Origin of the sequence: Asanoa ferruginea (genome assembly GCF_003387075.1) — a bacterium.
GTDB lineage: Bacteria > Actinomycetota > Actinomycetes > Mycobacteriales > Micromonosporaceae > Asanoa > Asanoa ferruginea.
This window is the reverse complement of sequence record NZ_QUMQ01000001.1, coordinates 4596976-4710412: the sequence shown is the minus strand read 5'-3', so window position 1 is coordinate 4710412 and position 113437 is coordinate 4596976. Positions and strand designations below refer to the sequence as shown.

Sequence of the window (113437 nt, the reverse complement as noted above, 5' to 3'; positions counted from 1 at the left end):
GCACCGCAGCGGCATCAACAGCGGCCGGCGCGGCGGGCACAGCATCCGCAGCCGCTGCCGGCGCCGTGGCTGGCACCGCGTCTGGGTCGGTCATGCGGTGGGGGCGGGCGACCAGAAGCAGTGCCAGGGTCGCGGCGACCATGCCGCCGGCGACCACCGTCGCCATCGCCAGCGCGCCGTTGCCGAACACGCCGACCAGGGGTGCGGCCAGGGCGCCCGTGCCGAACTGAACCGCACCCAGGAGCGCCGCCGCCGTGCCGGCCGCCTCGCCGTGCCGCGACATCGCCACCGCCGCCGAGTTGGGCATTGCCAGGCCGCCCGCGAACAGCACCAGCCACAGCGCCGCCAGCAGGGTGGCCAGGCCGCCGAAGCCGGTGGCGGCGAAGACGATCAGCAGCGCACCCGCGCTGGTGCCGAGGATCAGCGCGCCGACCAGCACCCGTTGCGGGGTGAACCGGCGCAGCAGCCGCACGTTGAACTGCGTCGCGGCGATCAGGCCGACCGCGCCGGCGCCGAACGCGAAGCCGAACTGGCGCTCGTTCAGCCCGTATTGGTCCTGGAACACGAACGACGACCCGGCCACGTAGGAGAACAGCGCCGCCATCGCGAAGCCGGCGACCAGCACCATCCCGACGAACACCCGGTCGCGCAGCAGTTCCCCGTACGTCCGCATGGTGTCAGCTACGCCGCCCCGGCGGCGGCGTTCCGGCGGCAGGGTTTCCCGGAGCAGGAACAGCGCGGTCAGCGTGAGCAGCACGCCGAACCCGGCCAGCACCACGAAGACGCCGCGCCAGCTCGTCGCCTCCAGCACCGCGCTGCCCAGCGTCGGCGCGAGGATCGGTGCCAGGCCCATCACCAGCATCAGCCGGGAGAACAGCCGGGCGAACGCGGTGCCGCTGAACAGGTCGCGGACCACCGCCATCGCGACCACCGAGGTCGCCGCCACGCCCAGGCCCTGCACCACCCGCAGCGCGCCGAGCAGGCCGATCGTCGGCGCGACGACGCAGAGCACCGAGGCCAGCACGTGCAACCCGAGGCCGAGCAGCAGCGGGCGGCGGCGGCCGAACGCGTCGGCGAGCGGACCGATCACGAGCTGTCCGAGCGCCAGGCCGGCCAGCGTCCCGGTCAGCGTGAGCTGCACCGCCGTCGACGTGGTGCCGAGGTCGTCGGTGATGGCCGGCAGGGCCGGCAGGTACATGTCGATGGTCAACGGCCCGATGGCGATCAGCGAGCCGAGGACGACGACGAGGCGGATGCGTTGCCGCAGGGACAGCTCGGGTGGATCGATCACACTGGCTGCAAATCCGCTGGACGGTGCGCCATTCCCGGCATCGATGGTGTTTCAGCTCACAGGTCTCTTTCAGCTGACATCCAAAAGAAAACCATCGATGTCTTGTACGCGCCGCGCGGCGCCGACACCATACGGCCGGCACATGCCCGTTCACCCACAAGGGAGCGACATGCGGATTCCCCGAACCATCCCGATCCTGCTGACGGCCGCGGTGACCGTCGCACTGACCGCGACCGCCGTGGCCAGCCCGGCGGCCGCCGCCGTACCCGGGCCCAACATCTCGCTGGCCAACGTCAAGGCGACCCTGACCCAGTTGCAGAGCATCGCCACGGCGAACGGCGGCAACCGGGCGCACGGCCAGCCCGGCTATCTCGCGTCGGTCAACTACGTGCGCGGCCGGCTCGACACGGCCGGCTTCACCACCGCGGTGCAGTCGTTCAGCTACGGCGGCGCGACCGGCTACAACTTGATCGCCGACTGGCCGGGCGGCGACACCACCAACACGGTGATGATCGGCTCGCACCTCGACAGCGTCGCGGCCGGCCCCGGGATCAACGACAACGGCTCGGGTTCCGCCTCGATCCTCGAGGTCGCGCTGGAGGTGGCCCGGCAGGGCGTGACCCCGACCCGGCACCTGCGGTTCGCCTGGTGGGGCGCCGAGGAGCGGGGCTTGATCGGCTCCGACTTCTACGTCGACAGCCTGAGCGCGACGGCGCGGGCCAACATCGAGGCCTACTACAACTTCGACATGGTCGGTTCGCCGAACCCCGGCTACTTCCTCTACGACGGCGACAACTCCGACGGCACCGGCGCCGGCCCCGGCCCCGCCGGCTCGGCGCAACTGGAGGCCGTGCTGGCCACCTACTTCGCGAGCATCGGCGTGCCGACCGAGGGCACCGACTTCGACGGCCGCAGCGACTACGGCCCGTTCATCGCGGCCGGCATCCCGGCCGGCGGCACGTTCACCGGCGCCGAGCAGCGCAAGACGGCCGCCCAGGCGGCCAAGTGGGGCGGCACGTCCGGCGCCGCCTACGACGCCTGCTACCACCGCGCCTGCGACACCACCGCCAACATCAACGACACCGCGCTGGACCGCAACGCCGACGCGATCGCGTACGCCGTCTGGAACGTCGCGGTCAGCCCGGCCGCTCCCCCGGCGGCCGTCTACAGCGACACGTTCGAAACCGCGACCGGCTGGACCGCCAACCCGGCCGGCACCGACACGGCAACGCTCGGCCAGTGGGTCCGGGGCGACCCGGCCGCGACCACGTCGAGCGGTGCGAAGCAACTCGGCACCACCGTCAGCGGCAGCAACGACCTTGTCACCGGCGCGTCGGCCGGCACGGCGGCGGGCGACTTCGACGTCGACGGCGGCACCACGACGATCCAGTCGCCGGCGATCACGCTGCCCGCGACCGGCCCGCTGACGCTGTCGTTCTCCTGGTATCTGGCACACGGCAGCAACTCGAGCAGCGCCGACTCGTTCTCCGCGGCCGTCGTGCACAGCGGCGGCACCACGACCCTGTTCACCCAGGCGGGCGCGGCCAGCAACCGCAACGGCGCCTGGGCCAGCCGGACCGCGAGCCTGACCCCGTACGCCGGGCAATCGATCCGGATCGTGTTCCGCGCGGTCGACGCGAGCACCGCGAGCCTGGTCGAGGCCGGCGTCGACGACGTCCGGATCACGCAGGGCTGAGGCCGAACGCAACCGGCGGGCCCCGTCTTTCGGATGGGGCCCGTCTGGCGTGCATAGGGCGGCGGTGAGCGGGGTATGCGCTCGCGCATGAGCGATTCAACGGAGAAGCCGCCGGGCTGGGAGCCGCGCACCGGGTCGGAGCAGCCGTGGGACCCGGAGGACCTGGCCGAGGCCGAAGGTAAGGATCCGACTCCCGCCAACATCGCCCGGGCCAAGGCCGAACTCGACGAAGACGGCCCGGCCGCGATCGACCGGACCGTCCCCTGACGCCTGTTACGGGGTGAGGCCGTTGCGGCGGATCACCTCGCGGAACCACAGCGCGCTGTCCTTGGGCAACCGGGCCTGCGTCGCGTAGTCGACATAGACCAGGCCGAACCGCTTGTCATACCCGTACGCCCACTCGAAGTTGTCGAGCAGTGACCACGCGATGTAGCCGCGCATGTCGGCGCCCCGGCGGATGGCGTCGTGCACCGCCCGCACGTGGCCGTCGAGGTAGCCGATCCGCGCCGGGTCGGAAACCCGGCCGTCGACCACCGTGTCGACATACGAAGCACCGTTCTCGGTGACGATCAGCGGCGTGCCCGGGTAGTCGACGGACAGCCGGACCAGCAGGTCGCCCAGCCCGGTCGGGTCGACCGGCCAGTCCATCGCCGTGACCGGCGTGTTCTGATCCGGGTAGACGATGCCTTCGCTGCCCGGGTAGTTGGGGTTGGCCGCCGCGCCGACCTGCGCCGCGACCACCGACGGCTGGTAGTAGTTGACGCCCAGCAGGTCGATCGGCGCCGCGATGGTGGCCAGGTCGCCGTCGTTGATCACCCCACTGGCACCGAACCGGTCGAACAGGGCCCGCATGTCGTCGGGATAGCCGCCCTTGAACACCGGGTCGAGGAAGATCCGGTTCTGGAGGCCGTCGATCAGCGTCGCTGCCGCCACGTCGTGCGGGTCGGCCGGGTCCTGCGGGGTCACCCGGGTCAGGTTGAGGGTCAGCGACACCTCCCGCGCCCCACCGGCCCGCAGCGCCGCGACCCCGGCGCCGTGTGCCAGCAGCAGGTGGTGTGCGGCCTCGAACGCGGCCCGCGGGTCGCGCCGCCCCGGCGCGTGTGCCCCGCTGGCATAGCCGAGGAACGCCGAGCACCACGGCTCGTTGAGCGTGCCCCAGGTCGGCACCCGGTCGCCGAGCCGGGCCACCGTGGCGGCGGCCAACTCGGCGAACGCGTAGGCGGTGTCCCGGTTGGTCCAGCCGCCCCGGTCTTCCAGCACCTGCGGCAGGTCCCAGTGGTAGAGCGTGGCCATCGGCTCGATGCCCCGCTCGAGCAGCGCGTCGACGAGCCGGTCGTAGAAGTCGAGCCCGCGCGGGTTGACCGGGCCGCCGCCGTCTGGCTTGATCCGCGGCCAGGCGACCGAGAACCGGTAGGTGCGCAGGCCCAGGTCGTCCATCAGGCCGACGTCGTCGGCGAACCGGTGGTAGTGGTCGCAGGCCACGTCGCCGGTGTGCCCGCCGAAGACCATTCCGGGTGTACGCGCGAACGTGTCCCAAATGGACGGTGACCGCCCGTCGGCCTGTGCGGCGCCCTCGATCTGGTAGGACGCGGTGGACGCGCCCCACCGGAACCCCTCCGGGAACCGCAGCAGATGGGCGTCGGTGGCTTCCTCGACGATGGTCATCCCTTGACGGCTCCTTGCATGATTCCTCCGATGATCTGTTTGCCGAGCACCACGAAGACGACGAGCAACGGCAGGATCGCGATCAGCGCGCCGGTCAGGGCCAGCGAATAGTCGGTGATCCGGCCGGCCGACAGCGTGGAGAGCACGACCTGCACGGTCGGATCCTCAGGTGTCAGCACGACCAGCGGCCAGAAGAAGTCGTTCCACGCGGTCAGGAAGGTCAGCATGCCGAGCACCGCGGCCGCCGGCCGCGCGGCCGGGAGCACCACGTGCCAGAAGAGCCGGATGGTCGAGCAGCCGTCGACCCGGCCGGCCTCCAGCAACTCGGTCGGCACCGCCTCGGACAGATACTGCGTCATGAAGAAGACGCCGAACCCGTTGACCATCGCCGGGACGATGACCGCGTAGATGGTGCCGGTCCACTGGATCTTCGCCATCAGCATGTAGAGCGGGATGATGCCGAGGGTGGTCGGCACCATCATCGTCGCGATGATGCTGAGCAGCAGGATGTTGCGGCCCCGGAAGCGCAGCTTCGCGAAGGCGAAGCCGGCCAGCGTGGAGAAGAGCACCACGCTCAGCGTGATGGAACCGGCGACCAGGAACGAGTTGATCAGGGCCTTCTCGAACGGGACCATCGTGAACGCCCGCTTGAGGTTGAACCAGAGGTTGCCGCCGAGCAGCACCGGCGGCGGCATCTTGCCGAGGGCGCTGTTGTCCTGGGAGGCGACGACCACCGACCAGTAGAGCGGGAAGAACGAGAAGAACGCGATCGCCGTCAGCACCAGGTAGGTGAACTTGCCGGGCCGGCGGCGGAACGCGCGGCGGATCCGGCGGCGGGCCGTCGGCGTCGGGCTCACATGCCGGGGCGGCGGGGCGAGGGTAGTGGCCATCAGCTCCTCCTAAGCCGGCTGGTAATCCCGAAGTTGATCGCCGCGACGATCACGATGATCAGGAACATCACCCACGAGCTCGCGGACGCGTAGCCGAAGTCGAAGCGGCCGAACGCGACCTCGTAGAGGTAGAGCGCGAGGGTCTGGAACTGCCGGTCGGAACCGCCGGTCAGGCCGTTGCCACCGAACAGCAACGGCTCGGCGAGCACCTGCATGCCGCCGATCGTCGAGATGATGACGGTGAAGATGATGGTCGGCCGGATCGCCGGCACGGTGATCTTCCGGAGCTGCTGGAAGCTGGTCGCGCCGTCGAGCGAGGCCGAGTCGTAGAGCTCCTTGGGCACCGCCTGCATCGCCGCCAGGTAGATCAGCGCGTTGTAGCCGGTCCACCGCCAGATGATCATCGTGGACACCGCGACGTGCGAGCTCCAGGTGTTGGCGGTCCAGTCGACCTTGTCGACGCCGAAGAGGCCGATCACCCAGTTGATGAGGCCGTAGTCACGGCCGAAGAGCTGGCTGAAGATGATGGCCACGGCGGCGACGCTGGTGATGTTGGGGATCAGCGCGCTCATCCGCCAGAACGTCTGCCCGCGCAGCCGCTGGTTGAGGATGTGCGCGAGCACGAGCGCCAGCAACAACTGCGGCACGGTGGAGAGGACCCAGATCGACACGGTGTTCCACAACGCGTTCCAGAACGCCGGGTCGTCGAAGAGCTTGGTGTAGTTGCCGAAGCCGATCCACGTGTGCTCCTCGGACAGCAGGCTCCAGTCGTGCAGGGAGACCCAGGCCGTGAAGATCAGTGGAAAGACGCCGAACCCCAGGAACAGCAGGAAGAACGGCGCGATGTACAGGTAGGGCGAGCCCTTGACGTCGAGGCGGTGCAGCAGGCCGCGGCGTGGCACCACCCGCTCCTCCGTCGCCAACTGGGTCATCCCCGTCACCTCCGGTTGCTTGGCGCGCCGTGGTCCCGGGCGCCGAAAGCGCACCGGGACCAGGCGGGCGGGGATCTCTTAGAGAAGTGCCTTGACGTCGGTCAGAACCTGTTGCCAGGACTGGTCGGGCGTCTGCTTGCCCTGCTCGATCCGGGTGAGGCCGTTGATGATCTGGGTGTTGATGTCGCCGGCCTTCGGGCCGAGGTACTGCGGCTTCATCGTCGTCACCGACTTGGAGAAGATCTCGCCGACCGGTGCGTTGTTGAAGTACGGGTTCTTGAAGTCCTTGATCGCCGGGTCGCCGTAGAGGGTCATCGTCGACGGGAAGTTGCCGTACTTCTGGAAGACCTTGACCTCCTGCTCCGGAGCGGTCAGCCACTTCGCCAGCTCGTACGCCTGCTTGGTGTGCTTGCCCTGCTTGGGAACGGTCAGCCAGGAGCCGCCCCAGTTGCCCCCGCCGCCGGGAACATCAGCGATGTCCCACTTGCCGGTGGCGTCCTTGGCCTGGGTCTGGATGTAGGCCATCATCCACGAGGGACAGGCCAGCGTGGCGAACGTGCCCTTGGCGAAGCCGGCGTTCCAGGCCGGCGTCCACGCCTCGGCGCGGGCCGACAGCCCCGAGGTCACGGCCTGCGCGGAGAGGTCGAACGCCTTCTTCACGTCGGGGTTGCTGTCGACCACGACGTTGTCGCCGTCGTAGAGACCGACGGGGGCCTGGCCGAGGATCGACCGGTACATGACCGTCGGGCCGTCGAAGAAGTGCGCGCCCGGCACCTTGGCCGCCTCGAACTTCTTGCCGGTCTCGATGTATTGCTCCCAGGTCGGCCAGAGCTTGGAGACCTCGGCGCGGTCGGTGGGCAGCCCGGCCTTCTTGAACAGGTCGCTCCGGTAGCACATGGCCATGCCGCCCGCGTCGGTGCCGAGGCCGATGACCTTGCCGTCCTTCGACGTGCCGACCTTCCACTTCCACTCGGGCCACTGCGCCTTGATGTCGTTGGCCCCGAACTCGGAGAGGTCGACGAACTTCGAGGGCTGCGCCGTGAACTGGCCGATCCAGCCCTCTTCCAGCGCCTCGATGTCGGCGGCGCCGGTGTTGGTCGCGAGGTGGGCGGCGAGGTTCTTGTGGTGGTCCTCGGTCTTGGTGATCCGCTCGGTGATCTTCACATTGGGGTGCAGCTGCATGTACTCGGCGTAGAGCTCTTTGTATCCGAACTCGCCGAACGTGGCGACCGTAAGGGCGACCGGACCGTCGTCGGCAGCTTGGCTGTCGCCGTCGTCGCTCCCGCATGCCGCCGTCGCGAGCAGTGCGGCGGCAACAATCGGGACGACCGCGGTGAACCTGCGGCGCATGGACTCCTCCAGGCGATCGGTTATCTGGGCAGGATTCGGAGAGCGCTCTCCAGAGCAGGTGTGGCGGCCGGCGGGTGGTGCTTTACGGATCTTGGTCTGGGAGGTGCTGCGGTGGTGGGGGTGCCTTGCGCCGGATGAGAGAGAGCGCTCTCACTTGGTTCCCGACCATCGAGGAACGTGAGCGCCATGTCAATAACCCGTTGCGGTTTCGTTACATGCCGCAAGACCTGGCTCGGAGAGCGCTTCCCACACTTTCTCCCCACCGCGACGCCACGTCAAGCGATCGAGACTCACGAATCAGGCCAGTCGGCGGGCCGGTTTGCCGCGTTGAGCCATCGACAGCCATCAGCCATTGACAGGGCTGAAGCGACCCGTCAGAGTGGCGCGGAAGAGAGCGCTCTCTTTACGTCCCGTCCCACGTAAAGGAGACCCACATGAGTCGGGTCATGCCCGGCCGACGATGGCGCCTGGCCGCGCTCGGCGCCGCTGTGCTCGCACTTTTCGCCAGCTTCCTGGTGGTCACCGCGGTGACCGCCGCGGCGGCGGATCCGCTGATCTCGCAAGGACACCCCGCCACCGCCTCGTCAACCGAGAATGCCGGCACGCCGGCCTCCGCCGCCTTCGACGGCAACGCCGCGACCCGCTGGTCCAGCGCCTTCAGCGTGCCGCAGTGGGTGCAGGTCGACCTCGGTGACACGGCCACGGTCAGCCGCGTCGTGCTCAACTGGGAGGCCGCGTACGCGACCGCCTTCACCGTCCAGACCTCGGCCAACGGCACGACCTGGACGACCATCTCGACCACCACCAACGGCACCGGCGGGATCCAGGACCTGACGGTCAGCGGCAGTGGTCGCTACGTGCGGGTCAACGCAACCGCCAAGGCCACGGGGTACGGCGTCTCGCTCTGGGAGTTCCAGGTCTACGGTGCCATCGCCGGCTCCGGAGGCTGTGGCACCGCCAACGCCGCGTTGGGCCGTCCCGCCACCGCGTCGTCGATCCAGAGCGCCACGTTCCCGGCCGGCTCCGCCGTCGACGGCAACACCGGCACCCGCTGGTCGAGCGCCGCCGCCGACCCGCAATGGCTCCAGGTCGACCTGGGCAGCACCCAGACGATCTGCGGCGTCACGCTCCAGTGGGAAGCCGCCTACGGGCGGGCGTTCCAGGTGCAGACCTCGACCGACGCGACCACCTGGGTGTCGATCTACTCGACCACGACGGGTACCGGCGGCACCCAGGTGCTGACCGTCAACGGATCGGGTCGCTACGTGCGGGTGTACGGCACCGCGCGGGGCACCGCTTTCGGCTACTCGCTCTGGGAGTTCCAGGTTCGTACCGGTAGCGGACCGACGATTCCGCCGCCCACGACACCACCGCCCACGACACCGCCGCCGACCGATCCCCCGCCCACTGGCACCGTGCGGCTGCTGTCCTACAACAAGCCGGCGGTCGCGAGCACCAGCCAGAACGACGGCGCCTGCTTCGAGTGCACCCCGGCCCGCGCCTTCGACAACGACCCGGCCAGCCGTTGGGCGACCAGCGCCACCACCGGCTGGGTCGACCCCGGCTGGATCTACGTCGACCTCGGCGCCACTGCCGGCATCACCCAGGTGGTGCTCCAGTGGGACCCGGCGTTCGCCCGGGCCTACCAGATCCAGGTGTCACCGGACGCCGCCACCTGGACGACCATCTACTCCACCACGACCGGCGCCGGCTTCAAGGAAACGCTCAACGTCACCGGCACCGGCCGCTACGTGCGCATGTTCGGCACCGCGCGGTCCAGCACCTACGGCTACTCGCTCTGGGAGTTCAAGGTGTATGGCACCGGCGGCAACCCGACCACGCCGCCCGCGATGCCGGCGGACCCGGTGTTCCCCGCCAACCGTCTGGTGTGGAGTGACGAGTTCAACGGAGCGGCGGGCAGCAAGCCCGACCCGACGAAGTGGACGATCGACACCGGCACGGGGCAGAACAACGAGCTCCAGTACTACACCAACAACAACAACGCCAACATGGACGGCGCCGGGTCGCTGGTCATCGAGGCGCGCCGCGAGGCCGCCGGCGGCCGGCAATACACCTCGCACCGGATGAACACCGGCAACAAGTTCTCCGTTCAATACGGTCGGATCGAGGCCCGGATCAAGGTGCCGAAGGGCAACGGCTTCTGGCCGGCGTTCTGGATGATGGGCGCCGACTTCCTGACCGGTCGCCCGTGGCCCTACAACGGTGAGATCGACATCATGGAGGTCCTCGGCCGCAACACGACGGAGGGCTACTCGACCCTGCACGCACCCGCCTACAACGGCGGTGCCGGCTACGGACAGAAATACACCGCACCCGGCGGCGTCGACCTGGCCAACGACTACCACGTCTGGGCCGTCGAGTGGGACAGCCAACGGATGACCTTCAAGCTCGACGGCACCACGGTCTTCGTGGCCAACAAGGCGACCGTCGAGGCGACCCGCGGTCCCTGGGTCTACGACCACCCGTTCTACGTGATCCTCAACCTCGCGGTCGGCGGCGACTTCCCCGGTCCCGTCGACGCCACGACCCCGTTCCCGTCCCGGATGCTCGTCGACTACGTCCGGGTCTACCAGAACTAAGGCCCACCACGGCGGGGTGGCCGGTGAGCGCCCGACCGGCCACCCCGTCGCCGCACCCTTCGCACCGCGAAAGGAGTCCCCATGCACAGGCCCGGTACCTTCGCCGTCCCGCGAGGACCGATGCGCCTCCTCACCTACGCCGCCGCGCTTGTTCTCCTGCTCGGCGCCTTCCTGGTGACCGTCACCCGCACCGCGGCCGCCGCCGACCCACTGATCTCACAGGGTCGAGCGGCGAGTGCCTCCTCCACGGAAAACGGCGGGTCCCCCGCCAGCAATGCTGTCGACGGCAACAACGGCACCCGCTGGTCGAGCGCGTTCAGCGACCCGCAGTGGTTGCAGGTCGACCTCGGCGCCAGTGCCACCGTCAGCCGGGTGGTGCTGCGGTGGGAGGCCGCCTACGCCACCGCGTACACCCTCGCTGTCTCCGCCAACGGAAGTTCCTGGACGACCATCTACTCCACCACCACGGCGACCGGCGGCAACCAGGACCTCACGGTCTCCGGGACCGGCCGTTACGTGCGGATCAACACCACCCGGCGGGCAACCGGCTACGGCGTCTCGCTCTGGGAGTTCCAGGTCTACGGCGTCGGTGGGGCAGCGCCGCCCACGACGCCACCACCGACCGGCCCGATCGTGCGGGTCTCCGAGTTCCTCGCGGACTGCCCGTTCTCGCACCGCCTGCCGGACGACCCGATCGTCTTCCCGAGCCTGCCGGGCGCCTCGCACATGCACAGCTTCTTCGGTGCCCGCAGCACCAACGCCTACACCAACATCTCCGAACTGCTGGCCGGCACCAGCAACTGCAACCCGGCCATCGACCTGTCCTCCTACTGGGTGCCCACCCTCTACTACGACGACCAGCCGGTCGAACCGACCACCGGGGTGTTCTACTACCTCGGTGAGGGTGTGCGCGCCGACGTGACGGCCCGGATCCAGCCGCTCCCGCTGGGGCTGCGGATCGTGGCCGGCAACGCGAAGGCGACGGCGCCCGACGCGACCACCATCTCCCGGTGGTCCTGCCTGCACCACAACGAGGCCGGCGCGGGCAAGGACTTCATCACCTGCCCGGCCGGCAGCATGCTGGAGTCCTATCTGGACTTCCCGCAGTGCTGGAACGGCCGCGACCTCGACTCGGCTGACCACAAGAGCCACATGGCCTACCCCGTCAACGGCGACTGCCCGGCCACCCACCCGGTGCCGGTGCCGAAGCTGCGGCAGGTGTTGCGCTACCCGGTCAACGGCGACCCCGCCCGGATCCGGCTCTCCTCCGGTCGCGGTTTCACCATGCACGGCGACTTCTTCAACGCCTGGCCCGTGGCGGAGATGGAGCGCCGCGTGCGGGACTGCATCCGGCCCATCATCAAGTGCGGCGTCAACGGCACCCCGTGACCCGAACCTCATCCGAGTTGGAGCTTTGCGTGCGCGACCAGATCCGACCGGTCACGTGACCAGAACTCATCACCCCCGCCGGCCCGGCTCCGGGCCGGCGGGGTCCGGCAATGGCGGCCGGATAACCGGAAGTTCCAGTGGAACTTCCGGTGCTATAACTGGTCGCGTGACGACCCGTGCAGCGGAACCACCGCGACCGCCCACCCTGGACGAGGTCGCTGTCGCCGCCGGGGTTTCCCGGGCGACCGTTTCCCGCGTCATCAACGACGTGCCGACCGTCGATCCGCGGATGCGCGCGGCGGTCGAACGCGCCATCGAAGAGGTCGGCTACGTGCCCAACCTCGCGGCCCGGTCGCTGGTCACCCGGCGGACCGACTCGGTCGCCCTGGTGATCAGCGAGCCGCCGGACCACCGCGAATACGCCGCGACCTTCCTCAACCGGGTCTTCACCGATCCCTACTTCGGCCGGCTGACCGCCGGCGCGCAGGAGGTGCTCCGGCCCGAGGGCATCCACCTGGTGATCATCCCGGCCGACCCGCCGGCGCACGAACAGGTGCTGCGCTACCTGCGCCAGGGGCACGTCGACGGCGTCCTGTTGATCTCCAGCCACGCCGCCGACCCGTTCCCCGGCCAGCTCGCCGACATGGGCGTGGCCACCGTGCTCTCCGCCCGGCCCGGCCGGCCGGTGCCGCTCAGCTATGTCGACGTCGACCAGCCGGCCGGCGTCCGGCTCGCGGCCGACCACCTGGTGGCCCGCGGCCGGCGGCGGCTCGGCACGATCGCCGGCCCGCAGGACATGCCGGCCGGGCAGGACCGGCTCTCCGCGTTCCGCGACGCGCTGGCCCGGCACGGGCTGCCCAGCCCGCCGGTGGCCGAGGGCGACTTCACCCGGGCCAGCGGCGAGGCGGCCGCACGCGCACTGCTCGACGGGCACCCCGACCTCGACGGCCTGTTCGTCGCCAACGACCTGATGGCCGAGGGCGCCGTCCGGGTGTTGCAGGAGGCCGGCCGGCGGGTGCCGACCGACATCTCGGTGGTCGGTTTCGACGACAGCAGCGCCGCGCTCGAGGCACATCCCCAGCTCACGACCATTCACCAGCCGGTCGAGGAGATGGCCGGCGAGATGGCCCGGCTGCTGCTGGCCGGGCTGCGCGAGCCGGGTCGCTCGCCGCGCACTGTCATCTTCAGTCCCACGCTGGTAGTCCGCGACTCCTCCTGACAGACCCGTGCCAGCGCCGTGTGCGAGCGCTGCCAGTGGCCCCCGGCATCTTGGTCACGTGAAAGACGACCAAGGGGGAACGCGATGAGCGTGGCTTTCCAGGCCGAGGGCCTGGTCAAGCGCTTCGGTAAGACCACCGCCCTGGACGGCATCGACCTGTCCGCCGAGCAGGGCACGGTGCTGGGGGTGCTCGGGCCGAACGGTGCCGGCAAGACGACCGCCGTGCGGATTCTCGCGACGCTGCTCCGGCCCGACGCGGGCCGGGCCACCGTCGGCGGCCACGACGTGGTCAAGGCCGCCGCCGCGGTGCGCCGGCTGATCGGGCTGACCGGGCAGTACGCGTCGGTCGACGAGGACCTGACCGGCACCCAGAACCTGGTGCTGATCGGCGAGTTGCTCGACCTGCGCCGGCGCGACGCCAAGCTGCGGGCGGCCGAACTGCTCGAGTGGTTCGACCTGACCGGCGCGGCCAACCGGCCGGCGAAGACCTACTCCGGCGGCATGCGGCGGCGGCTCGACCTGGCCGCGAGCCTGGTCGGCCGGCCCGCGGTGATCTACCTGGACGAGCCGACCACCGGCCTCGACCCGGCCAAGCGGGAAGACATGTGGGGCGTGGTCCGGTCACTGGTCAACGACGGCTCCACGGTGCTGCTCACCACGCAGTATCTCGACGAGGCCGACGCGCTCGCCGACGACATCTCGGTGATCGACCACGGCAAGGTGATCGCACACGGAACACCGGCGCAGCTCAAGCAGATCGCCGGCGGCCAGACGATCCTGGTCCGGCCGATCGACCCGGCCCGGTTGGGCGAGGTCGCGACCATCCTGTCGGCGATCTCCGACCGCGAGCCGGAGTCGCCGGGCCGCGGCGTGCTGACCGTGCCGGTCGACGACGACCAGGCGTTCGCGTCGGTGGTCCGGCGGATCGACGAGGCCGGGATCGGCGTGATGGAACTGTCGCTGCGGCTGCCCAGCCTCGACGAGGTGTTCTTCACGCTGACCGGCAGGAAGGCCACGGCCGATGACGACGAGAAGGTAGGTGCGGCGGCATGACCACGACGATCGAGCGCGACCACGGGGCGGGCCCGACCACGAACGGTCCGACCGGCGCCACCTTGACGGGTCAGCCGGCCACGCGTCCCTTCCGGCTGGCCCGGCACAGCTTCGCGCTGGCCCGGCGGAGCCTGATCAAGACAATCCGTACGCCGGAACAGCTCCTCGACGTCACCCTCCAGCCGGTGATGTTCGTGGTGATCTTCGTGTATCTGCTGGGCGGTGCGATCCAGGGCTCGCAGGTCGGCTACCTGACCTTCCTGCTCCCGGCGATCATGGTGCAGTCGGTGATGTTCGCATCGGTGGCGACCGGCTTCTCGCTCAACACCGACGTGAAGAAGGGCGTCTTCGACCGGTTCCGCAGCCTGCCGATCGCCCGGTCCGCGCCACTGATCGGCTCGGTGGTCGGCGACATGGTCCGCTTCGTGGTCTCGATCGTGGTGCTGCTCGGCTTCGGCTACGCGATCGGCTACCGGATCGGCACCGATCCGCTGCACGCGCTGGCGGCCTGCCTGCTGGTGATCTTCTTCGCCTCGTCGATCACCTGGATCTTCGTGATCCTCGGCGTGGTCATGCGGGAGCCGGGCGCGGTGCAGGGCACGGCGTTCCTGCTGCTCTTCCCCCTCACCTTCGGCACCAACATGATGGTGCCGACCGACACGCTGCCCGGCTGGCTACAGGCCTGGGTGCACGTCAATCCGGTCGCGTCGGTGATGGACGCGGCGCGGGCGCTGCTCAACGGCGGCCCGGTCGGCGACTCGGTCACCAAGTCGCTGCTCTGGTCAGTGGGGATCATCGTGGTGTTCGCACCGCTGGCGGTTAGGTTTTATCGCCGCCGGGTGTGAGGTCGGGGTCGTGAGCCGGGTCGATGAGCGCGAGCGCGTCGGCCCGGCTCAGTGCGCGGCCCCGGCCGTAGGCGGCGTCATAGGCGGCGTCGCCCAACCGGGCACGGAGCTTCGCGCTCAACGACACCGCGTCGCCATTGGACAGGTCGGAGCTGCCGCGCAGCGAGTCGGAGGCGCCGAGCGCCTCGGCCGCCCGCTCGGGCTGGTCGAGCGCCGCCAGCAGCGAAACGGTGGCGACCGCGATCAGCGCGATGACCGGCATGTCTTTGCCGAGCATCGCACCTTTGATGCCCTCGGTGACCAGCGCCTTGGCGTCGTCGATGCGGCCCTCGGCAATGGCGACGTGCGCCTCGAAGCCGTTCAGCATGCCGCGGAACTGGGGTGCGATCAGCGGCGAGAGCTTCTGCATCTCGTCGGCCTCGCGGTAGCGGGCGCGGGCGCTGGCCAGCTTGCCCTCACGCCGGTCGTATTCGCCGAGCATCATCACCACGAACGCCGCCGTGCGGTTGGCCATGCCGTCCCTCGTCGACTCGGCCAGGAACCGCTCGAGATCGGCCCGCGCCCAGGCGACGTCGCCGGCCTGGGCCCGCAGGTTGGCCGTCCAGACCCGCTGGTAGCCGATGTCTTCGCGGGCGTTGAGCTCGGCGGCCAGCCGCGAGGCCTCTTCCAGCGCGGCGGTGGCCCCGGCCAGGTCGCCTCGCTTGGCCAGCGCGTCGGAGAGCGAGCCCAGCGTCATGCCGAGGCTCCACCGCTCGCCCAGCTCGCGCTGGATCTCGGCCGCCTCGCTCAGATCGGCGAGCATGCCGTCGGCGTCGCCGTCGTTTTCCTTGATGCTGCCGCTCAGCGAGAGCAGCATGCCGCGGGTGAACGGGTCGGCGTCTTTCAGCCCCTCGGCGATCGCCGCCAGCCCGTGCTCCGTGTCGTCGGTGAACAGCGTCATGATCGGCTCGATCACCGGCAGGAACGGATGCGACTTCGGCGGCGCCACCCGCACCAGCGCCTTCAGGTCGTCGACCGCGGCGTCGCCCGGCCAGGTCCCGGTGAAGACCGAGTTGAGCAGGAACAGCGCGGTCACCACGGCACGGTGCGCGGCCGGCGCCGGGCCGCGGGCGGCGAGCGCCCGGCCGAGCAGCGCGACCGCCTGCTCGTGGTCGCCGCGGATGGTGAACGGCATGGTCAGCGCCGCCGCCAGCCGGACCGCGGTGGACGCGTCGTCGGTCTCGGCCGCGTAGTGCAGCGCGCCGATCATGTTGGCCCGGTCGGCGTCGAACGCGTCGAGCCACCGCAACTGGTCGCGGGTGCGCAACTGCGGCTCCATCAGCTCGGCCCGCGCCAGGAAATAGGCCGCGTGCGCCGACCGCAACCGGGGCGCGTCGCCGCGGGCGACCAACTGCTCCAGCCCGTATTCGCGGATCGTCTCGAGCATCCGGTAGCGCCCGTCGCCGACCAGTTGCAGCAACGACTTGTCGACCAGCGCGGCGAGCAGGTCGGCGACCGCGTCGACGGTCGCGTCGGGTGCGGCAACTCCGGCAGCGCTCTCCGCGGTGATCGTCGACGGGAACACCGCCAGCCGCTCGGCGAGCCGGCGCTCCTCGCTGGTGAGCAGCTCCCAGCTCCAGGCGACCACGGCGCGCAAGGTGCGGTGTCGCTCCAGCGCGGTGCGGCTGCCGCCGGTCAACAGCCGGAAACGGTCGTCGAGCCGGGCCGCGACCTGGGCCGTCGAGAGGCTGCGCAGCCGGGCCGCGGCCAGCTCGATGGCCAGCGGCAGCCCGTCGAGCCGGCGGCAGATCTCCACCACGTCGGCGACGTTGTCGGCGGTCACCGCGAACCCCGGCCGGACGGCCTCGGCCCGGTCGCGGAAGAGCTGGATCGACGGGTAGCCCCGGACGGCATCGAGGTCGGCCGTCGAGGACTCGGGCAGCCCCAACGGCGGGAGTGGGCACAGCGCCTCGCCGGTGATGCCGAGCGGCTCGCGCGAGGTGGCCAGGATGCGCAGCCGCGGGCAGCGGGCCAGCAGCTCGTCGGCGAGCCGGGCGGCGGCGTCGACGACGTGCTCGCAGTTGTCGAGCACGACCAGCGCGTCGATCGGGGCGAGCGCCTCGACCAGCCGGGTCAGCGCGTCGCGGTTGGCCTGCCGCCGCCCCGGATCGCTGAAGGCGGCGGCCCGACCGTCGATCGCGACCAGGGCGGCCTGCACCACGTCGGCCGGATCGGTGACCGGCGCCAGCTCGACCATCCAGGCGGCGTCGAGGCCGTGCTCGGCCCGCACGGCGGCGGCGACGGTGGCCAGCCGGGTCTTGCCAGCGCCGCCCGGCCCGACAAGCGTCACCAGCCGGCCGTCGGCGAGGAGCCGGTCGACCCGCTCCAGCTCGGCACCGCGCCCGACGAAGCTGGTGAGCGCCGCCCGCAGGTTGCCCCGCGAGTGGAGTGCGCGGGCGGCCGGCGGCTCGTCGGCGCCGCGCAGCACGGCTAGGTGGGCCTCGCGCAGCTCGGGCGACGGATCGGCACCCAGCTCGTCAGCGAGCCGCTGGCGGAAGTCGGCGTAGGCGGCGAGCGCCTCGGCGGGCCGCCCGGCCGCGGCAAGGGCCCGCAGCCGCAGGGCCCAGACCCGCTCGCGGAGCGGATGGGCGGCGGCCAGCTCGTCGAGCTCGGCGACCAGATGTGCCGGCCCGGCAAGCCGCAACTCGGCGTCGATGCGGTCTTCGAGCGCCGCCAGCCGCAGCTCGTCGAGGCGGGCCACCGGTGCCAGGGCGAACGGGGCATCGGCGACATCGGCGAGGGCCGGCCCACGCCACAGCGCGAGCCCGTCACGGAGCAGCCGGACCGCCTTGTCGGGATCGCCGCCGCGCAGGGCATCGCGCCCGTCGCGGGCCAGGGCGGTGAAGCGTTGCGCGTCGACCGCGTCGCCCGGCAGGTCGAGCCGGTAGCCGCCCGGCGACAACAACACCGGAATCCCCGGCACCGTGCGGCGCAGCCGCGACACCAATGACTGAAGCGCGTTGGGCAGGTCGGCCGGCTGGGCGTCACCCCAGAGCGCGTCGGCCAGCGTCTCGGTGCCCACGGCCCGGCCTGCGTCGAGGGCGAGCCGGGTCAGCAGCGCACGCAGCCGGGCGCCGCCCACCTCGACGGGCCGCCCGTCGACGAGGACCTCCAGCGGCCCGAGAATGCCTACCTGCACGCTTCTACTCTCCCCCATGCGTGCGACAAGGTTGTTACCCGCGCAGTTTGGTCGCTTCCTGGGCGAGCCGCTCGATCCGCTCCCAGTCGTGCGCGCGGACCGCGTCTGCCGGGGTCAGCCAGGAACCGCCGACGCAGCCGACGTTGGGCAGGGCCAGCCAGTCGGCGGCGGTGCCGGCGGAGATCCCGCCGGTCGGGCAGAACGCCAGCCCCGGCAACGGACCCGCCACCGACGACAGATAGGCACGCCCGCCGCTCGCCTCGGCCGGGAAGAACTTGAGCGTGTCGAGCCCGCGCTCGAGCAGCGCCAGCATCTCGCTCACTGTGCCGGCGCCGGGCAGGAACGGCAGCCCCGACGCGAGTGCCGCGTCGACCAGCGTGGCAGTGGCTCCCGGGCTGACCAGGAACGTGGCACCGGCCTCGCGGGCGGCGTCGACCTGCTCCGGCGTGACGACCGTGCCGGCGCCGACCCGCATCGCCGGCACCGCCTTGGCCACCGCCGCCAGGGCGGCGAGGGCGTCCGGGGTGCGCAGGGTGATCTCCATGATGCCGACTCCGCCACGCAAGAGCGCTTCCGCCAGGGGTACGGCGTCCGCCGCGTCGTCCACCACCACGACCGGCACGACCGGGCTGACCGCGAGCAGGTCCCGGGCGATCGACGTCATAGCTGCTCCTCGGGCGTTGAAGGGTGCAAGGTTCCCTCGCATACTGTCACTCGCCATGGACATCATCGCGATCGGTGAACCGCTGCTGGAGTTCAGCACCGTCGGTCAGGAGACGCTCGACAACCCCGGCCAGTTCTCCACCGGCTTCGGCGGCGACACCTCCAACTTCCTCGTGGCGGCGGCGCGCTCGGGCGCCCGCACCGGCTACCTGACCCGGATCGGCGCCGACCCGTTCGGCGAGGCGTTCCTGCGCCTGTGGCAGGCGGAAGGCATCGACACCCGGCACGTGGTCCGGGCCGAGGGCGAGCGCACCGGCGTCTATTTCATTTCCCGCCACCCCGCGAGCAGCGTCTTCACCTACTACCGCGCCGACTCGGCGGCCAGCCGCCTGGCACCCGCGGATGTCCCGGAAGCTTCGGTCGCCGCCGCCCGCGCCCTGCATGTGTCCGGAATCACCCAGGCGATCAGCCTTTCGGCCTGCGACGCCGCTTTCCACGCGATGACGATCGCCCGAGCGGCCGGCACGCTGGTCAGCTACGACCCCAACTACCGGCCCCAACTGTGGCCGCTGGACCGGGCCCGCGCGGTGGTCACCCGCAGCATCGAACTCGCCGACGTGGCTTTCCCCAACATCGAGGAAGGCCGCCTACTGACCGGCGCACAGGACCCCCGCGCCGTGGTCGACTGGTTCGCCGCCCGAGGCCCCCGCACGGTCGTCCTCAAAATGGGCGCCGACGGCGCGCTGCTCTGGCACGAGGGCACCCTGACCGAGATCAAGCCCCACCCGGTGGTCCCGATCGACAGCACCGGCGCCGGCGACGCCTTCGACGGCGCCTTCATGGCCCACCTGGTCTCCGGCGCCACCCCGGCGGAGGCGGCCCACTACGCCGCCGTGGCCGGCGCGTTGACCACCCAGGGCCACGGCGCGGTAGGCCCGGTCCCGACCCGAGCGACCATCCTCGCCGCCGGCTGATGTCGTACCCGCCGGGCACCATCCCGGCATGGACGGTTACGGATACACCCTGGCCGCGGCGATCGCCCCGATGCTCCGTGCCGAGCGCGAAAAGGCGGCCCTGACCCAGACCCAACTCGCCCGCCGCGCCGCCACCACCCAGCAACACGTCTCCCTTCTGGAGGCCGGCCGCCTGGCACCGACCACCGCGGTGCTGGACCGGCTCTTCGACGCCCTCGACCTCCAGCTGAGCGTCACCGTCGAGCCCCGCGACGCCGACCTCGACGCTGGGATCGACAGTGCGGCCGTCGACGACCTGGCCTGCGACCTGCGCATCGCACACCGGATGACGAAGCGGTTCGAGACCGAAGTCCCGTTCGTGATCGACGGCCAACTAGCGGCGGCGGCGCTGGGCGTGCCCATCAAGGTCCGCCGCACCGACCTGGCGTTCGCCGAGTCCGACGGAGAGCAGGTCGCCCACTGGCTGCGCGAGTTACCCAACGTCCGTCGCTGGTGCGACACCTGGCACGACTTCGCGCCTATCGACCGCGACCCGCGCAAGCCAGGCCCGCCGCACTACTGGACCCCGTGGGGCGAGCTTTACGTTCGCCTCCTGCCGACCTTGCCGCCCCCGATCCACGTCGTGGTGGAGGACGAGCGATACCCGATCCGCCCGCTGGCCGACGTCGAGGCCGACTATCCCCAGATCGCCCGCATCATCCGCCGCGCCCGCGAACGGGCCGCTTCCCGCGCGCCCTGATTCGCCGGGCGTGTCGCGGCCGAGGGAGGGTGTCTTCTCGCGGCGTACACGTTCTTTTACGTGCGTACATGAAAGAACATGTACGCCGCGAGAACACCTCCTCCCTCCCGCTCGACACGCCCGGGGCCGCGACACGCCAGCCCACTGTGGAGGTCGAAAGCGGTCCGGGTGCGCCGACGGGTCTGTCACGGTGAGGGGTGAGGTTGGGAGGTCGTTATGCGGATTCCCACGCATCGGTTGCCGCCGCCTACGCCGTGGGGCAATGCCTCCGGTCGGGCTGCCCGGCCGGCCGGTGGGCGGCTGGTGCATCGGACCGATGTCGGCGCCGAGGTGCGGTGGGGGGCCGGGTTCGGGACGGTCGCGTCCGTGGCTCGGCTCGCCGGTGAGCAGGAACTGCTGCGGCATCTCGCGCTGACCGTCACGCTCGACGGGCCCGAAGTCGTGCTCGTGATCCTGGTCAAGGAGCCGGGTGACACCGCGGGCCGGGACCGGTTGGCGGGGCTGCTGGGCGAGTTGCAGGAGCGGCCGAAATAGGAACTTACCTCGCGATTCGGAAAGTCGTGCCACCATGAGGGAGCGCAATACGTCCGAGTATCGGGGGGACACGATGACGCGGGATACGTCGAGCAGGCAGCTCTGGGCGGCGAGCGGTTCGATCTTCGCCGCGGTCGTGCTGATCATGATGGGTCTCTGGCAGCTCGTGATGGGGATCGTCGCGGTGGTCCGGGGATCGTTCTTCGTGGTGACGCAGAACTACCTCTACTCGTTCAGCACCACCGGCTGGGGCATCCTGCACATTGTCCTGGGCGCGCTGGCCGCGCTCGCCGGTCTCGCGCTGTTCACCGGCGCGACCTGGGCCCGGGCGGTCGGCATCTTCTTCGCGGTGCTGTCCGCGACGGCCAACTTCTTCTTCATTCCCTACTACCCGTTCTGGTCGCTGCTGGAGATCGCGATGGCGGTCTTCGTGATCTGGGCGCTGGCCGTCTGGCGGCCGGAGCGCAGCGAAATGCGATCGGCGCCCGACGACACCGGCGAGCTGCGCGGCACGGCGCACATGCGCTGACCGCAACTGACCACTGTGGAGGCCCCGGCGCGAGCCGGGGCCTTCTCGGCGATTCCGGCGATACAGCCGCTTTCAGCTGGCTACCGTCGAGCTGTGACCAGCAACCCGGACAGCGCCGAGGCCGCCGCCGCGATTTCCGGTGCGGGCGGGCTGGTGGCCGCCGGCGGGCGCAACGCTCTGGCCACGAGCGGTTGGGTGAACCAGGGTGCGCCGCACTCGCCGTTCCCGCCCATCGAGGACTACGCCTTCCTGTCCAACTGCCACACGGGCGCGCTGGTCGCTCCGGACGGCTCGGTCGACTGGCTGTGTGTGCCCCGGTTCGACTCGCCGAGCATCTTCGGCGCCGTGCTCGACCGCGAGGCGGGCATGTTCCGGCTGGGGCCTTACGGGATCAACCACTCGACGGCCCGCGACTACGAGCCGGGCACCAACGTGCTGCTGACCACCTGGCGGACGCAGACCGGCTGGGTGCTGGTGCGCGACGCCCTCAGCATCGGGCCCGCCACCGGGCCCGACATCGTCACCCCGCACAGCCGGCCGCCCTACGACGACGACGCGGATCACCTGTTCGTGCGTACCGTCGAATGTCTTGATGGGCACGTCGATGTCGAGTTGATCTGTGAGCCGGCTTTCGACTACGGACGCACGCCGGCCACCTGGTCCTTCGTGGACGATGACCGGCACATGGCCGACGGTTCGGGTGCGGGCATGACGGTGCGGCTGCGCTCCGACATGGCGATGGGCATCGAGGGCAACCGGATCCGCGGGCGGCGGCGGCTCAAGACCGGCGAGCGGGTCTACTGCGTGCTCTCCTGGGCCGATCAACTGGCCACTCCGGGCACCTACGCCGACGCGCAGGCGTGCATCGACAACACGACGTCCTACTGGCGCAACTGGTTGGCCGGCGCCCGGATCCCCGACCACCGCTGGCGTGACGCGCTACAGCGCTCAGCGATCACCGTCAAAGGGCTGACCTACATGCCGACCGGCGCGACGGTCGCGGCGCTGACCACCTCGCTGCCGGAGACGCCGCACGGCGAGCGCAACTGGGACTACCGCTACACCTGGATGCGGGACAGCTCGTTCACCATGCAGGCGCTGCACTATCTCAACCTGGACTGGGAAGCCGACGAGTTCATGCAGTTCGTCGCCGACATCGAACCCAACCACGACGGCACCTTGCAGATCATGTATGGCATCGACGGGCGTCGCGACCTGACCGAGAAGACCCGCGACGACCTTTCCGGGTATCGCGGCGCGCGGCCGGTGCGGGTCGGCAACAGCGCGTTCGACCAGCGGCAGAACGACGTGTTCGGCGCCGTGCTCGACTCGGTGCTGCTGCACACCCGGCGCAGCCAGCGGATGCCCCGCCGGCTCTGGCCGATCGTGACCAGCCAGGCCGACTCCGCCGCCAAGGTGTGGCGCAACCCCGACCAGGGGATCTGGGAGGCGCGTGGCGACCCGCAGCACTATGTGTCGTCGAAGCTGATGTGCTGGATCGCGATGGACCGCGCGTCGCGACTCGCCGAGATCCGCGGGCACCCTGACGCGAAGAAGCGCTGGGCCGACACGGCCAAAGAGATCCACGAAGACATCCTGGCGCACGGGGTACGCGACGACGGCGTGCTGCGCCAGCACTACGACACCGACTCCCTCGACGCGTCGACGCTGCTGGCGGTCCTCTACAACTTCCTGCCGCCGAGCGACGAGCGGATGCGCAACACGGTCGAGGCGATAGCGAAGCACCTCACCGAAGACGGGTTCGTGCTGCGCTACCGGACCAACGAGACCGACGACGGCCTGTCCGGCAAGGAGGGTTCGTTCCTGATCTGCTCGTTCTGGCTGGTGTCGGCGCTGACCGCGACCGGTGAGGTGGCACGCGGCATCGAGCTGATGGAGCGCCTGCTGAAGGTCGGCTCGTCGATGAACCTCTACGCCGAGGAGTTCGACACCAAGACCGGGCGACACCTGGGCAACTTCCCACAGGCGTTTTCGCACCTGGCGCTGATCCAGGCGGCGTCCCGGATCATCCTCGCCGAACGGTTGGCCGAGGTCTCCTGAACTGCGATCATGGCGGGATGGCCGAGCTGGTTCTGCTGGACACCGATATCGGCAACGACATCGACGACGCGGTCTGCCTGGCCTACCTGCTCGCCCAACCCGAGTGCGAGCTGCTCGGCATCACGACCGTGACCGCCGCGCCGGTCGACCGGGCCTCGCTGGCCAGCGTGCTGTGCCGGGTCGCCGGCCGGACCGTGCCGATCTTCCCGGGCGCCGGGGTGCCGCTGGTCGGCCCGCCCGTGCAGAAGCCGCCGCCGCAGGCCGCCGCGCTCGCGCGCTGGCCGCACGACGAGATCTTCCCGGTCGGCGAGGCGGTCGAGTTCATGCGGCAGACGATCCGCGCCCACCCGGGCGAGGTCACGCTGCTGACGATCGGCCCGCTCACCAACGTGGCGCTGCTCTTCGCCGTCGACCCGGTGCTCCCCTCACTGCTGCGCGGCCTGGTCATGATGGGTGGCTCGTTCCTCGAACCGGGCGGGCCGGAGTGGAACATCCACAACGACCCCTACGCCGCCGCCCGGGTGTATGCGGCCTCCGCCCGCGTGCACCGGTCCGTGGGGCTGGACGTGACCCGGCGGGTGACCATGGGTTCGGCCGAGTTCCTGGACCGCTGCGACCATCCGTTGCTCCGGCCGGTGGCCGACATGGCGGCATCGTGGTTCGCCGAGCGGCCGCAGGTGACCTTCCACGACCCGCTGGCGGCGGCCACCATCTTCGCCCCCGAGCTGTGCGGGTGGGCCCGCGGCGAGGTCACCGTCGACCCGACCGACGGCGGCACCGGCTGGCGGCCGGCCGCCGACGGGCCACACGAGATCGCCGAGACAGTTAACCCGGACGCGTTCATCACGCACTACTTCACGACAGTTTCCGGCGCGGTGTAACGGGTAAAATCAAGGACGCCGGCGTCTTCCCCCCTCGGCCGGACATGCACAGTGGATGCATCGAAGGGGAAGAGTGTGTGGCAGAGTCTCTGGACCAGGCGATTCGACGCTACCGTCGGCGAGGGCGGTGGGCTGCGCAACGCCAGCCGGCCCCGTTCGTCGGCCGACACGATGTGGGCGGTGCGGCTCGACTGGCCGGCCGGTGACCACGAGTTCGGTTGCCCGCGCGTCGATGAGACCGCCGCCCGGCGCGAGCTCGACCGGGTGCGGTCATTCTGGCAGCGCGGGCCGATGCGCCCCCGGCTGCGGCTGGCGCGGATCAGCGCGCACGACTTCGACCTGCACGCGAAGGCCCGCCGGGGGTGCAAAGCGCCGGATTGTCCCTAACGCGCGGCCCAGAGCAGGCCGCGTTCGGTGAGGGTGCGCACCTCGGGCTGGTCGAGGTCGTCGAGCTTGTGGCCGACCGTCGACACGAAGATGCGGCCCTGGCCCCACTGCCGGGTCCAGACCGCCGGCACCACGAGGTCGGCCCGCCAGGCCGTGTCGTCGGTCGCCCGGAAGCGGGTGGTCGCGAGCACGTCGCTGAGCCCGTCGGTGAGCACCCAGTATTGCTCGGTGTGCAGGGCCCACTTGGCCGGCAGGCCGGCGACGATCGGGTGGTCGGCCCGGTCGGCGACGACCTCGACCTCATAGTCGACGAAGTTGTCGGGGTGCTCGGCGAACTGGCCGCCGGTCATCTGGAGATAGCGGGTCGAGGCCCGGAACGCGTCGACGATGCCGCCGTGCCAGCCGGCGAAACCGGTGCCCGACCGCACCGCGTCGACCAACCCGCCGATCTGCGCGTCGGTCGCGGTGCCCATCGTCCAGCACTGCACGATCAGGTCGAGGCCGGCCATCGCGGTCGGGTCGGCGTACACGTCGAGGGTGTCGCTGATGTCGACGTGGAAGCCCTGTTCGCGGAGGAACGGCACGAACCGGTCGGTCGCCTCGACCGGCACGTGCCCGTCCCACCCGCCGCGGACGACCAGCGCCCGGCGATTGTCTGTCATTCCGGAATGCTCCACAGTAGAGGTCGGTGCGGTGCGCCGCCGAGCTGGTTGGCGATCGCCGCGTAGGCCGGCTTCGGCGCCAGGTCGTCATCGTAGGCGAGCGGCCGGCGGGCGGCACCGTCGTCCCGTGGGTAGTCCTCTTCCAGCCAGGTGTAGCGGTCGGAGAGGCCGAACGCCATGACGGCGCGCACGTCGCGGCAGGAGAGCGCGACGTCGAGATAGCGGCGGTAGACGTCGCGGACACCGGCGTCACGGGCCGCGACGTCGGCGGGTAGCCCGTCATCCTGCACGTCGAGTTCGGTGATCAGGATCTGGAGGCCCCGGTCGGCGACCTCGCCCAACCAGCGGGTGTAGGCCCCGGCGTCGAACCGGTCGCGGAACTGGTCGGCCAGCAGGTGGGCCTGCACACCGAGGGCGTGCACCGGCGCGCCCTGGTCGAGCAGCTTGTCGATCACCTGGAGGGTCGCGCGCCGGCGCGGCCCGGGCTCGTCGCCCCACTCGTTGACGGTCTCGAAGCCGAACTCGTTGATCACCAATAGCGCGTGCGGGTCGGCGTCGTGTGCGACGTGGAAGGCCTCCTCGACGTACGACGGACCGAGCGGCTCCCACCAGGGCACGTCGGTGCGATAACCGCGCTCCCCCTCGGGGCTGGTGACCTCGTTGGCGACGCTCCACGCGTCGACCCGGCCGCGGTAGCGGCGGACCACCGCGCGGGCGGTACCGAAGAGCACCGTGCGGGCCCGCTGCTCGGACATGCCCCAGAGGTCGTCTTCGGTCCAACCGTCGCCGAACCCCTCGTCCCAGACCAGGTGGGCACCGAACACCCGCATGTTCTGGGCTTCGGCGAACGCGATGATCTGGTCGGCGTAGCTGAAGTCGAGATCCGCGTCGGGAGTCGGCTTGAGCCGATACCAGAGCAGGTCGTCCTCGGTGAACAGCAGCGCGGCCTCGCGACTGAAGAGCGCGGCGTAGTCGGGGTCGGAGAGCTGCCAGGTCGCGGTGGACGAGCCGAACACGATGCCGCGCTGCTTGGCGGTCTTCCAGAGCGGGGTGCGGGGTGCCGCGCCGGCGGGCGTAGCGCTGACGCCGAGGGCGCCGGCTCCGGCCAGGCCGGCGGCGCCGAGGAGAAGGGAGCGGCGGGAGAAGTCGTGGCGCACGATGGTGCCTCCTCAGGACGGAGGTGCAAAACGTTTTGCCAAACTGGATTGAGGCGCACTCTACGACCGTTCACGGTTGCCTCACAAGACCCATTGCCCCCACCGCACTGCTGTGGTTAGGCTGCGGCCACCGATTGGCAAAACGTTTTGCATCGCGACAGAAGGAGTCCCCCTGTGACTCGGTTGTCCATGGGCGTCATCGGACTCGGCGAGGTCGCCCAGGTCGTGCACCTACCGGTGCTCCGGTCCCTGCCGGATCTCTTCGAGGTCACCGCCGTCTGCGACATCTCGCCGGGCCTGCTGGAGCGGATCGGCGGGCAGTACGGCGTGGCCAACCGGTATGCCGAGGTCGCCGAGATGCTCGACCAGGAACGGCTGGACTGCGTGCTGGTGCTCAACAGCGACGAATACCACGCCGAGGCCGTGGTCGCGGCCCTCGACCGGGGCGTGCACGTGCTGGTCGAGAAGCCGATGTGCCTGAGCCCGCGGGAGGCCGAGCAGATCATGGCCGCCCGGGACCGCTCGGGCGCGATCGTCATGGTCGGCTACATGCGGCGGTTCGCGCCGGCTTTCGTCGAGGCCACCGAGCGGATCCGCGACCTCGGCCGGATCAACTACGCGCGGGTGCACGACATCATCGGCCGCAACCAGCTCATCATCGACCAGACGATCTTCGTGGACCGGCCGCAGGACGTACCCCGGGAAAAGATCGAAGAACGGTGGGCCAAGGGGCGGGCCCTGGTCGCCGACGCGCTCGGCGACGTCCCGGACGTGCTCGCTGGGACCTATCGGCTGCTCTGCGGCCTCGGCAGTCACGACCTGTCGGCGATGCGCGAGTTGCTCGGCCGGCCGCGCGGCGTGCTGGCGGCCCGGCAGTGGCGCGACGGGCAGTTCATCACGGCGCTGCTGGAGTACGACGACTACCTGGTCACCTACGAGACCGGCGTGGACCAGCAACTCCGGTTCGACGCGCACATCGAGGTGTACGGCGAGTACGCGACCATGCGGGTGCAGTACGACACTCCGTACGTCCGGCATTTCCCGACGCTGCTGATCACCGAGGAGACCCGCGGCGACGGGCTGCACCACACCGTCAGCCGGCCGCACCTCAAGGATCCCTACACGCACGAACTCGAGTATTTCCACACGATGGTCACCACCGGCGGCCAGCCGAAGACCGGGCCGGAGGACTTCGTCGAAGACCTCGACCTGTTCGCAGCGCTGATCCGGGCGATGGCCGCCAACCCCTGATCCGCACCGGAGGTGCATACCGTGCTGGACCAACAGGACGTCGCCTTCTTCCGCGAGAACGGCTACTACCTCAACCGCTCACCGTTGTTCGCTCCCGAGAAGCTCGACCGGCTCGAGGGCATCTTCGACGAGCACCTCGCCGAGAAGGGCGCGAAGCTCTCCGACGAGCTCGACACCCCGCACTTCCGCGACCCGCGGCTGCTCGACTTCCTTCTCTCCGATGACGTGCTCGACCTGGTGGAGCCGCTGGTCGGCCCCGACATCGCACTGTGGACCAGCCACTTCATCTCGAAGGACCCCAAGGTCGGCCGGGCCACGCCGTGGCACGAGGACAGCGCGTACTGGAACGGGCGGCTCTCGGAGTATGACCGGATCGTCACCGTCTGGCTCGCGCTCGGCCCGAGCAACCAGGAGAACGGCTGCATGCGGGTCATCCCGGGCACGCACCACAACGGGTTCTCCGACTATGTGCCGACCGACAAGACCGTGCAGACGTTCCACGCCGAGATTCCGGGCGTCGACGAGAGCAAGGCGGTCTATTTCGAGCTGGAGCGCGGCCAGTGCTCCCTCCACGATGGACGGATCATCCACGGCGCCAAACCCAACACCAGTGACATCCGGCGTACGGGCTACACGATGCGCTACTTCCCGGCGTCGGTGAAGGTGCTGGACGTGCCCGACAACGCCGGCTGGAAGATCTGGCTGGCCCGGGGCAGGGACAGCGCCGGGAACACCTACCAGCCCGACCCTCGATGAAGCTCGGCTTCCTGACCGCGTGCCTGCCCGGCGAGTCGCTCGACGCGATCGCCGGGTGGGCCGCCGGGCAGGGCTACGCCGCGCTCGAAGTGGCGGCGTGGCCCGCCGATCCCGGGCGGCCGTGGGAGGCGAGCCATCTCGACGCGACGACCGGCGACGTGCTGGCCCGGCACGGCCTGGCCCTGTCTGCGGTCGCCTACTACGAGAACCTGCTGCACCACGACCTCGTGCTTCGCGACCGGATCCACGACCACCTGCGGCGCTGTGTCGACCAGGCCGCGGCGCTGGGCTGCCCACTGGTCGGCACGTTCATCGGCCGCGACATCACCCGGACGGTCGCCGAGAACCTGCGGCTCGCCGAAGACCTGCTGCCGCCGCTCGTGGCGTACGCCTCGCAGCGGGGTGTGGTCTTCGTCGTGGAGAACTGCCCGATGGAGGGCTGGCACCCCGACGGTTACCCGGCCAACCTCGCCTACTCCCCCGAGCTGTGGCGCTGGCTGGGCGGGCTGGGCTTCTTCCTCAACTTCGACCCGTCGCACCTGGTGTGGCTCGGCATCGACCCGGTCACCGCGCTGGCCGGCAACCTTGGCCTGGTCAAGCACGTGCAGGCCAAGGACGTCCAGATCGACCCGGCCGCGCGCAACGGCTACGGGATCTTCGGCCAACTGATCGACAAGCCGTCGCCGTGGACCAGCGGCTGGTGGCGCTACCGGATCCCGGGGCTCGGCGAGGTCGACTGGCGACGCCTGGTCGACGTGCTCTACGAGGGCGGCTACGACGGCTATGTCTCCGTCGAGCACGAGGACCCGGTCTGGTCCGGCACGCCCGAACGGGTCCGCCAAGGTCTCGTGATCGCCCAGCGCACGCTGGCACCCCTGATCGTCTAGACGGGAGTTCGCGATGCAACGTGGCGTGTATTTCGACGCCTGGTTCCCCCGCCAGCACTGCTACCACCCGAGCCTGCCGCCCCGCCGGCTGCGGATGATCGACGACCTGGTCGACTACCGGGCCACGACGCTGGTCTGGGCCTCGCTGGGCGGCGGTTCGATCTTGCTGCCCTACCTCGAGCAGGAGGCGTTCGGCCCGGTCGACGCCCGGTCCCGGTTCTACGGCTTCGTCAACGACAGCGAGTTCATCGCGGCCGCGCAGGCCCGCGGCATCCGGGTGCTGGGCATCGTCTTCGAGGCGCAGGGCTGGGAGTTCCCGGTCGAGCTGTCCGAGGCCGAAGACGAGGTGCTCGCGATCAACGAGTTGCGCGGCGCCGGGAAGCGGGGCTGGCTGGGGCTGCGCGAGTTCGGCCAGAACCGCTACCCGAAGCTGTGGAAGCCGGTCGAGGACTACTTCCCCGACGGCCTGGTCAACAGTGCCGGCGAGCCGGTCAGCGACCTGATCGAGGAGTGCTGCGCCCGCGACATCCACCAGACCGCGCTGCACGCCCGCTGGGTCGAGTGCCCGGACCGCGAGCACCAGTGCTTTTACATGGACCGCAACAACCCGGTCTGGCGCGAGTATCTGAAGGCGATCATCAAGATCCAGATCGACGCCGGCGTCGACGGGGTGCAGCTCGACGAGACCGAGTTGCCGCTGGGCTCGTTGCAGTATGGCGGCTGCTTCTGCCGGGACTGCATGGCAGGCTTCAGTGATTACCTGGGTCGCGCCGACTTCCACTATGGACAATGGCTTCTCGAGCAGGGCTTCGACTTCAAGAGCCGGCTCGACGAGACGCCGCTGTACCCCGAGTACCACCGCTACCAGCTCGGCGCGATCCGGGCCCACTTCGCGGAGCTCGCGACGTACGCCCGGGACTACGGCCGGTCGGTCGGCCGCGAGGTGCTGGTCTCCGGCAACTTCTTCAACATGGACCCGCAGTATCTCGGCCTGGTCGACGACGTCGACCTGATCGTCACCGAGATGCGCAACACCACGTTCCGGCAGCCGGAGTGGTTCCGCTACGTGGCCGGGTTCGCCGGCGACAAGGACGTCATCGTCGTCGAGAACCCCTACGGCGGCGTGGTGCCCGAGCTGGTCGCGTCGTTGAAAGAGGGCCGCGGCTACGACCTGTTCCGGCTCTCGCTCTTCGAGGCCGCGGCGTTCGGGGTCAACATGTCGGTGCCCTACGGCTCGTGGATGGGCGCGACCATCGAAGACTCCTTCTACGCACCGCACGAGGTGGCCGCTCAGGCGCAGGCGTTCCTGGCCGACCACGAGCGGCTCTTCGCCCGGCGCACGGTCAACGAGGTCGCGGTCGTCTACGGCGTGGAGAGCAATCGCGAGCTGATCGCCAAGGCCGACGTCAGCGACAACCTGGTCAACGCCCGCGACGAGAGCGTCGTGGTGCCCTACCGGCAGGTGACCGAGGCGCTGGCCGGCGCGGCGGTGCCGTTCGACGTGCTGATCTTCTCCGACGGACGGACCGCGCCCGACCGGGTCACCGTGGAGACGTTGAGCCGCTACGGCACGGTGGTCCTGCCGCGCGTGGGCTACCTGACCGACGCGCAGGAGGCGGCGCTCGCGGCCTATGCCGACGGCGGTGGGCGGGTGGTGCGGATCGACGCCTACACCGGGCTGGAGTCGCTTCTGCCGGGCGGCCGGCAGGTCACCCTCACGGGAGCCGACACCGGCGCGGTCGCGGTCAACACGGCCGCGCTGGCGGGCGGGGCGGTGGCGGTGCACCTGGTCAACTACGGCTACGACCCGGCGGCCGACGAGGTGCGGCGGACCGGCCCGGCGACCCTGTCGGTCCGGCTCCCGGGCGGATCGCCGACCGCGACCGTCTTCACCTCCGACGGCACGGTCACCTCCCGCACCGCCGTGGTCTCCGACGGCTTCCACCGGGTGGCATTGGACGGGCTCGGTACGTACACCATCGTCGTGTTCGGGGAGGTTGGATGAGGATCGCGGTGCTGACCGGTCCCGGCCGGTTCGAGATCGAGGAGGTCGACCGGCCCGTGCCGGCGCCCGACGAGGTGCTGGTGCGGGTAGCCGCCTGTGGCGTCTGCTCGTCGGAGCACGCGGCGTTCGCCGGCGACGGCGGCGACTATCCCCGCTCCATCGGGCACGAGGTGAGCGGCACCGTCGTCGAGGTGGGCCCATCGGTGACCGGCCTCGCCGCCGGCGATCCGGTCGGCTGCTGGGTGACCTCGCACGGCTTCGCGGAGTACGTCGCGGTGCAGGGCGCCTACTGCGTTCCGGCCGGCGACGTGCCGCTCGACGAGGCGCTCGCTGAACCCCTCGCCTGCGCGGTGAACGCCGTCGAGGAGGCCGACGTCCGGCTCGGCGACGACGTGGTGCTGATCGGGGCGGGCTTCATGGGCAACCTGGTGCAGTCGCTGGTCGCGCTGCGCGGGGCCCGGCAGCTCATCGTCGCCGACACCCGGCCCGACGCGCTGGCCCGGGCGGCCACTCTCGGCGCGACCCGGGTCGTCGACGTGCGGTCGGAGTCGCTGACCGAGGTCGTGGCGGCCGCGACCGGCGGCCGGGGTGCCGACCTCACGTTCGAGGCGACCGGCAGCCAGGCCGCCCTCGACGTGGTCGGGCAGACCACCCGGATGAGCGGGAAGGTGGTGCTGGTCGGCTACCACCAGGGCGAGCCGCGGCGGATCGACCTGGCGCACTGGAACTGGATGGCGTTCGGCATCGTCAACGCGCACTACCGCGACATCGCCGTCATCATGCGCGGCATGGAGGTGGGCATGCGGCTGCTGGTCGCCGGCCGGCTCTCGCTGGCGCCGCTGGTCTCGCACCGCTTCCCGCTGGAGCGGATCGGCGCGGCGTTCGAGACGGCGCGGGCCAAGCCGGACGGCTTCGTGAAGGCGGTGGTGACGATGTGACCCGCGTCAGGCCGAGGCGCGCACGACCAGGGGGCACGGCAGCACGACGGTGCGGCCGTCGCCGGTGTAACTTCCGGTGATCCGGCTGAGCAGCAGCTCGCCGGCGGTGTAGCCGGTCTCGTAGGCCGGGTTGCGCACCGTCGTGAGTGGAGGGTTGACGATCGTCGCGGCGTCGACGTCGTCGAAGCCCACCACGGCCACGTCGCCGGGCACCGCCAGCCCCAACTCGTGTGCGGCGTCGATCGCACCGATCGCGGTCAGGTCGTTGGCGCAGAAGACCGCGTCCGGCCGATCCGCGAGTGCCATCAGCGTGCGCATCGCCTTCCGGCCGCCCGGGCGGGTCCAGTCGCCCCGCACCATGAGGTCGGGGTCGACGGGCATTCCGCTCTCGCCAAGGGCGCGGCGATAGCCGTCGTCGCGGGTCGACCCGGTCGCGGGCGGGCCTTCGATGATGGCGATCCGTCGCGCGCCACGGTCGATCAGGTGGCGCACCGCCGCGTGCGAGCCGATCTCGTCGTCGGGCGCGACGACATCGACGTGCGGATCGTCGTCGGGTGCGCCGCCGATGCGGACGGCCGGCACGCCCAGACCGCCGGGGCCCGCGCCGACGTCGCCGGTGAGGTTGCCGGCGGCCATCACGACGCCGTCGACGCCACGGTCGACCACGTCAGCCAGGAAAGCGTCCTCGCGCTCCGGTATCCCGTCGGTGTTGCAGACGTAGGTGCCGTAGCCGGCGACGTCGACCGCGTCGGCCAGACCACGGGTCAGCACGGCGAAGAAGGTGTTGGTGATGTCGGGAACCACGACCGCGACCATTTTGGACCGCCGGGTGCGCAGGCTGCGCGCGACGTTGTTGGGCCGGTAGCCGAGCTGGCGGATGACCTCGCGCACCGTCTCCTGCGTCGACTCGGCGACCCAGCGCTTGCCGGAAAGCACGTGGGAGACGGTGGTCGGGCTGACTCCGGCCAGCTTGGCCACCTGCACCAGCGTCACCCGGGTGTCGTCGGACCCGGTTGAGCGCGGTGGCTCGGACATGCCTGGAGACGGTAGCAAAGCGGCTTCTCTCCGAGCGGCCGGTGCGAGCGGTTCGTTACACCGGATCTCTTGACAACTTCTGATCAGACGATGACCCTAGCCGCAGTATGCCAAACGATTTGCATGCGGGTTACGCCTGTGATTCGTCGATAAAGACTTAGGGAGCTGATCCGATGACGCATCGCCTGTCCCGTAGGTCCCTGGCAACGGTGGTGGCGACGACAACCGCGGCGCTCGCGCTGGCCGCCTGCTCGACGAGTGGCGGCTCGTCGACCGACAAGGGCGCCGGCGAAGGCCCGGTTCCCGAGCCGACCTCCCCCGTGACCATCTCGTTCGCGTCGTGGGTCGGCGCGGAGCCCGACATGAAGACGCTGGTCGACAAGTTCCAGACCGCGCACCCGAACATCAAGATCGAGCTGCAGAACATCCCGTCCGAAGAGGCCAACGAGAAACTCACCGCCCAGGTCGCCGGCGGCAATCCCCCCGACGTCGCGTTCATCGACGCGAGCACCACCGCCCAGTTCGCCTCGCGGAAGGCGCTGGTCAACCTCGACAACTACATCAAGCGCTCCGAGGTCGTGAAGGCCGACGCCTACGTGCCGGCGTTCAAGACCTTCGTGACCTACGAGAACAGCATGTACGGCCTGCCGTTCGACGGTGAGTCGACCGCGCTGTTCTACCGCACCGACCTGTTCCAGGCCGCCGGCATCAGCGCGCCGCCGACCACCTGGCCGGAGTACGAGGAAGCGGCCAGGAAGCTGACCAACCCGGCCAAGCGCACCTACGGCAACGCCATGTTCGCCAGCTCGCCGGAGGCCGCCTACTACTGGTATCCGTGGCTCTGGCAGGCCGGCGGCAAGCTGCTCTCCGACGACGGCAAGCAGGTGCTCTTCAACTCGGCGGAGGCCAAGAGCGCGGCCGAGTTCTACGTGAAGATGGCGCAGTACGCGCCGAAGGACTACCTCAACTCCAACTCCTACGACGGCCGCCAGGCGTTCGCCAACGGGCAGGTCGGCATGTATGTCGCCGGTTCCTGGTTCGCCGGCACGCTGGGCGACGAGTTCCCGCAGATCGACGGCAAGTGGTCGGTCGCGCCGTTGCCGAAGGGCTCGGCGGGGTGCGGCACGACGATCGCCGGTGACGCGCTGGTCATGTTCAGCCAGGGCAAGAAGGCCGACGCGGCCTGGAAGTTCATCGAGTTCCTCAGCCAGCCCGACAACGTCGCGCAGTGGACCTACAAGTCCAAGGCCGGCACCACCCTTCCCCCGATCAGCAGCCTGCTCGACTCCCCCGACCTGGTCGCGACCAAGCCGATCCTCAAGGGCTTCGCCGAGGCGATGCCGTGCGGCGTGAGCAACGTGGTCGCCAACCCCGACTGGCCGAAGATCGAGGAAGCCATCAACGCCGAACTGGCGAAGGCCATCTACGGCGAGCAGACCGCGGCACAGGCGCTCGACAACGCCGCCGCCGAAGCCGAGAAGATCATCAGGTGAGCGCGCGGGGGCGAGGAGCCCGCAACGGCGTCCTCAAGAGAATGTGGCGGGAGCGGTCCGCGTACGGGTTCCTCGCCCCCGGCCTCATCCTGTTCTCCATCTTCACCGTCTTCGCGCTGGGGTTCGCGTTCTACCTGACCTTCCGCGAGTGGAACATCCTCGAGCCCGAGAAGCCGTTCATCGGCCTCCAGAACTACCAGGATCTGGTGCACGACAAGGACTTCGGCCGGTCGATCATCAACACCGCCTACTTCACCGGCGCCTCGGTGCCGCTGGGCATGCTCGTCGGTCTGTGCGTGGCGCTGCTGCTCAACCAGCCGATCCGCGGCCGGGGACTGCTGCGCACGCTCTACTTCCTGCCCACCGTCACCCCGTTCGTGGTCGCCGCGATCATCTGGAAGTGGCTCTACAACGGCGACTTCGGGCTGTTCAACTACTACCTGCTCAAGACGCACCTGATCACCGAACCGCTGGTGTGGCTCTCCGACAAGAACCTCGCGATGCCGGCGGTCGTGCTGATGAGCGTCTGGACCAGCGTCGGCTTCTCGATGGTGGTCTACCTCGCGGCGCTCCAGGCGATACCCAACGACCTCTACGAGGCGGCCCGGATCGACGGCGCCGGCGCCTGGGCCCGGTTGCGCTATGTCACCTGGCCGATGCTCCGGCCGTCGACGCTGTTCCTGATGGTGATGGGCATCATCGGCTCGTTCCAGGTGTTCACCCAGATCTACATCATGACCAGCGGTGGCCCGCTCAACCGCACCACGACGATGGTCTATTACATCTACGAGGCCGCCTTCAAGTTCTACGAGATGGGGTACGCGAGCACGCTGGCGTACGCGCTGTTCCTGATGTTGCTGGTGTTCACCGCGCTCCAGCTCCGCCTCTACCGGAGGGCTGACGTGTGACGGCAACAATCTGGCGCCGCCGGGTGTGGCTCGGTTTCTGCTACGTCGTGCTGGTGCCCGGCGCGATCCTGTTCCTGGCACCGTTCGCGTGGCTCGTCTCGGCGTCGTTCCAGCACGTCGGCGACATCTTCTCGTGGCCGCCACAGTGGATTCCGAAGAACCCGACGCTCGACGGCTACAAGGGGTTCTTCGGGATCGGCAAGGCCGGTGAACTCGCGCAGGGCAGCGAGGGCGCCTGGCGCTGGTTCCTCAACAGCGCGTTCGTGGCCGGCTCGGTGACGACGCTCCAGCTCTTCTTCAACTCGCTGGCGGCGTACACCTTCGCGAAGCGCCGTTTTCCCGGTCGCAATCTCATCTTCCTGGTCTTCCTGGCCACCATGATGGTGCCGCCGCAGGTCACCCTGATCCCCAACTACCTGGTCCTCAAGCACGTGCCGTTCTTCGGCGGCAACGATGTGATGGGCCAGGGCGGGCACGGCTTCCTCGACTCCTACTGGGGGCTGATCCTGCCCGGCGCGGTGAGCGCGTTCGGCATCTTCCTGCTGCGGCAATACATGATGTCGATCCCCGACGAACTGCTCGACGCGGCCCGGATCGACGGTGCCGGCGAGTTCCGGGTGTTCTGGAAGGTGGTGCTGCCACTCTGCGCGCCGGCGCTGGCGGCCACCGCGATCTTCACGTTCACGTACGCCTGGGAAGACTTCCTCTGGCCCTTGATCGTGGTGTCGAGTTCCGACCACTACACGGCACCGCTCGGGTTGGCGCTGTTCGTGGTCAAGAACCGCACGTCGTGGAACCTGCTGATGGCCGGTTCCGTGGTGGCCACCCTGCCGATGGTGGTGGTGTTCCTGATCTTCCAGCGGAGGTTCATCCAGGGCATCTCGATGAGCGGGCTCAAGGGCTAGCGCGTTTGGGGCGCATCCCGAACAGGTAGCGGGTGACCCGGGTGCGGCGGACGAGAACCTCGTAGGCGGCCAGGGTCAGGGCCAGCGACGCCACCACGATCGCCAGATATTTGACGATGATCGGAGCGTGCCAGCCGACCACGCCGTAGGCGACGGCGACCACGATCGGTTGGTGCAGGACGTAGATGGGCAGGGCGCCCTCCGCGAGGTAGCGGTAGGGCCGCCCTGGCTCGCGCCTGCCGGTGCGGCTCAGGTTTCGCCGGTCGAGCAGGCCGAGGATCGCCACCACCACGCACCAGCCGGCGAAGCCGAACAGCGCTCGGGCGACGATGGCGTGTGCGGTCATCGTGGTGAACGGATCGTCGCCGGCCGTCAGGAGCACCGGCCCACACGCGGCGAAGACCACGACTCCGGCGATCGCGGCCGGCACGGCGTCGCGGCGCATCGCGATCCGGAAGCGCTCGTCGGAGCCGAGCAGGAAGCCGCAGAGGAAGAAGAGCAGATAGGCCCAGCGGCTCCAGCCGGCGAACGGCTCCTCCATGCCGATGAAGGCGCAGATCGCCGACGTGGCGAGGGCGGGCAGCAGCACGACGCCGCGGTGGGCGACCGCTCGGCCTTGATCCCCCCGGAACCAGCGGGCGATCGGCGCCAGGAGGAGCGAGAAGGTCAGCAGGAGGACGACGAACCAGAGGTGGCCGGTCTCGAAATAGTCGCCTCGCAGGACGAACGGGAAATCTGACAGGTCGAGGTGGACCTCGTAGAACTTCGGCAGGAAGCGCAGGTAGCTCTCGTGGTAGCCGGGGTCGGCCGCCTTGAGCCGCAGCCAGACCGGCACCGGAAGGAACGTCAGGATCGCGAAGAGCAGCGGGACGCCGAGCCGTTGGAGCCGCTCGCGCACGAAGCCGCCGGCGCCGCGGCGGGCCATCGAGTGCCACGAGCCGAAGCCCGCGATCAGGAACAGGGCCGGCATCGCCCAGAGCACCCCGAAGCCGGCCAACACCGTGGTGACGTCGGTCGTTTCGGCGTTTTTGACGTAGTAGTCGTCGGACGCGTCGAACACCAGGGCGGCGTGGAAGAACACCAGACCGACCACGACGAGGGTACGGATGGCGTCCAGCTCGGGCCGGCGCTCATCCACTGTGGTCCGTTGCGCCGTCTCCGTCACGGGTTCAGGATGCCGGCCGGCGGCCGGTGCCGGCTACCCCGTTCGGCCCTCGAGCCACTCTTCGAACGTCGTCGACCCGATGCGGGCGTCGTCGCCGGGCAGCAGCACCTCGCCCGCCATCTCCACGCCGAGCGGGCTGTCGCGCCAACTCGCGACCAGCCGCACCGGGTCGCCCTGCGCGGCGAGCGTGCGCCGGGCCATGTCGACCAGGTCGTGGGTGTCCGGTCCGGCGATCTCGATCAGCCGGCCGAGCGGCTTGCCCACCGCGACTTCGGCCAGGACAGCGGCCACGTCGACAACCGCGATCGGGCGCATCAGCAGCGGCGGGACGATCGACCGGTCGCCGTCCCGGGTCCAGCCGGCGACCATCGCCGGGAAGTCGTAGAACTGGGTCGAGGCGACGATGGTCCACGGGATCGCGCCGTCGCTGACCATGGCCTGCTGGATCCGCTTGCCGGCGTAGTGCGCGTTGCCCTCAACGTCGTCGATGCCGACGATCGAGAGCAGCACGTGGTGGCCGACGCCGGCCCGCTGCTCGGCGGCGAGCACGTTCTCGGTCTCGGCGGCGAAGAAGCGCTCGGCCGCGGACCGGTCGGTCAGCCCCGTGTTGGCCACGTCGACCACCGCCTCGACCCCGTCGAGCGCTTCGTCGAGCCCCTTGCCGGTCGTGACGTCGACGCCCGAGCGCCGCGACACGGCGACCGGGTCGTGCCCGGCGGCCCGCAGGGCGTCGACCGTGTGCCGGCCGACCAGTCCCGTGCCGCCGATGACTGCCACTCGCATGTCCGTACCCCCTGATCTGTGCCGTTGATTTTCCCCTGCCGAACCCGCGAAACCGGGTCGTTGTGGTTTGATTCGGCATGATCATGTCGATTCGGGACGTCGCGCACCGGGTCTACGCGCGCCGGCTTCGACGCGGGTTGACCGCCGTGCCGCGGCACATCGCGATCGTCACCGACGGCAACCAGGACGCTGGGCACATCGACCGCGTGCTGGGCTGGTGTGCCGAGGTGGGGATACCGTGCGTGAGCGTCTACGCCGCCGCCGAAGTGGTCGAGGCGGTGCGCCGGCAGCTCGTGGGACCCCGACCTCTACCTCTGTGACGTCCACCGGGCCGGCTACCGCAAGATCGATTTCCTGCGGGCACTCCGGGCGTACGAGGGCCGGCTGCGCGGTTCTGTCGTACCCGGCGGCTAAGGTCGTGGTGTTCGTCCGATGCTGATCATGGGGGCTCAGATGTCCACCACCGTCGATCCCGCGCACGCCGCGGCCTTCGACTCGCAGGCCGACTACACGGCCGCGGTCGAGCAGGTCCGCGCGGCCGCCCGTGACTACTACTCGGGTTCCACGCTGGCGATGGACGACGCCACCTATGACGCCCTGATCGCGCGGGTCGCGGCGACCGAGGCCGCCCGTCCGGAGTGGACGGTCGCCGAGTCGCCGACCGAGGTGGTCGGCGCCGGCGGCGGGGTGGTCGGCGACGTGCCACACACCACGCCGATGCTCAGCCTCGACAACGTCTTCGACGCCAACGGCCTGCGCAAGTGGGCCGCCCGCCTCGACCGCATCCTCGGCCGCCCCGCCGGCGGCTACACGGTCGAACCCAAGATCGACGGCCTGGCGATCTCGGCCCGCTACGTCGACGGCGCCCTGACCCAGGTGATCACCCGCGGTGACGGCCGCGCCGGCGAAGACGTCACCGGCCAGGCCCGCCGCGCCGTCGGCCTGCCACATCAGCTCGGTTCGCCGGTCACCCTGGAGATCCGCGGCGAGGTCTTCATGACCGAGGCCGACTTCGCGCTGGCCAACGAGTTGCGCACGGGCCACGGCGAGCCACCGTTCGCCCACCCCCGCAGCGCGGCGGCGGGCACCCTGCGGGCGGTCGACCGGGCCTATTCGGCACCGCTGTCGTTCTTCGCCTACGCGGTCCACGGCCTCGACCCGGCGGCCCACCTGTCCCACTCGGGCGCGATGGCTTATGTGGCGTCCCTGGGCGTGGTGACGACGGCGGGCTCGGCGGCCGGCATGCCCCTGTGCGCGACCATCGACGAGGTGATCGCCGCGATCGAAACCCTCGACGCCAACCGCCTGACGCTGGGCTTCGGCGTCGACGGCGCGGTGGTCAAGGCCGACCTGGCGGCAGACCGTGACGAGGCCGGCTCGTCGAGCCGCGCCCCACGCTGGGGCATCGCCTTCAAATTCCCGGCCGACACCCGCACCACGACGCTGCTCCGCATCGAGGTCCAGGTCGGCCGCACCGGCGTGATCACCCCGGTGGCGGTCCTGGAGCCGGTCCAGATCAGCGGCGTCACGGTCACCTCGGCAACCCTGCACAATTTCGACGACCTGGTCCGCCGCAACGTCCGCGCCGGCGACACAGTCTTCGTCCGCCGAGCCGGCGACGTCATCCCAGAGGTGACCGGCGCCAAACTAGACGAGCGCCCGGAGACGTCCGAGCCTTTCACCCCACCGGCCGAGTGCCCCCGCTGCGGCGGCGAGATAGACCGCTCCCAGAAACGCTGGCGCTGCACCCGCGGCCGCGCCTGCGGCGCCCACGAATCATTGGCCTACTACACGGCCCGCACGTCAATGGACATCGAAGGCCTGGGCGACAAAATCATCGACCTACTGGTCCGCGCCGGCCTGGTGACCGACCCCGCCGACCTCTACGACCTAGACGTAGCCACCCTCAAGCCCTTGGACCGCATGGGCGACGTCTCAGCCGGCAAGCTGGTCGCCAACATCCAGGCCTCAGCGGCCCAGCCCTTCTCCCGCGTGCTGACCGGCCTGGGCCTGCGCATGACCGGCCGCTCAATGTCCCGCCGCCTGGCCCGCCACTTCCAAACCATGGATGCCCTACTGGCCGCATCGGTCGAAGACCTACAAACGGTCGAGGGCGTAGGCCCAGAGCGTGCGGTAACGATCGCGTCCGAGCTGATCGAGCTCCGCCCAGTGATCGACAAACTGATCGCCCGAGGCATCAACATGACCGAGCCCGTCGACCCCACCGCGCCGCCAACGGCGGATGCCGAGACGGCTCCGACAGCCCCCCTCCGCAAACCCGACGGCTCCCCGATGACCGTAGTAGTGACCGGCGCGGTCCCCGGCTTGACCCGTGACGAGGGCAACGAGGCAGTCGAACGCCTGGGCGGCAAATCCACGAGCTCAGTCTCAAAGCGCACCGACCTGGTAGTCGTCGGCGAAGGCGCCGGCTCCAAGGCGGCCAAAGCCGAAGACCTAGGCATCCCAACAATGCCAGCGCAACGCTTCGCCGACCTCCTAGGGGCCCACAACTCCGGCGACACCGCCCAGGTAGCAGCCCTCTTGTCCGAAACCTTGCCGGCGCCCGCAGTTCTCTAGAAATCCCTCCGCGTAACGACGCGCCCGCTCACCGGGTTGGCCAATGGCCCTCAGGTGAACAACACCGAATTCGAATGGGCGCACCTCCACTCGAGACGGCAAGTGCGGCTGTCCCGCACTAAGCCCTTTGCCCGGCGCGACCCGGGCGTTGCCGGCTACCGAACCCCCCGACTTCCAACCCGGCCGACCGGAGCCTCCAATGTCGGCGCGTCGCTACTCCGGCGTGTCGAGCCGGGCCGGGCATGCGGTCTCGCACGGTACATGTTCTTTTATGTAGGCACACGAAAGAACATGTACGCCGCGTGAAGACACCCCGCCGCCAGCACGCCACGCCCGAGGTTGTGAGGCATCCTTTGTCTGCGGCCGGGCCATGACCTGGCCGTCCTTCGCGCTGCAGGCAGAGCCGCACCGCGAGCAAGCCGCCTCGCAGCCAAGGCCGCATCAGGCGAAGCCGCGTCGCCAGGCGGAGCCGCGTCGCAGGCGAAGCCGCGTCACGAACAAAGCCACATCGCCGGCAAGGCCACCTCGCAGCCAAGGCCGCATCAGGCGAAGCCGCGTCGCCAGGCGGAGCCGCGTCGCCAGGCGGAGCCGCGTCGCAGGCGAAGCCGCGTCACGAACAAAGCCACATCGCCGGCAAGGCCACCTCGCAGGCGACGCCGCGTCGCGCGAAGCCCCGTCACGAGCATGTTCACACGTCGCAGGCGAAGCCGCTTCTTGGCAAGATGCGTCGCGGGCAACACCGCGTCCGAATGAGGGCGCGTTCGCCACAAAGTCACCCCTTGCTGTTTCTGGGAGCATCACCGAATGGATCTGCGACCGTTGCCACGTTGCGTGGGGTGTGGGTGGCGGCGGCCGGGGCGGGCGCCGTCGTGTGTGGCCTGTTTGCGGTGGATTGACGATGACATCGGGAGGGCCTGGCTGCGGGCGCTGCGTGACTACGACGTAGGGGATGACGACGTGCCGGCGTTCGCTGCCACAGTCGCTGCTGACCCGCGTGGGGTTGGGTGGCGGGTCATGGATGCCGCTCTCGCGCATACAACCTGTTCGGCTTGCGGTGCGGCGCTCGGGGCCGGTGCGGTCGGTTGCGAACAATGCGACGCGGCGCACGGCTGGCGGTGGTTGGCCGCTGAGCAGGACCGCGCGGGCGTGCCGCCGGGGAATGAGCACGCCATCCGGGTTGCCACCGCCGTCGCACGGTTGGCGCACCGGTTTCCCGCGCATATGGTGCCCCGCTACGCGGTCACGCTGCCGTTGCTCATCGCCGGCGGGCTGTCTGCCGGCGGCGATGCGCGGGCCGCGCAGCGTTGGCTCGGCAACGGGGGCACGCTCCGAGCGCTTGACTCGGCACCATCGACCACCGCCATCAAGGAGCTCGTGCGGCATGGGCGGCCACAGTAGACAGAACACAGGCTGATCGTCGGTCACGCGGACCTCATGGGCCACCTCACGGTAATCACGTGAGTCCCGTGCGTGAGACCAAAACTGCTCACTCGGCAGCACCTTGGTGAATCTGGCTGACAAACGCGAAGAACCATCACTTAGCGCCAATGGGCCCTGCTACAGTCGTGGTTCGCTGGGTAACTTCGCCGGAAGTCCGCGCAGGGGGCGATGAGATGCCACGTGCGGTCTCGGCCGGCTCGAAGACGCTGGCCTCCGCTTTGCCGGCCGGGGTGTTCGTCCTGGTCGGACTGCTTGCCGCAATCGCATATCTGCTCACCGACGGCACCGTGGCCAATGACGTCACGTTCGCCGTCGTTGGTTTGGGCGCGGCCGCCGCGCTGATCGTCGGGCCGCGTCGGTTTCGGGCGCGGCCGCGTTGGCCCTGGACTCTGCTCGCTATAGCCTCCGTGCTCTTCGTGGTCGGTGCGGCCATTCGGCCGTGGTCGACCGAGCAGAGCGGGGCGACCGAACTTGCCGGCGACGCGTTCACGCTGCCCGGATATGCGTTCATGTTCGCCGCATTGATCGGCTTCCTGACCGTCAAACACGGGCCCAAGCGGCACGCGATCATCGACGGGTTGCTGCTCGGGATCGGCGCGGGGTTGATTTTCGCCTTGCTCTTCTCGATGCCGGCCGCCGGCATCGAGAACCGCTCCGCCGCCGTGTCCACCGTCGCGGGGCTTTATCCGCTCCTCGACCTGGTGCTGGTTCTGCTGGTCGCCAACGTCGCCTTCACCACCTCGATCCGCGGCCCCAGCTACCTCATGCTCATCGGTTCGATGGTCTTGTTGCTGGTGGGCGACATCGGCTACGCCATCATCGGCGTCAACGGCACGCTCAACGGCAACCGCCTGATCGACCTGCCCTTCGTCCTCGGCTTCGTGCTGATCGGCGCCTGCGCGCTGCACCCGTCGATGCGCGACATCGGCCGGCGTACCCCCTTGCCTGTCCAAGCTTGGTCCTGGCGCCGGTTGCTGCTGATCATCCCGGCGCTCGCGGTCCCGTTCGTGCTGACCGCGGCGATCCCCAACCAGACCACGCTCGACCGCATCGTCCTGGCCGTCGGCGGCGCGCTGATGGTCGCGTTGCTGCTGTTGCGGGCGGTTTCCGCGGTGCAGGCCTACGCGGCCGCGCAGCGCGAATACGAATACCAGGCCACGCACGACCACTTGACCGCGCTGCCCAACCGCGCGCTGCTCGTCGACCACGTCGGGCAGCTGCTCGCCCGGCCTGCCGACCCCGACCGGCCCCTGTGGCTCTTCTTCCTCGACCTCGACGGGTTCAAGCTGGTCAACGACTCGTGGGGGCACTACGCCGGCGACCGGGTGATCGTCGAGGTGGCCCGCCGGCTGCGCCGCACGGTGCCGGCCGGCGCCGCTGTGGCACGGGTCGGCGGCGACGAGTTCGTGATCGCCAACCAGAGCACGCCCGACGAGGCGGTCGCGCTCGCCGAGCGGATCCTGGCCAGCCTCACACTGCCGCTCAAGGCGACCGCGTCCGACGTGGTGGTGTCCGGGTCGATCGGCATCGCCAGTTCCGCCGCAGTGCCGGTTTCGAAGACCGGGATGACCGACGTCGTACGCGGCCCGCAAGCCGCCGGCCCCGTCATGGTCACCGGCGAGGGGCTGCTGCGTGACGCGGACACCGCGATGTATCAGGCGAAGGCCGAGGGCCGCGGTGGCTGGGTGCTGTTCGATTCGACCATGCATGACCGGGTACGCGACCGGATCGACATCGAGCTCGCCCTGCGCCATGCGCTCGCGCACGACCAGCTCCGCCTCGCCTACCAGCCGATCGTCCGGATGAGCGGTGCGCGCCTCGCCGGGGTCGAGGCGCTGATCCGGTGGGAGCACCCGACGAAGGGGACGATCGCCCCGACCAAGTTCATCCCGGTCGCCGAGGAAACCGGGCTGATCACCGACCTGGGCCGCTGGGTGATGCGCGAGGGGCTCCGCCAGCTCGCCGAGTGGCGCCAGAACGACGTGGTCGCCGACGACTTCTGGTTGTCGATCAACGTGTCACCGCGCCAGCTCCGCGACCCCCGCCTGTCCGGCGAGCTGGCCGAAGCGCTGGTCGAGCACGGCCTCGACGGCTCGTCGGTGATGCTGGAGATCACCGAGTCGGTCATGGTCGACGGTTCGCAGGTCACCGACCAGGTGATGGCGGATCTGCGCGGCCTGGGCGTCCGCCTCGTCGTCGACGACTTCGGCACCGGCTTTTCGGCGCTGGGCTACCTCCGCCGCCACCCGGTCACCGGTGTGAAGATCGACCGGGCGTTCGTCGGCGGCCTCGGCACCAACCCGGAAGACGAAGAGATCGTCCGCGCGGTGGTCGCGATGAGTTCGGCGCTGGGCCTGAGCGTGGTCGCCGAGGGCGTGCAGACCCAGTCCCAGCGCGACGTGCTCCAGGCGCTCGGCGTCGTCTACGGCCAGGGCTGGCTGTGGGGCCGACCGCAGGACCCGGAGACCTTCGCGCGCCTCCGCCGCCCCGCGACCATCGGCCGAGGTGGCGCCCTGGCTCGCGACGCCGAACCGATCCCCCGCCCGGTGCCCGGTCTGGGTGCCGCACCCACCGAAGCCAACGGCGACCTGGCCCGCCGTCTCCTCGACCCGATCCCCGCCGAGCCCAAGACGGCCAACGGCGTTCGCCGCCCGACCCCCACCGGCAACGGCAACGCACCGCGGGTCGGGGTCGACCGGGCCGCGGCGAACACCAACGCCGCCGACCAGCACGAGGGCGAAGACGTCCGGCCGGGAGCCGAGACCGCAGCACCGGAAGCCCCCGCCACCGACGCCAAGCCGGTTGCGCCGAGCCGCGGCAACGCGGGTCGTGGCCTCGAACCGCCCGCCCCGCCCACTCACCCGGTGCCGCGCGTCCCGGTCAAAAACCGCCGCCGCTCGGCGACCGACGCGACCGAGCCGACGGGCGACGGCGCACGCGGCGCCGACGGGGTCGAACTGGTCGCCCGAATCCGCATCGAGAGTGACGCCAGCGTCGCCCTCCCCCGCGCCGACCGAGAATGATCACTCGGGCGCGTTGTCGGCCTTTCCTCCGATTACGTAGGGAGTCGTATATCCCTCGTATGCCAGGTGGGCGATCATCCCGTCGGTGGCGTGGGGCAGGTTGTGGCAGTGGTCGAGCCAGATGCCGGGATTATCGGCCTTGAAGGCGATCACGTAGGTTTCGCCGTCGTCGACGTCGAGCGAGTCGGTCCACCATGGACTGCCGCTGGTCGCCACACCGTTGCGGGACAACACCAGGGCTACGTGGCCGTGCAGGTGCATCGGGTGCACCTCGCCCGAGTCGTTGCTGATCGTCATCTTGACGATGTCGCCGGTGCGCACCATGAACATCGGCACGTCGGGGTAGAGGTGGCCGTTCATCGTCCACCACAGCCCGGGGCGGCCGTCGAGGAAGCCGGGCGACCGGCCAATGCTCAACGCGAAGTCGCGGTCGAAGTGTGACGTGTCCAGGTCGACCGGGGCCGGCGTGCCGTAGGTCAGCAGGTCGACCACCGCCTCCGGGTTGACCGCGGCCGGCGCCGACGCGCCCGCGGGACCGACCACCAGCGACGAGCCGGCGCCGAGGTCGACCCGGACGGCGCCGCCTCCGGCCGGTGGCGTGACCGAGAGGTCGGCGCGACCGCCGGCCGCGATCACCAGCCGCCGGTCGGTGATGTCGGTCGGGCCGTGCAGGTCGTGGCCGTCGACCGCGAGCACCCGGTAGGGCGCCCCGGTCACCGACACCGGCAGCGGCCCGTTGTCGGTGTTGATCAGCCGCAGCCGGGTGGGCACCCCGGCCGGCGCCGGGATCGGCCGCTCCCCGGTCGCGCCCTGCACCGTGCGCCGGCCGTCGTAGGTGTGCACCTGGGCCACGACGTCGGAGGGGGCCGCGTCGACCACCAGGGCGCCGAACAAGCCGCCTTTCACCTGTTCGTGGGACACCTGATGGGAGTGGTACCAGTAGGTGCCGGCATCGTGCACGACGAACCGGTAGGTGTGCCGCCCGCCGACCGGCACCGCGTCCTGGGTCACCCCGGCGACACCGTCTTCGGCGTTGGGCACCCGCACGCCGTGCCAGTGCAGCGCCACACCGTCGGGCACCGACTCGTTGACCAGGTCGACCTGGACCAGGTCGCCGACCTTCGCGCGGATCTCCGGACCCGGCGACGCGTGGTTGAGCGTGAAGCCGTCGACCCGCTCCCCCGAAGCCAGCGAGAACGACTCCTCGCGCGCGGTCAACGTCGCCGTCACCGCCGGCGTTCCCGAAGACGGGCCGGTCAAGGTTGCGACGCTCACTCCCCCGGCATGCTGGTGCCCGGCCAGGGGAACGGCGCCGCCGCCGTAGTCGGCGTAGCCCATCTCGAGCACCGAATAGGTCGACGGGACCCGGCTGTCGAACCAGAGGTAGCCGAGCGTGCCCACCAGGATCAGCGACAACCCGATCGCACCCCAGCGGGTGAGGTGGCGGACCCAGCTTCGACGCCCGGCGGCCTCCGCACCGCCGGACGACTGCGCCGGGTCAGAAGGGAAAAGGGCATGGTCGTGCGCCCCGGCCGAGCTTGTCGCCTGCTCGGCCGGGTCGTCAAGCGCCGTCATGCGCCCGCGGTGACCCCTGGGTCGCTGCTCCCGACGGGGGCGGCGACGGAGGTGTCAGGGCTGGACGCACGGGAGGCACGGCTGCCGGCCATGCCGGCGATGCCCGCGATCGCGAACGCGTTGAGGGCGTGCAGCATGCCCACCACGGGCGCGCTGAAGGACACGAAGGCCAGCACGATCTGGAGCACGACGAGGCCGACCGTGATCCAGGCGCGCGCCACGCCGCCGGGGACCTTGGCGAAGAACGAGACGATGCCGAAGATCAGCGCCAGCGCGGGGATGACCATCATGCCGACGACCGAGTGCAGCATCTGGCCGACGTTGGCGTCGGTGTCTTCGGTGAACGCGACGCCGTCGCCCGCGTTCTTGAAGATGTCGAACGCGCCCCAGGCGACGAACAGCACCTGGAGCACCACGGCGAGCGCGATCAATCTGGACAGCCAGATGAACAACGAGCGCATCGGAACCCCGTTCGAAGAGTCTGTGTCGGACGCGATGACTCTATGACCGGGCTGTGACAGGTTCGTACTCGACAGGGAGTATCCGACAGTACGCCGAACGACGTACACGGCAGGTCAAAGGGCCTGTCGCAACCACTCCTCGACACCCGCGATGTGCACGGTCGCCCACGATCGGGCGAGTTCGGGCTCGCGGGCGGCGATCGCGTCGACGATCGCCTGGTGCTGCTCGCGGGTCTTGTCGACCGCACCCTCCTGGGTGAGCCCCCGCCAGATCCGCGCGCGGGTGGTCGGCCCGGAGAGGCCGTCGATCAGCGAGCACAGCGCCGCGTTGCCCGAGCCGGCCGCGATCGCCCGGTGGAACTCGAGGTCGTTGGCGACCAGCGCCTCCACCGAGGGAGACGCACCCAACTCGTCGAGCACCCGTTGCAGCTTCGCGATGTCGGCATCGTTCATCCGCCGCGAGGCCAGCGCCGTGGCGGCCGGCTCCAGGATCCGGCGGACCTCGAGGAACTGGAGCACGGTGTCGTCGCGGTGGAAGTCGACCACGAAGCTCAGCGACTCGAGCAGCAGGTCGGGCGAGAGGCTGGTGACGTAGGTGCCGTCGCCCTGCCGCACGTCGAGCACCTTGATGATGGACAGCGCCTTGACCGCCTCGCGCAACGAGTTGCGAGACAGCCCGAGCCGCTCGGCGAGATCGGCCTCCTTGGGTAGCCGGTCTCCGGGGCCGAGCGCCCCGGAGACGATCATCTCCTTGATCTTGTCGATGGCTTCGTCGGTCAACGCCACGCGATCACCTCAGTCCTGGGCCTTACCGGTCGTCAACCGGGCGAGCATCAGCGCCACCAGGATGATCAGGCCGTAGATGGCCTGGATCCACTGTGCCGAGACGCCGGCGAGCGTGAGGATGTTGTTGATCAGGCCGAGCACGATGACGCCGCACAGCGCGCCGAACAGCGTGCCCTTGCCGCCCTCCATGCTGACCCCGCCGATCACGGCCGCCGCGAACACCGTGAAGATCATGCCGTCGCCCTGTGCTGCCGCGACCGAACCGAGCCGGCCGGTCATCAGCAGGCCGGCGAGGGCCGCGAGCACGCCGCCGACGATGAACACGATCCACATCACCCGGTCGGCCCGGATGCCGGCCGCGCGGGCGGCGTCACGGTTGCCGCCGATGGCGTACACCGCGCGCCCGTGCCTGAAGAAGCCGAGCACCGCGATGCCGATCGCGAACAGGATGGCGCAGATCCAGATCGAGGCCGGCAGGCCCAGCCAGAGGGCGTTGCCCAGGTAGAGCACCGACTCCGGCAACTCGAACAGGTTCTGGCCGCCGGTGATGCCGATCTGGAGGCCGCGCAGCACGATCAGCATGCCGAGCGTGACGATGAACGCCGAGAGCCCGAACCGCAGGATCAGCAGGCCGTTGAACGCGCCGATGGCCAGGCCGACCAGCAGGCAGATCGGGATCGCCAGGGCCGAGGACCATTCGGTGCCGATGCCGTTGCTGGCGGCCGGAATGACCAGGGCCACGCCGAGCGCCGGTGCGAGGCCGACGGTCGACTCGAGCGACAGGTCGAACCGGCCGCCGATCAGGATGATCGCCTCGGCCAGCACCAGCAGCGACAACTCGGTCTGCTGTTGCAGCACGTTGGTGATGTTGGCGCTGCTCAGGAACACCGGATCGATCAAGGCACCAACCAGGACCAGAACGATGATCGCGGGTACGAGTGCCAGGTCCCGCATCCGCGCCAGCCGAGGCCCCGTCAGCCGCCGCGCAGCCGGCTCCGCCGGCGTCGACGGCGGTGCCGTGGTGGTCGTGCCGCTCATGACTCCGCTCCTTCTGCAGCAGAAACACCCTCGACCGCGGCGACGACCTGTGCGTCGTCCCAGCCGTGGGCCAGTGTGGCCGTCACGCGGCCGTGGAACATGACCAGCACGCGGTCGCAGTGCCGCAGGTCGTCGAGTTCGTCGGAGACCATCAGCACGCCGGTCCCCTGGTCGGCCGCCGACCGCACCGCGCCGAGCAGCGACTCCTTGGAGCGCACGTCGACACCCGCGGTCGGGTTGATCAGCACGAGCACCCGCGGCTCGGTGGACAGCGCGCGGGCCAGCACGACCTTCTGCGCGTTGCCGCCGGAGAGGCTGGATACCGGCGCGGCCGGACTCTCGGTGCGGATGTCGTACTTCTTGATCATCGCTTCGGCCGCAGCGGTGCGCCGGGCCGGCAACACCACGCTCGCGGGTCCCAGCCGGTCGGCGATCGGCAGGGTCGCGTTCTCCGCCACCGACAGCAGAGGCACGAGGCCTTCGCGGTGCCGGTCTTCCGGAACCAGCCCGATGCCCGCCTTGAGCGCCGCGGGCACACCGGCACCGACCGGTAGAGTGCCGACGGAGACCGTGCCGCTGTCGGCGCGCCGCAGCCCGCCGACCGTCTCGGCGAGCGAGACCTTGCCACTGCTGCCCGAACCCGTGACGCCGACGATCTCGCCGGCTCGCAGCTCCAGATCGATTCCCGTGTAGGCGTCAGCGAGCGTCAACCCCCGCAACGACAGCACGCTGTCGCCGGGCGGCACCTCGCGCGGCGCGACCTCGGTCAGCCCGACGGCCTCGCCGGTCATCGCCGCGACGAGTTGGTCGTGGCTGACCGCCGAGACCGGCTCGGTGAGCACCCAGCGGGCGTCGCGGAGCACGGTCACGGTGTCGCACACCTCGTAGACCTCGCGCAGGTGGTGCGAGATGAACAGCATCGTCACGCCGGAGGCCGACAGCGACCGCAGCCGGACGAACAGGCGCTCGATGGCGGTCGCGTCGAGCCGGGCGGTCGGCTCGTCGAGGATGATGAAGCGGGTGCCCAGCGAGAGCGCCCGGGCGATCTCGACGAGTTGGCGCTGCTCGACGTTGAGGTCGCCGGCCAGCGCGGCCGGGTCGACCGCGACGCCGTATTCCTCGAGCAGCGCACCCGCCCGCCGCCGCAGCCCACCCCAGCGGATAAAGCCACGATCGGTCTGCCGGTTGAGGAAGAGATTCTCCGCCACCGTCAGCGTCGGGATGATGGTCGAGCGCTGGTAGACGCAGGCGACCTGGCGGCGCCAGCCGTCGCGGTCGGCCGGCGCGGGCGCCGGCTCGCCGTTGAACGACACGGTGCCCTCGTCGGCCCGGTGCAGCCCGGTGAGCACCGAGACCAGCGTCGACTTGCCGGCGCCGTTGCGCCCGACCAGGGCGTGTGTCTCGCCGGGCCGGATCGCCACGCTCACGTCGGCCAGGGCGGTCGTCGCGCCGAAGCGTTTGGTGATCTGGTTAGCCGCCACGGCCGGCGGCAGGGCGCGAGCCCCACCGCCGACCGCGTCAGACAGAGCTGCGGTCATCACTTCCCGATCTGGTTGCCCCACAACGACGCGTCGTCGACGTTGTCCTTCGTCACGAGCGGCGCCGGCAGCTGGTCTTCGAGCACGCCGTTGCCGACGTCGATGATGGTGCTGTCATGGTCGGTCGGTCCAGGGGTGAACGTCTTTCCCTCGACCGCGGCCTTGGCGTAGAACAGCGCGTACTTGGCGTAGAGGTCGGCCGGCTGCGAGACGGTGGCGTCGATCTCGCCCTTGCGGATGGCGTCGAACTCCTGCGGGATGCCGTCGTTGGAGACGATGAAGATGTGCTTCGGGTCGGTCGGCGGCACCAGCGCGTTCTTCGACTTGAGCAGTTGCAGGGTCGGCGCCAGGAACACGCCGCCGGCCTGCATGTAGATGCCCTTGATGTCGGGGTGCTGGGCGAGCCGGGTCTGGAGCGCCGCGGACGCCTTGGCGCCCTCCCACTCGGTCGGCTCCTCGAAGATGGTGATGCCGGGGAACTTCGACTTCATGCACTCGGCGAACGCCTCGGACCGGTCACGACCGTTGACCGACGAGAGCGAGCCCTGGAACTCGATGACCTTGCCCTTGCCGCCGAGCTTCTCACCGAGGAACTCGCAGGCCTTCTGGCCGTAGGCGCGGTTGTCGGCCCGCACCACCATGAAGACCTTGCCCTTGTCGGGCCGGGTGTCGACGGAGACGACCGGGATCTTCTTGCTCTCCAGCATGGTCAGCGTCGTGGCGATGGCGCCGGTGTCCTGCGGAGCCATCACGATCGCCTTGGCGCCCTGGGCGGTGAGCGCCTGCGCGTTGGCGACCAGCTTGGCGATGTCGTTCTGCGAGTTGGTCGGCGTCATCATGTTGATGCCGGTTTCCTGCGCGTACTGCGGGATGTATTTCGCGTAGGAGTTCCAGAAGTCGGAGTCGGCCCGGGGCAGGTCGACGGCGATCGGCGGCTGCTTGGCACCCGCGTCGGTGCCGCTGCCGCCGGTGGAGCCGCTGTCGGACGAGTTGCAACCAGCGGTCGCCGCGGCGAATGCGGCGACGACCGCCACGCTGACGACGGCGCGTCTGTTCAGGATCATCGCTGTCCTCTGTGGTGGGTAGAGGGATGGGTAGGGGTGCGGTTCTTAGACGGCGCGCGACCAGGCCGGGCCGTCGGGGAAGGCGAACCTTGCCCGGCTTTCCGGGCGCATTGTCGAACTGAAGCCGGGTGCCTGGGGTGCCAGGTAGCGACCGGCGCGGATCTGCACGGGATCGACGAAGTGCTCGTGGAGATGGTCGACGTACTCGATGACGCGGTTGTCCATGGAACGCGACACCGCGACGTAATCGAAGAGCGAGAGGTGTTGCACCAGCTCGCAGAGGCCGACGCCACCCGCGTGCGGGCAGACCGGCACACCGAACTTGGCCGCCAGCAACAGGATCGCGATGTTCTCGTTGACGCCGGCGACGCGGGCCGCGTCGAGCTGCACATAGGACACCGCGCCGAGCTGGAGGAGCTGCTTGAAGACCACCCGGTTCTGCACGTGCTCACCGGTGGCCACCGGCACGGGTGCGATGCCGCGGGCGATCGCCGCGTGCCCGACCACGTCGTCCGGGCTGGTGGGTTCCTCCACCCACCACGGCTCGAACGGCGCCAGCGCGCCGACCCACTCGATGGCCTGGCCGACGTCCCAGCGCTGGTTGGCGTCGACCGCGATCCGGAAGTCGGGACCGCACACCTCGCGGGCGATCCGCAACCGGCGGATGTCGTCGTCGACGTTGGCGCCGACCTTCAGCTTGATCTGGGTGAAGCCGGCGTCGATCGCCTCCTGGCAGAGCCGGCGCAGCTTCGCGTCGTCATAACCCAACCAGCCAGGCGAGGTGGCGTACGCCGGGTAGCCCTGCGCCAGCAGCTCGGCGACCCGCTCCTCGCGGCCGACGGCACCGGGGCGGAGCAGTTCGAGCGCCTCGCCCGGGGTGAGCGCGTCGGTCAGGTAGCGGAAGTCGACCAGGGAGACCAGTTCCTCGGGCGGCATCGAGGCCAGCAGCTGCCACAACGGCAGCCCGGCCTGCTTGGCCTTGAGGTCCCAGAGGGCGTTGACCACGGCCGAGATGGCCATGTGCATGACGCCCTTCTCCGGGCCCAGCCAGCGCAGTTGCGAGTCGTGCACCAGCTCGCGCCAGAACCCGCCCAGGTCGTCGAGGACGTTCTTGACCAGGCGACCCGCCAGGTAGGGGCGCAACGCGGCGATCGCGGCGGTCTGCACCTCGTTGCCGCGCCCGATGGTGAAGGCGAACCCATGCCCTTCGTGACCGTCGACCTCGTCGGTGCGCAGCACCACGTAGGCGGCCGAATAGTCCGGGTCCGGGTTCATCGCGTCGGAGCCGTCGAGCTCACGCGAGGTCGGGAACCGCACGTCATAGGTGTCCAGCGACACGAACCGGGCGGTCATCGACGAACCTCACGCGCATTCATAGGTCCGATGTTTACCAGGTGGTCGGATGTATGGCAAGACCTTCGCTCTCCACAAAGGAAGAATCGCCCCGTCGCCGGGGCGATTCATCCAATGACTGGCTACGGTGAGTTAGACGAGATCAAACTTTTCCCAGGGTCCGATCGCCGCCCGGTTGGCGATCAGCGCCGCGGCACCGCTGTTCTCCGCGACCACATACATGTTGTTGACGGTCGCCCGCAGGCTCTCGCTGCCGTCGGAGTTGCGGACCAGCGCGAAGGTCTCCCACGACCCGGCCGAGGCCCGGTTGGCCACCAACGCCGCCGCACCCGCGTTCTCGGCGCAGACGAACATGTTGTTGGCCCGGGAGCGCAGCGCGACGTTGCCGCCGCCCAGGTCGACCACGTCGAACTGCTCGGTGAGCCCCGCCGTCGCCTTGTTGGCGATCAGCGGCGTCGTGCTGTTGGCGGCACTGACGAACTGGTTGTTGACCAGCGCCTTGAGCGTCGACCCGCCGGTCGGCGGTGTCCCGCTCGAGTTGAGCGTGAACGCGTCGAGGTCGAACAGGTTGCCCGCCCCGCCCTTGAACACGAAGAAGAGCTGGGTCGATCCGGACGGCAGGTTGGTCAGGTTGGCGCTGACGTTGGCGAACGTGTCCCAGCTCCCGGTCGAGGCGACCGTCAGCGTGCCGTGCAACGTGCCGGTCTGCGAGCCGCTGCGCACCTCGATGGTGCCGCCGGTCGCGCCGGACGAGACGCGTGCGGTGATGCTGGTCGCGGTGGACAGGTTGTAGGGCCGGAACGAGATCCAGTCGTTGTTGTCGATGAAGCCCACGGTCGCGCCGCCCTCGGCGGCCGCGTGGCTGGCCAGTTGCACCCCGCCGGACTGCGCGCCGAAGTGCTCACCCTGGCGGTGCCGCGGCTGCAACGTCTTCTGGCTGGTCGTGGTCAGCCCACCGTTGTCGGTGTAGGACGCCACGAAGATGCCGAAGATGTTGGCCGCCGCGTCGTGCTCGCCGTCGGTGGGCACGGTGAGCGTGCCGGAGCAGCCGGTCTTCGAGGTGATCTGGTGCGAGTGGTTGTCGTGGCCGAGGAAGTAGGTCACCGACACCCGCGCGCAGTTGATGGTGCCGTCTTCAGGATCGGAGACGCTCACCGTGTACGGAATGGTGTCACCGAAGTTGAACAGCGCGCCATCGGCCGGGGCGCTGAGGTTGACCGTCGGTGCCGAGTTGCCGACCGTGACGACCAGGCTCGCCGTGCCGGACAGCCCGGTCGGGTCGGTCACCCGCAGTGTCGGTGTGTAGGTGCCGTTGGTGTTGTAGGTCTTCGTCGGGTTGGCCGCCGTCGACGTGGTGCCGTCGCCGAACGTCCACAGGTAGGACAGCGCGCCGCCCTCCGGGTCGGACGAGCCGGCCGAGGAGAAGGTGATCGACAGCGGCGCCGGGCCCGAGGTCTTGTTGGCCGAGGCGACCGCCACCGGGCTGCGGTTGCCGCCGCCGATGTATTCGACCCGGTAGAGCGCCTGGTTGTTGGAGCCGGTGCCGTAGTCGAGCACGTAGAGCGCACCGTCCGGCCCGAAGGCCATGTCCATCACCTGGGTGCCGTCCCACGGGAAGTCGGAGATCTCCCCGGGGGTGCCGTTGCTGTTGACCGCGATCGCCTTGATCCACTGCCGGCCGTACTCACCGGCGAAGAAGCGCCCGTCGAGCGACTGCGGGAACTTCACGGCCGAGTTCAGCGACGCGTTGTAGCGGTAGACCGGGCCACCCATCGGCGACTCCGAGCCGCCACCGAACTCCGGCGGGGTCGAGTCGAAGCCGTAGCGGATCCAGGCCGGCTTCGCCGCCGGCAGGGTCTGCAGGCCGGTGTTGCGGAACGAGTTGTTGGTCGGCCCGCCCGCGCAGTTGTATTTGGCCTGCGACGGCCCGCTCGGGAAGGTGAACTCGTTGTAGGTCTCGGCGGTCGAGTTGCTGCCGGTGCAGTAGGGCCAGCCGTAGTTGCCGGGCGCGGTGATCCGGTTGAACTCGACCTGGCCGCCCGGGCCGCGGTTGGCATCGGCGGCGCCCGCGTCCGGGCCGTAGTCGCCGAGGTAGACGATGCCGGTCGGCTTGTCGACGCTCATCCGGAACGGGTTCCGGAAGCCCATCGCGTAGATCTCCGGCCGGGTGTTGGCGGTGCCCGGCGCGAACATGTTGCCGGACGGGATGGTGTAGCCGCCGGCGGCGGTCGGCTTGATTCGCAGCACCTTGCCACGCAGGTCGTTGGTGTTGCCGGAGGACCGCTGCGCGTCGAACTGCGGGTTGCGGTTGGTCCGCTCGTCGATCGGCGTGAACGCGTTGCTCTCGAACGGGTTGGTGTCGTCGCCGGTGGTCAGGTAGAGGTTGCCGGCCGCGTCGAAGTCGATGTCGCCGCCGACGTGGCAACACTGGCCGCGGTCGTTGTCGACGGTCAGCGTGACGACCTGGCTGCCCATGTTGAGCGTGTTGTCGGAGTTGAGGGTGAACCGCGACAGGTTGAGGTGGCCCTTCCAGGCGTTGAAGTCGGCCGCGGTGCCGGTGGTCGGCGCGTCACCGCCGGGCGTCGACAGCGGCGGCGAGTAGTAGAGCCAGACGTAGCGGTTGGTGGCGAAGTTCGGGTCGACCGCGACGCCCTGTAGGCCCTCCTCGTCGTGCGTGTAGACGGGGATGGTGCCGGCGACCTTGGTGTTGCCGGCGGCGTCGGTCACCCGGACCACGCCGTTGCGGGCGGTGTGGATGACCGTGCGGTCCGGCAACACGGCCAGGGACATGGCCTCACCGAGTTCCGCCGAGCCGACCGCCAGCTGCACCTGCTGGTAGTCGGCGGCGGGGATGTCGGCCGCGGCGGCGGGTGCAGCGGCCGAGGTGACCGCCAGCGTGGAGCTGGCGGCGCTGAGCAGGCCAACGGCGAGCAGCCGCGACCAGCGCCGAGGGGACGAGCGCATGGGGGTTGTTCCTTTCGTGCGGGGGTCAGGAGCCGTAGACCTCGAACTCCCAGAGGGAGTAGCCGTACTGGGTGAGGGCGCGCTGCGTGCCGTTGACGCGGACGTAGCGGGCGGTGGGCGGGGTGGTGAGGGTGACGTCGTCGACGCCGCCGTCACCGGTGGTGGTGGCGTAGGAGTTCGTCCAGGTCGAGCCGTTGGTCGAGGTCTGGATCTGGTAGGACCGGGCGTATGCCGCCTCCCACTGGAGCCGGACGCGGTTGACGGTCCGCGCCGAGCCCAGGTCGACGGTGATCCACTGCGGGTCGCTGTAGGCCGAGCCCCAGCGGGTGGCGGTGTTGCCGTCGACGGCGTTGGCGGCGGCGTGCGGCGAACCCGGCTCGACGCTGGAGACCGTCACCGGCTGGTTGCGGGACAGCAGCGTGGGACCGGTGCCGCCGCCGGGTGTGCCGTAGACGTTGAAGTCCCACAGCGAGTAGCCCCACTGGGTGGCCCGCTGCGTGCCGTTCATCCGCACGTAGCGACCGGTCCCGGTGAGCGTGATGTCGTCGACGCCGCCGTCACCGGTGGTGGTCGAGTAGACCGTCGTCCAGGTGGAGTTGTTGGGCGAGGTCTGGATTTGGTACGCGCGGCCGTACGCGGTTTCCCAGTTGAGCCGCACGCGGGAGAGGTTGTAGGACTGCCCGAGGTCGATGGTGGCCGACTGCGGGTCGCTGTAGGCACTGCCCCAGCGGGTGGCCGAGTTGCCGTCGGTCGCGTAGGCGGCGAGGTTGCCACCCTCCACGCTCGACACCACGACCGGCTTGCCCTGTGCGATGTCGGTGGCCGGCTGGGTGCCGCCGCCGGCTTTGATCCGGATGTTGCGATAGTTGATGTCGGCACCGGCGCCGTCGTTCTGCACGCCGATGTAGCCGTTGGCGATGGCCCGCGTACTCTGGTAATCGTTGATCTTGATGCCGTTGAGCCAGATCTCCACCCGCTCGCCGTGTACGCCGATCTCGTAGGTGTTCCACGATCCCGGCGGGTTCAGCGCCGCGTCGCGCAGCGCGAAGTTGGGCCCAGAGAAGCTGTAGACGCTGCCGGTGGTGCGCGACGGGTCGGCGTCGGTCGCGTCGATCTGGATCTCGTGGCCCTGGTTGACCGGGTTCCACGGGTCGGTGCCCGGGTTGGGGAAGCCGATGAAGACGCCGCCGTTGTCGTCGCCCGGCATCATCCAGTCGACCTTGAGCGAGTAGTCGGCGAACGTGCGCACCGGGTACCACAGCAGGCCCATGCCGCCGACCGAGCTCAGCGTCCCGTTGGCCAGCGTGAAGTTGCCCGGCCCGATCTGCTGCCAGTTGTTGAGGCTGGCCTGGGTGCCGTCGAACAGCGCGGTGTAGCCCGTCTCCGGCCGGCAGTCGGCGGGCCGGTTGTTGGCCGCGATCTGGATGCCGCCGAGCAGCATCTTCGTGAAGTTGGCGTCGGTGTAGGCCTCTTCGACGTGGCCGAGCCCGGTATACCAGGACCGTCCACTCCCGACGTTTTTGCACCAGGTGATCGGGTGGTCGCCGGCCATCGTGCCGCCGCTGTAGGACGACTCGTCGAGACTGGCCAGCACCTTGGCGGTAGTCCGCGGGTTGGTGCGGTAGTTGTACCACTCGTCGAGCCGGGACCAGGTCGCCGGCAGGTGTGCGGTGGAGGCGTTGCCGCGGTCTTCGACCCGGACCGTCGCGGTCTGGTTGGCCGGGTGCGACGCGAACCAGGCACCGACGAGCTCGCCGTAGAACGGCCAGTCGTATTCGGTGTCGGCGGCCGCGTGCACGCCGACGAAACCGCCGCCGCCGGTGATGTAGGACTGGAACGCGGTCTGCTGCGTGGCGTTGAGCACGTCGCCGGTCGTGGAGAGGAAGACGACGGCCTGATACTGGGCCAGGTTGGCGGTGGTGAACTGGTTGGCGTCCTCGGTGGCGGTGACCGAGAACCCGTTCTGCGACCCGAGGATCTGGATCGCCGCGATGCCGTTGGGTATCGACGAGTGGCGGAAACCGGCCGTCTTGGAGAAGACCAGGACCTTGGTGAGCGGGGCGGCCTGGGCCGGCGCCGCGACCGCGAGGCCCGCCACGAGGGCGAGCGCCGCGGCGGCGGCGACGCCCCGAAGACGTGGCGAGGCGCCAGCCTCGCGACGTCTGAGGACCCCGAGTACGAGGGCGCGGATGCGCATGCTTGCGACTCCTTACGGAAGGGGGCGCGGGACCCGGTCGTCGGCGCGATCGGGCCCCGCGCGGCTCAGCGAACCGACGTCACGGCAGCGTCCAGTTCTGGGCGCCGGTGCCGTTGCAGTCGTAGATCTGCAGTTGGTTTCCGTTGGTGACGTTGGACGCCGGGATGTCGAGGCACTTGTTGGCCTGCGGGTTGCGCAACCCGCCGTTGGCCGCCGTGACCCACTGCTGTGCGCCGGTGCCGTTGCACGTCCAGAGGTGGATCTTCGTGCCGTTGGCGGTGCCGCTGGACTGGACGTCCATGCACTTGCCGAGGGCCCGGATGGTGCCGTCGGTGCCGACCGTCCAGGTCTGGTTGGAAGCGCCGTTGCAGTCCCAGATCTGGATCTTCGTGCCGTCGGCGGTCGCGCTGCCGTTGACGTCGGCGCACTTGCCGAGCGCCTTGATCGCGCCGGTGCGGGGCCCACCGCTACCGGGCGTGCTCACGCCGGGTCCGATGAACGTGTAGCTGTCGAGGTCGAGGAACGCCCCGCTGCCACCGGTGAACACGATGTAGAGGTCGTGGGTGTTGTCGTCGGGCTTGGTCACCGGGACGGTGATGTCGGTGTAGGTGTCCCAGCTTCCGGTGCCGGCCACCGCGACCCGGGCCACCTCGGGACCGGTGGTGGAGTCGTAGCGGAACGAGACCGTGCCGCCGGCGCCGCCGGACGACACCCGGGCACGGACCTGGGTGATGCCCTTGAGGCTGACGGCGTGGTGCCGCACGTACTCGCCGTTCTGGATGTCACCGAGCCGCTTGCCGCCCTCGGCGCCGGCGGCGGTGATCACCTGCGGGCCGTTGAGCGTCACGTAGTGCTCGGCCTGCCACTGCTTGGGCCAGAGGGTGATCTCCTTCTCGCCGGTCAGCGGCACGGTGCCGGTCGCGCCGCGGTCGGTGTAGCTCGACCGGAGCACGAAGAACAGCGTCGAGTCGGGGCCGGCGTGCACCGGGCCGGTGTTGACGGTGAACCCGCAGCCGGTGCCCTGGCCTTCCTCGTGCGCGTGCTCCTGGTGGCCGAGCGCCGCCCGGATGACGATGTTGGCGCAGGGGATCGTGCCGTCCTGTGCGTCGGTCGCCGTCGCGGTCGAGGTGACGTTCTCGTCCCACCCGATCATGCCGCCGGCCGGCACACCGCCCAGCGTGACCGTGGGCCGGTTGTTGCCGACCACGATCGGCAGCAGCGTCGTGCCGCTGCGGCCGGTGCCGTCGTTGACGGTCAGCCGGGCCCGCTTGTCGCCGTTGGTGGTGTAGGTGAACGACGGGTTCGCGGCCGTCGAGTCGACGGTGCCGTTGTTGTCGAAGTCCCACTGGTAGGTCAGCGGGTCGCCGTCGGGGTCGGTGCTGCCCGCGCTGGAGAAGGTGACGGCCAGCGGGGTCAGGCCGTTGTCCCGGTTGGCGGAGGCGACGGCGATCGGTGCGCGGCCGCCGGCGACATAGTTGATCTTGTAGAGGCCGGCCGCGACGTCACCGGAGAAGTAGCCGTTGCCGTACTCGAGCAGATAGAGCGACCCGTCCGGGCCGAACTCCATGTCGATCGGATGCACGAGTTGCATCCCGGCCAGCACCGGCTCGATCACTGTCGGCGTGCCGGTCACCGGGCCGCCGCTGAACTGGACTTCCTTGATCCAGTTGCGGCAGTACTCGGAGATCAGCCACTTGTTGTCGTAGTAGGCCGGCCACTTCACGTCCGAGACCAGGTTCGGGTCGTAGTGGTAGACCTCGGTGTGGTTGGGCGAGCCGCAGCCGCCCGGGTTGTCCAGGGCGGGCCACTCGCGGCTGCCGCCGTGCTGCTCCCACACCAGGGCCGGCTTGGTCGGCGGGAGTTGCTGTAGGCCGGTGTTGCGTGGCGAGTTGTTGACCGGGCCGGTCGTGCCGCCGCAGGGGAACCAGCCGCGCGGGGCGTTGGCGGCGAAGTCCCAGTCGTTGTAGGCGACGTTGGGGCCGCCGCAGTAGGGCCAGCCGTAGTTGCCGGGCCCGGTGGCCCGGTTGAACTCGTCGTAGGCGGCCGGACCGCGGTTGGCGATGGTGGCACCGGCGTCGGGACCGACCTCGCCCCAGTAGAGGGTGTTGTTGGCCTTCTTGTCGACCCAGATCCGGTAGGGGTTCCGGTTGCCCATGGTGTAGATCTCGGGCCGGGTGTTGGCGGTGCCCGGCGCGAACAGGTTGCCGGACGGGATCGTGTAGGTGCCGGTCGTCGTCGGCTTGATCCGGTTGATCTTGCCGCGCAGGTCGTTGGTGTTGCCGGCCGTGCGCTGGGCGTCATACTGCGCGTCCCGCGAGGTCCGCTCGTCGATCGGCGCCATTCCGGCGGAGTCGCCGCCGGAGTTGGTGTTGTCGCCGACCGCGAAATAGAGGTTGCCCGCGGTGTCCCAGGTCATCGAGCCGGCGGAGTGGCAGCACAGCCGCCGCTCGGTCGGCCACTCGATGATCATGTCTTCGGACGCCGGGTCGATCACGTTGGTGGTCGCGTTGAAGGTGAACCGGGAGATCCGGTTGACCAGGGCCGCCTGCGCGGGCGAGTAGAAGAGGTACAGCCACCGGTTGGAGGCGAACGCCGGGTCGAGCGTGATGCCGATCAGGCCGTCTTCGAACCGGGCGTCCAGCGCCAGCGTCAGCGCGACCGTCGTGGTGCGGGTCGTCGGGTTGTAGAGGCGGACCTGGCCGCCGCCCGACGACGTGCCGCGGTTGATGTAGAAGACCTTCTGGTCGGGTGCCACGGCCAACTCGATCGGCTCACCCATCGAGGTGCCGCCGTCGAGCTTGACCTTCTCGAAGAGGTTCGTCGCGGGCGGCGCCGCCGACGCGGGCGTGGGGGCGGCGGTGACCACCGCGGTGAGGCTAACCAGGGCGAGCAGGGTGACGCCGAGCGCGCTGAGGAAGCGCGGTCTGCGGCGCAGGGACGTACGTCGCATGTGGATGCTCCTGTGCTGGGTAGGGGTGCGCGACCGCGCGGCCGGTCTGCGCCGACCGCGCGGTTGCGCGCGTTAGGAGGGGGCCCGCGTTAAGAAGGGGCCCTTCCTTAACTCAGGCTGAACTTCTCCCATGCGCCGATGGCGGTGCGGTTGGCGATCAGGGCGGCGGCGCCGCCGTTCTCCGCGACCACATAGCGGCCGTTGGCCTGCGCCCGGAAGCTGACGCTGCCGTCGGAGTTGTTGATCCGCGCGAACGTCTCCCAGGCGCCGACAGCGGCCCGGTTGGCCACCAGCGGGTTGGCGCCGGCGTTCTCCGCGCAGACATACATGCCGTTGGCCCGCGACTTCAGGGCGACGTTGCCGCTGCCGAGGTCGACCACGTCGAACCGCTCCGCGTTGGTCGACGCGGCGGTGGCGCTGGCGATCAGGTTGCCGGCGCCGGTGCTGACGAACTTGTTGTTGGCCAACGCCTTCCACGCCGTGCCGGACACCGGCGGCGTGGTCGCCGGCGTGCAGGTGGCGGTCTGTGCCCCGCCGGCCCACTGGATCGCGCCGAGCAGCATCCGGGTGAAGTTGGACTCGGTGTAGGACGCCTCGGTGTGCCCGAGCCCGGTGTAGAAGGCCCGGCCGCCGCCGTAGTTCTGGCACCAGGTGATCGGGTGGTCGCCCATCGTCCCGCCGCTGTAGGTGCTCTCGTCGAGGCGCGCCAGCACGCGTACGTTGGCCCGCGGGTTGGTCCGGTAGTTGTACCACTCGTCGGAGCGGGTCCAGTCGGCCGGCAGGTGCGAGGTCATCACGTTGCTGCGGTCCTCGACCCGGATCGTCGCGGTCTGGATCGCCGGGTGCGACGAGAAGTAGGCGCCGACCAGGCCGCCATACCAGGCCCAGTCATACTCGGTGTCGGCCGCGGCGTGCACGCCGACATAGCCCTTGCCGCTCGCGATGTAGGACTCGAACGCGCTCTGCTGCGTCGCGTTGAGCACGTCGCCGGTCGTGGAGAGGAACACCACCGCCTGGTATTGCGCCAGGTTGGCGGTGGTGAACTGGGCGGCGTCCTCGGTGGCCGTCACCGTGAAGCCGTTCTGCGACCCGAGTAGCTGGATCGCCGCGATGCCGTTGGGTATCGACGAGTGCCGGAAACCGGCCGTCTTCGAGAACACCAGGACCTTGGTCACCGGGGCCGCCGACGCGGGTGCCGCGTACAACGCGGCCACCAGCACGATGGCGAGCCCGGCCAGGGTTGACACCAAACGTCTCAACACTGTGCTCCTCCTCCGCTCATGTGGGGGTTGGCTAGGAGCCGGGCCGCCGACGCTCGGCTGGTGCGGGTGGGACGGAAGGTGTGGGGCCAGGGTGTGCCATTCCCCTGGCCCCGCTCAGTGGGATCAGCTCGCGACGAGCGTGAACTTCTCCCACGGTCCGATGGCGTCGCGGTTGGCGATCAGGGCTGCCGCCCCGCCGTTGTCCGCGACGACGTATTTGTTGTTGACGGTGGCCCGCAAGCTGATCGTGCCGTCGGAGTTGTTGACCCGGGCGAACGTCTCCCAGGACCCCGCCGACGCGCGGTTGGCGACCAGCGGGTTGGCGCCGGCGTTCTCCGCGCAGACGAACATGTTGTTGACCCGGGCCCGCAACGCCACGTTGCCGCCGCCGAGGTCGACCAGGTCGAACCGCTCCGATCCGCCGACCGCCGTCGCGCTGGCGATCAGCGGAGCGGTGCCCGCGGTCACGTACTGGTTGTTGGCCATCGCCCGCAACGCGGTGCCGCCCGTCGGGTTGCTGCCGCCACCGGTGATGATCCGCAACGCGTCGACCATGCCCACCGAGGTCGACTTGTTGACGATCCGGATCGTGTGCTGCCCGCTGGCCAGCCCGGTCTTGCTGTAGACCACCTGCTGTGCCTGCCGCGCGCCGCTCACGTTGAGGTTGACGTTGGTCTGGAACACGTTGTCGACGTAGACGTCGACGTTGCCCATGTCGCCGAAGCGTTCCGAGAGGTATTCCACGCCCGTGCCGGTGAACGTGTAGGACGCCTCGGCGCCGACGGTGTTGGTGTGGTGGGTGTCGTCGTTGTAGTCGCCGTAGCCGCGGGCGGTGGTCTGATACCAGTTGGCCCCGTAGGTCAGCTCGGTGTCGTTGACCAGCCCGCCCTGCCCGGCCGCACCGAGGCCGAACGTCGACGCCGTGCCGGACAACGACTTCACGCCCTGGTTGGCCGTGCCGGTCAGCGTCGTCGCGGAGTAGGACGTCAACGGCTTGGCCACCCGCTCCACCACGTAGGTGGTGTTGGCCGCCGTCGCGAACGTCACCTCGGCCGCCGAGACCGTGGTGATGATCGCGTTGTCACTGGTGCGGCGCACCCGGATCTGCTGGGTGCCCCACGGGTTGACCACCCGCGCCTGCTTGCCATAAAGGCTGCGGATGCCGACGTATTTCGTCTCCTGCGCCTCGCGCTCCGAGCTGACCAGGAAGCCGTCCTTGGCGAGCAGGGTGAACTTGCCGACGAAGTTGCTGTCCGACGGGATGGCCGGGAAAACCCGGATCTTGTCGTTGTACGACTGCATCAGCGTTTCGTTCATCGCGGCGAGGTGGACGCCGATGTACTCGTACACCCCGTTGGTGTTGTTGGTCATGCCGTTGGGGTAGTTCTGGTATTTCTGCAGCATCGTCTTCATGCCGGACTGCGCCTGCGGCCCGAGACCGAGCCGCGCGGCGTGCACCGCGTCGTTGGCCCAGACGTTGCCGTAGGGGAACGGCCGCACGTTGAACGTGTTGATGGCCGTCTGCGTGTCGGCGTAGCCGATCCCGGTCTGGTCATAGGGCCAGACGAGTTCCAGCGCCACGTTCTCACCGTTGCGGGTCTGCGAGATGGGCGGATCGTGCGGCAGGTAGGCGCCGTTCTGGATCTGGTATGGCGCCAGGTTGTTGAGTACGTCCTGCCAGCCGGCCCGCAGTCCACTGTCGAGCCCGAGCTGGGTGGAGACCTGGATGGCCAGCGGGAACAGCAGGCGCACGGCGGCCAGGTCGGTGATCGCGTTGCGCACGTCCCAGTAGGTCTCGTGCGAGTTGGAGCTGGCCATGTAGTACTGGCTTCCGTTGCGCGACAACCGGTTCTGGTAGAACCGCACCGACTCGCGGATGAACGGGTAGGCGACGTTCTGGAGGTAGCTCGCGTCGTTGGTGTAGCGGTAATACAGATACATGTTGTAGGCGGCTTCGGTGCCGGTCGAGTAGATGTCGTTGACGTAGTCACTGCCAACGGTGCCGCGGGCGTTGCCGTCCCAGCCCATCGTCTCCGGCACCCACAGCGAGTCCGTGCCATACCGGGTCTGCGTATAACTCTTCAACGCCGGGAGATTTCGCGCGTAGAGGTTGTTGAACGTGCGCATCAGCTCCGGATGGTTGGAGCCGTAGAACGAGTTGTAGACGTCTCGTTGGTTCCAATACCAGTAGCCGTTGCTCCACTTGGAGTTGTCCTGCGTGGCCCGGAAGTTGCCGTTGATGAAGTGCAGCGGATAGTTGCCGTAGCCGCCCGCCGCGATCATGTAAGTGAACAGGTAGTAGGCGTTCTCCAGGTAGTCGTTGTCGGCGCTGCCGCCGTATTGCACGAACGACTTGGCCCAGAACGAATGCCACCAGTTCTTGTACGCGGTCAGCGTGCTGGCATACCCCGTCGACTTGGCCGCGGCGAGCTGGTTCTTGGCCTGCTGCACCGAGTTCTGGCTCGGCGAGTTGATCCGGCTGGCCGCGGTGAACCAGATCGTGTAGCTCGAGCTCGGGGTGATGTTGAGCCGCACCCGCGTGCCGTTCACCGTTTGCGAGGTGTAGCTGGCGCCCTCGACGGTCGCCGCGAACGTGTAGCCGAAGTTGTTGGGGTCGGCCTGGCCGCGGGAGAGCCCGACGCCGGTGCTGTCGGCGAACGTGCTGACCGTGCGCCAGGTCGTCAGGTTGGGCACGTCGGCGATGTTCTGCACCGTGTTCATGTCCCAGAGCGACAGGTCGAGCCCGATGCTGCTCACGCCGGGCCGGGTGTCGTCGACATGGATGCCCATCACCTCGGAGTTGGGCGCGCCGAACACCGTCACCGTGCGGTTGCTGTCGTATTTCGTGGTCAAGGTGCCGTCGTAGAGCGAGAGCCGCTGCTGGAACGTGCTGTAGCTGCTGTCGATCTGCGGCGAGGTGAAGAGGTTGAGGTTGCCGGCCGCGTAGGTGGACTGCTCCGCCAGGTCGACGCCGGACACCTGCATCGTGGTGCCGTTGGCGTTCCACACCATCGCACCGGTCTTGCCGTTGCCGACGGTCAGGCCGTGCAACGGGTTGGTGTTGGGCCGGTTGTAGACGATGTCGTGCTTGGACAGGTAGCTGCCGTAGTTGACGTCGAGGGCGCCCGTGCCCGCGTTGAACGCGGCATCCGTGGGAGCCGCGCTGGCCGGTCCCGGGCCGGTGGCGACGAGGCCGCAGGCCAGCAGGAGGAGCACCGCGGCACGGATCGGCGTACGCACCTTCATTCGACACGATCCCTTCGTGATCGTCCGTCTGTAGATGTGCCCCGCCAACGGCGACGCCTGCCGGGCGTCACCGCGCTGTCCATCCGCCGAAATGGGCAGCCACAGCGGGGGTGAGGTGGGCCGGTGAAGCATCGACCCACATCTGTGACGTGTAGTTAACATTGGATGTCTTCGCGCGTCAATCCCCGAACGTCGATGCCTGTCCCGAGAGTTCTTCCCTCCCAGGTCGCGATACATCGGAGGTGTCCGCCCCCAGGGACGTCGGGCCGAATCCGGCACATTGGGTGCCGGGCACCCCACCTGGCACTACCGTGGATGACATGGCTCGTCCAAGGGTGGTCATCGTCGGAGGCGGCTTCGCCGGGTTCCACACAGCGCACAAACTGGCCCGCCTGGCGCGCGGCCGGGCAGACATCACGCTGATCAACCCGACCGACTATCTGCTCTACGTGCCTCTCCTACCGGAGGTCGCGGTCGGGATCCTCGAGCCGCGCCAGATCGCGGTCTCGCTCACCTCGGCGCTACCCGGCGTCCGGCTGGTGCTCGGCGAGGCCAACGCGCTCGACCTCAAGCAGAACCGGGTCCACTACGTCGACCCGGAGGGCGGCGACGGGCACATCCCCTACGACCGGCTGGTGATAGCGCTGGGCAGCGTCAACAAGCTGCTGCCGATCCCCGGCGTGGCCGACCACGCGCACGGCTTCCGGGGCGTGCCCGAGGCGCTCTTCCTGCACGACCACATGGTCCGGCAGATCGAGATGGCGCTGGTCGAGCCCGACCCGGGTGAGTGCACCGCCCGCTGCACGTTCGTCGTGGTCGGCGCCGGCTACACCGGCACCGAGGTGGCGGCGCACGGCGTGCAGTTCACCGACCAGTTGGCCAAGCAGAAGGGTGCGCCGATCAAGCCCACCTGGATCCTGATCGACCTGGCCAAACGGGTGCTGCCCGAGCTCGACGAGGAGATGTCGAAAGACGCCGACCGGGTGCTCCGCGAGCGCGGCGTCGAGGTGCTGCTGGGCACCTCGGTGCAGGAGGCGCTCTTCGACGGCGTACGCCTGACGGATGGTCGTTATATCCCGACCCGCACGCTGGTCTGGTGCGTCGGGGTGCGACCTGACCCGGTCGTCGAAGACCTCGGCCTGCCCACCGACCACGGCCGGATCGTGGTCGACGAATACCTCAACGTGCCCGGCCACCCGCGGGTCTACGCGGTCGGCGACGCGGCCGCCGTGCCCGACCCGGAGCACCCGGGCCGGCCCACGCCGATGACCGCACAGCACGCGGTGCGCCACGGGAAGCAGGCGGCCCGCAACATCGCCGCGGAATACGGCACCGGCAAGCGCAAGCCCTACCGGCACAAGGACCTGGGCTTCGTGGTCGACCTCGGTGGGCTCGCGGCGACCGCCAACCCGCTCGGCATCCACCTGTCCGGCATCCCGGCGATGGTCGCCACCCGCGGTTACCACCTTTTGTCGCTGCCCAACAACCGGATCCGGGTGGTCGGCGACTGGCTGCTCGACGCGTTCCTGCCCCGCCAGGCGGTGCAGCTCGGCCTGATCCGCGGGCCCGAGGTGCCGCTCAACAACGCGGCACCCGAGCTGCCGGTCCGCCAGCCTGCTCCGGCCCGCCGCTAACCCCGCGCCAGAATCGGGCGCAGGGCGTCGAGCACCGACGGGTCTTCGATCGTCGAGGGCACCGGCTCGTCGGTGCCGGCGGCGATCCCGCGCATGGTCTTGCGCAGGATCTTGCCGGACCGGGTCTTGGGCAGGCCGGCCACGACGTCGACCCGTTTCAGCGCGGCGATGCCGCCGATCCGCTCCCGGACGAGCGCCTTGAGCTCGGCGTCGAGCGTGCCGGGATCGACCTCGGTGCCGGCCTTGAGCACCACGAACGCCCGCGGCAGCTGCCCCTTCAGCTCGTCGGCCACGCCGATCACCGCGCACTCGGCGACGGCCGGGTGCGCGGCCAGGACCTGCTCGATCGCGCCGGTGGACAGCCGATGGCCGGCCACGTTGATCACGTCGTCGGTGCGGCCCATGACGAACAGGTAGCCGTCGTCGTCGACATAGCCGCCGTCTCCGGTCAGGTAGTAGCCCGGATGGGCGCTCAGGTAGGAGCCGACGTAACGCTCGTCGTCCTGCCAGAGGGTGGGCAGGGTGCCGGGTGGCAGCGGCAGCTTGATGACGATCTGGCCTTCGGTCGTCGGCTGGCCGGCCTCGTCGACGACCTGGACGTCGTAGCCGGGCATCGGCACTGTGGCCGAGCCGGGACGGGCCGCGTGCGGTTCGAGGCCCATCGGGTTGGCGGCGATCGGCCAGCCGGTCTCGGTCTGCCACCAGTGGTCGATCACCGGGATGCCGAGCCGGTCGCGGGCCCATGAGTAGGTCTCCGGGTCGAGCCGCTCGCCCGCCAGGAAGAGGTAGCGCAGCGCGCCCAGGTCGTAGCGGTCGAGGTGCGCGCCGGTGGGGTCGTCACGGCGGATCGCCCGGAACGCGGTCGGCGCGGTGAACATCGTCTTGACCCGGTGCTCGGCGGCGACCCGCCAGAACGCGCCGGCGTCGGGGGTGCCGACCGGCTTGCCCTCGTAGAGCACCGAGGTGCAGCCGGTGAGCAGTGGCGCGTACACGATGTAGGAGTGTCCGACGACCCATCCGATGTCTGACGCGGTCCACATCGTCTCGCCCGGGTGGGTGTCGTAGACGTGCCGCATGCTCCAGCGCAGCGCGACCGCGTGCCCGCCGTTGTCACGCACGACGCCCTTCGGACGGGCCGTCGTGCCGGAGGTGTAGAGGATGTAGAGCGGGTCGGTCGCGGCGACCGGCACGCAGTCGACCTCTTCGGCCTCGCCGAGCGCGTCGTGCCAGTCGAGGTCGCGCCCGGCGCGCAGGGTGGCCGGCGCCTGCGGCCGTTGCAGCAGCACCACGCTGCGCGGGCGGTGGTCGGCCAGCGCCAGGGCCTGCTCGACGATCGGCTGATATTCGACGATCCGCTTGGCCTCGATGCCGCAGGAGGCGGTGACCAGCACGGTCGGCCGGGCGTGGTCGATCCGCGCGGCCAACTCGCGGGGCGCGAAGCCGCCGAACACCACCGAGTGCACGGCGCCCAGCCGGGCGCAGGCGAGCATGGCGACGACCGCCTCCGGCACCATCGGCATGTAGATCACCACGCGGTCGCCCTTGTTGACACCGAGATGCCGGAGTACGCCCGCGAAGCGCGCGGTCTGCTCCCGCAACTCCCGGTAGGTCAGGGTGCACCGGGTGTCGGTGACCGGGCTGTCGTATTCGATCGCGGCCTGTTCGCCGCGCCCGTCGCGGACGTGCCGGTCGACGGCGTTGAAGCAGGTGTTGAGCACGCCGTCGGGGAACCAGCGGTAGAACGGCGGCGCACCGTCGTCGAGCACGGTGGCCGGCGGCCGGAACCATTCGAGCTCGCGGGCGGCGGCGCCCCAGAAGGCGCTCGGGTCGGTGAGGCTCGTCCGGTATGCGTCGGCGTAGGCACCCATCGACCCATCATCGACCCTCCGGGCGCGTTTCGTGGGACGCGTCTTGCCACCATCCCGATCGTTTACATATTCTCTACCAACAAACTAGGGAAGGATGGTGACCGCGATGCGCAAGCTGGTCCTCCTGGCACTGGTCGGGCTCGGCGCCCAACTCGTCGACGGCAGCCTGGGCATGGCCTACGGCGTCACGTCGACGACGCTGCTGCTCGCGATCGGCACCAACCCGGCGGCCGCGTCGGCCACCGTCCACCTGGCCGAGATCGGCACCACGCTGGTCTCCGGCGCGTCGCACTGGCGGTTCGGCAACGTCGACTGGAAGGTCGTCCTCAAGATCGGCATCCCGGGCGCGATCGGCGCCTTCGCCGGTGCGACGTTCCTGTCCCGGCTGTCCACCGAGACCGCCGCACCGGTGATGTCGCTGATCCTGCTCGCGCTCGGGCTCTACATCCTGATCCGGTTCACCGCGGCCGGCCTGCCGACCGGCAACCTCGGCAAGCCGCTGCGCAAGCGCTTCCTCACCCCGCTGGGCCTGGTCGCCGGCTTCGTCGACGCGACCGGCGGCGGTGGCTGGGGCCCGGTCGGCACCCCGGCGATCCTGGCCAGCGGGCGGCTCGAGCCGCGCAAGACGATCGGCTCGATCGACACCAGCGAGTTCCTGGTCGCCATCGCGGCCAGCATCGGGTTCTTCGTCGGCATCGGCTCCGAGGAGATCAACTTCGCCTGGGTCGCCGCCCTGCTGCTCGGCGGCGTGATCGCCGCACCGATCGCCGCCTGGCTGGTGCGGCACGTGCCGCCGCGGGTGCTCGGCTCCGCGGTCGGCGGCGTGATCATCCTGACCAACGTGCGCACCCTGCTGCGCAGCGACTGGATCGACGCGTCGGATGGCGTGCGCTGGGCCTGCTACGCGGTCATCTACGCGGGCTGGGCGGCCGCGGTGGCCTACTCGGTGCGCCAGCACCTGGCCGCCACCCGCGCGGCAGCGGTCGATGCGGAGGCTGAGGTCGAGCCCGCCCGCGTCTGAGCCACGTGTGGGAAGCCCGGGCCGTGTCGGCCCGGGCTTTTCGCTTCTAGAGGTCCAGGTCGACCCACACCGCGCCGTGGTCCGAAGCGCCCTGGCGGGCCTTCTTGATCTCCGGGAAGATCGACCATTGCTTCGGCGGGTTCACGTTGGTTGGGCCGCCCCACAGGCCCTTGCGGAAGACGCCGCCGTCGACCACGCGTTCGGCCAGCTCGGGCGACAGCAGGATGTAGTCGAGCCGGTTCTTCAGCGAGCAGGTCTGGAAGCTGCCCGGCCGCTCGTGGTGGACGTCTTTGTCGCCGAAGAGCTGCTTGAAGTTGGCGTGCCCGTAGGCGTCGACCAGCGGCGTGCCCGGCCCGAGCAGCGCCTCCAGGGTCGGATGCTGGTCGCCGTCGGGGCCTTTGTTGAGGTCGCCGAGCACCGCGACCAGCGTGGCGCCCTCGGCCCGCAGGCCGTCGTAGAGCGCCCGCACCTCCTGCGCCTGCCGGGTGCGCAGCGGGTCGGGGTCGCCGCCGCTGAACGACTGGCTCTTGAGGTGATTGAGCAGCAGGAAGAGGTCTTCGCCGCCGGGCAGCTTGAGCTGGTAGACCGGGCAATCGCGGCTGAACAGCCGCTTGCCCTTGCGCTTGGGGTCGGGGGTGTCGACGTTGCTGCGCACCCAGCGCACCTTGACCTTGTCGGTGCAGAACAGCCCCACGTCGATGCCGCGGGGGTCGTTGCCGTCGACCAGCATGCAGTGCGCGAACCGGCCGCCGAGCAGCTCGTCGTTGAAGCGGGCCAGGGCCGGGCGGTTTTCCGCCTCGACCACACAGAGCATGTCGGGCGCCAGCTCCTCGATCACCTTGGCGGTCATCCGGGTCGAGGTCTCGTCGACCGGCTCGACGGTCAGCTCGACCCAGCCGAGCCAGTCGCCCCGGCCGCTGGCCACGATCCGCGGCGGCGCGTTGTCGGGCGCGGCGAGGAAGTCGCCCCGGTTCTCCCGGAGCAGCGCCCACGCGTCGTCGAACTGGTTCTTGTTGAGCCGCAGCCCCTGCGGCGTCTCGACCAGCACCCGCAGGGTGGTCAGCGCCGCGATCAGGTCGGCCTTGTCCTGGTCGGAATAGACCGGCCGGGCCGCGACCCGGTTGAACTTCTCGAACGCGGCGAGGGCGGGCTCGCCCACCTCGCGCTCGTCGGTGTCGAGCGCTTTGGCGCGCGCGAAGAGGTTTTCGACGTTGAAACTCGCCAGCCGGAGGGTCACGCCCGCAGGCTACGACCGGTGGGCGCACGGTGGTGTCGGCCGCCCGACGCGGGACCCGAAAGGTGTCCTATTCGCCGACGCTGCCGTCGATCAGCTCGCGCGCGACGTCTAAATGGCCGGCGTGCCGGGCGTACTCCTGAAGGATGTGGAACAGGATCCAGCCCAGCGTCGGGCACTCGGCGGCCGTCGTGAACCGCCCGCCCACCGCGGCCGGGTCGTCGAGCGCCGCGCGGGAGGCGATCTCCCGGGTGCGGGCGCCGGCCAGGTCCATCGCGGCCAGCAGCGCGTCGACCGTCTCTTCCGGACGGACCTGCCAGCGCCCGTCGTCATCCTGGTCGCCCCACGGGTGCGGGACCGGCTCGGCCGCGAAGCCCCAGCGGACCCAGCGCTCCTCCATGTAGACGAGGTGCTTGAGCAACTCGAGCGGGGTCCAGCCGGAGGGCAGGTGACTGCGCCCGAGCTCCGCCGGCGCGAGGCCGACCACCTTGCGCCCGACGACCACCCGGTAGTAGTCGAGATAGTCGAGCAGCAGGGTCTTCGGATCCGCGAGGTCGCGGGGCGGCTCGTGCACGTCGGTCACTCCGCAACCGTAACGCTCACGCCCCGTAGGGCGACCCCCCTGCCGCGATCGCCGCGAGCATCCGGGCATGGGTGGCCGCGAGCGCCGCGTGGATCCCCTCGCCGAAGCTGATCCGCGCCACGCCGAGCGCGGCCAGCTCGGGGAGGGCGGGCGTGTCGCGGGTGAACAGCACGTTGATCGGGCCGACCGCGACCAGCGCGGCGATATCGTCGCGCGCGGTGGCGCCGAGTGGGTAGGCGCAGTCAGCGCCGGCGGCCAGGAATCGCCGGCTCCGCTCGATCGCCGTCGCCAGCGGGTCGTCGACACCGCGGATGAAGGCGTCGACCCGGGCGTTGACCACCAGATCGGCGCCGGCCGCCGCGCGGACCGCCGCCAGGAAATCGGCGTGCCGATCCACATCGACCATTTCCCGGGTACGCGGGTCGGAGTCCTCCAGGTTGCACCCCACCGCGCCGGTGGCGACGAGCCGCTCGACGAGTTGCGCGGGCGGCAGCCCGTACCCCCGCTCGATGTCAGCCGTGACCGGGATGTCGACCGCGCCTACGATCCGGGCAACCGCGTCGAGCATCTCGCCGACCGGCGTGGCCTCGTTGTCGGCGTAGCCCAGGCTGAGCGCGACGCCGGCGCTGGTGGTCGCGACGGCGCCGAAGCCGGCCTCCTGCACCGCCCGCGCCGAAGCCGCGTCCCAGGCGTTGGCGAGCACCAGCGGGTTTCCGGGCCGGTGCAGGGCCCGCAACGTGTGCGCGTCGTCGATCGGCCGCGTCACGACAGGGGCCAGGCGTGGGTGGTGACGCCGACCCGGTTCCACGCGTTGATCACGGTGATCGACCAGACCAGTTCGGCGAGCTCGGTCTCGTCGAACTGCTCCTGCGCCGCGGCGAAGACCGCGTCGGGCACCGGCCCGTCGGTGAGCCGGGTCATCGCCTCGGTGAGCGCCAGGGCCGCCCGCTCACGCTCGGTGAAGAACGGCGTCTGCGACCAGACCGGCAGCGCGTAGAGGCGGCGCTCGGCCTCGCCACCCTTGCGGGCGTCGGCGGTGTGCGTGTCGACGCAGTAGGCGCAGCCGTTGAGCTGCGAGGCGCGGGCCCGGACCAGTTCCAGCAGCGGGTCTTCCAGGCTGGTCTTGCGGGAGGCCGCGTCGAAGGCGTTCATGGCGCGGTTCATGTGCGGTGCGAGCTTGTCCGCCGCCAGGCGGACCGTGGAGGTCGTCATGCCCACCACGTTAGGCGCCGATTGGCCTCGCGCTAAGGTCCAATACTGTGGCAGTTGATTGGGCCGATTTCGGCGTGGATCTCCACCTGGACCTGCCGGCGGGCGCGCGCCGCACGAGCCTGGAGCACGCGGTGCGGTCAGCGATCCGGTCGGGACGGCTGGCGCCCGGCAGCCGCTTGCCGGCCACCCGCACGCTCGCGGCTTCGCTGGGCGTGGCCAGGGGGACGGTCGCCGCCGCTTATGACCAACTGGTCGCCGAGGGCTATCTGACCGCACGGACCGGATCGGGCACGACGGTGGCGCGGGTCCCATCGGCGGCGCCGGCGCCCACCGCGGGCACTTCGACGGCTGCGCCCCGCTTCGACCTACGCCCCGGAAGCCCCGACGTGGCCGCGTTCCCGACCGCGGCCTGGCTGCGGGCCACCCGCCGGGCGCTGGCGCATTCGCCGGCCGCGGTCTACGACTACGGCGACCCGCGCGGCCGGCCGGAGTTGCGCGCGGCCCTGGCGGAGTATCTCGGCCGGGCCCGCGGCGTGCTCGCCCACCCGGACCGGATCGTCGTCACCTCCGGCTACGTGCAGGCCCTGTCGTTGCTGGCCGGGTTGCACCCGGTGGTGGCGATGGAGGACCCGGGCCTCCCGTTCCACCGCGCGGTGGTGCACCGGGCCGACGCCCGGGTGGTGCCGCTGTCAGTTGACTCGCGCGGGGCAAGGACTTCCCTGCTTTCGTCCACCGTGGACGCCGTGGTGTTGACGCCGGCACACCAGTTTCCGACCGGTGTCACGCTGGAGCCGTCGCGCCGCCGCGCGGTCGTGGCGTGGGCCCGGGACGCGCTGGTGGTCGAAGACGACTACGACGGCGAGTTCCGTTACGACCGGCAGCCGGTCGGCGCGGTGCAGGGGATGGCGCCGGAGCACGTGGCCTATGTCGGCACGGCGGCGAAGACGCTCGGCCCCGGGCTGCGGCTGGGTTGGGTGGTGCTGCCGGAGCGGCTGGTCGAGCCGGTGGTCGAGGCCAAGCGACACCTCGACGTGCACACCGAGGTGATCGGCCAGCTCACCCTGGCCGAAATGATCACCAGCCACGCGTACGACCGACACGTGCGGGCCGCCCGCACCCGCTACCGCGCCCGCCGCGACCTGCTGCTGGCCCGGCTGCGCGACGCATCGGTCGGCGGCATCGCGGCCGGCCTGCACGCGCTGGTCTCGCTGCCGCCCGGCGGCCCGCGCGAGGCCGACGTGCTGGCCGAGGCCGCCCGGCGCGGGCTCGCACTGGGCGACCTGGCCAGCCACTGGCACGCGGCCGACGATGACCATCCACAAGGGGTGATCGTCGGCTACGGCACGCCCGGCGAGGCCAGCTATCCCGCCGCGCTCGACGTTCTGGCGCGCACGTTGCGGTCCGCCGCCTAGACCCGCGTCGCGTAGACCACGCCGTCGTTGGCGGCTCCCTCGCCCCACCGGTTGGCGGTGATGAACAAGGTGCGGTCGTCGGGGCCGCCCAGGGCACAGGAGAAACAGCCCCGGTCGGCGTCGACGATGGCCAGGATCTCGCCGCCCTCGGCGACCCGGACGCAGCGCTGGTTGGGCACGTCGGCGAACCAGACCGCGCCCTCGGCGTCGACACAGATGCCGTCGGGCGCCGAGCCCTCGACGGCGGCGAACTCCCGCCGGTTGCTCAGCCCGCCGTCGGCCGCGATGTCGAACGCGGTCAGCCGGCCGGCGTAGGACTCGGCCACGATGAGCGTGTCGCCACGCACGGCGGTCCCGTTGGGGAACGCGAGCCCGTCGGCGACCTCCCGCGGGGCGTCGGCACCCGGCGTGAGCACGCAGATCCGGCCCGGCCGGAACTCGCCGCCCGGGAAGTCGAAGCCGATGTCGTTGACGAACACGTTGCCGTGCCGGTCAACGGCGATCTCGTTCCACCGGCCGTCGCCGAGCACGGCGTGCTGCCGCACCGTGCCGCCGTCGCCGATTTCGATCAGCTGCCCCTTCTGGCCGGACACGGCGAGCAGCCGGCCGTCGGGCAGCCAGTCGATGCAGATCGGCAGGTCGTCGACCTCGGCCAGCACGGTGCTGGTGCCGTCGAGGCCGGCCCGGACGATCTGGCCAGCACCCCAGTCACAGAAATACAGCTGGCCGTCGCGCCACCGGGGTGACTCGCCCATCGCGATACCGGACACCAGCGTACGAAGCTCGGACATCTCACTCTCCTCGTTATCCGCAACCCTTCACCTGGGACGTAGCGGCCGGCGCCGGATTCTCGACATGACCGGGGGAAGAATCTCGGCATGACCTTCGACCTGGCGGCACACATCGCCGGACTGGCCCGGGTGCGGGCCGCCGCGGGCGTGCTGTTCCGCGACCCTGACGGCCGGGTGCTCCTGGCCAAGCCGACCTATAAGCCGGGGTGGGAGGTGCCGGGCGGCGCTGCCGAGGCCGACGAGTCGCCGCTGACCGCCGCCCGCCGGGAGATCCGCGAGGAGTTGGGTGTCGCGTTCCCGGTGGGGCGGTTGTTGGCGGTCGACTGGGTCGCCGCGGCGCCGCCCTGGGACGGCGGGCTGATGTTCCTCTTCGACGGCGGCACCCTCGACGAGGCCGCCCTGGCGCGGATCGTCCTGCCCGCCGACGAGTTGTCTTCCTACGCGCTGGTCGCGCCTTCCGAGCTCGCCGGGCGACTCAAGCCGCGGCTGGCCCGCCGTGTCCTGGCGGCGCTGGAGGCCGACGGACCTTTGTACCTCGAGGACGGCTACGCGCCGACTCCGCCTAGATCTAGGTAAATGAATGTAGCTATAGCTACATTCATTTACCTAGATCGCCGCCCAGGCGCGCGCCGCGCGGCGTGTCGCGCCGCGCTGAGCACCGCGCCACGCGCAGCGCCGCGCCACACAAGCTCCGTGCTATGCGGAGCACCGGGGAAACAAGCTCCACGCCGCACAAGCTCCGCGCCATGCGGAGCGCCGCGCCACGCGCCGCGCCACACAAGCTCCGCGCCATGCGGAGCGCCGCGCCACGCGCCGCGCCACACAAGCTCCCCGCCGCACAGGCGCCGCGCCATGCGGACCACCGCGCCACGCGGACCACCGCCCCACGCGGACCACCGCCCCACGCGGACCACCGCCCCACGCGGACCACCGCCCCACGCGGACCACCGCCCCACGCGGACCACCGCCCCACGCGGACCACCGCCCCACGCGCAGCACCGCCCCACGCGCAGCACCGCCCCACGCGGACCACAGCACGCGGAACACGGCGCCACACAATGCGCCGCGCCACGCGAGCACCGCGCACACATGCGCTGTGCTTGGCGCCGACGTGGCGCGCGCTGGGTGACGCGCTGCACAGGGCGACGCGGCAGGCGCCAGCTTGATCAGGCGTCGGTCTCGGGAAGCAGGGGGAAGACGCGGGCGACCACGCCGACCGGCCCGCTGCCGCGCGGCGGCTTGCGCCGGGCGTAGGGCGCCAGCACCGCGCGGATCTCGGCCGCCACCGTCGCCAGCTCGGCCGGCGTCAGGTGCAGCACCTCGCTGAACGCCTCGTCGCGCTGCCAGCGCTCCGGTGCGGTGCCACGCCTGGCCAGCCAGCGGTGGTAGCCCTCGTCTTCCAGCTCCCGGGCCAACGGCCCGAAGTCGGGTGGCGTCGCCGCGGTGGGGCGCAGCCGCCAGGGCCGGGCCCGGCCGTGCGCGCCGGCGACCGGCTCGACGTAGCCGTAGCGCTCCAACTGCCGCAAGTGGAACGAGCACGCCCCGGAGCTCTCCCCCAGCCGGCGGGCGGCCTCGTTGGCGGTCACCGAGTCGACACCGGCGAGCAGGTCGAGCAGCGCCACCCGAAGCGGGTGCCGCAATGCCATCTCCGTCTCTTGCCCGATCACGCCTCGCATCGTACCCTCATATTTGCAAAGCTTTGCAAAGTCACTGGCACAGGAGGTAGCGAGCGGTGACGATCCGGCCGGTGCGGCTCTTCGGCGACCCCGTGTTGACCACCATCGCCGACCCGGTGACCGAGTTCGACAAGGAGCTACGCACCCTGGTGCGCGACTTGACCGAGACGCTGCGCGACCAGCGGGGCTCCGGGCTCGCCGGGCCACAGGTGGGCGTGCCGCTGCGGGTGTTCGTGTTCGACGTCGACGGCGTGCGCGGCCACCTGGTCAACCCGGTGCTCGAGTTCCCCGACGACGAGGAGCAACTCGGACCGGAGGGCTGCCTGTCGATTCCGGGGCTCTACTACGACACGCGGCGGCGACTGCACACGATCGCGCGCGGTGTCGACGAGCACGGGCGGCCGGCGCAGGTGGTCGGCACCGAGGAACTGGCCCGCTGCCTGCAACACGAGACCGACCATCTCGACGGCGTGCTGTTCCTCGACCGGCTCGACCCGGCCACCCGGCGCACGGCGATGCGCGACATCCGGGTGCGGCTCAGTCCACACCCGATCCGCGGGCTGCTGCGCTGAACGCGCCGTCGCGCAACACCGGCACCGCGTGCGAGGCGTCGAGTTCCAGCGCGATCGCGACGTCGTCGGGGAAGCCGCTCGCGATCAGCTCGCGACCGGAGACACTGTCCATAATGGTCGCTAGCACATCCGGGCACGATTCGAAGGCGCGCGCGGCCGTCGCGGCCTCCGGCGAGAGCGCGGCGGCGCCGAGGGCGTGGATGACCGCACCGGCACCGAGCAGGTCCTCCAGCGCGGGGCGCAGCGTGTCGTCCGGCCACCGCTCCCCCGCCGCGATGACGGTGAGCGGACGGTCGGGCGTACCCACTCCTGCTTCTCGCAACCACCCACCGACCGCCGCGGCGTTGCGGAGGCTGCCGGCGACGAGCCCGCAGTGATCCTGGATCGCGGCCGCGATGGCCGAGCCGTTGGGCGAAGGAAGAACCAATTCCGGTGTACGCGGCGCGCGGCGTAACGCGGCCGGCGAAAGTGACCAGGGCCGCTCGGCGGTCGTCGCCCGGCGCCCGACCGCGACCGGAATGTCGCCCTCCACACCCGTATCGTGCCAGGCACGCGGGTGCACCCGCGTGCCGGCGTCGACGAGCACCGAAACCGAGGTCGTGAACGAGAGCACGTCGACGACGACGGCGCACGCGCTACCCGGCGCCAGCCTCCGCGCCCCCTCGATTCCCCAGTCGAAGCGCACGCCGAATCCACGTTGTAGCCACGCCTCCATGGGGGCAGGGTCGCACGGTTGCGGCCCGCCGGGCAGGATGGCCGGCATGGTGGTGACCGAGATCCCAATCAACCTGCGCCCGGTCGGCGAAGACGACCTCGAGATGCTCCGCCGCTTCGTCACGGAGCCGGGTCTGATCGGGCTCGACTGGAACGGTTTCCAGGATGCCCAGGGGGTCGCCAAGCGCTATGCCGACGACGGTTTCCTCGGTGAGGCCGACGGGCGACTGATCGTCGAGGCGGCCGGGCGCACGGCGGGGTTCGTGAGCTACACCGAGGGGGTGTACGCGGGCCGCGGCCGCTTCTGGGAGATCGGCATCGCGCTGTTGCCCGACTCGCGGGGCCGCGGCATCGGCTGGCGCGCGCAGGCCATGCTCTGTGACTATCTGTTCGCGCACTCTCCGGCGCAGCGGATCCAGGCCGGGACACACGCCGAGAACCTGGCCGAGCAGCGCTCGCTGGTCAAGGCCGGTTTCCAGCTCGAGGGCATCATCCGTTCATGCGAGTTCCGCGACGGAGCCTGGCGCGACGGCCACCTCTACAGCCGGTTGCGCTCCGACCCGTCGCCGCTCTGATTTTTGTCGTACGCCCGTGATGGGCTAGCTGGCATGGCATTGACGCAGTACTACACCGCGACGTCGATCGACGGCTTCATCGCCGACGAGCACAACTCGCTCGACTGGCTCTTCGAGGTCACCGAGCGCGACGACCGCTTCGGCCCGTTCCTGGCCGGCGTCGGCGCGTTCGCGATGGGCGCCACCACCTACGAGTGGGTGCTCCAACAGGAGAAACTGCTCGACGAGCCGGAAAAATGGCAGCAGTGGTATGGCGACCGCCCATCCTGGGTCTTCACCCACCGCGACCTGCCGGCAATCCCGGGCGCCGACATCACGTTCGTCTCGGGCGACGTCCGCCCGGTGCACGAGGCGATGACCGCCGCTGCCGGCGGCCGCAACCTCTGGCTGGTCGGCGGCGGCGAGCTGGTCGGCACATTCGCCGACGCGGGCCTCCTCGACGAGATCATCCTCGGCGTCGCACCGGCCACCCTGGGCGGCGGCGCACCGGTGCTGCCGCGGCGGCTGACCTCATCGCGCCTGACCCTGACGGCGGCAGAGCAGGCGGGGCCGTTCGCCTACCTGACCTACCGCGTGTCATGACCCGAGGAAACGCGCGCGCACGGCGTCCATGCGCTGGCCGGTGCGGGTCAGCTGCCAAAACGTCCAGCCGTTCGCCGCCGACAGGTCCAGCGCGTCCATCGCCGCTGCCGAGAGGGTGGGAAACACGGCACCCGAGGCAGTGCGGATCCGCGCGCCGTCGAGCACTTCGGCCAGGTGAGTGCGGCCCTTGCGCTGGCCCTCGAGCCGATCGCCGGCGCGCACCAGGCCGGCGCCGACGAGGTCCGCCAGGTGCACGCCGTGGTTGCGACGCGTGCGCTTCGATCCGCCGGGCTTGCTCCGCTGTTCACGGGCGCCCTGGAGGGTCAGGCCCAGTCGCGCCGGGTCCCAGATGCGCTCGGCCATCAGGCGATAGAGCTTGGCGCGCGCCTCGACCAGGTCCACCAGTTTCTGGTCGTCCTCATACGGCGGGAAGGCACCGGTCAGGCCCTGTTGCTTGACGAACCGCCGCAACCGCACTCTGCCCTTTTCCTCGAGGAAACCGGCATTGAGGGTGGCTGCGAGCAGCGTGTCGTTGCGATAGAGCGGCACCTTGACCGCCAGCCGCGCTCCGCCATAGCTGCTGTTCTCAGGCCCGTCGAGCAGCACCAGCGCCCCGAGCCGGCTGCGCAGCAGGCCATATCGCAGGGCGTCGGGCTGCACGTGGGCATATTTCGACTCGGTGCTCGTCAGGAGGTGCTCGATTTCGAACCCGCGGTCGCCCACCGGTCGGCGGAGCATGCGGTCGGTGGGGTCTTCGCGTTCCGCGCCGACCTCCAGCCATGCGGTGAGCCGGGCCAGCAGATAGTGGATGAACGGTCCGTTGTTGTGAAACCGCAGATCGACGATGTTTTCCAGATGGTCCGTCCAGCCGGTGGCCTCCGCAGCCAGCACCTCGCGGAGTTCGGCTTCGGTGTGACACAGCCGCACGGCGGGCAGCAGGTCGTCGACCAGTCCGTCGACGGCCTTCTGGTCGCACGGGTCGTTGCGGACCGCGCGGGTCACGACGAACAGGTCGATGAACTCGGCGATCAGGCGGGCCTTGCGCTCGCCGGCGGGCTTGCTGTCTTCGGGCCGTGCCGCGGCGAGGGTCAGGGCGAACTGGCCCGTGATGCCGTTCCACGCGTTGTAGCGCACGGCTTCCAGCCCGCGGATGACCCTGGCCTGACCGCGCAGCAGCCTGACGTAGGTGTTCTTCAGCGGCAACAGCAGGTCGGTGACGAAGCTTGACCGGTCACCGTTCTTGTAGTTGGGCCAGATGTCGTTCTCGTGCGCCAGCACCCACTCGTGCGTGGCGTTCTCCAGACTTGGGCCGCCCTCGTTCGCCGGGTCGAAATACCGTGCCCGGAAGACTTCCCGCACATAGCGGAAGGCGGCGCCGCGCTCGACGGCCTCCAGGTCCGAGACCATCGATTGCCACTGGGCGTCAGATCGTTGCGGATCCTCGGAGTCGCCGAGCAGATAGCGCTTGAGGTGGTCCATCGGCGACAGATGCACGCCGCGGTCGTTCATCGACTGGAACATCTCGATCGCGCGATCCTGGTCGACGGCCGAGAGTGCGACCAGCGAGACCCGGTGCAGCAACCACTCGACGAACAGCACCAGGCTCTCGTCGCGGAGCCGTTCCGGATAATGCTTCTCGATGTGCTGGTAGGCCTCCAGGACCCGCTGCACGTAGGGCGGTTCACCGTCGGCGTTGTATTCGCGACCGTGCAGGAGAGCGTCGAAGCAGTCGGCGTATCGGTCGACGGCCACGGCGAACGTCTTGCGGCCGAACATCTCGGTGTAGATCAGGCTGGCCAGCCGGCTGCCCAGCTCAGTCGGCCCGTCCGGCTCGTCGACCAGCCTCCGCAGGTAGATCAGCGACAACAGCAGCGTGACGACCCGCTGCTGGCCGTCGGCGAGATAACAGTCTTTGTCGATGTAATAGACGATGATCGGCCCGAGGAAATAGGGGTCGTAATAACCCACGTCGCGGGCGGTGTGCGTGGGCTCCCACTGGTCGAGGAACTTGTCGGCCAGGTCGTTGATCAGTTTCTTGACCTGCGGTTCCTCCCAGACGTAGTCGCGCTGGAAATAGTCGAGGTGGAACGTGCCGAGCTTGAACAGGTCACTGATCGAATAGCCGCAGGCGTCGACGAGGGGCTTGGGAGAACGGTTTCGCGGCATGGCCGGCCGCTAGGCGGTCACGACGGCTTTGACCAGGACGACGTCTTCTTCGCCGCCCTGCCAGACGTAGCCGGATCTGGTGACGGTGACCGTGCCGGCGCGGGCGGTGCGCAAACCGTTGGCGATCTCGTGCCGGTCGGGGTCGAACGCCACCGTCTCGCCCAACCGGTCGACGGCACGGAGGCGCTTGCGGTGCGTCTCGCCGTCCAGCCAGGCCGCCACCTCCGCGATCGTGGCGCCCTGCTCGTGCATCACCTCGACGACCGTCGCCAGATCCGCGAGGACCTTGGCCTTCTCCTGCTCGCGCTGGCGCGACCAACTCGACTGGGCGTGCCCGCCGGAGGTCTCGGCCACCGCGAGGCTGTCGGCGATCGTGGCGACGAGGGCCTGGGTCAACCAGGCCGGGACGCGGACGGACGAATGGGCCGAGAGTTGGTCGAGCGACTCCGCCGAGGATCGCGGGACGGCCGACCACTCGTATTTGGTCGGGCCCGATTTCTCCACGTGCGGGTGCAGCTTGACGTAGGGCTGGAGGCGTTTCCACTTCGCGTCGACGTCGGACCGCTTCACCCCCGCGGCGACGATCTCGTTTTTGATCTCGCGGGCACCGATCGGGCCCGGTGCGGATCGAATGATCTCCAGGAATGCCAGACCGGCGTCGGTGCTGAATTGCTTGACGAGCAGTTTCGCGTCCACGGTGAACCGTCCCACGGATTCGTCAATGAGTAGCCGCGAGAATAGTGGAGCGGACCGTGAAAGTATGCCCCTGTCAGAAGCGCGACAACATCGCCAGGAACTGGTCTGGGGTAAGGGAACCCGGGCGGGTGCCTTCACGGGCGGCGCGGTTGACCAGCTGGCGGGCCAGTTCGTTGGCCGGTGCGGCGAGGCCGTGCAGGCGGGCCTGCAACACGATCTCGCCGTTGAGATAGTCGGCCTCGACGGTGCCGGTGCCGCGGGCCAGGCTCTGCCAACTCGAGCCACCGCCGCGTGGGGTGCCCTCGACCGGCTGGATGTTGAGCAGGCCCTTGCGGCGCGCGGCGTCTTCCTCCGGTGTGGCCACGTCGATGCCGGCCGCCGCCAGCACCGCGTTGCCCTCCTCGCGGAGCAGCGCGTCGATCTCGTCGACGCCGTCGGCTTCGCGGCCGCACAGGGCTTCGATCGCGTTGCCGAGGTTCAACAGCAGTTTGGCGTGCTTCCAGCGCATGATGTCGGCGCGCGGCTGGGAGGAGAAGCCGGCCTCACGCAGGCCCGCCGCCAGCCGCTCGGCGGTGTCGTCGACGCCGGTCGGATAGCGGCCGAGGTCGAGGCCGCCCGGCGTCGGTGCGCTGTGCGCGACCACCACGCCGGGTGCGAGGTGGCTGGCCGGCAGCATCACGGTCACGCCGTAGACGTTGGGGAACAGCCGCAGTGCGGCGCGCTCGTTGGCGACGCCGTTCTGTAGGCAGACGACCGGGGTCTCCGGCGGCGCGACCGCGGCCAGCGGGCGCAGCACGTCGGGGGTGTCCATGCCCTTGACGCCGAGCACGGCGACGTCGCCCGGGCGCCACTCGTGGTCGGTCACCGCGGCGACCGCCGGCACCCGGAGGGTCTGCCTGCCCTCCGGTGAGTGCAGTCGCAGCCCGTCGCGGCGAATGGCGTCGAGGTGTGCGCCGCGCGCGACCAGCACCACGTCCTGGCCGGCCGCGGCCAGCCTTCCACCGACCACGCCACCGACTGCGCCCGCGCCCACGATCACCCATCGCATGCCGCCGAATCTATGTCACATTCGGCGCCGCGATCTCGTCCTGTGACCATGTCCATCCTCGCCGAACCGGTCTGGCCGGTCGTGCTGCTCGCCGCTGTCCAGTGCGTCGACGCGGCCATGTGCTGGCGCCCGATCGGCGCGGTCCAGCGCTGCCTCGACGACGTGCACGCGCCGCCGCTGGTCCGTCGCCTGCTCACGCCCATCAAGCTGGCGGCAGCCGGCGGGCTACTGTTCGGCCTGGTCGTGCCCTATCTCGGGGTGCTGACCTGTGCGGGGCTGGTCGCCTACTTCGGGATCGCGGTCACCATGCACATCCGCGCCCGCGACCTCGGCCGCAACTTCCGCAACGCCCTCGGCCTCGGTGTCGCCTCCGGCCTGGTCAGCATCTGCTATCTGTGACGCGGTGCGCGTTCATCTTGTTCGGTCGGCGGGTGGGGCCTACCGTCGCGCCATGGCACAGAGCGCTATCGCGACCGCCGTCGCGGTACTCGGGCTCGGTGAGGCCGGCGGCCGGTTCGCGGTCGACCTGGTCCGCGCCGGCGCGACCGTCAGCGGCTTCGATCCACGCGTCGACGCGCCACCGGGCGTCCGCCCGGCCACCGACGGGGCCGACGCCTGCCGCGGCGCCGACCTGGTGCTCAGCGTCAACAGCGCCGCCGACGCCCACGACGCCCTCGCGCAGGGACTGCCGGGCTGCCGCCCAGGCACGATCTGGGCCGAGCTCAACACCGCCGCCCCGCGGCTCAAGGAGACGGTGGCCGCCGCCGCAGCCGATGCCGGCGTCGCGGTCGTCGACGTGGCCATCATGGCGCCCGTGCCCGGCCTCGGCCTCGCCGTCCCGATGACCGCGAGCGGCCGCGAAGCCGCCGCGTTCGCGACACTGATGCAACCCTTCGGCGCACACGTCGACGTCATCGACGGCCCGTTCGGTGCGGCGGCCACCCGGAAACTGCTGCGCAGCGTCTTCTACAAAGGACTGGCCGCCGCCGTCGTCGAGGCCCGGGCCGCCGCCGAAGCCGCCGGCCTCACGGACTGGCTCGACGACAACATCCGCAAAGAACTGACCCGCGCCGACGCCGCCACGCTCGACCGGCTCACCCAGGGCTCGGTGACGCACGCCCGGCGCCGGGCCGACGAGATGGCCGCCGCGGCCGCGCTGCTCGACGATCTGGGCGTGCCGGCCCGGATCGCCCGCGCCAGCCGCGACTGGCTCAACGACCTGAGCGCAACGTGATCAGAGTGATCTCGCTGGGCGCGAAGATGCGGAACGGCGGGCCCCAGAAACCCGTACCCCGGCTGGTGTAGAGCTGGGTCCGCTCGCTGTGCCGGCTCAATCCCTGAAGCACCGGCTGGTCGGTCAGCACGAGGTAGTGGAACGGCCACATCTGGCCGCCGTGGGTGTGCCCGGAGATCTGTAGGTCGATGCCGTGCGCCACGGCGCCGTCGATCTGCCGTGGCTGGTGTGCCAGCAGCAGCACCGGCAGGTTGGGGTCGGCGCCGGCCAGCGCGGCGGCGTGGTCGGTGTGGTGGCCGGGCGTGCCGGACGATGCCGCGGTGCGGTCGTCCACGCCGGCCACGACCAGGCTCGCGCCGTCGCGGCTGATCACGATGTGCCGGTTGTGCAGGTCGTCCCAGCCCAGCTCGCGCATGTGGTCGAGCCAGCCCTGCGCCTCGGAGAAGTATTCGTGGTTGCCGGTCACGTACGCCCGCCCGAGTTTGGCCTTGACCTGGCCCAACGGCGCCGCCTGCTCGGCCCGCTCGACAGCCGTGCCGTCGGCGATGTCGCCGGTGTGGCAGACCAGGTCGGCGTCGAGCCCGTTGACCACGTCGACGACGCCCGCCGACCAGCGGGCCCGGTTGATCGGGCCGTAGTGCGTGTCGGTCAGCAGCACCACCCGCAGGCCGTCGAGCCCGGCGCCCAGGCGGGGCAGGGTGACGTCGACGCGGCGTACCCGGGAGACCTTCATCGCCTCGTGGTTGCCCCACAGCAATGCCACCAGCGCGACACCGACCACCGCCGCGTCCATGATGCGGGACCGCGCGGGATCGTCGACGCCACCGAGGAAGAGCCCGAGCCGCACCAGGTTGCCGAGGATCGAGCAGGTGAACAGGACCCAGATGACGCCGAGCGTGGTGTCTGAGATGCGCGCCGCCCAGTCCTGGTGGCGGCTGCCGTGGCCCTGCATCATCAACCGCGGGAACGACAGCAGCACGGCCAGGAACACTCCGCTCGCGGTCGCTTCCACCCAGGTCGGCCAGTCCTGGCCGGAGAAGACGAGCAACCACCAGGGCACCCCGAACAGGAGCACCAGCATGGTGACGATGGTCAGCACGAACCGCCACCGCCTGCGGGGCTGGCGGGGCGGTTCGGGCACGGTCTCCGAGGCGGCGGTCACCGGACCAGCATTGCATGACCCACCCGCCGACTCCGGTTACGGCAGGTTGGCCTCGACCACGTCGTTGACAACCCGGGTACGCAGCACCGGCTGATCGCTTCCGGCCGGGCCGTGCATGACCAGGCCGTCGTTGAGCCGGAACACGCTGCCGTGCCAGGGACATTCGACGCACGCGTCGCCGTCGATGTCGACCACGCGGCCCTCGCCGAGCGGGCCGGTCTCGTGGCCACAGCGCTCCAGCAGCACCGAGACCCGGTCGCCGTCGCGGTAGACGAGAACCGGCACCTCGCCGATGCTGCGGGAGACCGGCATGCCGTGCGGCAGCGCGCTGATGTCGGCCACCGGATGCCAGCCGTCGCTGATTCGGTGCAGTTGCGTCGCCGCCTGGTTGACCTGCGCGCCCTGCGCGTAGGCGAGATGGCCGCCGAGGAACGCCGCCGCGTTGACCACCCCGAAACCGGCGAAACCGAGCAACCGGCCCCGATGGTGGTTGCCGTTGAGCCGGGAGGCCAACGAAGCGGCGTAGAACCCGACCGCGACCGCGTTGGACGCCAGGTGCACCAGGCCGACCCGGCGCTGCTCCTTGTCGAGTTCGGCCCAGTCGTTGGCGCCGGCCAGGGCGGTCAGCGGCGAACTGGCGACACCGAGGCCGACCATGGTCGTCGCGGCCACTTCCTGGCCGCGAATCAGATCAAGAATGCTGGCACTGGTGTACGAACCGGCGGTGAACATCGCCAGCGCGGGGTGCAGCGGGTGGCCGAGTTGGACGCCGTGCAGGGCGTCACGCAGGAAACGGGGTTTGAGCACCGCCTGCAGGCCACGCTGAAGTGGATCACTGATCCGGTCGAGACCGGACGCCTGTTCGAGTCTGGTCAGCAACTGCCTCATCAACGGGGGTTTCCCCGGCCCCGGCGGCCCAAACGCCCGGTTCGGTCGCGGCCGCCAGCCGGGCGTAGCGGCCGCCCAGCCTGATCAACTCGTCGTGCCGGCCGCGCTCGACGATCCGGCCGTGGTCGAGCACCACGATCTGGTCGGCGTGCCGCACGGTGGACAGCCGGTGTGCGATCGCGATCGTGGTGCGGCCCTTGGACAGTTCGTCGAGAGCCGCCTGCACCGCCCGCTCGGTCTCGTTGTCGAGCGCGCTGGTCGCCTCGTCGAGCACCAGCACCGGCGGGTCGCGCAGCAGCATCCGGGCGATCGCGAGGCGTTGCCGCTCGCCGCCGGAGAACCGGTGGCCGCGGGCACCGACCACAGTGTCGTAACCCTCCGGCAGCGACTCGACCAGGTCGTGGATCCGGGCCGCCCGGCAGGCCGCCTCGACCTGCTCCTGGCTCGCGTCCGGCGCGGCGAACAGCAGGTTGGCCCGCACCGTGTCGTGGAACAGATAGGTGTCCTGGGAGACCAGGCCGACCGCGCCGGCGACCGCGTCGAGCCGCAGGTCGCGCACGTCGACGCCGTCGATCCGGATCGCGCCCCGGCCCGGGTCGACCAGCCGGGCGACCAGGTAGCCCAGCGTCGTCTTGCCGGAACCGGTCTCGCCGACCAGCGCGGTCGTCGTGCCGGCCGGCACGTGCAGGTCGATGCCGTCGAGCGTCCACGGCTGGTCGTCGGCGTAGCGAAAGCCGACACTCTCGAACCGCACCTCGCCCACCACCGCCGGCAGCGCGCGGGCGTCGGGCTTCTCGGTGATGTCGACGGGTTCGTCGAGCACCTCGAAGATCCGGCCGAACAGCGCCATCGACGTGGACACCTGCAAACCCAGCCCCTGCAACGCGCTGGCCGGGCCGACCAGCCGGTTGAGCATGCTGCTGAACGCGACCGCGGTGCCGATCGAGATGATCACGGCGCCGTGTGCGAACGCGAGGCCGGCCACCCAGTAGACGACGGCCGGCACCATCGTCAGACTCGCGCGCCGGGTGGACAGCAGCCATTTGCCGCTCATCGCCGCGCGCATCTCGCTGTCGGCCACGGCTTTCGACTCGGCGGTGAACCGCTCGGCCAGCGCCGCCCGCCGGCCCATCGTCGTGGCGAGCATCATGCCGGCCACCGACAGTCCTTCTTCGACGATCGAAGTCAGGTTGGCGAGCTGGCCCTGCCTGCGGCGGGCGATCCGGCGCCGCTGCCCACCGAGCCGGATCGCCGCGACCAGGAACAGCGGCACGACCAGCAGGCAGATCAGCGCCAGCTTCCAGCTCATCACCAGCGCGGCGACGGCGACCGCGGCGGCGCTGGTCGCGTTTTGCACGGCGGTGGCCGCGGTGTTGGAGACCACGTTCTCCACGCCGCCGACGTCGTTGGCGATCCGCGACTGGAGCTCGCCGGGCCGCGTCCGCACGTAGTAGAGCAGCGACATCCGTTGCAGATGGGTGAAGACCTGGACCCGCAGCTCGTGCATCACCCGCTGGCCGATGAGGTTGGCCAGCCAGGTGGTCAGCACGCCGAGCCCGGCGCCGACCAGCGACGCGACGATCATGCCGGCCGCGAGGTAGGAGATCAGCGCGGCGTTCTTCTCCGGCAGCCCGCGGTCGATGATCGCGCGGAGCAGGAACGGCGAGACGACATTGGCCGCGCCCAGCAGGCAGGCGGCGGCGACCAGGGCGACGACCCACCAGCGGTGGCGCCGGAACAGCGCGGTCACCCGCCGCAGTGGCGGACGAACATCGGTCTCATCGGGTACGCGTGTGCTCCCGTTGCGCTGATCGCCCCGGCCGCGCGTGCTCCTTCGGGCGGCTCGCGCACGGTCGCGCGTATCCCCTGCTGTCATGGTTCGGCTCTTACCGCCGGGTCGCCGGCAGCGGCCAGCCGTTCCAGGAGGCGGGCGGCGATGACCAGCACGTCGCGCTCCTCCTCGGTCAGCTCGCGGGCCATCAACGCCGCCGCGAAGACGTGTCTTGGACGCATCTCCTCGCCGAGGATGGCGCGGCCGCCTCGGCTGATGGTGATCAGGGACTGCCGGCGGTCGCCCGGGTCAGGAGTGCGCTCGATGTAGCCGCGGTCCTGGAGGGCGGCGAGGATGCGGGTGAGCGTCTGCGGCTTGGCACGGAGCCGGTCGGCGATCTCACCCGGCGTCATCGCGCCGTGCCGGTAGAGCTGGCCGAGTACCGCCGCCTGGGTGAGCGTCAGCAGGCCGGCACGCTCCGCGCGGACCCGTTCGGCGTAGGCGGAGACGCCGGCGTTGATCCGGCGGGCGATGTCCACCTCGGTATCCGTACGCATTAGCTGACGATAGCTCGTTGTCTTGAGCGGTCAAGCCCATTATTTTGTACGCTCATGCGTATCGATTGAGTTATCCACAGGCAGAACCGCGCCGGGTTGCCAGCCCCATAGAATCGCCGGGTGGCGACGTCAGCGGAGATGGTGGGGGCCGCGCCGGTTGAGGTGCTCCGGCGGCTCTTCGGCTACGACACGTTCCGCAACCAGCAGGCCGAGATCATCGACCGGCTCGTGAGCGGGGGTGATGCGCTGGTCCTGATGCCGACCGGCGGCGGCAAGTCGCTGTGCTACCAGATCCCGGCGATCGTCCGGCCCGGCGTCGGGGTGGTGATCTCGCCGCTGATCGCGCTGATGCAGGACCAGGTCGACGCGCTGCGCGCGTTAGGGGTGCGCGCCGGCTTCATCAACTCCACCCAGGAGTGGAGCGAGCGGCGCGAGATGGAGGCCGCCTTCACCAGCGGCGACCTCGACCTGCTCTACCTGGCACCCGAGGCGCTCGGCTCGCCCAACACGATGCGCTTGCTCGAGCGCGGGCGGATAGCCCTGTTCGCGATCGACGAGGCACACTGCGTGGCCCAGTGGGGCCACGACTTCCGCCCCGACTACCTGGGGCTCTCTGTGCTCCACGAGCGCTGGCCCGACGTGCCGCGGATCGCACTGACCGCGACGGCGACCACCGCCACCCGCGACGAGATCGCCACCCGGCTCAACCTGGCCGACGCACAGCGGTTCGTGGCCAGCTTCGACCGGCCCAACATCCAATACCGGATCGTGCCCAAGAAGAGCCCCGCGACCCAACTCCTCGAGTTCCTCCGCACCGAGCACAAGGGCGACGCTGGCATCGTCTACTGCCTGTCCCGCGCGTCGGTCGAGCGCACCGCCGAGTTGCTGGTGGAAAACGGCATCCCGGCGCTGCCCTACCACGCGGGCTTGGACGCCTCGACCCGCTCGGCCAACCAGTCCCGCTTCCTGCGCGAAGACGGCCTGGTGATGGTCGCGACGATCGCGTTCGGCATGGGCATCGACAAGCCCGACGTGCGCTTCGTGGCCCACCTGGACCTGCCAAAATCGGTGGAGGGCTACTACCAGGAGACCGGCCGCGCCGGCCGTGACGGCCTGCCGTCGACGGCGTGGCTGGCCTACGGCCTGCAAGACGTGGTCCAGCAACGCAAAATGATCGAGACCTCCGACGCCGACCGCAACCGCCGCCGCGCCCTGGCCGCACACCTCGACGCGATGCTCGCGCTCTGCGAGACCGTCTCCTGCCGCCGCGCCCAGATGCTGGCTTATTTCGGCGAGCCCGGCGGCGAACCCCAATGCGGCAACTGCGACACCTGCCTGACCCCACCATCGTCCTTCGACGGCACGGTCGCGGCGCAGAAACTCCTATCCGCGGTGCTCCGCCTGGACCGCGAACGCAACCAACGCTTCGGCGCGGGCCAAGTGATCGACATCCTGCTCGGCCGGCAAACCGACAAGGTCACCCGCTTCCGCCACGACCAACTCACCGTCTTCGGCATCGGCACAGAGCTATCCGAGTCCGAGTGGCGCGGCGCCGTCCGCCAGCTTCTGGCGCAGGGCCTGCTGGCGGTCGAGGGCGACTACGGCACGCTGCTCTTGACCGACGCGAGCCGCGCGGTGCTGGGCAAGGAACGCCAGGTCATGCTCCGCCGCGACCCACCCAAAACCCCACGCCAGTCCCGCGCCGCAACCCCCAAGGCCGCGGCCGCGGCTGCCAACCTGTCCGGCGAGGCGGTCGGCACCTTCGAGCGACTCCGCGCCTGGCGAGCCGCAACGGCGAAGGAGCAAGGCGTCCCGGCCTACGTGATCTTCCACGACGCGACGCTGCGGCAGTTCGCCAACGACGAGCCGCGGACGCTGGCCGAGCTGGGCAAGGTGAGCGGCGTGGGCGAGAACAAGCTGGCCAAATACGGCCAGCAGGTCCTCGACGTCCTGGCCGAGTCAATGCCGACCGCGCCCGTCGCCGCCCCTTCGGCCGCGCCTGTCGCGGCGTCCGGGGCCGCATCCGCTGCTGGCCGTGCGGGTGCGCCCGCCACTGGCGGCGACGCCGCCTCGAGCCGTGCGTCCGCGCCCGCCGCTGGCCGAGCGGGTGCGCCCGCCGCGAGCCCTGCGACCGCGCCCGCTGCTGGCATTAGCCGCGGCGGTAGCCGTGCGGCCGCGCCCGCCTGGGTAGACGACGACTTGTGGGGAGGGGACGACTTGATCGAACCCGACGACTTCGAGTAAAAACTCACGCGCGTGGACAAGATGAGTCTCGACTCACTATCGTGGGTTTCCTGAGTCGCCACTCATCTTGTGGAGGTGGGCATCGTGTCCAGCACGCCCCGCGACCTGTTCGAGCGGATGCGCCAGCAGTGGTTCGGGCAGACCGACCCGCTGACCGGCGATCTGCTGACCGACGACGTGGTTATCGAGAGCCCATTCGCAGCGGGCGGCCCGCACCGCGTCGAGGGCCGCCAGCAGTTCCTCGACTTCGCGAACCCACGGCGCGCGGTGTTCCCGGTCCGCTTCGAGGCGTGCCGCATTACCGCCATCCACGACACGACCGACCCCGACTCGATCGTGGTCGAATACGAACTCACCGGCACGTCGACCACGACCGGCCGGCAGGCGACCGCGGCCTTCATCGCGGTGCTGACGGCTCGCGACGGCAAGATCGCCCGCTGGCGCGAATACCAGAACACGCTGGCCATCCAGCAAGCGATGGCTTAGGCGGGGTAGGTGTCTCGGGGCGTACATGTTTTGTCATGTACGTACGTAACAAAACATGTACGCCCGAACAACGACACCCCCCAACCGGCCGCCACGACCGGAGCGGTTCAACGCATGAACCGCTGAGCCGGCTCGCCGTCCGATGTGGGCCTGCGCGTGTAGCGGCAAATTTTCCGCTCAGCCCCATGACGTGATGTCGCCGGTCGCGGCAAGGTCGGTGGTCAGGTCGAGCAGGTTGCGGAGCACTGGCCCCTCGCGGGTGGCCGGCCAGGCGACGACCGTCTCGGCCCGGTCGCCGGCCAGCGGTACGAAGACCACCCCGGTCCGCCGGATGTTGTGGGCCGACCGGGCCAGACGGGTCACCCCGACGCCGGCGGCGACGAGCCCGAGCAGGTTGGGCACGCCGGCCGCCCGCTGGACGACTCGTGGGGTAAACCCGGCGGCGGCGAAGTCGCGGTCGTATTTCGCGTGCCAGGGTGGCCACAGGTCGCGCGGCGTGAGTACCCAGTCCTCGTCGGCGAGGTCGGCGAGTTCAAGGGTGGCCCGGTCGGCGAGTGGGTGGCCCGCCGGCAGCACCGCGCAGACCGGCTCGGTGATCAGCGTTCGGGTGGCCAGGTCGGTGACCAGTGGCGGCCTGGTGAACGCGGCGTCGAACCGCCCAGCGCGTAGCCCCGCCACGAGTTCGTCGATCGGCACGTCGTGGGTCGTGAGGTCGAGGTCAGGGAACCTTTCGCGCACGGCGCGTACCACCGGCGGCAGCATGTAGTTGGCCGTGGACGTGAGGAATGCCAGGTCGAGGCGACCTACTTCACCGCTGGCGGCGCGTTTCGCCACGGCCACCGCCGCGTCGAAGCGGGCTAGCACGGCGCGTGCTTCCGGCAGGAAGAAATGTCCCGCGCCGGTGAGCCGAGTGCCCCGGGTGTCGCGGTCGAAGAGGCGCACATCGAGGGCTCGTTCCAGCGCGCCGATCTGCTGTGACAGTGACTGTTGGGCCAGGTGCAGGTGTTCGGCGGCGCGGCTGAAGCTGAGGTGTTCGGCTACGGCGACGAAGTATCGCAGGTGCCGCAGGTCGACGGTCACAGTCTGAAACTGTAACCGCGGCAGGGAGGCTGTGTTGGCCAGGTCTCGGGCCGGCCGGGCAGGGTGGGTTCGCGAAACAAGCCGACGACCCACAGGAGTGAACGCACCATGACAGAGACGGGCCGAGTGTGGCTGATCACCGGGACTTCAGCCGGGTTCGGCCGGGCGTTGGCGTTGGCGGCGCTCGCCTCGGGAGACCGGGTGATGGCTACCGCACGCCAACCAGACCGGCTGGCCGATCTCGTCTCCATCGGCCAGGGCCGGGTGCGGACCGCGGCCCTCGACGTGACCGACGACGCGCGGGTGGCCGCCGTGGTCGCACAGACGATCGCCGAGTTCGGCCGGATCGACGTGGTGGTCAACAGCGCCGGCCATGGCAGTGTCGGTGCCGTCGAGGAACTCGATCTCGCGGACCTGCGGGCCTTGCTGGACGTGATGTTCTTCGGCGCCGTCGCGGTGACCAAGGCCGCCCTGCCGCACCTGCGGGCCCAGCGCAGCGGGGCGATCGTCCAGCTCAGCTCCATGGGCGGTCAGCTCAGCATGCCGGGCTTCGGGGCATACTGCGCGGCGAAGTTCGCGCTCGAAGGTCTGTCCGAGGCACTGGCCGCGGAGGTCGCGCCATTCGGCATCCGGGTGTTGATCGTCGAACCCGGGGCGTTCCGGACCGAGTTCGGCGGGGCGCGCATGCACAGGTCGCGGGTCATCGAGGAATACGCCGTGTCGACGGCTTCCACCCGCGCCGCGGTCGACACCATGGACGGCACGCAGCCAGGTGACCCGGGCAAGGCGGCCCGGGCCATCCTGGAGATCCTCGACAGTCCCGCGGCACCGCTGCGGCTGGCGCTCGGCAACGACGCCGTCGAGCTCATCGCCGCGCATCACGAACTGCTGCGTGCCGACCTGGCGGGCTGGGAGAAGCTCAGCCGCGCGATGGACCTCGATTAGCGGGCCTTGTTGCGCAAGGCTGCCCGTCGTTCGCGGAGTTCCTGCTCGTCGATCTCGCCGCGGGCGTAGCGCTCGGCCAGCGTCTGCTCGCCGGCGTGGCGGGCGCTCTGCATCGGCGAGCGGCGCCAGATGACGTAGCCGACCACCGAGAGCACCAGGACCCAGAACAGGATCGGGAAGACGATCCACCAGCCGGGTCCGCCGTGGTTCCAGGGGCCGTTGTGCCACCCGGGGTCGGCCGCGTAGGTCGTGACCTGTGCCAACATCGTGAGCTCCTCACTTAGGGACGGTTACGTTCCGACGGTCCCGCGACCGAGGCGATGCGGCGTCGGCCGGCGAGCGGCATTCGGGATACGCAGCGGGGCGCAGCACCACCTGGAGCTACCGTGAGTTGATGGGCGATCTCATGCACGCGGTCGGTTATCGCAAGCCGTTGCCTATCGATGACCCGGAGAGCCTGGTCGACGCCCAGGTGCCGGTGCCCACGCCCGGCGACCACGAGTTGCTGGTGCGGATCGAGGCCGTCTCGGTCAACCCGGCCGACGTCAAGACCCGGGCCCACGCCGACCCGCACGGGTTCCGCATCCTCGGCAACGACGCCGCGGGGGTGGTCGCCGCCGTCGGCCCACGCGTGACCCGGTTCGCCGTCGGTGACGAGGTCTTCTACGCCGGGCGGATCGACCGGCCCGGCAGCAGCGCCGAGTTCCAGGTGGTCAACGAGAACGTCGTCGGGCACAAACCGGCCAGCCTCGACTTCGCCGACGCGGCCGCGCTCCCCCTGACCACGATCACCGCCTGGGAGATCCTCTTCGACCACTTCGGCCTGAACGAAGCCAGCACCGGCACGCTGCTGGTCGTCGGGGCGGCCGGCGGTGTGGGCTCGATGGTTCTCCAGCTCGCCCGGGCACGCACCGGCCTCACCGTGCTCGGCACGGCCGCGCGGGGCGAGTCACAGAAAGTGGGCCACCGAAATGGGCGCGCACCACGTCATCGACCGGCACGACCTGGTCGGCGCCGTGCACGCCGTGGCGCCCGGCGGGGTCGACTACATCGTCAGCCCGTTCTCCCGTGGGAACATCGACAGCTACGCCGCGGTGATCCGGCCGTTCGGGCACATCGCCGCGATCGACGAGCCCGAAGGGCTCGACCTGCTCCCCCTCAAGCCGAAGAGCGTGGCCTGGCACTGGGAGCTGATGTTCACCAGACCGATCCTGCTGCCGGACGACTCCTACCAGCACGACCTGCTGGAGGAGGCGGCGAAGCTGGTCGACGCCGGAAAGCTGAAGACCACCGCCACCACTCGGCTCGGGCCACTCAACGCCAAGACGCTCCGCGAGGCTCACGCCAAAGTGGAGAGTTCCACCACGATCGGCAAGGTCGTCGTTACCGCGACCTGATCGGTCAGTCCTGGCCCGGGGCGTCTTCGCCCTCGAGCAGCCGGGCGAGGCCGGTCGCGCCGGGACCGATCCGTTTCACCTGATCGTTGAAGAGCAGGTGGATCGTGCCGGCCACGTCCATCGCGAGGCTGGCGTGGCCGTCGTGTTCCTCGCCGAGCGGATAGAGGTCGCCGGCCGTGGTCGCGTCGAGGCTGTCGAACCACTTCTTCTGGCCGAGACACAGGACCGGGTCGAGGCGCACGCCGATCCGCGCGTAGTCGCGGCCGGCGCCGCTCACCGGCACCGCGAGCCCACCGAACTCGGTCAGGAAAGCGCGAGCGGCGTCGTGCATGGCGAACCCCTCGGGCGCGAGCGCCGACTCCCAGTCGGACACGTCCACCCGCCGGCGAGGCGACCATCCAGCCGCCTTCAAGGCCTGGGTCACCCGCGACGGCAGGTCCCGGTCGTCGGGCCGCATCACAGCGCCTCCCTGAGGTCGAATTCGTTCCGTAACGACACACAACTGTTGCAGCAGGGATTGTGGGCGCCGTGCCCGGGGTTGCCGGGCGCCCGGATCCGCGCCGCGCCGACGGCGCCGCCTCGCGGGTCGATGCCCTGGTCGAGCAGGCGGGACAACGACTGCGGCAGCGCGCAGTTGCCGTGCCAGGGTGCGCGCAGGTTCTGGGGGACGCTGTCGAGGACGCGGGCGACCTCGCGGTGGGGCGGGTAGATGTTGTTCGGGTGGTCGCTCACCGAGACGGCGGTATGCCGGCCGTCAGCGGTGGTGACAGCCTCGGCGGTGCCGTTCGTCCGTCCGTTGCGCTGCTGGCGGTCGGCCTCCTCCCGGGCGCGGTGCGAGGCCTGACGCGGCGGGGACGCGTTGCGGGTGGGGCGTGCGGTCGGGTCTCCCCGCCGTCGACGCTTGACCTTCTTCACGTCGCGCACCCACTCGCGGGCGAACTTGGCGGCGAGCTTGCCGGTGCGGTTCTTACCCATCCAGCAACCGCCAGACGGACTCCTGGATCAGGTTGCCGACGATGGTGCGGGAAATCGTCTGGAACACCGGGATCTCGAGGAGAGAAGCACCGAAGGTCGGTGCGGCGGTGGCGATCGCCTGCGCTATCTGGATGGCCAGGATGGTCAGCTGCACGATCACGGCGATCTTCAGCGCCAGCACGATCGCGGCAGCGACGATCAGACCCGCGCCGCCGATAACGGACCCGTCGACGTTGCTGAGCACGCTGGCCAGCGGGCCCTCCTCGCCGGACCACCATTGCTCGAACGCGTCGATGTCGAGGCCCTGGTTGCCGTTCAGGACACCGGCGGCGGACGCGCCGGCCGCGTCGACGAAACCGGCGATGTCGCTGCTGAAGTCGATCCAGGCCTGGCCGAGCTCGAACAGCTTCTCCTCGTCGGAGGCCGGCCACGTGTATCCCAGGAGGTCGAGCAGTGTGATCAGCTCGCCCGGCAACTGCATGCCCATGCGTTCACCCCCCGAGACGTCCGAGGATTCCGCTGAACAGGTCGGCGTTGCCGGCCTCGTTCGTCTCGTGGGCCTGCGCCATCGCGGACAGGTCCCCGCTGGCGAAGCCGATCTCCTCCAGCGCCTCGGTGAGGACCTCTAGGACAAAGCTCGACGCCTCGTCGTAGGCGATGCCGAGGATGGAGCCTGTCTCGTCCTCGCCGAACACCGGCCCGATTCCCGCGACCCGCGCCTGGAAGGCGCTGAGCTGGTCGGCGAAGCGCGCCGCGGCCGAGCCCATCGTGTCGGCGGCGGCGGCGATTCCGCCGGGATCAACCTGCACGGCGGCCCAGGCGGTCCTGCGCGGCGGCCAGACCGTCGACGAACATGCTGAACTGCCGCGCGGCATCCTGCTGGATCGTGGTGAGCTGGCGGCCGAGCTCGCCCAGCTCGACCGGGCCGGCTGTCGGCGCCGCGGTTCGGAGATCTTCCAGGGCGGCGTTCACCGCGGCGACGATGTGCTCGGTCAACGTCTCGACCTCGAGCCCGAGGAGTCGGCGATCGACCTCGAGCGCGGCCACCCGGCCAGGCAACTCGGTGCGGACCCGGACCATGCCGTCGGCCGCGTCACCGAACCCCTCGACCGGGGCCCCATCGCCCGCCTCCGCCGCGGACCGGTATGCGGCCAACGCCTGCATCGTGTCCGACAGAGCCTTGTCCATTCCGGACGGATCGGCCGACGTCACCTGAGCCCCCGCATCCTGAAGCGTCACGACTCAGCGATCCTAGGCCACGCACGCCAGCCGCATCGACCTCGGCCGGTGCACCAGCACCCTAGGTGGCGGCGTCGGCCGCCGCGTAGCAGGCCCCGAACCCTTCGGCGCGCGCGACAATCCGGCCGTCGCGGACCAGCACCGCGGCCTGGGTCGCGTCGCTGACCGCGGGAACGCCCGCCGCCGCGGCCAGCGACCCGCTGTCGTCGTGCAGCACCCGCAGGCGCGGCAGCGCCGTCGGCAGGAACGCCGCCCGCAGGCACCCCGCGACCTCGGCCAGGGACAGCCGGGCCAGGGCCGAGAGTTCGTCGGGCGAGCTGGTCACCAGCACCACACTGACCGGGACGGCCGCGGGTGCGGTGCGGACCGCCTCCTCGACGGACGCCAACCGGTGCAGGCCGAGGATCGCCACCACCCCGTCGGCCGGTGCGCCGGGCGGCGGTGACCAGCGCTCGTCGACCGGGCGGGCCTTGACCGCGTAGGGCAGGTGTGGCGGCAGCCAGGCGTCGTCGAGGTCGAGGTCGGCCAGCCGGGCGCAGGCCCGGACCACGTCGAACGGCTCGAGGAACCCGGGTGCCGCCGCCGCGAGCTGGCTGGCACCGTGCAATGTGGTCAGTGCGGTCTCGGCCACCCGGACCAGGCGACCGGTGCGGGTGCGCAGATCGGCGAACGCCAGGTTTTCCAGGGCCAGGCCGAGCAGCAGGGCGTTGAGCTTCATGAGCTGCGCGTAGGGCAGGCGGGTCTGCTCGTCGGCCAGGATCTCCGGCAACAGGTCGACGCCGAGCCTGGCCTCGGAACGGTCGTCGTCGGTGAACAGCGGCAGCCGGGCCACCCAGGCGCGGGCGAAGGCGGCGAGCGCCTCGCCGGGCGAGGTCGCGGTGGGCGGATCGGGTTCCGTCATCGCCGACGCCGCCAGCACCGCGAAATAGAGGGCGCGCTTACTCGGGAAGTTGGAGTAGACCGCACCCCGGGTGAGCTCGGCCCGCTCGGCGATCGAGTCGATCTTGGCTGCCCGGAAGCCGCGTTCGATGAACTCGACGCGGGCCGCCGCCAGCACCTTCGAGCGGTTGCGCTCCTGCGTCTCGGCCCGGCTGAGCCTCGCCATGCCACTCCCGTCGCCACCCCGAAGCGCGGCACCAGGGCTGGCGCCGCGCCGAATGTCCGTGTCAAGATATCGCCACCATTCAGATGATGAGAACATCTGATCCTAACATCCGGAAGGATGATCATGGAGATCCAGCTCAACGATCCGGACCTTTCGCGCGACCCCATCACCGGGTACGGGCGGGCCCGCGAGCAGGCGCCCATCGCCACGCTCGTCGCGCCGGGGTTCGGGCCGATGTGGGCGGTGACCCGGCACGCCGAAGCCCGGGCGATGCTCGCCGACCCCCGGTTCGCGCTCGGCGAGGACAGCTTCCAGCACCTCGACGTGCCGGCGCACTGCCGGCCCTACCTGAGCACGATGCAGCACAAGAACGGCGACGAGCACGCCCGCCTGCGCCGGCTGGTGACGCCCGAGTTCTCCGCCCGCCGCGCAGCCGAGTTCCGCCCCGCCATTGAGCGGATCGTCGACACGCTGCTCGACGAGCTCGCCCGCGCCGCCGACCCGGACGGCACCGTCGACCTGCTGCGGCACTTCGCGACACCATTGCCGATGGAGATAATCTGCGAGTTGGTCGGCATCCCCGCGGGCGACCGTCCACAATGGCGCACCTACGGCAAGGCGATCGCGGCGGGGCACGGCAGCGCCTTCATCACCGCCATCCCGGCCATCATCGAAGGCGCGCAGGCCGCTGTCGAAAAGAAGCTCAGCCGGCTGCACACGACGGGCGACCTGACCGAGGCCGAGCGGGTCACCTTCGTCTGGCACCTGGTGCTGGCCGGCCAGACGCCGACCAACCTGATCGCCAACGCGATCCCGGTCCTACTCGACCACCCGGATCAGCTCGCCGCCTTCCGCGCCGGCCGGGCGCCTGGCACCGTCGACGAGCTGATCCGCTGGTGCGGGCCGCAGTTGCTGGCCATCCCGCGCCACGCGACCGAAGACGCCGAGCTGGCCGGTGAGCTGATCAAGAAGGGCGAGCCGGTGACCGCCCTGCTCGCGGCCGCCAACCGCGACCCCCGCGCGTTCGCCGAGCCGGAACGCTTCGACGTGCACCGCACGCCCAACAACCACCTCGGCTTCGCGCACGGGCCGCACTTCTGCCTCGGCGCCCCACTGGCCCGAACCCAGACCGAAGTCGCGCTGACCGCCCTGTTCGACCGCTATCCCGCGCTGGTCCTCGCCGAAGAAGGGCCGACCCGGATTCCCGACCCGGCCACCTGGCGCCTGCCGGAACTACGCGTCAAGCTGAGCCAGTAGGTAGCAGCGGCGGCTGGGATACTCCACATCGGGCAGTGGAGCGCGCAACGTCGTCGCTGACACAGAGAACCCGGCCGCCACCAGGTCGGCGGTCACGTCGGTCGGGTCGAGGTAGAACGAGTCCAGGTCGACCGGGGCGCCGAACCACTGGTCGAGGTGCTGGCCACTGCCAGCGGGTTGGCCAGGTGCCGACACGTGGAACGCGACCAGCACCCGCCCGCCGGGCGCCAGCACCCGCGCGAACTCGACAAACGCGCGTGCCCGTTCGGCCGGGGTCAGGTGGATGATCGAGTAGAACGCCACGATCCCGGACCAGGCGTCGTCAGCCACCGGCAGGTCGAGCATCGAGCCGACCTCGAAGCTCAGCGCCGGCGCCGCACCGCGGGCGGTCTCCACCATCGCCGGTGACAGGTCGACGCCGACCACCGCGCGGTGCCGCGCCGCGAGGTAGCGAGTGACATGCCCCGGGCCGCAGCCGACATCGGCCACAATGCCCGGGCAGAGTTCGAGCAGCGCGTCGAGCAACGCGCGGTCGACCGGCTTGGCCGCCAACTCGTCGCGCAACGCCGCGTCGTAGGCCGCGGCCACCGTGTCGTAGGTGGCCCGGATCCGGCTCTCCGCCATTCCTCGAATGCTACTTGTTGACCAACTGCGGATGATCGGCCATGTAGGCGTCGACGGTGTTGCCCCGCACCGCGGCGAAGAACTGCCTGGCTTCGGCGTTCAACTCCTCGCCGGCGTAGCCGCCACTGGACTTGAAGATCGTGCGGCCGGTCAGCTTGACCATGGTGATCGAGTCTTGCCGCATGCCCTTCAGTGCGAACCCGAACTCGGCCACGCTGTGCCCGCGCCCGTTGAACACCAGCGACTCCCCCGCCGCCCGGATCACCCGGTCGAGCTTGGGCAGGTCGGTGATCACGTCTTTGCTGAGCGCCTGCTGCACCATCGCCTTGACGAACTGCTGCTGGTGGCGCTGCCGGCCGTAGTCGCCACCCTTGACGGTGTAGCGCTGGCGTACGTAATCGAGCGCTTGCCAGCCGTTGAACTTGTGTGTGCCCTTGGTGTATTTGGCCTGCGGCCCGTAATAGGGGTGCTCCCTACCGGAGCCGTCGTTGGGGCGGTGGGTGCCGTCGGGCTTGAGATGCTCGGAATAGACGACGTCCTGGTCGACCGTCATGGTGACGCCGCCCATCGCGTCGACGATCTTCTTGAAGCCGGCGAAGTTGACGATCGCACCCGCGTCGAACCGCTTGATGCCGGTGTAAGCGCTGACCGTGTTCGACAGCAACTCGAACCCCCTCGCCCGGTTGGGTGGCTTGCCGGCGGCCACTTTGCTGCCGCGGGCCATCGCCGCGTTGAGCTTGTCGCGGTCGCCGTCGAAGCCGGTCTTCGGGAACGGCGGGATGTCGACCAGCAGGTCGCGCGGCAGCGAGAACAGGTAGCCCCGGTCGAGCCCGGCCGGAATGTGCATGATCATGATGGAGTCGGCCAGCGGCTGCTGGGTGGCCTCGCGCGGGTCGATCCCGACCAGCAGGATGTTGAGGGGGCCCTTGATGTCGCTCTTCGCCTCGACGGCGGTGCCCTCGCCGAACAGGTCTTCGGTGGTGACCGCGCCCTCGTAGCGGGCCAACAGCGCCTGCGACGTGACGATCAGCCCGCCGCTGACGACCATCAGGGCGGCGCCCAGGATCACGCAGACCCGCGCCCACCGCGGGATCGTCGAGGGCTGACGTTTGGCTTTCGCTTTGGCCTTGGGTTTAGCTTTGGGTTTAGCGGGCTCCTCCGGATGCATCGTGTCCTCCCCGTCTCATTACAGAGACGCATCCTGATACCCAGATCGTTGCGGTCTTTACCTTGACCCTTGGGCAAGGTGAAGACTGGTTCCCATGGACGTGCGCGACCTGACCATCGGCGAGTTCGGCCGGCGGACCGGTTTGTCGGCAAAAGCACTACGCCTGTACGAGGTGTCCGGCCTGCTCCGGCCGGCCGGCGTCAATCCGGCCACCGGCTACCGCCGTTACAGCGTCGAGCAGGTGGAGCGGGCCCGGCGGATCAGCCTGCTGCGGCAACTCGACATGCCGCTCGCCGTGGTGGCCGAAGTGCTCGCCGGCACCGACACCGAGGCGGCGATCCGGCTCGACCGCTGGTGGCAGGCCCGGGAGGCGCAGGCGCGGGCACACCGGGCCAGCGTCGAATACCTGCGGGCCCAGTTGACCCGGGCGGCTCCGGCGCGGACGCCGTACCCCATCAGCTTGATCGATCGCCCACGGCTGAAGGTCGCCGCCATCACGCGTGACTGTGACCAGCAGTCACTGGTGCCGACGACCCTGGCCTGCGCGGCGGAGATCGACGCCTATCTGCGGGCCGCCGGCGCGGAACCGGTCGGCGAGCGGTGGATCCTGTTCCACGGCCACGTCACGCCCGACAGCGAGGCCAGCGTCGAGATCGGCCTGCCGTTCACCGGCAGCGTCGAGCCGACCGACGACATCCTCATCCGGATCGAGCCGGCGCAGACGGTCGCCGCCGCCACCGTGAGCCGGGGTGACTGCTTCTACCCCAAGATCATGCTGGCGTACGACGACGTCGAGGACCACCTGCGCGACAACGGCCTGGTGACGACGGGGCCGCCGCGGGAGATCTACTTCGCCGAGTGGTGCGACATCACCGACGCCGACCCGTTCATGCACGTCGCAATGCCAGTTGAGACCATAATGGAGAGTGAGACACGATGAACTTCACGCGGCAGACCGCGTTCAGCAACCCGGGCAGCTACGCGCCCCTGTTCGACAAGTTGCCGACCGACCCGCGCGAGTTGACCGCGGTGCTGCGCAACGTGATCACGCACTACCGCGACCCCAACGTGACGCTGCCGGCCGAGTCCGCCCACGACATCAACCACCGCTGGATCGATCGGCTGCTGGCGACCGACCAGGAGCGGCACGACGCGCCGCTCGACGTGCCCCGCGCGGCCGCCGACCGGGTCGGCGGCTGCTGCCGCGACTTCTCGCTGCTCACCGTTTCGGCGCTGCGGCACCAGGGCGTCCCGGCCCGGGTGCGGATCGGCTTCGCCGACTATTTCTTCACGCCCGGCTGGCACCACGACCACGTCGTCGTCGACTACTGGAACGGCAGCCGCTGGGTCCTCGCCGACCCGCAGATCGGCCCGGGCGACTGGCCCTTCGACCCCGACGACATGCCCCGGCCACACGGCACCGGCACGCCGTTCGCGACGGCGGCCGCGGTGTGGACCGCCTACCGCAACGGCGAGATCGACGCCGAGGCCTACGGCGTCGACCCGTCGATGCCCTACCGCGGCGCGCCGTTCGTCCGCGGCTACGTGATCGGCGAGTTGGCCGCCCGGCAGGGCGACGAGTTGCTGCTCTGGGATGTCTGGGGCGACATCACGGAGAGCTTCGACGAGGCCGGCGCCGTGTTCATCGACGAGATCGCCGCCCTGCTGCTGGCCGCCGACGACGGCGACGAAGACGCCGCGGCCGAGCTGGCGCGGCGCTACGCGGCCGACGACCGGCTCAACCCGCGTGGCCAAGTGACCAGCATGTCGCCGACCGGCGAGGTGTTCCACGTCGACCTGGCGACCCGGGTCAGCGCGCCTGCGCCATCCCGTGCCGGCCACTGACCCGCCAGCGCGGCTCGGCGGCGTCCAGGCGGGCGACGGTGGCCGCGTCGAGCCCGACCACCACCTCCGACTTGCAGGTGCGTAGCGCGACGACCGGCACGCCGAGGTCGGTGGCCGCGGCGCGGACCGGCGTCGTCGGGTCCCAGTCGCGGTCGCCGACCAGCCGGCGATAGTTGAGGTCGCCCTTGGCGACCACCAACCGATGCCCGGCCAGGTCGGCTCGCAGGTCCGCGGGCAGGTCGCCGAAGGCGAGCGGGGCACACCAGAAGCTGTGGGTACGCACGGCGACGCGCGCATCCAGCGGCCGGCCCAGCCGCGCGCAGGCAGCGTCCACATCGGATGCCGTCGCGTCGGAAACGTAGTAGGGCGCCGGTTTGACGTGCAACGTGACCCGCGTGGCCAGGCCGGTGTCGAGCAGCCAGTTGGCCAGCACCAGGTCGGCCATCACCTCGCGGCCGCCGTTGTCGGCGATCAGGCAGACCGGGCCCGGCTCGCTCAGCGCGGCCCGCAGCCACGCGGTGTCGTCGACCAGCAACTCGTCGGTGGGCGCGTCGCCGGCCGGCTCCTGCAACCGGAAGCTGATGTCGGCCCGGTTGCCGAACACGGCGGCGCGCACCACGGTGGCCAGATCGGCCTCGTCGCGCTCCCGACCGAGCGAAGCGACCCAGCCGAAATCGCTGTCGAGCGAAGGGTCGGCGAGTTCGGCGTCCTTCATCGGGCGGAACGGGTCGACCCCGTGCCAGGGCCCCGGCCGGAAATAGTCGACAGCGTCCAGGATCCGCCGGTAGAAGTAGCTCTCGGCCCAGAGGAACGGCGCGTCGGCCCAGGGGCGGCCGACCTGGCCCCGGTCCCAGGCCGCCCAGTCGGCCAGGTCGGGCGCGTCGCCGGGCAGCGGCCTGATCTCGCCGGTCAGCGACTCGTCGAGCAGCGCGCCCAGGGCGGCCCGCTGCGCCGTGGTGTAGGGGTGCGCGGCCGCGACCCGGTCGATCAGCGTCGGGTGGCGCTGGTGGAAGACCTCCCGGGCATACCGCCCCGGCGTTCCGACGAGCAGCTCAGGCGGTGTCAGCACGACACCATCATCGCCTGGCGTCGACCTCGATCTCGATCCGCATCGCCGGGTCGGCCAGACCGCAGACCATCATGGTGGCGGCCGGCCGGACGGAGCCAAACGCGGCGCGCAGCGTCGGCCAGCAGGGCTCGAAGTCGGCGCGGTCCGGCAGCAGGTAGCGCACCCGGACCACGTTGGCCAGCGTGCAGCCCGCCTCGGCCAGCGCCGCCTCGATATTGCGGATCACCTGCTCGCACTGGGCGACCACGTCGTCGGCGATCGTCATCGTCGCGTAGTCGTAGCCGGTGGTGCCGGAGACGAAGACGTGGTCACCGTCGACCACCGCGCGGGCGTACCCGATGCGCTCTTCGAAGGTCGAACCGCTGGTGATCGTCTGCCGCCCGGTCACGCCGGCTGCCAATCGTCGTTGACCAGCTGGAAGAGGATGTGGTCCTGCCACCGGCCCTCGATGAACAGGAACCCCCGGGCGGTGCCGATCCGCTCGAACCCGTTGTTGGCGAGCACCTTCTGCGAGCCGTGGTTGTGTGCCAGGGTCCCGGCCTGGATCCGGTGCAGGCCCAGCACGCCGAACGCGTGTTCGACGATCTCCGCCACCGCCTTGGTCGCGACGCCGCGCCCGTTGACCGCCTGCGCGACCCAGTAGCCGAGGTTGGCCGACTGCGCCGGGCCGTACTCGATCTGGGTGAGGGTGATGGTTCCGACCACGTCACCGTCGAGTTCGATGGCGCACGGGTAGACGGCCCGGTCTGCCAGCATGCCCGAGATGCGCGCTTCCTGGCCCGCCGGGGTGAAGAAGGCGTCCGGGCGCACCGGGTCCCACGGCGCCAGGAACGGCCAGTTGGCGGTGTAGGCGGTGGCGAGCACCGGCGCATCGCTGACGTCCAGCGGTCGGATGTGAACCATGGACCGATTCAACCAGCCGTACCCCGGACGGTGACCACCGGACGTCAAGAACCTTATGGGGGTCTTTGCTCGGTTGACCCTCCGCGTGTTCGACCCCTACCGTCTGTGCCGTGCAGCGTCGGTTGCTCATCGGGCTGGTGGTCGTAGCGCTCGCCGTGACGGTCCCGGCCGGCGCCACGCTGCTTCGGCGCGCCTCCCACTCCGACACCGACCCCGGGAGTGCCGGGTCCGCCGCGGTCAGTTGCGACGCGGCGTCGCTGGTCGCCAAGCGGGAACTGCGCGGCATGTGGCTCACCACGGTCAGCAATATCGACTGGCCGAGCAAGCCCGGGCTGCCAGAGGCCACCGTGAAGGCCGAATACCTCGGCTGGCTCGACCTGGCGCAGAAGATGAACCACAACGCGGTGTTCGTGCACGTCCGGCCCAGCGGCGACGCGTTCTGGCCGTCGGCCTACGCGCCCTGGTCGGAGTGGCTCACCGGCGTGCGCGGCAAGGACCCGGGCTGGGACCCGATGGCCTGGATGATCAGCGAGACGCACGCCCGCAACCTCGAGTTCCACGCCTGGTTCAACCCCTACCGGGGCAGCCAGCCGGAGGCCTCGGGCGGTGCCGGCGCCGACTTCGCGAAGCTGGCACCCGACCACCCGCTGCGCCGGCACCCGGACTGGGCCGTGGCCTTCCCCGAGGGTGAGAAGAACAGCCGCTTCTACTTCGACCCGGGCGTTCCGGAGGCCCGCCGGTTCGTCGAAGACACCATCCTCGAGGCGGTCAACCGCTACGACATCGACGGCGTCCACTTCGACGACTTCTTCTACCCCTACCCGGAGGGGCACGAGTTCAACGACGACAGCAGCTACGCCCGCTACGGCGGGGGCAAGCACCGGGCCGACTGGCGGCGGGCCAATGTGGACACCTTCATCCAGGAGATCAGCGGCCGGATCCGCGAGGTGAAGCCGTGGGTACGCTTCGGCCTCAGCCCGTTCGGCATCTGGCGCAACAAGGCCACCGACCCGGCCGGCTCCGACACCCACGGGCTGGAGAGCTACGACGCCATCTACGCCGACACCCGCAAGTGGGTCAAGGAGAAGTGGCTCGACTACATCGTGCCGCAGCTCTACTGGAACATCGGGTTCGACAAGGCCGACTACGCCAAGCTGCTGCCCTGGTGGGCGGAGACGGTCAAGGGCACCGGCACGCAGCTCTACATCGGACAGGCCGACTACCGGATCGGCGAAGACGGCCCGTGGAGCAAGCCGGCCGAGCTCGACCGCCAACTCGCCCTCAACGAGCGCTACGGGGTCGCGGGCAGCATCCACTTCAGCGCCAAGCAGGTGAAGGCCGACCGGCTCGGCGCCGTGTCCCGCTACCGCGACGCGCACTACGCCCAGCCCGCGCTGGTGCCGACAGCCACCCGGCTGGTCGACGCGCGGCCGCCGGCGCCCGCCCCGACCGGGGCCCGCCGCGACGGCGACCGCACGGTGCTGACCTGGCGACCGGCCGAGGGCGTCACGGGGTACGCGGTCTACCGCGCCGATCCCGAGACGCGCAAGGCCAACCTGGTCGCCACCGTCCGCGCGACCGACCTGCCGAGCTGGATCGGCCCGATCGGCAGTTATTGCGTGACCGCGCTCGACCGCAACAACAACGAGAGCGAGCCGGTGCTAGTCGCTTGACGCGGCCTGGCCCCAGTTGCCCTTGAAGACGACATCGCCGGTCGGCCGGCGGCGGGCCCGCAGGTCGCGCGGCGGCTCGTCGCTGTAGCCGACCGAGATCGCACCGATCGGGGTGAAGCCGGTGGGCACGCCGAACTCCTTCTTGAACGGCTCGATCGCGTCGATCGGCATCCCGAAGAAGCACGCGCCGAGCCCGGCGTCGACGGCGGTGAGCAGCATCATCAGCGACGCCATGCCGGTGTCGATGTCCCAGTAGGGCGCCGGCCACCAGGCGTCGGAGCGGTCTTCGTGGCCCTTGTCGGCCCGCGCGTAGCGGTCGAGGTAGGCGTCCTTGTGCGAGCAGGGCACGATCAGCAGCGGCGCCGCGTAGCTGGCGGCGAACCACTTCTCCGGCTCCGCCGAGCGGCCCATCGCGGCCCGGAACCGGGCGTGGTCGGCGGGCTCGTCGAGGACCAGGAAGCCCCAGCCCTGCGAGAAACCGGCCGACGGCGCGCGGAGCCCGTTGCGGATGATGCGGTCGACGACCTCGGGCGGCACCGGACGGTCGGGGTCATAGCTGCGCACCATCCGGCGCTTGCGGACAACATCCTGAAACTCCATCGCATCACCGTACCGCCGGTGTGGCGAGCGCTCAGTCCGCGCAGAGCTGCGGGCGGAGGGTGTCGAAGGCCCACCGCTCGTAGCGCTCCGGCGACCAGCCGCGGTCGCGAACGAAGAGCAGGTAGAGCTCCGGCGACAGAATGCCGTAGAGCAGGTCGGCGGCCTCGGCCGCGGAGACGCCGGCCCGGGCGCCCGGCTTGTCCACGAGGGACAGTGCTGAGTTGGACAGCACCGTGAAGCGCGGATCGATGTCGTCGGGCCAGATCGCCGCGACCTCCGGGTCCGACGCCGAGGCGACGGTGACCATGCTGACGATCGGCGCGACCCGGTCGAGCACGGCACGGGAACCGGCGATCTGGGCGCGCAACTGCTCGACGGCGGTCGGCGCGGCGAGCGCGTCGCGATACCACTGCCGATCCATCGTGGCCACCGGCTCGTCGTCGCCGGCGACCGTGACGTCGACCAGCTCCTTGAGCAGCGAACGCTTGTTGTTGAAGGTGAAGTAGATGGTCTGCACGGCCACCCCGGCGGCGGACGCCACGTCGGCGAGCGTGGTCGCGCCGTAGCCCTGGCCGATGAACAGCTCCCGGGCCGCGTCGAGCATGCGGGTGCGGGTCTCCCGGGCCTTGGCGGTTCGCCGGTTCGGTGCCTTGCCCTTGACGGTCGTCACCGAGCTAGTGTAACTCTAGAGTTAGTCACTAGTGAGCGACTCTAGCGAGGAGACCTAAATGTCGGTCGTACGCATCACCCGCTTCACCGCCAACACCCCGGACACCGACGGCATGCTGGCCAAGCGCGCCGAACTGATCGCCACCGTGCGGGCCGCGTTCCCGGGCCCGACCGCGACGATGCTGACCCGCGCCGCCGACGACACCTGGACCGACGCCTGGACCTGGGAGTCGGCCGATCACGCCGACGCCGCCGGCGCCGCCCGGTTGCCGCTGGCGGCCGAGGCGTTCGCTTTGGTCACGGTCACCGGCACGACGACGGTCGACCTCGTCGACGCGAGCTGACGCTCAGCCCAGGAGGCGGTCGATGCTGGCGACCTTGCTGTCGAGGGCGCCGGTCACGCCCTCGCGCCAGTCGACCTTGATGACCGTCGAGGTGCGGGGCGCACGGGCCTGGACGGCCGCGACCGCGGCGTGGACGACCGCCATGATCTCTTCCCAGGTCTCGCCCTCGACCGTGGTGAACATGGCGTCGGTGCGGTTGGGCAGGCCCGACTCGCGGACCACCCGGACCGCCTCGGCGACCAGGTCGGCGACTCCCTCGCCGACGCCCAACGGGGTCACGCTGAACGCCACCAGGACCGACATCAGCGCGGCTGCCAGGCGTCGGGAAGCGTGGTCAGCTTCTTGATGTGTGCGGGCAGCTTGCCGCTGAGCACGTCGGCCAGGGTGGTCTCGTCGACCACCTCGCGGACGGCGGCGCGCACCGCGACCCAGACCCGGGGCAGGTTTTCGGACGAGCCGGCGTATTCGGTCTCCTCCGGGCGCATGCCGCGGACCCCGGCGAGCGGGCCGTCGACCGCGCGGAGGATCGCGCCGATGGTGACCTCCCGGGGCGGCTGGGTCAGCACGTAGCCGCCCTCCGCGCCGCGCTGGGCCCGCACGATGCCGGCCCGGCGCAGGTCGGCCAGCACTGCTTCGAGAAACTTGCGGGGCATGTCCTGGTCGGCCGCGAGCGCCTGGGCCGACATCACCGACGGATGCACCGCGGCCAGGCTCAGCGCAGCCCGCACCGCATAGTCGCCGCGCGCCGATATCTGCACGGGACCATCATGCCTCGCCGCCGACCCGCGGTGCGGGGCGCCCGTGGAGATCGGCCGCGGGAGCCCGGCGCTGGGCCGGCAGCAGGCCACGCGGACCGCCGCGCTGTGCGGTGCGGAACGCGCCCGGGCTGGTGCCCGCCTCCCGGTGGAAGAAGCGGCCGAAGTTGGTCGGCTCGGGGAAACCCAGCCGCCGCCCGATGTCGGCGATCGGGTCGTCGGTGACGGCCAGCAGGCGCATCGCCTCGAGCGTGACCCGGTCGTCGATGACCTGCTTGGCGCTGCGGCCGGTCGCGGCCAGGCAGGCCCGGGTCACCGTGCGGACCGAGTAGCCCATCCGCTCCGCGTACTCCTCGACGCGCCTGGTCTGGGTGAAGTCTTTGTCGACCTCCATCCGGAAGCGGACGTAGGCGTCGTTGCGCTCGGCCGGCAACCGACCGGGCAGCAGCGCGATCCGCAGCAACAGGACCGCGAGTTGATGCCGCAGCAGGCCCGCGGCGAGGGTGCCGGAGCGGTGCCGCTGGCAGTCGACGACGAGTTGGCTCACCTCGTTGATGACCGCGTCTTCGTCTTCGCCGGCGAGCTGCCAGAAGGCCGGGCCAAGCGCGCCGTCGAGCAGGCCGGGGTCGTCGGCGACCTCGGCGACCGCCGCCGGCTCCCAGCAGACCACGATCGCGTCCATGCCGGCGCCGCCGCCGAACCGGACCACCTGGCCGGGGCGCACCCAGAGCAGCGTGCCGGGCCGGCACGGGTAGGAGCGGAAGTCGATCTCGTGCTGCCCATGGCCGACCGTGACCAGCACGAGGACGTGGTGGTCGCTGCGCCGGGCCGCCGTCAGGTTGGGATGACCGGACAGCTCGCGGAGAGTGACGGTGCCGACGCCCGCCCAACCCGGGGCGGGCGCGATGGCGGCGTTGTCGCCGGCCGGTTGACCGATAAGGGCCATCGCCCGACGGTAGCCGGGGTCGCGCCCGCGCGCATCCCACAAGCGGTGGGGATCCCGCTTTAGCGGTAGCGATATCGATGAGCGTCGGTTAATCTCAGGTCGGTCCGGGCTGGGCATCGCACGCAGACGCTGCCGCCCGGCGACGGGCGCGCCCGACACCCTCTTGGATCCCGCATGCGCCCGTTCACCTATCTGGCCGCCGCCCTGCTGGCCGTCTCCCCCACCGTCGCGCCGGTCGCCCTTGCTGCCGACGGCCCCGCGCTGACCGTCGACGCCGCACAGGACCGGCACCCGATCAGCCCCTACGTCTACGGCATGAACTTCGCCGACGCCGCGCTGGCCGACGAACTCGACCTGCCGGTGCGCCGCTGGGGCGGCAACGCGACCACCCGCTACGACTACCGAAACGACACCACCAACCGGGCCAGCGACTGGTTCTTCGAGAACATCGCCGAGGACAACGCCGACCCGGCCGCACTGCCGGACGGCTCGTCGACCGACGAGTTCGTCGAGCAGGACCGCGCCACCGGCACCGATACGATCCTGACCCTGCCGCTGATCGGCTGGGCGCCGAAGGCCCGCGACGCCTCGTGCGGCTTCTCGGTCGCGAAATACGGGCCGCAGCAACGCACCGACGAGTGGCGCCCGGACTGCGGCAACGGCATCCGTCCCGACGGCACCCCGGTCACCGGCAACGACCCCCGCGACACCAGCGCACCGATCGGTCCCGACTACGTCACCGGCTGGGTCGATCACCTGACCGACAAATACGGCACGGCGGCCGAGGGCGGTGTGCAGTTCTACAACCTCGACAACGAGCCGGACATCTGGCACAGCACCCACCGCGACGTGCATCCGCTCGGCGCCGGCTCGGTCGAGCTGCGCGACCGGGCCTACGAGATCGGCGCCGCCGTGAAGGCCGCCGACCCGACCGCCACGACGCTGGGCCCGGTCGGGTGGGGCTGGACGAGCTGGGACTATTCGGGGCTCGACCAGGAGACCTGCGGCCGCACGGGATGCTGGGCCGACCCGCCGGACCGCGCGGCCCGCGGTGGGTTGCCGTTCACGACCTGGTATCTGCAACAGATGAAGGCCTACGAGCAGGCGCACGGCACCCGGGTGCTCGACTACTTCGACATGCACTTCTACCCGCAGGCCAACGGCGTCGCGTTCGGCAACGGCAACGACCCGGCCACCAACGCTCTGCGGCTGCGCTCGACCCGCGCGCTCTGGGATCCCACCTATGTGGACGAAAGCTGGATCAACACCCAGGTGCGGCTGGTACCCCGGATGCGCGACCTGGTGGCGGCCAACTATCCCGGCACGAAGACGGCGATCACCGAATACAACTGGGGCGCGCTCGACAGCGTCAACGGCGCGCTGACCCAGGCCGACATCCTCGGCATCTTCGGTCGCGAGCGGCTCGACCTGGCCACCCTGTGGTCGCCGCCCGCAGCCACCGACCCGGGCGCGTTCGCGTTCCGCGTCTACCGCAACTACGACGGCGCCGGCGGCCGGTTCGGCGACGTCGGGGTCAAGGCGACGAGCGCGGACCAATCACTGCTTTCGGTGTACGCGGCCACGCGGTCCAGTGACGGCGCACTGACGATGGTGGTGGTCAACAAGAGCGGGGCGGAGCAGACAGCACCCGTGTCTGTGGCTGGTCACGCGGCTCGCAATGCTCGGGTCTATCGCTACGGCGCGGCCAACCCCGCGGCGATCGTGCGCGCGGCCGACCAGCCGGTCACCGGTGGGGCTTTCGAGGCGACGTTCCCGGCCGACAGCATCACCCTGTTCGTGCTCGACCGCCCGGCCGCCGACAGCACGGCACCGACCGCACCGGGCACCCCGGTGGCGTCGGCGATCGGTCCCGACTCGGTGACGCTGAGCTGGCCACCGTCCACAGACGACACCGGCGTGGTCGGCTATGACGTCTGGGCTCAATACACGGACACTGTCTTCAAGGCGGCCACCTCTTCGTCGCCTGGCGTCACGGTGACCGGGCTGCAACCGTCGTCGGAATACCGCTTCACGGTCCGCGCCCGCGACGCGGCCGGCAACCAGTCGGTCGCCTCACCCGGGTTGACGGTGCTGACCGCGCCCCGACCGGGTGCCGCGTCACTGACCGCGCGCTATCTCAACCTCGACTGGTCGCCGGGCGACAACCAGATCAAGCCGGGCATCCAACTCGACAACAGCGGCGCGGCGGCGGTGCCGCTGAGCCGGGTGACCGCCCGCTACTGGTTCACCCGCGACGGCAGCACGCCGACCGTCAACGTCTGGTGCGACTGGGCCCAGGTCGGCTGCGCGACCGTCACCCGCCGGGTGGTCACGCTGCCGGCGGCGCGGCCGGGCGCGGACGCGTACCTGGAGGTGGGTTTCGGTTCTGGTTCCCTTGCTCCCAGCTCTTCGACGGGCCAGA

General features: G+C 70.2%; 102 protein-coding genes and 2 pseudogenes (2 of these 104 running past the window's edge). 46 read left to right on the top strand and 58 right to left on the bottom strand.

What is annotated here, in order from left to right; translation table 11 throughout:
* Positions 1-1291: the 5' portion of a multidrug effflux MFS transporter gene (locus tag DFJ67_RS22175; RefSeq protein ID WP_239097550.1), read on the bottom strand. Its footprint begins 38 nt before the window's first position; 1291 of the gene's 1329 nt are visible here — the first part of the coding sequence; its start codon is at positions 1289-1291; its stop codon lies off the left edge, out of view.
* A 169-nt stretch (positions 1292-1460) separates the two neighbouring features.
* Here DFJ67_RS22175 and DFJ67_RS22170 point away from each other — a divergent pair, with 169 nt between their 5' ends.
* Positions 1461-2987, top strand: a complete 1527-nt coding sequence (locus DFJ67_RS22170; protein ID WP_116069743.1) for a M28 family peptidase — start codon at positions 1461-1463, stop codon at positions 2985-2987.
* Between the two features lie 87 nt (positions 2988-3074).
* Complete coding sequence (locus tag DFJ67_RS22165) at positions 3075-3254, top strand: hypothetical protein (protein ID WP_116069742.1); 180 nt, start codon at positions 3075-3077, stop codon at positions 3252-3254.
* Between the two features lie 6 nt (positions 3255-3260).
* Here DFJ67_RS22165 and DFJ67_RS22160 read toward each other — a convergent pair whose 3' ends face one another.
* The 4 genes from DFJ67_RS22160 to DFJ67_RS22145 form a co-directional block, all read right to left on the bottom strand.
* Entirely contained in the window at positions 3261-4652 is a 1392-nt protein-coding gene (locus tag DFJ67_RS22160; RefSeq protein WP_116069741.1) for a GH1 family beta-glucosidase, read from the bottom strand.
* Positions 4649-5479, bottom strand: coding sequence for a carbohydrate ABC transporter permease (locus DFJ67_RS22155; RefSeq protein WP_409362976.1), 831 nt, complete (start codon positions 5477-5479; stop codon positions 4649-4651). Before DFJ67_RS22155 ends, DFJ67_RS22160 begins: the two co-directional genes overlap by 4 nt.
* Before the next feature lie 62 nt (positions 5480-5541).
* Positions 5542-6474, bottom strand: a complete 933-nt coding sequence (locus tag DFJ67_RS22150; RefSeq protein WP_116069739.1) for a carbohydrate ABC transporter permease — start codon at positions 6472-6474, stop codon at positions 5542-5544.
* Between the two features lie 78 nt (positions 6475-6552).
* The gene (locus DFJ67_RS22145; RefSeq protein WP_116069738.1) at positions 6553-7824 is read right to left on the bottom strand and encodes an ABC transporter substrate-binding protein; all 1272 of its coding nucleotides are present in this window, start codon (positions 7822-7824) and stop codon (positions 6553-6555) included.
* A 434-nt stretch (positions 7825-8258) separates the two neighbouring features.
* Here DFJ67_RS22145 and DFJ67_RS22140 point away from each other — a divergent pair, with 434 nt between their 5' ends.
* The 5 genes from DFJ67_RS22140 to DFJ67_RS22120 all read left to right on the top strand — a co-directional run bounded on the left by DFJ67_RS22140 (position 8259) and on the right by DFJ67_RS22120 (position 14930).
* Entirely contained in the window at positions 8259-10424 is a 2166-nt protein-coding gene (locus DFJ67_RS22140; RefSeq protein ID WP_239097549.1) for a discoidin domain-containing protein, read from the top strand.
* A gap of 81 nt (positions 10425-10505) precedes the next feature.
* Entirely contained in the window at positions 10506-11813 is a 1308-nt protein-coding gene (locus DFJ67_RS44570; RefSeq protein WP_239097548.1) for a DUF1996 domain-containing protein, read from the top strand.
* 166 nt (positions 11814-11979) lie between these two features.
* Positions 11980-13032 (top strand): LacI family DNA-binding transcriptional regulator, encoded by a 1053-nt coding sequence (locus tag DFJ67_RS22130; RefSeq protein WP_116069736.1) that lies wholly within the window; start codon positions 11980-11982, stop codon positions 13030-13032.
* A gap of 84 nt (positions 13033-13116) precedes the next feature.
* Complete coding sequence (locus DFJ67_RS22125; RefSeq protein WP_116069735.1) at positions 13117-14085, top strand: ATP-binding cassette domain-containing protein; 969 nt, start codon at positions 13117-13119, stop codon at positions 14083-14085.
* Positions 14082-14930, top strand: coding sequence for an ABC transporter permease (locus DFJ67_RS22120; RefSeq protein WP_116069734.1), 849 nt, complete (start codon positions 14082-14084; stop codon positions 14928-14930). The genes DFJ67_RS22125 and DFJ67_RS22120 overlap by 4 nt, the downstream gene beginning before the upstream one ends.
* On the opposite strand, the gene DFJ67_RS22115 is transcribed toward DFJ67_RS22120, so the two are convergent.
* Positions 14905-18108 carry an AfsR/SARP family transcriptional regulator gene (locus tag DFJ67_RS22115; RefSeq protein WP_170215932.1) on the bottom strand — a complete coding sequence of 1068 codons (3204 nt, stop codon included), beginning with the start codon at positions 18106-18108 and terminating at the stop codon, positions 14905-14907. The genes DFJ67_RS22120 and DFJ67_RS22115 overlap by 26 nt on opposite strands.
* Before the next feature lie 34 nt (positions 18109-18142).
* The gene (gene eda / locus DFJ67_RS22110) at positions 18143-18772 is read right to left on the bottom strand and encodes a bifunctional 4-hydroxy-2-oxoglutarate aldolase/2-dehydro-3-deoxy-phosphogluconate aldolase (protein WP_116069732.1); all 630 of its coding nucleotides are present in this window, start codon (positions 18770-18772) and stop codon (positions 18143-18145) included.
* Between the two features lie 55 nt (positions 18773-18827).
* On the opposite strand from eda, the gene DFJ67_RS22105 reads away from it, so the two are divergent.
* The 7 genes from DFJ67_RS22105 (at position 18828) to DFJ67_RS22075 (ending at position 24876) form a co-directional block, all read left to right on the top strand.
* Positions 18828-19745, top strand: coding sequence for a sugar kinase (locus tag DFJ67_RS22105; protein WP_116069731.1), 918 nt, complete (start codon positions 18828-18830; stop codon positions 19743-19745).
* A 28-nt stretch (positions 19746-19773) separates the two neighbouring features.
* Entirely contained in the window at positions 19774-20484 is a 711-nt protein-coding gene (locus DFJ67_RS22100; RefSeq protein ID WP_116069730.1) for a helix-turn-helix domain-containing protein, read from the top strand.
* Between the two features lie 303 nt (positions 20485-20787).
* Positions 20788-21018, top strand: coding sequence for a hypothetical protein (locus DFJ67_RS22095; protein ID WP_116069729.1), 231 nt, complete (start codon positions 20788-20790; stop codon positions 21016-21018).
* Between the two features lie 73 nt (positions 21019-21091).
* Entirely contained in the window at positions 21092-21547 is a 456-nt protein-coding gene (locus DFJ67_RS22090; protein WP_116069728.1) for a DUF7144 family membrane protein, read from the top strand.
* Positions 21548-21640: 93 nt separating this feature from the next.
* Positions 21641-23608, top strand: a complete 1968-nt coding sequence (locus DFJ67_RS22085; RefSeq protein WP_239097547.1) for a glycoside hydrolase family 15 protein — start codon at positions 21641-21643, stop codon at positions 23606-23608.
* A gap of 17 nt (positions 23609-23625) precedes the next feature.
* A complete protein-coding gene (locus DFJ67_RS22080) occupies positions 23626-24489 on the top strand; it encodes a nucleoside hydrolase (RefSeq protein WP_116069727.1) in 864 nt (287 codons plus the stop codon).
* A gap of 75 nt (positions 24490-24564) precedes the next feature.
* The gene (locus DFJ67_RS22075) at positions 24565-24876 is read left to right on the top strand and encodes a hypothetical protein (protein WP_116069726.1); all 312 of its coding nucleotides are present in this window, start codon (positions 24565-24567) and stop codon (positions 24874-24876) included.
* On the opposite strand, the gene DFJ67_RS22070 is transcribed toward DFJ67_RS22075, so the two are convergent.
* Positions 24873-25538 (bottom strand): ThuA domain-containing protein, encoded by a 666-nt coding sequence (locus DFJ67_RS22070; protein ID WP_116069725.1) that lies wholly within the window; start codon positions 25536-25538, stop codon positions 24873-24875. The genes DFJ67_RS22075 and DFJ67_RS22070 overlap by 4 nt on opposite strands.
* Positions 25535-26695, bottom strand: coding sequence for an endo-1,4-beta-xylanase (locus DFJ67_RS22065; protein WP_170215931.1), 1161 nt, complete (start codon positions 26693-26695; stop codon positions 25535-25537). The genes DFJ67_RS22070 and DFJ67_RS22065 overlap by 4 nt, the downstream gene beginning before the upstream one ends.
* A gap of 174 nt (positions 26696-26869) precedes the next feature.
* On the opposite strand from DFJ67_RS22065, the gene DFJ67_RS22060 reads away from it, so the two are divergent.
* From DFJ67_RS22060 to DFJ67_RS42800, 5 genes are read left to right on the top strand one after another with little or no spacing between them, the layout of a single operon-like run.
* Positions 26870-27946: a Gfo/Idh/MocA family protein gene (locus DFJ67_RS22060; protein ID WP_203784271.1), complete on the top strand. Its 1077-nt coding sequence runs from the start codon at positions 26870-26872 to the stop codon at positions 27944-27946.
* 21 nt (positions 27947-27967) lie between these two features.
* A complete protein-coding gene (locus tag DFJ67_RS22055) occupies positions 27968-28702 on the top strand; it encodes a phytanoyl-CoA dioxygenase family protein (RefSeq protein WP_203784269.1) in 735 nt (244 codons plus the stop codon).
* On the top strand, positions 28699-29589 hold the full coding sequence (locus DFJ67_RS22050; protein ID WP_116069721.1) for a sugar phosphate isomerase/epimerase family protein: 891 nt from the start codon (positions 28699-28701) through the stop codon (positions 29587-29589). Before DFJ67_RS22055 ends, DFJ67_RS22050 begins: the two co-directional genes overlap by 4 nt.
* Before the next feature lie 13 nt (positions 29590-29602).
* Positions 29603-31594 (top strand): hypothetical protein, encoded by a 1992-nt coding sequence (locus tag DFJ67_RS42805; RefSeq protein WP_170215930.1) that lies wholly within the window; start codon positions 29603-29605, stop codon positions 31592-31594.
* Positions 31591-32532, top strand: a complete 942-nt coding sequence (locus DFJ67_RS42800) for a zinc-binding dehydrogenase (RefSeq protein WP_170215929.1) — start codon at positions 31591-31593, stop codon at positions 32530-32532. The genes DFJ67_RS42805 and DFJ67_RS42800 overlap by 4 nt, the downstream gene beginning before the upstream one ends.
* Before the next feature lie 6 nt (positions 32533-32538).
* Here DFJ67_RS42800 and DFJ67_RS22035 read toward each other — a convergent pair whose 3' ends face one another.
* A complete protein-coding gene (locus DFJ67_RS22035) occupies positions 32539-33567 on the bottom strand; it encodes a LacI family DNA-binding transcriptional regulator (RefSeq protein WP_116069720.1) in 1029 nt (342 codons plus the stop codon).
* Positions 33568-33740: 173 nt separating this feature from the next.
* Here DFJ67_RS22035 and DFJ67_RS22030 point away from each other — a divergent pair, with 173 nt between their 5' ends.
* Genes DFJ67_RS22030 through DFJ67_RS22020 form a run of 3 tightly spaced genes read left to right on the top strand, consistent with a single transcriptional unit; the run spans position 33741 to position 36873 of the window.
* Complete coding sequence (locus tag DFJ67_RS22030; RefSeq protein WP_147315567.1) at positions 33741-35060, top strand: ABC transporter substrate-binding protein; 1320 nt, start codon at positions 33741-33743, stop codon at positions 35058-35060.
* Positions 35057-35968: a carbohydrate ABC transporter permease gene (locus DFJ67_RS22025; RefSeq protein WP_147315566.1), complete on the top strand. Its 912-nt coding sequence runs from the start codon at positions 35057-35059 to the stop codon at positions 35966-35968. The genes DFJ67_RS22030 and DFJ67_RS22025 overlap by 4 nt, the downstream gene beginning before the upstream one ends.
* Entirely contained in the window at positions 35965-36873 is a 909-nt protein-coding gene (locus tag DFJ67_RS22020) for a carbohydrate ABC transporter permease (RefSeq protein ID WP_116069717.1), read from the top strand. Before DFJ67_RS22025 ends, DFJ67_RS22020 begins: the two co-directional genes overlap by 4 nt.
* On the opposite strand, the gene DFJ67_RS22015 is transcribed toward DFJ67_RS22020, so the two are convergent.
* Together DFJ67_RS22015 and DFJ67_RS22010 are read right to left on the bottom strand one after the other, a co-directional pair.
* The gene (locus tag DFJ67_RS22015) at positions 36863-38038 is read right to left on the bottom strand and encodes an acyltransferase family protein (RefSeq protein ID WP_203784268.1); all 1176 of its coding nucleotides are present in this window, start codon (positions 38036-38038) and stop codon (positions 36863-36865) included. The two genes, DFJ67_RS22020 and DFJ67_RS22015, sit on opposite strands and share 11 nt — an antisense overlap.
* Before the next feature lie 33 nt (positions 38039-38071).
* A complete protein-coding gene (locus DFJ67_RS22010) occupies positions 38072-38821 on the bottom strand; it encodes an SDR family oxidoreductase (protein WP_116069715.1) in 750 nt (249 codons plus the stop codon).
* An 83-nt stretch (positions 38822-38904) separates the two neighbouring features.
* Between DFJ67_RS22010 and DFJ67_RS22005 the strand changes: the two genes are divergently transcribed.
* From DFJ67_RS22005 to DFJ67_RS21995, 4 genes are all read left to right on the top strand, one after another.
* Complete coding sequence (locus DFJ67_RS22005) at positions 38905-39141, top strand: hypothetical protein (RefSeq protein WP_147315565.1); 237 nt, start codon at positions 38905-38907, stop codon at positions 39139-39141.
* A gap of 133 nt (positions 39142-39274) precedes the next feature.
* Positions 39275-41398 carry an NAD-dependent DNA ligase LigA gene (ligA, locus tag DFJ67_RS22000; protein WP_239097546.1) on the top strand — a complete coding sequence of 708 codons (2124 nt, stop codon included), beginning with the start codon at positions 39275-39277 and terminating at the stop codon, positions 41396-41398.
* A 1014-nt stretch (positions 41399-42412) separates the two neighbouring features.
* Positions 42413-42796, top strand: coding sequence for a hypothetical protein (locus DFJ67_RS42340; RefSeq protein WP_147315564.1), 384 nt, complete (start codon positions 42413-42415; stop codon positions 42794-42796).
* A gap of 215 nt (positions 42797-43011) precedes the next feature.
* Complete coding sequence (locus tag DFJ67_RS21995; protein ID WP_170215928.1) at positions 43012-45861, top strand: putative bifunctional diguanylate cyclase/phosphodiesterase; 2850 nt, start codon at positions 43012-43014, stop codon at positions 45859-45861.
* Here DFJ67_RS21995 and DFJ67_RS21990 read toward each other — a convergent pair whose 3' ends face one another.
* From DFJ67_RS21990 to DFJ67_RS21930, 12 genes are all read right to left on the bottom strand, one after another.
* Positions 45862-47436, bottom strand: coding sequence for a multicopper oxidase family protein (locus DFJ67_RS21990; RefSeq protein WP_116069712.1), 1575 nt, complete (start codon positions 47434-47436; stop codon positions 45862-45864).
* On the bottom strand, positions 47433-47897 hold the full coding sequence (locus DFJ67_RS21985) for a hypothetical protein (RefSeq protein WP_116069711.1): 465 nt from the start codon (positions 47895-47897) through the stop codon (positions 47433-47435). Before DFJ67_RS21985 ends, DFJ67_RS21990 begins: the two co-directional genes overlap by 4 nt.
* A gap of 114 nt (positions 47898-48011) precedes the next feature.
* On the bottom strand, positions 48012-48683 hold the full coding sequence (locus DFJ67_RS21980; protein WP_116069710.1) for a FadR/GntR family transcriptional regulator: 672 nt from the start codon (positions 48681-48683) through the stop codon (positions 48012-48014).
* 9 nt (positions 48684-48692) lie between these two features.
* Positions 48693-49721: an ABC transporter permease gene (locus tag DFJ67_RS21975; protein ID WP_116069709.1), complete on the bottom strand. Its 1029-nt coding sequence runs from the start codon at positions 49719-49721 to the stop codon at positions 48693-48695.
* Positions 49718-51259: a sugar ABC transporter ATP-binding protein gene (locus DFJ67_RS21970; protein ID WP_116069708.1), complete on the bottom strand. Its 1542-nt coding sequence runs from the start codon at positions 51257-51259 to the stop codon at positions 49718-49720. The genes DFJ67_RS21975 and DFJ67_RS21970 overlap by 4 nt, the downstream gene beginning before the upstream one ends.
* Positions 51259-52323, bottom strand: a complete 1065-nt coding sequence (locus tag DFJ67_RS21965; protein WP_116069707.1) for a sugar ABC transporter substrate-binding protein — start codon at positions 52321-52323, stop codon at positions 51259-51261. The genes DFJ67_RS21970 and DFJ67_RS21965 overlap by 1 nt, the downstream gene beginning before the upstream one ends.
* Positions 52324-52368: 45 nt before the next feature.
* Positions 52369-53676: an L-fuconate dehydratase gene (locus DFJ67_RS21960; protein ID WP_116069706.1), complete on the bottom strand. Its 1308-nt coding sequence runs from the start codon at positions 53674-53676 to the stop codon at positions 52369-52371.
* Positions 53677-53808: 132 nt separating this feature from the next.
* Positions 53809-56640, bottom strand: a complete 2832-nt coding sequence (locus tag DFJ67_RS21955) for a PQQ-dependent sugar dehydrogenase (protein WP_116069705.1) — start codon at positions 56638-56640, stop codon at positions 53809-53811.
* Positions 56641-56665: 25 nt separating this feature from the next.
* The gene (locus DFJ67_RS21950; RefSeq protein WP_116069704.1) at positions 56666-58837 is read right to left on the bottom strand and encodes a ThuA domain-containing protein; all 2172 of its coding nucleotides are present in this window, start codon (positions 58835-58837) and stop codon (positions 56666-56668) included.
* Between the two features lie 79 nt (positions 58838-58916).
* Complete coding sequence (locus DFJ67_RS21945; protein ID WP_116069703.1) at positions 58917-61787, bottom strand: ricin-type beta-trefoil lectin domain protein; 2871 nt, start codon at positions 61785-61787, stop codon at positions 58917-58919.
* Positions 61788-61894: 107 nt separating this feature from the next.
* Positions 61895-63046 (bottom strand): ThuA domain-containing protein, encoded by a 1152-nt coding sequence (locus DFJ67_RS44745; protein WP_116076538.1) that lies wholly within the window; start codon positions 63044-63046, stop codon positions 61895-61897.
* 126 nt (positions 63047-63172) lie between these two features.
* Positions 63173-66295, bottom strand: coding sequence for a glycosyl hydrolase family 95 catalytic domain-containing protein (locus tag DFJ67_RS21930; RefSeq protein ID WP_239097433.1), 3123 nt, complete (start codon positions 66293-66295; stop codon positions 63173-63175).
* A 320-nt stretch (positions 66296-66615) separates the two neighbouring features.
* Here DFJ67_RS21930 and DFJ67_RS21925 point away from each other — a divergent pair, with 320 nt between their 5' ends.
* The gene (locus DFJ67_RS21925) at positions 66616-67929 is read left to right on the top strand and encodes an NAD(P)/FAD-dependent oxidoreductase (protein WP_116069702.1); all 1314 of its coding nucleotides are present in this window, start codon (positions 66616-66618) and stop codon (positions 67927-67929) included.
* On the opposite strand, the gene DFJ67_RS21920 is transcribed toward DFJ67_RS21925, so the two are convergent.
* On the bottom strand, positions 67926-69797 hold the full coding sequence (locus DFJ67_RS21920; RefSeq protein WP_116069701.1) for a propionyl-CoA synthetase: 1872 nt from the start codon (positions 69795-69797) through the stop codon (positions 67926-67928). The genes DFJ67_RS21925 and DFJ67_RS21920 overlap by 4 nt on opposite strands.
* A gap of 106 nt (positions 69798-69903) precedes the next feature.
* Between DFJ67_RS21920 and DFJ67_RS21915 the strand changes: the two genes are divergently transcribed.
* Positions 69904-70818 carry a sulfite exporter TauE/SafE family protein gene (locus DFJ67_RS21915; protein WP_116076536.1) on the top strand — a complete coding sequence of 305 codons (915 nt, stop codon included), beginning with the start codon at positions 69904-69906 and terminating at the stop codon, positions 70816-70818.
* Positions 70819-70864: 46 nt separating this feature from the next.
* Here DFJ67_RS21915 and DFJ67_RS21910 read toward each other — a convergent pair whose 3' ends face one another.
* From DFJ67_RS21910 to DFJ67_RS21895, 4 genes are all read right to left on the bottom strand, one after another.
* Entirely contained in the window at positions 70865-72055 is a 1191-nt protein-coding gene (locus DFJ67_RS21910) for an endonuclease/exonuclease/phosphatase family protein (RefSeq protein WP_116069700.1), read from the bottom strand.
* Between the two features lie 67 nt (positions 72056-72122).
* The gene (locus DFJ67_RS21905; protein ID WP_239097434.1) at positions 72123-72635 is read right to left on the bottom strand and encodes a DinB family protein; all 513 of its coding nucleotides are present in this window, start codon (positions 72633-72635) and stop codon (positions 72123-72125) included.
* A 16-nt stretch (positions 72636-72651) separates the two neighbouring features.
* On the bottom strand, positions 72652-73401 hold the full coding sequence (locus DFJ67_RS21900; RefSeq protein WP_116069698.1) for an isocitrate lyase/PEP mutase family protein: 750 nt from the start codon (positions 73399-73401) through the stop codon (positions 72652-72654).
* Positions 73398-73847, bottom strand: a complete 450-nt coding sequence (locus DFJ67_RS21895; protein WP_116069697.1) for a carboxymuconolactone decarboxylase family protein — start codon at positions 73845-73847, stop codon at positions 73398-73400. The genes DFJ67_RS21900 and DFJ67_RS21895 overlap by 4 nt, the downstream gene beginning before the upstream one ends.
* Before the next feature lie 74 nt (positions 73848-73921).
* On the opposite strand from DFJ67_RS21895, the gene pdxR reads away from it, so the two are divergent.
* Entirely contained in the window at positions 73922-75259 is a 1338-nt protein-coding gene (gene pdxR / locus DFJ67_RS21890; RefSeq protein WP_116069696.1) for a MocR-like pyridoxine biosynthesis transcription factor PdxR, read from the top strand.
* On the opposite strand, the gene DFJ67_RS21885 is transcribed toward pdxR, so the two are convergent.
* Positions 75256-76050 (bottom strand): SMP-30/gluconolactonase/LRE family protein, encoded by a 795-nt coding sequence (locus DFJ67_RS21885; protein WP_116069695.1) that lies wholly within the window; start codon positions 76048-76050, stop codon positions 75256-75258. The genes pdxR and DFJ67_RS21885 overlap by 4 nt on opposite strands.
* An 87-nt stretch (positions 76051-76137) precedes the next feature.
* Here DFJ67_RS21885 and DFJ67_RS21880 point away from each other — a divergent pair, with 87 nt between their 5' ends.
* Positions 76138-76626, top strand: coding sequence for an NUDIX domain-containing protein (locus DFJ67_RS21880; protein ID WP_116069694.1), 489 nt, complete (start codon positions 76138-76140; stop codon positions 76624-76626).
* A 590-nt stretch (positions 76627-77216) separates the two neighbouring features.
* On the opposite strand, the gene DFJ67_RS21875 is transcribed toward DFJ67_RS21880, so the two are convergent.
* Positions 77217-77717 carry a winged helix-turn-helix domain-containing protein gene (locus DFJ67_RS21875; RefSeq protein WP_203783993.1) on the bottom strand — a complete coding sequence of 167 codons (501 nt, stop codon included), beginning with the start codon at positions 77715-77717 and terminating at the stop codon, positions 77217-77219.
* 65 nt (positions 77718-77782) lie between these two features.
* Between DFJ67_RS21875 and def the strand changes: the two genes are divergently transcribed.
* Complete coding sequence (gene def, locus DFJ67_RS21870; protein WP_116069692.1) at positions 77783-78298, top strand: peptide deformylase; 516 nt, start codon at positions 77783-77785, stop codon at positions 78296-78298.
* Here def and DFJ67_RS21865 read toward each other — a convergent pair.
* The gene (locus DFJ67_RS21865; protein ID WP_116076534.1) at positions 78264-79013 is read right to left on the bottom strand and encodes a 2-phosphosulfolactate phosphatase; all 750 of its coding nucleotides are present in this window, start codon (positions 79011-79013) and stop codon (positions 78264-78266) included. The genes def and DFJ67_RS21865 overlap by 35 nt on opposite strands.
* A 46-nt stretch (positions 79014-79059) precedes the next feature.
* Between DFJ67_RS21865 and DFJ67_RS21860 the strand changes: the two genes are divergently transcribed.
* Both DFJ67_RS21860 and DFJ67_RS21855 read left to right on the top strand, forming a co-directional pair.
* On the top strand, positions 79060-79587 hold the full coding sequence (locus tag DFJ67_RS21860; RefSeq protein ID WP_239097435.1) for a GNAT family N-acetyltransferase: 528 nt from the start codon (positions 79060-79062) through the stop codon (positions 79585-79587).
* 33 nt (positions 79588-79620) lie between these two features.
* The gene (locus DFJ67_RS21855) at positions 79621-80169 is read left to right on the top strand and encodes a dihydrofolate reductase family protein (RefSeq protein ID WP_116069690.1); all 549 of its coding nucleotides are present in this window, start codon (positions 79621-79623) and stop codon (positions 80167-80169) included.
* Here DFJ67_RS21855 and DFJ67_RS21850 read toward each other — a convergent pair.
* From DFJ67_RS21850 to DFJ67_RS21840, 3 genes are read right to left on the bottom strand one after another with little or no spacing between them, the layout of a single operon-like run.
* Positions 80164-82335 carry a GmrSD restriction endonuclease domain-containing protein gene (locus DFJ67_RS21850; protein WP_116069689.1) on the bottom strand — a complete coding sequence of 724 codons (2172 nt, stop codon included), beginning with the start codon at positions 82333-82335 and terminating at the stop codon, positions 80164-80166. The genes DFJ67_RS21855 and DFJ67_RS21850 overlap by 6 nt on opposite strands.
* Before the next feature lie 9 nt (positions 82336-82344).
* A complete protein-coding gene (locus DFJ67_RS21845) occupies positions 82345-83046 on the bottom strand; it encodes a hypothetical protein (RefSeq protein WP_116069688.1) in 702 nt (233 codons plus the stop codon).
* A gap of 58 nt (positions 83047-83104) precedes the next feature.
* A complete protein-coding gene (locus DFJ67_RS21840; RefSeq protein ID WP_116069687.1) occupies positions 83105-84079 on the bottom strand; it encodes a ketopantoate reductase family protein in 975 nt (324 codons plus the stop codon).
* Positions 84080-84127: 48 nt separating this feature from the next.
* Between DFJ67_RS21840 and DFJ67_RS21835 the strand changes: the two genes are divergently transcribed.
* On the top strand, positions 84128-84478 hold the full coding sequence (locus tag DFJ67_RS21835) for a DoxX family protein (RefSeq protein ID WP_116069686.1): 351 nt from the start codon (positions 84128-84130) through the stop codon (positions 84476-84478).
* Between the two features lie 52 nt (positions 84479-84530).
* Positions 84531-85313 (top strand): DUF1932 domain-containing protein, encoded by a 783-nt coding sequence (locus DFJ67_RS21830; protein WP_116069685.1) that lies wholly within the window; start codon positions 84531-84533, stop codon positions 85311-85313.
* Here the strand turns inward: DFJ67_RS21830 and DFJ67_RS21825 are convergent.
* The 4 genes from DFJ67_RS21825 to DFJ67_RS21810 all read right to left on the bottom strand — a co-directional run bounded on the left by DFJ67_RS21825 (position 85291) and on the right by DFJ67_RS21810 (position 89691).
* Positions 85291-86475 carry a metallophosphoesterase gene (locus DFJ67_RS21825; protein ID WP_239097436.1) on the bottom strand — a complete coding sequence of 395 codons (1185 nt, stop codon included), beginning with the start codon at positions 86473-86475 and terminating at the stop codon, positions 85291-85293. The genes DFJ67_RS21830 and DFJ67_RS21825 overlap by 23 nt on opposite strands.
* 36 nt (positions 86476-86511) lie before the next feature.
* Complete coding sequence (locus DFJ67_RS21820; RefSeq protein WP_342353848.1) at positions 86512-87282, bottom strand: Rieske (2Fe-2S) protein; 771 nt, start codon at positions 87280-87282, stop codon at positions 86512-86514.
* A gap of 25 nt (positions 87283-87307) precedes the next feature.
* Entirely contained in the window at positions 87308-89113 is a 1806-nt protein-coding gene (locus DFJ67_RS21815) for an ABC transporter ATP-binding protein (protein WP_239097437.1), read from the bottom strand.
* Positions 89114-89235: 122 nt separating this feature from the next.
* Complete coding sequence (locus DFJ67_RS21810; RefSeq protein WP_116069682.1) at positions 89236-89691, bottom strand: MarR family transcriptional regulator; 456 nt, start codon at positions 89689-89691, stop codon at positions 89236-89238.
* A 138-nt stretch (positions 89692-89829) separates the two neighbouring features.
* Between DFJ67_RS21810 and recQ the strand changes: the two are divergent.
* Positions 89830-91647 (top strand): annotated as a pseudogene (recQ, locus tag DFJ67_RS21805) (DNA helicase RecQ); the annotation flags it as partial.
* Positions 91648-92019: 372 nt separating this feature from the next.
* On the top strand, positions 92020-92421 hold the full coding sequence (locus DFJ67_RS21800) for a nuclear transport factor 2 family protein (RefSeq protein WP_239097438.1): 402 nt from the start codon (positions 92020-92022) through the stop codon (positions 92419-92421).
* Between the two features lie 177 nt (positions 92422-92598).
* Here DFJ67_RS21800 and DFJ67_RS21795 read toward each other — a convergent pair whose 3' ends face one another.
* On the bottom strand, positions 92599-93501 hold the full coding sequence (locus DFJ67_RS21795) for a LysR family transcriptional regulator (protein WP_116069680.1): 903 nt from the start codon (positions 93499-93501) through the stop codon (positions 92599-92601).
* A 108-nt stretch (positions 93502-93609) separates the two neighbouring features.
* Here DFJ67_RS21795 and DFJ67_RS21790 point away from each other — a divergent pair, with 108 nt between their 5' ends.
* Entirely contained in the window at positions 93610-94446 is an 837-nt protein-coding gene (locus DFJ67_RS21790) for an oxidoreductase (protein WP_116069679.1), read from the top strand.
* Here DFJ67_RS21790 and DFJ67_RS21785 read toward each other — a convergent pair.
* On the bottom strand, positions 94443-94712 hold the full coding sequence (locus tag DFJ67_RS21785) for an SHOCT domain-containing protein (protein ID WP_116069678.1): 270 nt from the start codon (positions 94710-94712) through the stop codon (positions 94443-94445). The two genes, DFJ67_RS21790 and DFJ67_RS21785, sit on opposite strands and share 4 nt — an antisense overlap.
* A gap of 128 nt (positions 94713-94840) precedes the next feature.
* On the opposite strand from DFJ67_RS21785, the pseudogene DFJ67_RS44740 reads away from it, so the two are divergent.
* Positions 94841-95053, top strand: a pseudogene (locus DFJ67_RS44740) (zinc-binding alcohol dehydrogenase family protein); the annotation flags it as partial.
* Between the two features lie 56 nt (positions 95054-95109).
* Here DFJ67_RS44740 and DFJ67_RS43315 read toward each other — a convergent pair.
* Positions 95110-95358, bottom strand: a complete 249-nt coding sequence (locus DFJ67_RS43315; protein ID WP_211333963.1) for a hypothetical protein — start codon at positions 95356-95358, stop codon at positions 95110-95112.
* 59 nt (positions 95359-95417) lie between these two features.
* Between DFJ67_RS43315 and DFJ67_RS43310 the strand changes: the two genes are divergently transcribed.
* Complete coding sequence (locus DFJ67_RS43310) at positions 95418-95843, top strand: zinc-binding dehydrogenase (protein WP_211333962.1); 426 nt, start codon at positions 95418-95420, stop codon at positions 95841-95843.
* 4 nt (positions 95844-95847) lie between these two features.
* On the opposite strand, the gene DFJ67_RS21775 is transcribed toward DFJ67_RS43310, so the two are convergent.
* The 6 genes from DFJ67_RS21775 to DFJ67_RS21750 form a co-directional block, all read right to left on the bottom strand.
* On the bottom strand, positions 95848-96300 hold the full coding sequence (locus DFJ67_RS21775; protein ID WP_116069677.1) for an SUKH-3 domain-containing protein: 453 nt from the start codon (positions 96298-96300) through the stop codon (positions 95848-95850).
* The gene (locus DFJ67_RS21770) at positions 96300-96818 is read right to left on the bottom strand and encodes a hypothetical protein (RefSeq protein ID WP_116069676.1); all 519 of its coding nucleotides are present in this window, start codon (positions 96816-96818) and stop codon (positions 96300-96302) included. Before DFJ67_RS21770 ends, DFJ67_RS21775 begins: the two co-directional genes overlap by 1 nt.
* On the bottom strand, positions 96811-97305 hold the full coding sequence (locus DFJ67_RS21765) for a WXG100-like domain-containing protein (RefSeq protein WP_116069675.1): 495 nt from the start codon (positions 97303-97305) through the stop codon (positions 96811-96813). The genes DFJ67_RS21770 and DFJ67_RS21765 overlap by 8 nt, the downstream gene beginning before the upstream one ends.
* A 4-nt stretch (positions 97306-97309) precedes the next feature.
* A complete protein-coding gene (locus DFJ67_RS21760; protein WP_116069674.1) occupies positions 97310-97627 on the bottom strand; it encodes a hypothetical protein in 318 nt (105 codons plus the stop codon).
* The gene (locus tag DFJ67_RS21755; RefSeq protein WP_239097439.1) at positions 97617-98057 is read right to left on the bottom strand and encodes a YbaB/EbfC family nucleoid-associated protein; all 441 of its coding nucleotides are present in this window, start codon (positions 98055-98057) and stop codon (positions 97617-97619) included. The genes DFJ67_RS21760 and DFJ67_RS21755 overlap by 11 nt, the downstream gene beginning before the upstream one ends.
* 61 nt (positions 98058-98118) lie before the next feature.
* A complete protein-coding gene (locus DFJ67_RS21750) occupies positions 98119-99162 on the bottom strand; it encodes a TetR/AcrR family transcriptional regulator (protein WP_116069672.1) in 1044 nt (347 codons plus the stop codon).
* A gap of 117 nt (positions 99163-99279) precedes the next feature.
* Here DFJ67_RS21750 and DFJ67_RS21745 point away from each other — a divergent pair, with 117 nt between their 5' ends.
* Positions 99280-100419 carry a cytochrome P450 gene (locus tag DFJ67_RS21745; protein WP_116069671.1) on the top strand — a complete coding sequence of 380 codons (1140 nt, stop codon included), beginning with the start codon at positions 99280-99282 and terminating at the stop codon, positions 100417-100419.
* On the opposite strand, the gene DFJ67_RS21740 is transcribed toward DFJ67_RS21745, so the two are convergent.
* Together DFJ67_RS21740 and DFJ67_RS21735 are read right to left on the bottom strand one after the other, a co-directional pair.
* Positions 100396-101043, bottom strand: coding sequence for a class I SAM-dependent methyltransferase (locus DFJ67_RS21740; RefSeq protein ID WP_116069670.1), 648 nt, complete (start codon positions 101041-101043; stop codon positions 100396-100398). The two genes, DFJ67_RS21745 and DFJ67_RS21740, sit on opposite strands and share 24 nt — an antisense overlap.
* A 10-nt stretch (positions 101044-101053) precedes the next feature.
* A complete protein-coding gene (locus DFJ67_RS21735) occupies positions 101054-102211 on the bottom strand; it encodes an LCP family protein (protein ID WP_116069669.1) in 1158 nt (385 codons plus the stop codon).
* Between the two features lie 94 nt (positions 102212-102305).
* On the opposite strand from DFJ67_RS21735, the gene DFJ67_RS21730 reads away from it, so the two are divergent.
* Positions 102306-103151, top strand: coding sequence for a MerR family transcriptional regulator (locus DFJ67_RS21730; RefSeq protein ID WP_116069668.1), 846 nt, complete (start codon positions 102306-102308; stop codon positions 103149-103151).
* Positions 103148-104056, top strand: a complete 909-nt coding sequence (locus DFJ67_RS21725) for a transglutaminase-like domain-containing protein (protein WP_116069667.1) — start codon at positions 103148-103150, stop codon at positions 104054-104056. Before DFJ67_RS21730 ends, DFJ67_RS21725 begins: the two co-directional genes overlap by 4 nt.
* On the opposite strand, the gene DFJ67_RS21720 is transcribed toward DFJ67_RS21725, so the two are convergent.
* The 3 genes from DFJ67_RS21720 to DFJ67_RS21710 are packed head-to-tail and all read right to left on the bottom strand — an operon-like array spanning position 104022 to position 106028.
* A complete protein-coding gene (locus tag DFJ67_RS21720) occupies positions 104022-105125 on the bottom strand; it encodes a damage-control phosphatase ARMT1 family protein (RefSeq protein ID WP_116069666.1) in 1104 nt (367 codons plus the stop codon). The genes DFJ67_RS21725 and DFJ67_RS21720 overlap by 35 nt on opposite strands.
* 7 nt (positions 105126-105132) lie before the next feature.
* Positions 105133-105513, bottom strand: a complete 381-nt coding sequence (locus DFJ67_RS21715) for a RidA family protein (RefSeq protein ID WP_116069665.1) — start codon at positions 105511-105513, stop codon at positions 105133-105135.
* On the bottom strand, positions 105510-106028 hold the full coding sequence (locus DFJ67_RS21710) for a GNAT family N-acetyltransferase (protein WP_116069664.1): 519 nt from the start codon (positions 106026-106028) through the stop codon (positions 105510-105512). Before DFJ67_RS21710 ends, DFJ67_RS21715 begins: the two co-directional genes overlap by 4 nt.
* A 110-nt stretch (positions 106029-106138) precedes the next feature.
* Here DFJ67_RS21710 and DFJ67_RS21705 point away from each other — a divergent pair, with 110 nt between their 5' ends.
* Positions 106139-107701, top strand: coding sequence for a glycoside hydrolase family 10-like protein (locus tag DFJ67_RS21705; RefSeq protein WP_116069663.1), 1563 nt, complete (start codon positions 106139-106141; stop codon positions 107699-107701).
* Here DFJ67_RS21705 and DFJ67_RS21700 read toward each other — a convergent pair.
* Positions 107690-108301: a nitroreductase family protein gene (locus DFJ67_RS21700; protein WP_116069662.1), complete on the bottom strand. Its 612-nt coding sequence runs from the start codon at positions 108299-108301 to the stop codon at positions 107690-107692. The two genes, DFJ67_RS21705 and DFJ67_RS21700, sit on opposite strands and share 12 nt — an antisense overlap.
* Positions 108302-108332: 31 nt before the next feature.
* The gene (locus DFJ67_RS21695; protein ID WP_239097440.1) at positions 108333-108971 is read right to left on the bottom strand and encodes a TetR/AcrR family transcriptional regulator; all 639 of its coding nucleotides are present in this window, start codon (positions 108969-108971) and stop codon (positions 108333-108335) included.
* Positions 108972-109029: 58 nt separating this feature from the next.
* Here DFJ67_RS21695 and DFJ67_RS21690 point away from each other — a divergent pair, with 58 nt between their 5' ends.
* Positions 109030-109314 carry a hypothetical protein gene (locus DFJ67_RS21690; RefSeq protein WP_116069661.1) on the top strand — a complete coding sequence of 95 codons (285 nt, stop codon included), beginning with the start codon at positions 109030-109032 and terminating at the stop codon, positions 109312-109314.
* A 3-nt stretch (positions 109315-109317) separates the two neighbouring features.
* Here the strand turns inward: DFJ67_RS21690 and DFJ67_RS21685 are convergent, their stop codons facing one another.
* The 3 genes from DFJ67_RS21685 to DFJ67_RS21675 are packed head-to-tail and all read right to left on the bottom strand — an operon-like array spanning position 109318 to position 111015.
* Positions 109318-109617 carry an MTH1187 family thiamine-binding protein gene (locus tag DFJ67_RS21685; RefSeq protein WP_116069660.1) on the bottom strand — a complete coding sequence of 100 codons (300 nt, stop codon included), beginning with the start codon at positions 109615-109617 and terminating at the stop codon, positions 109318-109320.
* Positions 109617-110072 (bottom strand): RrF2 family transcriptional regulator, encoded by a 456-nt coding sequence (locus DFJ67_RS21680; RefSeq protein WP_116069659.1) that lies wholly within the window; start codon positions 110070-110072, stop codon positions 109617-109619. Before DFJ67_RS21680 ends, DFJ67_RS21685 begins: the two co-directional genes overlap by 1 nt.
* A 7-nt stretch (positions 110073-110079) precedes the next feature.
* Positions 110080-111015 carry a helix-turn-helix domain-containing protein gene (locus DFJ67_RS21675; protein WP_116069658.1) on the bottom strand — a complete coding sequence of 312 codons (936 nt, stop codon included), beginning with the start codon at positions 111013-111015 and terminating at the stop codon, positions 110080-110082.
* 174 nt (positions 111016-111189) lie between these two features.
* On the opposite strand from DFJ67_RS21675, the gene DFJ67_RS21670 reads away from it, so the two are divergent.
* A protein-coding gene (locus DFJ67_RS21670; protein WP_116069657.1) for a glycoside hydrolase family 44 protein crosses the window boundary here: on the top strand, positions 111190-113437 show its 5' portion. Its footprint extends 146 nt past the window's final position; the window shows 2248 of its 2394 coding nt (coding positions 1-2248); its start codon is at positions 111190-111192; the stop codon falls past the right edge of the window.

Excerpts from the sequence above, each read along its gene's own strand:
- eda (WP_116069732.1), bottom strand. The coding sequence starts at position 18,772 with ATGACGTCGATCGCCCGGGACCTGCTCGCGGTCAGCCCGGTCGTGCCG.
- DFJ67_RS21675 (WP_116069658.1), bottom strand. The coding sequence starts at position 111,015 with ATGGCCCTTATCGGTCAACCGGCCGGCGACAACGCCGCCATCGCGCCC.
- DFJ67_RS22120 (WP_116069734.1), top strand. The coding sequence starts at position 14,082 with ATGACCACGACGATCGAGCGCGACCACGGGGCGGGCCCGACCACGAAC.
- DFJ67_RS21975 (WP_116069709.1), bottom strand. The coding sequence starts at position 49,721 with ATGAGCGGCACGACCACCACGGCACCGCCGTCGACGCCGGCGGAGCCG.
- DFJ67_RS22100 (WP_116069730.1), top strand. The coding sequence starts at position 19,774 with ATGGACGGTTACGGATACACCCTGGCCGCGGCGATCGCCCCGATGCTC.
- DFJ67_RS21930 (WP_239097433.1), bottom strand. The coding sequence starts at position 66,295 with ATGAAGGTGCGTACGCCGATCCGTGCCGCGGTGCTCCTCCTGCTGGCC.
- DFJ67_RS21990 (WP_116069712.1), bottom strand. The coding sequence starts at position 47,436 with ATGACGGCGCTTGACGACCCGGCCGAGCAGGCGACAAGCTCGGCCGGG.
- DFJ67_RS22160 (WP_116069741.1), bottom strand. The coding sequence starts at position 4,652 with ATGACCATCGTCGAGGAAGCCACCGACGCCCATCTGCTGCGGTTCCCG.
- DFJ67_RS21945 (WP_116069703.1), bottom strand. The coding sequence starts at position 61,787 with ATGCGACGTACGTCCCTGCGCCGCAGACCGCGCTTCCTCAGCGCGCTC.
- DFJ67_RS22140 (WP_239097549.1), top strand. The coding sequence starts at position 8,259 with ATGAGTCGGGTCATGCCCGGCCGACGATGGCGCCTGGCCGCGCTCGGC.
- DFJ67_RS21685 (WP_116069660.1), bottom strand. The coding sequence starts at position 109,617 with ATGTCGGTCCTGGTGGCGTTCAGCGTGACCCCGTTGGGCGTCGGCGAG.
- DFJ67_RS21955 (WP_116069705.1), bottom strand. The coding sequence starts at position 56,640 with ATGCGCTCGTCCCCTCGGCGCTGGTCGCGGCTGCTCGCCGTTGGCCTG.
- DFJ67_RS21865 (WP_116076534.1), bottom strand. The coding sequence starts at position 79,013 with ATGGAGGCGTGGCTACAACGTGGATTCGGCGTGCGCTTCGACTGGGGA.
- DFJ67_RS21850 (WP_116069689.1), bottom strand. The coding sequence starts at position 82,335 with ATGCCGCGAAACCGTTCTCCCAAGCCCCTCGTCGACGCCTGCGGCTAT.
- DFJ67_RS22150 (WP_116069739.1), bottom strand. The coding sequence starts at position 6,474 with ATGACCCAGTTGGCGACGGAGGAGCGGGTGGTGCCACGCCGCGGCCTG.
- DFJ67_RS21830 (WP_116069685.1), top strand. The coding sequence starts at position 84,531 with ATGGCACAGAGCGCTATCGCGACCGCCGTCGCGGTACTCGGGCTCGGT.
- DFJ67_RS22070 (WP_116069725.1), bottom strand. The coding sequence starts at position 25,538 with ATGACAGACAATCGCCGGGCGCTGGTCGTCCGCGGCGGGTGGGACGGG.
- DFJ67_RS21700 (WP_116069662.1), bottom strand. The coding sequence starts at position 108,301 with ATGGAGTTTCAGGATGTTGTCCGCAAGCGCCGGATGGTGCGCAGCTAT.
- DFJ67_RS21810 (WP_116069682.1), bottom strand. The coding sequence starts at position 89,691 with ATGCGTACGGATACCGAGGTGGACATCGCCCGCCGGATCAACGCCGGC.
- DFJ67_RS44570 (WP_239097548.1), top strand. The coding sequence starts at position 10,506 with ATGCACAGGCCCGGTACCTTCGCCGTCCCGCGAGGACCGATGCGCCTC.
- DFJ67_RS42805 (WP_170215930.1), top strand. The coding sequence starts at position 29,603 with ATGCAACGTGGCGTGTATTTCGACGCCTGGTTCCCCCGCCAGCACTGC.
- DFJ67_RS21790 (WP_116069679.1), top strand. The coding sequence starts at position 93,610 with ATGACAGAGACGGGCCGAGTGTGGCTGATCACCGGGACTTCAGCCGGG.
- DFJ67_RS42800 (WP_170215929.1), top strand. The coding sequence starts at position 31,591 with ATGAGGATCGCGGTGCTGACCGGTCCCGGCCGGTTCGAGATCGAGGAG.
- DFJ67_RS21960 (WP_116069706.1), bottom strand. The coding sequence starts at position 53,676 with ATGACCGCCCGGTTCGTGTCGCTGGACACCTATGACGTGCGGTTCCCG.
- DFJ67_RS22125 (WP_116069735.1), top strand. The coding sequence starts at position 13,117 with ATGAGCGTGGCTTTCCAGGCCGAGGGCCTGGTCAAGCGCTTCGGTAAG.
- DFJ67_RS22080 (WP_116069727.1), top strand. The coding sequence starts at position 23,626 with ATGGCCGAGCTGGTTCTGCTGGACACCGATATCGGCAACGACATCGAC.
- DFJ67_RS21925 (WP_116069702.1), top strand. The coding sequence starts at position 66,616 with ATGGCTCGTCCAAGGGTGGTCATCGTCGGAGGCGGCTTCGCCGGGTTC.
- ligA (WP_239097546.1), top strand. The coding sequence starts at position 39,275 with ATGTCCACCACCGTCGATCCCGCGCACGCCGCGGCCTTCGACTCGCAG.
- DFJ67_RS21995 (WP_170215928.1), top strand. The coding sequence starts at position 43,012 with ATGCCACGTGCGGTCTCGGCCGGCTCGAAGACGCTGGCCTCCGCTTTG.
- DFJ67_RS21690 (WP_116069661.1), top strand. The coding sequence starts at position 109,030 with ATGTCGGTCGTACGCATCACCCGCTTCACCGCCAACACCCCGGACACC.
- DFJ67_RS21835 (WP_116069686.1), top strand. The coding sequence starts at position 84,128 with ATGTCCATCCTCGCCGAACCGGTCTGGCCGGTCGTGCTGCTCGCCGCT.
- DFJ67_RS21885 (WP_116069695.1), bottom strand. The coding sequence starts at position 76,050 with ATGTCCGAGCTTCGTACGCTGGTGTCCGGTATCGCGATGGGCGAGTCA.
- DFJ67_RS21730 (WP_116069668.1), top strand. The coding sequence starts at position 102,306 with ATGGACGTGCGCGACCTGACCATCGGCGAGTTCGGCCGGCGGACCGGT.
- DFJ67_RS21840 (WP_116069687.1), bottom strand. The coding sequence starts at position 84,079 with ATGCGATGGGTGATCGTGGGCGCGGGCGCAGTCGGTGGCGTGGTCGGT.
- DFJ67_RS21745 (WP_116069671.1), top strand. The coding sequence starts at position 99,280 with ATGATCATGGAGATCCAGCTCAACGATCCGGACCTTTCGCGCGACCCC.
- DFJ67_RS21895 (WP_116069697.1), bottom strand. The coding sequence starts at position 73,847 with ATGACGACCTCCACGGTCCGCCTGGCGGCGGACAAGCTCGCACCGCAC.
- DFJ67_RS21710 (WP_116069664.1), bottom strand. The coding sequence starts at position 106,028 with ATGGTTCACATCCGACCGCTGGACGTCAGCGATGCGCCGGTGCTCGCC.
- DFJ67_RS22035 (WP_116069720.1), bottom strand. The coding sequence starts at position 33,567 with ATGTCCGAGCCACCGCGCTCAACCGGGTCCGACGACACCCGGGTGACG.
- DFJ67_RS22165 (WP_116069742.1), top strand. The coding sequence starts at position 3,075 with ATGAGCGATTCAACGGAGAAGCCGCCGGGCTGGGAGCCGCGCACCGGG.
- DFJ67_RS22170 (WP_116069743.1), top strand. The coding sequence starts at position 1,461 with ATGCGGATTCCCCGAACCATCCCGATCCTGCTGACGGCCGCGGTGACC.
- DFJ67_RS21880 (WP_116069694.1), top strand. The coding sequence starts at position 76,138 with ATGACCTTCGACCTGGCGGCACACATCGCCGGACTGGCCCGGGTGCGG.
- DFJ67_RS21860 (WP_239097435.1), top strand. The coding sequence starts at position 79,060 with ATGGTGGTGACCGAGATCCCAATCAACCTGCGCCCGGTCGGCGAAGAC.
- DFJ67_RS21985 (WP_116069711.1), bottom strand. The coding sequence starts at position 47,897 with ATGCGCTCGTTGTTCATCTGGCTGTCCAGATTGATCGCGCTCGCCGTG.
- DFJ67_RS22010 (WP_116069715.1), bottom strand. The coding sequence starts at position 38,821 with ATGCGAGTGGCAGTCATCGGCGGCACGGGACTGGTCGGCCGGCACACG.
- DFJ67_RS21915 (WP_116076536.1), top strand. The coding sequence starts at position 69,904 with ATGCGCAAGCTGGTCCTCCTGGCACTGGTCGGGCTCGGCGCCCAACTC.
- DFJ67_RS21965 (WP_116069707.1), bottom strand. The coding sequence starts at position 52,323 with ATGATCCTGAACAGACGCGCCGTCGTCAGCGTGGCGGTCGTCGCCGCA.
- DFJ67_RS21770 (WP_116069676.1), bottom strand. The coding sequence starts at position 96,818 with ATGGGTAAGAACCGCACCGGCAAGCTCGCCGCCAAGTTCGCCCGCGAG.
- DFJ67_RS21785 (WP_116069678.1), bottom strand. The coding sequence starts at position 94,712 with ATGTTGGCACAGGTCACGACCTACGCGGCCGACCCCGGGTGGCACAAC.
- DFJ67_RS21855 (WP_116069690.1), top strand. The coding sequence starts at position 79,621 with ATGGCATTGACGCAGTACTACACCGCGACGTCGATCGACGGCTTCATC.
- DFJ67_RS21750 (WP_116069672.1), bottom strand. The coding sequence starts at position 99,162 with ATGGCGAGGCTCAGCCGGGCCGAGACGCAGGAGCGCAACCGCTCGAAG.
- DFJ67_RS21740 (WP_116069670.1), bottom strand. The coding sequence starts at position 101,043 with ATGGCGGAGAGCCGGATCCGGGCCACCTACGACACGGTGGCCGCGGCC.
- DFJ67_RS21775 (WP_116069677.1), bottom strand. The coding sequence starts at position 96,300 with ATGCGGCCCGACGACCGGGACCTGCCGTCGCGGGTGACCCAGGCCTTG.
- DFJ67_RS43310 (WP_211333962.1), top strand. The coding sequence starts at position 95,418 with ATGGGCGCGCACCACGTCATCGACCGGCACGACCTGGTCGGCGCCGTG.
- DFJ67_RS22005 (WP_147315565.1), top strand. The coding sequence starts at position 38,905 with ATGTCGATTCGGGACGTCGCGCACCGGGTCTACGCGCGCCGGCTTCGA.
- DFJ67_RS21950 (WP_116069704.1), bottom strand. The coding sequence starts at position 58,837 with ATGCGCATCCGCGCCCTCGTACTCGGGGTCCTCAGACGTCGCGAGGCT.
- DFJ67_RS21920 (WP_116069701.1), bottom strand. The coding sequence starts at position 69,797 with ATGGGTGCCTACGCCGACGCATACCGGACGAGCCTCACCGACCCGAGC.
- DFJ67_RS22050 (WP_116069721.1), top strand. The coding sequence starts at position 28,699 with ATGAAGCTCGGCTTCCTGACCGCGTGCCTGCCCGGCGAGTCGCTCGAC.
- DFJ67_RS21725 (WP_116069667.1), top strand. The coding sequence starts at position 103,148 with ATGAACTTCACGCGGCAGACCGCGTTCAGCAACCCGGGCAGCTACGCG.
- DFJ67_RS22105 (WP_116069731.1), top strand. The coding sequence starts at position 18,828 with ATGGACATCATCGCGATCGGTGAACCGCTGCTGGAGTTCAGCACCGTC.
- DFJ67_RS22030 (WP_147315567.1), top strand. The coding sequence starts at position 33,741 with ATGACGCATCGCCTGTCCCGTAGGTCCCTGGCAACGGTGGTGGCGACG.
- DFJ67_RS21735 (WP_116069669.1), bottom strand. The coding sequence starts at position 102,211 with ATGCATCCGGAGGAGCCCGCTAAACCCAAAGCTAAACCCAAGGCCAAA.
- DFJ67_RS22145 (WP_116069738.1), bottom strand. The coding sequence starts at position 7,824 with ATGCGCCGCAGGTTCACCGCGGTCGTCCCGATTGTTGCCGCCGCACTG.
- DFJ67_RS42340 (WP_147315564.1), top strand. The coding sequence starts at position 42,413 with ATGGATGCCGCTCTCGCGCATACAACCTGTTCGGCTTGCGGTGCGGCG.
- DFJ67_RS22090 (WP_116069728.1), top strand. The coding sequence starts at position 21,092 with ATGACGCGGGATACGTCGAGCAGGCAGCTCTGGGCGGCGAGCGGTTCG.
- DFJ67_RS21765 (WP_116069675.1), bottom strand. The coding sequence starts at position 97,305 with ATGGGCATGCAGTTGCCGGGCGAGCTGATCACACTGCTCGACCTCCTG.
- DFJ67_RS21970 (WP_116069708.1), bottom strand. The coding sequence starts at position 51,259 with ATGACCGCAGCTCTGTCTGACGCGGTCGGCGGTGGGGCTCGCGCCCTG.